The organism is Arthrobacter sp. 05T423 (genome assembly GCF_056396245.1).
On the sequence record NZ_JBFTLC010000005.1, the window covers coordinates 113335 to 226865 of the forward strand.

Sequence of the window (113531 nt, forward strand, 5' to 3'; positions counted from 1 at the left end):
TCCGCTTCTCAATGCGCTTCTCGGACTCGGGCACCACCACCACGCGCTGGACGAAGATGCCCGGCAGGTGGACATGCTCGGGATCCAGCTCGCCCGGCTCCACGAGTTCTTCCACCTCCGCGATGGTGATGCGTCCGGCCATGGCGCAGAGCGGGTTGAAGTTCATGGCCGTGGCATGGAAGACGAGGTTCCCGTGGCGGTCGCCCTTCCAGGCGTGGACCAGGCCGTAGTCGGGGGTCAGGGATTCCTCCAGGACGTAGTCGACGCCGTCGAAGCTCCGTACTTCCTTGGCCGGGGACGCGATGGCGATACCGCCGTCGGCGTCGTATTTCTGCGGCAGGCCGCCCTCGGACACCTGTGTCCCCACGCCCGCCTTTGTGTAAAAGGCGGGGATGCCGGCGCCGCCGGCGCGCAGCTTCTCGGCCAGGGTCCCCTGCGGGGTCAGCACCACCTCCAGTTCCCCGGCGAGGTACTGCCGGGCGAACTCCTTGTTCTCCCCCACGTACGAGCTGACCGTCCGCCGGATCCGGCCGTCCCTGAGGAGGATCCCGAGGCCCCAGTCGTCCACGCCGCAGTTGTTGCTGACAGTCTCCAGGTCCGTGGCGCCGCGGCGGTGAAGGGCGTCTATCAGCGCCACCGGGATCCCGCACAGGCCAAACCCGCCGACAGCGAGCGACGCGCCGTCGGCTATGTCGGCGACCGCTTCGTCAGCGCTGGCAACAACCTTGTCAATCATCGTTGATCCTTTCGGCGTCTCCACAGACTTTCGACAGACACGGCCACCGGGCCTGTTACAGCCCCAGTTCCCGGGCGATAAGCATCAGCTGAACCTCCGTGGTGCCCTCCCCGACCTCCAGGATCTTGGAGTCCCGGTAGTGGCGCGCCACGGTGAACTCGTTGATGAAGCCATAGCCGCCGAATACCTGGGTGGCATCCCGCGCATTGTCCATGGCCGCCTCGCCTGCGACCATCTTAGCTATGGCCGCCTGGGTCTTGAACGGCTTGCCGGCGAGCATCCGGGCGGCCGCATCGTAGTAGGCAAGGCGGGCGGTATGGGCGCGTGCCTGCATGCGGGCGATCTTGAAGGAGATGCCCTGGTACTTGCCGATATTGGCCCCGAAGGCACTGCGGTCCTTGGCGTAGCGCACTGAGAGGTCAACGCAGCCCTGGGCCGCTCCGGTGGCCAGGGCCGCGATGGCGATCCTGCCCTCATCCAGAATCGACAGGAAGTTGGCGTAGCCCCGGCCCCGCTCCCCCAGCAGGTTCGCCTCGGGAACGGTGACGTCCCGCAGCGTCAGGGGGTGCGTGTCCGAAGCATTCCAGCCCACCTTGTTGTACGCCTTTTCCGCCTTGAAGCCGGGCGTGTCGGTGGGCACCAGGATGCTGGAGATCTCCTTCTTGATGCTGCCGTCCTTGCGCTCCTGCTGGCCCGTGACCGCGGTGACGGTCACCAGCTTGCTGATGTCCGTTCCCGAGTTGGTGATGAATTCCTTATTGCCGTTGATGACCCAGTTTTTTGCCTCTCCACCGTCCTCCAGCCGTGCCGTGGTCTTCGTGCCGCCGGCATCGGAGCCGGCCTCCGGCTCGGTCAGGCCGAAGCCGGCGAGCGCCTTTCCGGATGCGAGCAGCGGCAGCCATTCCTGCTTCTGGGCCTCGGTGCCGAAGCGGTATACAGGCATGGCACCGAGCGAAACGCCTGCCTCGAGCGTGATGGCGACGGACTGGTCCACCCGCCCCAGCTGTTCCAGTGCGAGGGCCAGCGCGAAGTAGTCCCCGCCCATGCCGCCGTACTCCTCCGGGAAGGGCAGGCCGAACAGGCCCATGTCCGCCATCTGCGACACCACCTCGTACGGGAAGCTGTGTTCCTCGTCGTGCTTGGCGGAGACGGGAGCCACCACCTCGTCGGCGAACTCGCGGACGGTCTTGCTGAGGTCCTGGTACTCCTCGCTAAGTTCAAAATCGGCCATCGCTAGGCCTCCTTACGTTCATCTGTTGCATCTTGGGGTTCGGCACCGGCCGCGTGGATTGTGGCAACGACCTCGTCGGCCTTGACGAGATCACCTGTGGTGACGCTGACATGGACGGTTCCGGCGACTTCGGCCACGAGCTGGTGCTCCATCTTCATGGCCTCCACCGAGAGCAGCACCTGGCCGGCCTCCACGGTGTCGCCGTTACTGACCGAGACCGACACCACGGTGCCGGGCATCGGCGAGCGCACCGCCGGGTCGGCGGCGCCCTCTTCGCGTTCGACGGCGGCCAGCACCCGCTGCAGGCGGGCCTCCCGGCCCAGCACCTCGAGGCGGCAGGACCAGCCCCCGCTACCGAGGAAGACGCCGGTGGGCGCACCGGGCACGGCCCCCCGGCCCGGCGCAACGGGGCCGCCGCGGACCGGCGCCAGCGCGTACTCGTGGGCTTCGCCGTCGAGGGTCAGCCCTGCGTGGTCGCGCCCGGTGAAGCGCAGGGACGCGGTGCGCTGCGGACCGCCGTCGACGCTCACCGCCACCGGGCCGGGCACCACGGGACCTGACACCTCGACTGTGGCAACTCCGCCATCCGGCGTCCCAAAGCTGATCCGCCGCGGGGCGCGGCCACCCAGCCGCCAACCGTCGCGGCGGTGCCACGGACCTGCCCCGGGTGCCTGCGGGCCAGGGTCTTCCATCGCCACTGCGTACAAAGCCGCGACCACAAATTCAGGGTCGCCCGGGCGGCGGAATTCGAACTCCGGCATCTTGCGCTCGATCAGGCCGGTATCGAGGCGGCCGGCGCCGACGTCGTCGTCGTTGATCAGGAGCCGCAGGTACTCCACATTGGTGTCGATGCCAAGGACGGTGTACCGCTCCAGCGCCGCGTCCAGCTTGTCCAGGGCGGCTTTTCGATCCGTTCCCCAGGCGATGACCTTGGAGAGCATGGGGTCGTAGTTGGAGGAGATCTCCAGTCCCTCCAGCAATGACGAGTCCACCCGGACCTTGCCACCTGCGTCACCGGGGTCTTCTGCGTCACCGGGCCCTTCGTCCAGCAGCAACACTCTTCCCGACGACGGGAGGAAATTCTTCTCCGGGGACTCGGCATAAACGCGCGCCTCCGCTGCGTGGCCATTGAGTACGACGTCGTACTGCCCTACGGTGAGCACCTCACCGGCGGCGATGCGCACCTGCCACTCAACGAGGTCGATGCCGGTGACCATTTCCGTCACGGGATGCTCCACCTGGAGGCGGGTGTTCATTTCCATGAAGAAGAACTCGTCCGGGGAGTCGTCTGACACGAGGAACTCCACGGTGCCGGCGCCGGTGTAATGGACGCTGCGGGCGGCCTGGCATGCAGCCTCGCCGATCTTGGCACGGACGGCCCCGCCGTCGGGCAGTGATTCCAGCAGTGGCGACGGCGCTTCCTCGATGACCTTCTGGTGGCGGCGCTGGAGCGAGCACTCGCGCTCGCCCAGGTGGATGACGTTTCCGTGTGTGTCGGCCAGGACCTGAATCTCGATGTGCCGCGGGGAGGTCACCAGGCGTTCGAGGAACAGGGTGTCGTCCCCGAACGCACTGGCTGCCACGCGCCGTGCGGTTGCCAGTGCGGACGGCAGTTCCTCGGGACGGTGCACGGCATGCATTCCCTTGCCGCCGCCGCCCGCCGAGGGCTTGATCAGCAGGGGGAACCCCACAGCGGGGGCGGCGGCGATCAGGTCCTCATCCGTCATGCCGGCTTCGGCGATGCCGGGGACCACCGGAACGCCATACCCGGCCACGTGGTTCTTCGAGCGGATCTTGTCCCCCATGACCTCCAACGCCTCCACCCCGGGGCCGATGAAGGCGATGCCGGCCTTTTCGAGGGCGCCGGCGAAGTCGGCGTTCTCGCTCAGGAAGCCGTAGCCGGGATGTACGGCCTCGGCGCCGGTGTCGCGGCAGGCCTGGATGATCGCGTCGATGCTGAGGTAGCTCTCGGACGCGGCGGCCGGACCTATCCGCACGGCGGCGTCGGCCTCGCGCACGTGGCGGGCGTCGGCGTCGGCGTCGGAGTAAACCGCCACCGAACGGATTCCCAGGCCGCGCAAAGTACGGATCACGCGGCAGGCAATCTCGCCGCGGTTGGCCACCAGGACGGTGCGGAACATGGTTTCAGTAGTCATTACTGGCTCACATCCGGAAGAGGCCGAAGGAGGACTCGGGCAGCGGGACGCGGGACACGACGTCGAGGGCGAGGCCCAGCACGGTGCGGGTGTCCGCGGGGTCGATCACGCCGTCGTCCCACAGGCGCGCCGTGGAATAGTAGGGGCTGCCTTGGTCCTCGTACTGCTCCCTGATAGGGGCCTTGAACGCCTCTTCCTCCTCCGCGGACCACTCCTGGCCGGCTGCCTCGTACTGGTCGCGCTTGACCGTGGCCAGGACGCTGGAGGCCTGGTTGCCGCCCATGACGGAAATCCGGCTGGCCGGCCACATCCACAGGAAGCGCGGTGAATAGGCCCGGCCGCACATCGAGTAGTTGCCGGCGCCGAAGGACCCGCCGATCACCACGGTCAGCTTGGGCACCCTGGCGGTGGCAACGGCGGTGACCATCTTGGCGCCGTTCTTGGCAATGCCGCCCTGCTCGTAGTCCTTGCCCACCATGAAACCGGAGATGTTCTGCAGGAAGAGCAGCGGAATGCCGCGCTGGTCGCACAGTTCAATGAAGTGGGCGCCCTTGAGTGCGGACTCACTAAACAGCACCCCGTTGTTGGCCACAATGCCGACGGGGTGGCCGTGAATCCTGGCGAATCCCGTGACCAGCGTGGCGCCGTAGTTCTTCTTGAATTCATGGAAGCGGCTGCCGTCCACCAGCCGGGCGATGACTTCGCGGACGTCGTACTGCGCGTTGACGTCCGTGGGGACGGCCCCGTAGAGCTCGCCGGGCTCGGCAGCCGGTTCGACCGCGGTGTCCACGTCCCAGGCCGGCGTGGCGGGCCCGGGCAGCGTGGAGACGATGTTGCGGACGATCTGCAGGGCGTGCTCGTCGTTCTCGGCAAGGTGGTCCGTGACGCCGGAGATCCGGGAGTGCACCTCGCCTCCCCCGAGCTCTTCCGCGCTGACGATCTCTCCGATGGCCGCCTTCACCAGGGGCGGGCCGCCGAGGAAGATGGTGCCCTGGTTCCGGACAATCACCGTTTCGTCGCTCATCGCGGGAACATAGGCGCCGCCGGCGGTGCAGGAGCCCATGACGGCGGCGATCTGGGGAATCCCGGCAGCCGACATTCTGGCCTGGTTGTAGAAGATCCGGCCGAAGTGGTCGCGGTCCGGGAAGACCTCGTCCTGCTTGGGGAGGAAAGCTCCGCCCGAATCCACGAGGTAGATGCACGGGAGCCGGTTTTCGAACGCGATCTCCTGGGCCCTGAGGTGCTTCTTCACCGTCATCGGATAGTAGGTGCCGCCCTTGACGGTGGCATCGTTGGAAATCACCAGCACGTGGCGGCCATGCACCAGTCCGATGCCCGCGATGACGCCGGCGCCGGGCGAATCGTCGTTGTACATGCCGTTCGCCGCCAGCGGTGCGATCTCGAGGAAGGGGCTGCCGTCGTCGAGAAGCCGGTCGATCCGCTCCCGGGGAAGCAGCTTGCCGCGGGCCATGTGGCGCTCGCGGGACTTTTCCGGTCCGCCCAGTGCCGCCGTCGCAAGACGTTTCCGCAGCTCATCGGCGAGTGCGCGCTGCGCAAGGCTGTTGGCCGCGAATGCGCTGCCGGCGGTATCCAGCCGGCTGGCGAGTGTCTCCATTGACCGATTCCATTCCCGGGCACCTCGGGCGGGCAGTCCCGCCGAATTTCGGTTAGTGCCTCGTAACTGAGTTTAGGTTAGTCTCTAGTAACTGTGATGTCCAACACAGGATGTTGGTAGAGTTCTTTGGGTTCCGAGGAGGAAAAGTGCCCACCACAGATCACGGAGAGCTGACTGCTCCCGGCCAGGCCGCAGCCGGCCATGAGACGTCCGGCCCAACGCAGCGCAGCCGGGCCAAAGAATCCCGCCGGCAGGCGCTCCTGTCCGCTGCGGCCACGCTCTTCGCCGTTAACGGGTTCAACCGGGTCTCCCTTGAGGACCTTGGCGCGGCCGCAGGCGTCAGCGGGCCCGCCGTATACCGCCACTTCCCCGGGAAGCAGGCCGTGCTGGGCGCGCTGCTGCTGACTGTCAGCCAGGACCTGCTCGACGGCGGCCGCCAGGTGGTGGCCGACGCCGCCGATCCCTCCGCAGCCTTGGCCCGGCTGGTGCAGTTCCATGTCGATTTCGCCCTCAGCAACCCCGACGTGATCCGCGTGCAGGACCGGGATTTCAGCAACCTGGCCAGCGAGGACCAGGCGCAGGTGCGCGCCCTGCAGCGCAGCTACGTGGAAGTGTGGGTGGACGTGCTCGCCGGCATCCACGGCACGACGGACACCTCCGACCTGCGCATGCGGGCCCACGCGACGTTCGGCCTGATCAACTCCACGCCGCACTCTGTCCGCAGCCACGGCCGGCGCATGGCCATCAAGTCGGCGCGGCCACTCCTGGAGAACATGGCGCTGGCCGCCCTGCTGGTGACAGCCAGCCCGCTGGCCGACTAACCCATCTCACCCTGCCCTCAGCGGGACTGACACCGCGCCAGGTCCGCAGCCAAAACGGGGCACTTTGACACGGACACGCCGGGTTTTGGCGATAATAGCCCTATTGCGGCTTCAAAGTGCCCCGTCTTGGTTCCTGGAAAATCCCGGGGCTAGGCCATCGCGAAGGCCATGCCAGGGTCGGCGAGAAGCGCGCCTACGTCCGCCAGGAACCTGGATCCCTGCTCGCCGTCAACCAGCCGGTGGTCGAAGGCGAGGCTCAGTGTCATGACCTGCCGCAGGGCGACCTGGTCCTGGTACTCCCACGGGGTTTTGCGCACGGCGCCCACGGCGAGGATCGCGGCCTCCCCGGGGTTGAGGATGGGCGTGCCGGCGTCGATCCCGAAGACGCCGATGTTGGTGATGGAGATGGTGCCGCCGGAGAGGTCCGCCGGACTGGTCTTGCCGGCCCTGGCGGTGTCCGTCAGCTCGGCGAGCGCCGTGGAGAGGTCGGCGAGCGCCAGTCGGTCGGCGTCCTTGATGTTGGGAACCGTGAGGCCGCGTGGGGTTGCGGCCGCGATGCCGAGGTTCACGTAGTTGAACTGCACGATCTCCTGATTGGCTTCATCCCACTTGGCGTTGACGCCCGGATTGCGCCGCAGGGCGATGAGGACAGCCTTGGCCACAAGGGTCAGCGGCGTGAGCTTGTGGCCGGCAAAGGCCTTGCTTTCCTTCAGTCTGGCCAGCAGTTCCATGGCCGGTGTGACGTCGACGGTGAGGAATTCCGTCACGTGCGGAGCTGTAAAGGCGCTGCTGACCATGGCGGCGGCGGTGTATTTGCGGACACCCTTGATCGGCGTGCGCACCTCGCGTTCACCCGGGACCGGCACGGGTTGGAACGCCTCTTCGTGTGGCGCCGTTTCCTGCTGCGCCGCCGCGGGATGGTCCCCGCCCCCGACGAAATTATGGAGGTCGTCACGGGTAATTAAGCCGCCGGGGCCGGTCCCCGCCACCTGCTCCAGATCCACGCCGAGGTCCTTGGCAAGCTTCCGGACCGGCGGTGTGGAACGCGGGCGCTCGGTGGGGTTGGTCTCCGCAGGTTTGGTTTCGACAGGTTCAACCAAGGGGGCGGGCTTAACCGGGGGGTTCTTGGTTTCGGCGGGCTCGACCAGCGTGCGCTGCCGGCGGACGGGACGGCCGGTGCTTTCGACGACGGCGCCGTACCCGACGAGGTTGGGTTCCCTCTTGGGGAGCGGCGCCTCGGCCGGAGCGGCAGCGCGAGGCTGATTGTCGGCGTCGTCCTTTACCTCGAACGAGACGATCGGCTTGCCCACCTCGACAACGGTCCCCGGCTGCTCATGCAGGGCAGTGATCACGCCAGCGAACGGTGAGGGCAGCTCCACCACGGCTTTGGCGGTCTCCACCTCTGCGATGATCTGGTTCAGGCTGACGGTGTCCCCGACCCCCACCTTCCAGCTGACGATTTCGGATTCGGTCAGCCCCTCGCCGAGGTCGGGCAGCCGGAATTCCTTGATCATTGTGGCGGTCATCCTTCCAGCCCGCTCAGCGAATTCGGCCGGCCCAGCGCGCGGTCCACGCCGTCGAGGATCCGGTCCAGGTTCGGAAGGTGGTGCATTTCCACCTTCGAGTAGGGGTACGGCACGTCAAAGCCGGTGATTCGGACCGGTGCCGCCTCCAGATGGTAGAAGCAGCGCTCTGTGATGCTGGCCGCAACCTCGGCGCCGAGGCCGCCGGACTGCCCGGCCTCGTGGGTGATCACCAGCCGGCCGGTCTTGCGGACCGAGGCCTCCACGGTGGCGAAATCCACCGGAGCCAGCGACCGCAGGTCAATGACCTCGACGGAGACGCCTTCGTCAGCGGCCGCAGTGGCTGCATCGCGGGCCGTCTTCACCAGCGGCCCGTAGGCGACGAGCGTGACGTCGCTGCCGTCCGTGACCACGCGGGCCTGGCCCATCGGCGTCGCTGAAGCGGGATCGAGCAGCTCGTCGACTTCGCCTTTGTCGTGGTAGCGGCGCTTGGGCTCGAAGAACACCACGGGGTCGTCGCAGGAAATGGCCTGCTGGATCATGGTGTGGGCATCCTGCGGGCTGGCCGGGGTGACCACCCGCAGGCCTGCCGTGTGGGCGAAGTAGGCCTCCGGCGACTCGGAGTGGTGCTCGGGCGACCCAATGCCTCCGCCGAACGGGATGCGGATGGTGATGGGCATCTTCACGGTGCCGCGGGTGCGGTAGTGGAGTTTCGCCACCTGAGACACGATCTGGTCGAAGGCGGGGTAGACGAAACCGTCGAACTGGATTTCCACGACCGGCCGGTACCCGCGGTAGGCCAGGCCAACAGCGGTGCCCACGATGCCGGATTCGGCCAGGGGCGTGTCCACGACGCGGTGCTGGCCGAAGTCCTTTTGCAGCCCATCCGTCACACGGAAGACGCCGCCCAGGGTGCCAATGTCCTCGCCCATGAGGACCACCTTGCGATCGTTGTCGAGGGATCTGCGAAGGCCCGAATTTATTGCCCGCGCAAAGGTCATCTGCGTCATCAGCGTGCACCTTCTTCATGTGTAGCCCCTGCGGGATCGCCGAAGGAGGCAAGGTAACGGGAGTAGTGGTCCTGCTGGCGGTCCAGCCAGGAGTTAGGGGTGCTGTACACGTGCTTGAAGACGTCCAGGGGTTCGGGATCCGGCATGCCGATGCAGCCGGCGCGCAGCTCACGGGCGACTGCGTCCGCCTTGGTCCGCACGGCGGCTTCGAACTCCTCGGTGAACAGACCCTTCCGGTCAAGCAGTGCGTGGACCCGGCCGATCGGATCCTTGGCCGCCCAATCCTCGAGTTCGTTGGGATCGCGGTACCGGGTGGGATCATCCGCGGTCGTATGCGGGCCCATCCTGTAGGTGACGGCCTCGATGAAGGTGGGGCCGCCGCCCCGGCGGGCGCGGTCGAGGGCGACCCGCGTGGCAGCCATGACGGCCAGCACGTCGTTGCCGTCCACCCGCATGCTGGGAATTCCGAATCCGGTCCCGCGTTCCACCAGCTGCGTGTGGGACTGGAGGCGCACCGGCTCGGAAATGGCCCACTGGTTGTTTTGGCAGAAGAACACGAGGGGCACCTGGAAGCTCGCAGCGAAGACCATGGCCTCGTTGACATCGCCCTCGCTGGTGGCGCCGTCGCCGAAGTACACGATGGCCGCGGAGTCGGCACCGTCGTTCTGGATTCCCATGGCGTAGCCGGTGGCGTGCAGCGTCTGCGCGCCGATGACTATCTGCGGGATGGCCATGTTGACCGTGTACGGGTCCCAGCCGCCGGAAGCAGCGCCGCGCCAGACCCGCAGGATGTCCTTCAGGTCCACCCCGCGGCAGTAGGCCACACCGTTCTCGCGATAGCTGGGAAAAATAAAGTCGTCATCCCGCAGCGAACGCACGGATCCCACCTGCGAGGCCTCCTGGCCCAGCAGCGGAGGCCAAAGGCCCAGTTCGCCCTGGCGCTGCAGTGCAGTTGCCTCTTTGTCGATCCGGCGGATCACCACCAGGTCCTCATAGAGCGAGCACAGCTGCTCGTCCGACACCTCCCTGACCCAGGGATCGTACTCTGGATGGCTAACGCGCTCCCCCGCAGGGGTAATCAGCTGAACCATGTCGTGGCCAGCGCCACCCTGGTGCCCTGCCTTGTTGTCCCGGCCGGCGGCTGTTCCGCCCTGGCCCGCATCGTCTGTCACCACTGTTGCCGCAACCTTCTGACGTCGTGTAACCATCCCGCGGCAGGACTCGTGATACCGCCGCATTCCGGCCTCCCGGGCGCCTTTGCCCCGGTTAATTGTGACCCTACTCACAATGCTCAGGAGGTACAACCACCAGGCTTGAAACTGAGCACAATGCACTGTTTGGCGGCCACAGACCGTGCTAGCCTTGCGCATTATGCAAGCTTTGGATGGCACGGACACCCGGCTTCTGACTGCCCTGGCACAGGACCCGCGCCGCACAGTGGTGGCGCTGGCCGAGAAGCTCGGACTCTCCCGCAATACAGTCCAGGCGCGCATGGCCCAGCTCGAGAAGAAGCACGTCTTCCTCTCGTTCGAGCGGCGCATCAATCCGGCGTCCCTGGGCTATCCGCTGATGGCTTTCATCTCGGTACATGTCCAGCAGCAAAAGCTTGGCTCCCTCGCCGATGAGCTGGCGGCCGTGCCGGAGATCCTCGAGGGCTACGGCCTGACGGGCTCGGCCGACCTGCTGTTGCGTGTGGTGGCACTGGATGCGGAAGACCTCTTCCGGATCAACGGGAAGATCCTGGCCTGCGACGGCGTCGAGCGGACGGATACGGCACTGGCCATGGGTGACCTGATACCTTTCCGGATCCAGCCGCTGCTTGACCGCAGGTCCGCGGGAGACTGACCGCTGGACCGACGACCGTAACCACGGGAAAATATCAGTGTTCCGGGGTGTGGACGCTATAGGCTATTCCTCAAACGTTGACCGGGCGCCGGCTGTGCCCCGTTAGTCGGAGCACCGCTGGTGCGGTGCCGGAAAGGCCCCACCTTTGAGCACCCCTCCGCTCCCCCCACAGCAGCCCGGCGCGCAACAGCCCGGTCCTCAGCAGCCGGGCGCTTACGGTCCTGGCCCCCAGCAGGGCAGCCCCCAGCAGCCCGGCCCCCACCAACCGGGTCCCCGGCAGCCCCCTGGCCGGCGGGCGCTTCCGTCTTCTCCGTTCGGTTTGCCGGGCCTGCCGCCGCCCCGGAGCCGCAAGGGTCTTTGGATCGTCCTGGGCATTGTGGCAGGCGTGCTGTTGCTGGTGACGGTGGGAGTGCTGCTTCTGGTGAACCTCGTGGGCGGGTCCACCCGGCATGCCGGGGACCTCGCGGACAGCTTCACCAAGCTGGTCATCGCCGGTGACACGGACAAGGCATACAACGACTACATGGACCCCAGCCTCAAGGAGCAGCTGAGTCGGGAGAAATTCGCTTCCGGCATCAAGAGCCTCCAGCTGGACCCGTCCTGTACCACGGCCTACGACGACCTCAAAGTCAGCACCGAGAACGGCAACAACATCGCGGACGTGGCAGGACTCATCAAGTGCGACGGGAAGGACATTGAACTGGTGTACCGTTTCGCCGGCAAGGACGACCTGAAGCTGGTCACCATCAAGCTCAGGCCAAAGGCCTGACCCCTCATCTGACCGCCCACCCATCCAAGCGCCAACCGGACCCGAATTGCTTCCGGGAGTCCCAGCCGGGGCCCCGCAAATCTGGCCAGGGCGCCTGCCCGGCCGGCAACCGGAAGGAATTTGGGCCATGCGCAACTCACCGAACCGTCTTATCGCCACGGTCTTCGGAGCCGTCTACCTGCTGGTGGGGCTCGTCGGCTTCGCCGTGACCTCGGGTGTCGGGTTCTTCTCCACCGAAGGCTCCAACCTGATCATCTTCGAGGTCAATCCGCTGCACAATGTGATCCACCTGGCCATCGGCGCCGCCCTGCTCTACGCGGGTGTCAAGGACTTGCAGCTGGCACGCACCGTCAATACTGCGGTGGGCGCGGTGTACCTGCTGGTGGGCATTCTCGGCCTGTTCCTGCTCACCTCGCCGCTCAACATCATTGCCCTCAACGGCGCGGACAACGTTCTGCACCTGGCGAGCGCCGTCCTGCTGCTGGGCGTCGGCCTGTCCCTGGACAAGGTCCCCGCCACGGCCCGCGCCTAGCAGACGATGACCAGCCAGGCCACCGCGGCTGTTCCGGCAGCGCAGGAAACGTTCCGTTCCGATGCCGTGCGGCTCGTCGCCGGTTTTGCCGGGCTCGGCGCGTCCGCGGTCAATCTGGCCGTATCCTCCAGCCTGTTTGCGGCTGCCGGCCCCGCCTTTCCCGGGCGGTCGGCCGGCGCCGCGGCCAGCCTGATCTGGGGAGTGGCCCTGCTGGTGTGGACAGTGACAGGGCTGAGCAGGAACCGTTACCCGGCGGCCCGGACCACTTCTGTCCTGCTGCCTGCCGCTGCCGCCGTGCACGTGGCGGCCATCGTGCTGGCCGCAGGCACCGGCATGGCTGGCCTGGGCATAAGCCACCTCGCAGCCCTGCTGCTCACCCTCATGATTCTCGCGGCCACATCATGGCTCGGCCGCTGGTCCCCGAATCTTCACGGCGGTTCGGGCCGCGGCACATCGCCCCGTCTGGGTGCTGGGCGGCTGCTCGCCGTTGCCTTCGCCGGGGCGCTGCTGGTTGCCGCCATCACGACGCCGGGACTCGCCGCTTCGACGGCAGGACAGTTCGCGGTGCCGCACGGTGAACACACCCGAGGCCACCACGCACCCTGAGGCGATGACCCACCCCCGACGGCGGCTGACACGTGAGGAGCCCCTGCGCCGTGCGCGGGGGCTCCTGCTTTGAGTGACCGGCTTTCAGCGACCCTAAAGGGCCAGTGCTCGACGGATTTCTCCGCGCCGACGCCGGTCAGCGACCGGACCTCCATCTCGTCCTGCTGCTGGGTATCTGGTGGCGGGGCCTGACCGACACCGGGGCGATTGCGGGGATGGTGACCGGCGGCCTGCTGTGCGGCGGCGCCATGGTGGCGGGAACAATTCTCGGCATGGCGGGGACGCCGCCGTGGCTGGCGCAGCCCGCCGCGTGGACCGGCAGCCTTTGCTGTGATGGTCCTGACGTCGCGTGCCACCAGTTCCCGGGTGCCGGGGACCGTCACCAGGGTGATGACCAGGCTGCACACGCCCGAGCGGCCGCTGGTGACGGAGCGCAAAGCGGGCTGGCCACGGAGCGCTGAGCGGGCTGGCCGTCAGTCGATGGCGGCCATCAGCTCGACCACCCGGTCGAGGAATGCGTCCACCTGGGTCTCCTCGTAGCCATCCTCGCCGGCCGCGGGACGGAAGACCGCGCGGCGCACGTTGTCAACGCTGAGGGGTTTGTCCTGTTCCAGGTAGCCGATCAGGTCCCGGCACAGGTTGTCCACGTCCCTGGTGTTGTAGCTGCGCGCCTTTTTCTTGGCCGGGCGGCGGAACCTCTCGCCGTCGGGCCGGTGAAGGCGGCCGCGCAGTGTCCCGGAAAGCTGCCCGATCTGACGGAGCCAGACGTCCTCGCCACGTTCTGCGATGAGGTCGTCCCGCTCCCGGCGGGCGAAGGCGTCCTCAAGCCGGTCAAGTGCGGCGTCCACGGCGACGGCCGAGTACCCGCCCTTGACGGGGTCGAAGGAGACGGACCGGACATCAGCGCTTTTGATGGGGTGGGCGGCGGCCTCGGGCGTCTCCAGTGATACGCGGGCCTGCTGCAGGAACTGGTCCACCTGCTTGGCGTTGTAGCCGTAGTCCGTCCGCGCCACGCGTTCAAACGACGCGGGAATCTGCCGCTTGCTGTCCACTCTCACCATGTTTCCTTCGATACTTCTTCGGCGGATCGTAACCGCATTATTCTAGGGTGTTGCGGAGGGCCGGGCGCCCGAGGCGCCCGCCGGGACAACCCGGCCCGGGAAACCCCAAGCCGGGCAAAACTTAGGCCCCGGAAAACAGGACGAACAGCATGAAGGCCACCGGCGAGGCGAACACGATCGAGTCCAGCCGGTCCATCACCCCGCCGTGTCCGGGCAGGATGCTGCTCATGTCTTTGACACCGAGTTCGCGTTTGACCATCGATTCGGCGAGGTCGCCGGCGGTGGCGGCCGCCACCATGCCGATCGCCAGCACAACGCCCACCCACCAGGGCTTGTTCAGCAGGAAGATGCTGGCCAGGATGCCAACGAGCATGGCGCCCGCGATAGATCCGGCGAAACCCTCCCAGGATTTCTTAGGGCTGATCTTTGGCGCCATGGGGTGCTTGCCCAGCCGGGCGCCCACGAGATAACCGAAGGTGTCGTTGGAAACCACCAGGAGCAGCAGGATCACAATCTGCCAGGCGCCCTCCGGCACAGTTCCGCCGGGCCACGGGCCCACCGGGGAAGCGCCGCCCTCCACATGGAGCGGCAGGGCGGCAAAACTGATTAGGAACGGTACCCAGGCGAGGGTGAACACCCCGGCGAAAATGCTGCGGGCCGAACCCGTTGCACTCTCCACGGACCGCCAGAGAAGCACCGCCACACTGCTGGCCAGCATCGCGAACAGCAGGCTCTCCAAGCCGCCGAAGTAGGCCGAGAACGGCATGGCCGCCGTTCCCACCATGACCGGCACGATGGGCAGCCGTGTGCCGTTCGCTTCGAGCGCGCGGAAGACCTCCCACACGCCGAAGACCGCGAAAGTGGTGACGACGGCAACAAAGCCGAGCGGCAGGAAGAGCAGCCCGCCGAGCACCGCAAGGAGCATAGCCAGGCCCACGATGATTGCTGCCGGCAGGTTGCGCCCGGCTCCAGGCGTGGGGTTGGGCCGTGGCTGGCGGGTCCGGGTTCGGGCCCGCGCGCCGGGGGCCTGCTGTGCCTGGCCCATCAGACCTCGAGCAGCTCAGCTTCCTTGCGCTTGAGGAGCTCGTCGATTCCGTCGACGTGCTGCTTGGTGATCACGTCGAGTTCCTTTTCGCCGCGGGTGCCCTCGTCCTCGCCGGCTTCTCCGTCCTTGACGAGCCGGTCCAGGGTTTCCTTGGCCTTGCGGCGGATGTTGCGGATGGACACCTTGGCGTCCTCACCCTTGGACTTGACGATCTTGACGTATTCCTTGCGGCGTTCCTTCGTCAGCTCAGGGATCGTGATGCGGATGACGTTGCCGTCGTTGGACGGATTGGCGCCGACCTCGGAGTCACTGAGTGCCCGTTCGATGTCCCGCAGGGCGGTCTTGTCGTAGGGGGTGATGAGGATGGTGCGGGCGTCGGGAACAGCGAAGGATGCCAACTGCTGCAGCGGGGTGGGGGTTCCGTAATACTCCACCATGACCTTGTTGTACAGGCCGGGCGTGGCACGGCCGGTGCGGATCGAGGCGAAGTCTTCCTTGGCTACCTCAACAGCCTTGTCCATCTTGTCCCCGGCTTCGAGCAAGGTTTCTTCGATCACGATCTCTCCTCAGAAATTGGTTCCCGGCCAACCGGGCATTTCACAATCCTGGTCCCGCCCAATGGGCGGAACCGTCCTAGAAATATCCTAGCTGTAACTAGGGTGTGACCAGCGTTCCGAGCTTTTCGCCGCGGATAGCGCGCGTGACGTTGCCTTCGCCTTCCATGCCGAACACCACCATGGAGAGCTTGTTGTCCTTGCACATGGTCATTGCGGTCTGGTCCATGACCCGGATGTCGCGGCGGAGCGCGTCGTCGTAGCTGAGCTTTTCCAGCTTCTCCGCCGTCGGGTCCTTCTTCGGGTCGGCGGTGTACACGCCGTCCACGCCACTCTTGGCCATGAGCACCACGTCCGCGTGGACCTCGAGTGCACGCTGGGCGGCCACGGTGTCCGTGGAGAAGTACGGCAGGCCCGCGCCCGCACCGAAGATGACCACACGGTTCTTCTCCATGTGGCGGATGGCACGGCGCGGAATGTAGGCCTCGGCCACCTGTCCCATGGTGATGGCGCTCTGGACCCGGGTCTCGACGCCGGCCTGCTCCAGGAAGTCCTGCAGGGCGAGGCAGTTCATGACGGTTCCCAGCATGCCCATGTAGTCGGCACGCGAACGGTCCATGCCGCTCTGGGACAGTTCGGCACCCCGGAAGAAGTTACCGCCGCCCACCACGATGGCCACCTCGACGTCGGGAACGGCGGCTGCGATCTGCTTGGCTACTGCGCGGACGGTGTCCGGGTCGACGCCCAGCTTGCCGCCGCCGAAGACTTCACCGGACAGCTTCAGGAGAACCCGGCGCCTGCTCTTCTCTGACTGGACGGGAGTGTTGACGGCTTCCATGGTGCCTTCCGGTTGTTGAACTCTGAGCTAGGTTATCGCGCATCCGGCCAGCGCTCACATTCTTATGTGGCCGGTGCATGCAAAAGGGGCGGCCACCGAAGTGGCCACCCCCTTGCGTGTCAGACTAGGAGCCGACGCGGAAACGCGTGAAGGCAGTTCCCTTGACGCCGGCCTCTTCGAGGACCTGCGCCACAGACTTCTTGGCGTCCTTGGCGAATGCCTGGTCAACCAGGACCTCACCCTTGTAGAAGCCGGTAACGCGGCCTTCGACGATCTTGGTCATCGCAGCTTCGGGCTTGCCCTCGGCCTTTGCGGTTTCCTCGGCAATGCGGCGCTCGGATTCGACGAGCTCGGCCGGAACGTCCTCACGGGAGAGGTAGTTCGGAGCCATGGCGGCGACGTGAACGGCAACATCGTGCGCGGCGGTGGCAGCTGCTTCGCCTTCACCGTCAACCGCGAACAGGACGCCGACCTGGGCCGGGAGGTCCTTGGACGTCTTGTGCAGGTAGGCATCAACCGTGGCACCCTCGATGCGGGAAATGCGGCGGACAACAACCTTCTCGCCGAGGATAGCGCCCTCTTCGACGACTACCTCGGACAGCGGCTTGCCGTCTACATCGGTGGCGAGCAGGGTCTCGAGGTCGGCAGCGCCGGACTCGACGGCGATGGCCAGGACCTTGTCAGCCAGCTGGATGAACTTGTCGGCCTTGGCGACGAAGTCGGTCTCGCAGTTGACCTCGATCATTACGCCAACGCCACCCTCGACCTTGGCAGCAACCAGGCCTTCAGCGGTGGAGCGGCCTTCGCGCTTGGTGGCGCCCTTCAGACCCTTGATGCGGATGATCTCGATCGCCTTCTCGGCGTCGCCGTTGGCTTCGTCAAGAGCCTTCTTGACATCCATCATGCCGGCGCCGGTGCGCTCGCGCAGAGCCTTGATATCAGCGGCAGTGTAGTTCGCCATGTGAACCCCTCTGTCTAGAAAATTTTTTGTGTGTACGGACCGACAGGACGGCAGCTCACCAGGTGAGCGGCCATCCTGTCAGTTGCCCGGACGCTGCGGACAGCGCCCGGAAATCCCGATGAAGTTGTTACTTCGCGGAGTCGGTGCCCTCGGCAGCAGCCGGGGCTTCCTCGGCGGCGGGAGCAGCCTCGGCAGCCGGAGCTTCCTCGGCGGCGGGAGCAGCCTCCGCAGCCGGAGCTTCCTCAGCCTTGCTGCCTTCGAGGAGCTCGCGCTCCCACTCAGCCAGCGGCTCTTCCGGGGTTTCGGTGGTGCCGGTTGCGCGCTGGTTGCGGGCGATGAGGCCCTCAGCGACGGCGTCAGCAACAACGCGGGTCAGGAGGTTCACGGAGCGGATGGCGTCGTCGTTGCCCGGGATCGGGAAGTCGACTTCGTCCGGATCGCAGTTGGTGTCCAGGATGGCCACCACAGGGATATTGAGCTTCTTGGCCTCGTCAACAGCCAGGTGCTCCTTCTTGGTGTCAACAACCCACAGCACGGACGGTGCCTTGGTCAGGTTGCGGATACCGCCGAGGTTGGACTCGAGCTTGGTGAGCTCACGGCGCAGGAGCAGCAGTTCCTTCTTGGTGTAAGCGGAGCCTGCGACGTCGTCGAAGTCGATCTCTTCGAGTTCCTTCATGCGCTGGATTCGCTTGGCAACAGTCTGGAAGTTGGTGAGCATACCGCCGAGCCAACGCTGGTTGACGTACGGCTGGCCAACGCGGGTGGCCTGCTCAGCGATGGCTTCCTGAGCCTGCTTCTTGGTGCCGACGAACAGCACGGTGCCGCCGTGGGCGACGGTGGCCTTGACGAACTCGTAGGCGCGGTCGATGTAGGACAGCGACTGCTGGAGGTCAATGATGTAGATGCCGTTGCGCTCGGTGAAGATGAACCGCTTCATCTTCGGGTTCCAACGGCGGGTCTGGTGTCCAAAGTGGACGCCGCTGTCAAGCAGCTGGCGCATAGTTACGACGGGCATGCCGACGCTCCTTCCGGCAGGTCATTCATGAGAGCGGCCGCGGCCGTTCTTACCCTGCCAATAGTTGACGGTTATTTAGCCTGGCCCCGGACGGGCACAAGCTCCTGGCATCCATTGCACATCTCATCAGGACCGTTGCCGGACCTGACCGCAAGAGGCACAATCCTCCGCAGCAGCAAGCAACTGCTTGCCGGAAGTGGAGGGCTGGATACGCGTAGTCAGCTGCTGCTCCCCCGCACTCCTGAATGGGGCGTGCTGACGCTACCCACGAAAATGGAATGCGTTGAGGGCACAGCAAACTGCTCCACCAAGTGTACTACAGCAGCCCGTGGCAAAAGCACCGGTTCCGCCGCACGGGGCAGGGTTTTCCACATACGCCACAGGCCCCGTTCCGGCAGGCGAATCCGGCGTCCATGCTGGGGACATGAAAGCCTACGCAATGGCGGCGCTGCTCCTGCTTACGACGGCGGCCGCCGCACCCTCCGCCGCACCCTCACCACTGAGCGTTCCGGCAGTTTCCGGCGTTCCGGCAGTTTCCGGTGTTCTGGCAGTTTCCGGTTCCACACCGCTGGCGGCGAGTAGTCCGGCGCCGGCGGGGTGGAGCTGGCCGCTTGCCCCGCGGCCGGTGGTCTTGCGTCCGTTCGATCCGCCGGACAAGCCGTGGCTGAGCGGTCACCGGGGCGTTGATCTTGCAGCGGTGTCCGACGGCGGCTCGGTCACCGCGCCGGAGTCCGGCACCGTCAGCTTTGTGGGCGTCGTGGTGGACCGGCCTGTCATCACCATCGACCACGGCAACGGCCTCCGCAGCAGCTTCGAACCGGTGCGGAGCACGCTCAAGTGGGGCGCCTCCGTGGCCAAGGGTGCCGTGGTGGGCGTCCTGCTGTCCGGCCACTGCGGCCCGTCCCCGTGTGTGCACTGGGGCGTCCGCCGAGGCGAGGAATACCTCAATCCCCTGTCCTTCATCCTGGACCTGAGGCCCTCAGTGCTGCTGCCGCTGATGGGCAGCGGGCCCCGGGCGGCTAGTCGGGGCAACCGTGCGGCTGGACGGGGCGCTGACTACACGATGGCGGAGATGCCGGTGATAGCCCGGCCGGCCACCAGGGTGTTCACTTCGTGGGTGCCCTCGTAGGAATAGATCGCCTCGGCGTCGGCAAAGATCTTGGCCATTTCAAAGTCCGTCACGATGCCGTTTCCGCCGAGGAGGCTGCGGCCGATGGCAACGCTCTCCCGCATCCGTGCGGTGGTGAAGGCCTTGGCGAGGGCGGACTGCTCATCCCTGGCCTCGCCTGCATCCTCGAGCTGGGAGAGCCGGACCATCATGCCCATGGAGCTGACCGCGTTCCCCAGGATCTGGACCAGCTGGCTCTGCACGAGCTGGAACGAGGCCAGCGGGCGCCCGAACTGACGCCGCTCCACGGCGTAGCGCCGGGCCACATCGAAGGCTGCGAGCTGCTGGCCCACCGCCTGCCAGGCCACGGCGAGACGGGTGACCTTCAGGACCTTGTTGGTGTCGCGGAAGCTGTTGGCGTTGGCCAGCTTGAAGAAGTCCGGCACCGCCACATTCTCGAGGGTGATGTCGGCGTTCTGCACGGTCCGCAGCGAGATCTTGTTTTCGATCTTCGTGGCGCTATACCCGGGCAGCCCGGTGTCCACAAGGAATGCCTTGACCTGGTTGTCAGCCACATCCCGTGCGTACACCATCACCCAGTCGGAGAAAGTTGCGTTGCCGATCCAGCGTTTGGCCCCGTTTAGGATCCAGCGGTCACCGTCCCGCCGGGCCGTGGTGCGTGTGCCGCCGGCGACGTCGGATCCGCCCAGCGGCTCCGTCAGCCCAAAGGCCCCGATCTTGCGCAGCGAATAGATGTCCGGCAGCCAGGCATCCTGCTGCTCCCGGGACGCCAGGGCTTCGATGGACCCGGTGAAGAGGCCGTCGTGGACACCCATGAAGGTGGCGATGGACGTGTCCGCGCGGGTGACCTCCGCATGAACAATCCCGGCGAAAAGGTTGGAATGGCCCTGGCGCCGCACCGGGCTGACGAGGTCGAGCTCGGCCAGCTTGGGAATCAGGTCCAAGGGGAATTCGCCGCGATTCCAGCAGTCCACAGCTATCGGTTTCACTTCCCTGGCCAGGAAGGAACGCACCTCGGCCAGCCGGTCACGCTCCTTGGAACTGAGCAACTGCTCGAAGGAGTAGAAGTCGCCGTCAGCGTAGGGCAGGCTGTTGACGTCAGTTTCAGCGGCGGACATGGCGCTCCTTCGCGGTGTCCGGCGGCCGCGAGAGAACAAAGGCACGGCGCCGGCAGGATAGTTACTGCTCAGTAACATATCCCAACGGTGCGGAAAATGGGAAAGAGCCCTGATCCGCGGGACGCAGATCAGGGCTCTGAGGTAGGGCTACTCGGACTTGAACCGAGGACCTTAGGATTATGAGTCCCGCGCTCTAACCAGCTGAGCTATAGCCCCATGCACCAGTCCCGTTTACCGGGACGCCCGGCCGGCGCCGGCCCGTGAGGGGCCCATCGTCGGCAGGGACGATTCACTCTAGCAAACCGGTGACGGGCTTCAGACCACTTCAGACGACGCGGAGCACAAACGGCCCTGGCCGCCGACGACAGCGACCCCGGACGGCACTGGCCCCGGACGGCCTTGGCCTCAAACGACCTTGTCCTCGTAGTTCGCCCCGTAATAGAGGTCCTCAAACGTCTGCAGGGTCCCCTGGAGGCTGTGCGGTTCCACCATGCACCGGCTGGCGTCGCCCATGGCTTTCCGTTCTTCGGCCGGCAGCCGGAAAATCCGGGTGATCTTCGCCGCCAGGTCCGCGCTGTCATTGGGCGTAAACAGGTAGCCGTTTTCGCCGTCGCGCACCAAGTGCGGGAGCGCCATGGCGTCTGCCAGCAGGACGGGCGTGGATGCGGACATCGCCTCCAGCGTGACCAGCGACTGCAGTTCCGCGGTACCGGGCATGCAGAACAGGTCGGCCCGGATGTAGGCCTCACGGAGTTCGTCGTCGCTGGCCAGGCCCAGGAACTTCACCCGGCCCTGCATCCCAAGCCGGTCCACCAGGGCCTCGAGCGACGGACGCACCTCCCCGCCGCCGACGATTTCAAGATGGACGTTCAGGTCGGCCGGGGTGGCAGCAACTGCCTTGATCAGCACGTCCACGTGCTTCTCTTCGGCCAGGCGCCCGGCGAACAGCACGGTGGGGTGTTCGTGAGGCTCAATGACCTCGTCCGGCTTGGGCTCATAGGCTCCGGAGTCGATGCCGTTGGACAGGGGCAGCACCTTGCGCAGGAAGGCATGCTGGTGCATCGCCTTGGCGGCCAGCGGCGTGGGCGTGGTGACGACGTCCGCCTGGCCCATGACCTTCCCCATGTCCTTCCAGGAGATCTTCCCGATGATGTCCTTGAACCACTGCGGGAACGGCAGGAACGGGTTGAGGTTCTCCGGCATGAAGTGGTTGGTGGCTACGACCCTCACGCCGCGTTTCACGGCCTCATACAGGACGTGCTCGCCGATCATGTAGTGGCTTTGGATGTGCACCACGTCCGGCTGGACCTTGTCGAAAAGCAGGCTGATTTCCTTCTTGATCTCCCACGGGAAACAGACCCTGAAATATTCGTGCGTGAACACGCTGTGGGAGCGGAGGCGGTGGACTGTGGCTTCGGCGCGGAATTCCGTGAAGCTCTTGCCTTTGTCCTGCCGGCAGGCCAGCACGTGGACGTCGTGTCCCCGCGCCGTCATGCCCTTGGCCAGCCGGTAGCCGAACTGGGCGGCTCCGTTGACGTGGGGCGGGTAGGTGTCCGCCGCGATGAGGATGGTCAGTGGACGCTGGGCGTCAGGCATGGTCACGTAGAAAGCTCCTGGTGGTCATGGTGGTCGGCTGCGGCTGACCACACCGGCTGCTGCCGGCACGTGATGCCCTGGCACATTCTTGCCTGGTCCGCAGTGAAAATCGGTTAGTGGGACGCCCTGCCCGTGGCCTTCCGAACGTCCTTCTTCCGTTTGGTGACCTCGGGATGGTGTCTCGAGAGGGTGATTACCCCCACGATAGCAAGGGTTGCCGCGGTACCCATGGCAATCGCCAAGACGGCGTGGACGTCGGGGCGCAGTTCGCCGAGGATGGTGATGCCGATCGCGATGCCCACGATGGGGTCCACCACGGTGAGGCCTGCGATCACCAGGTCCGGCGGACCGGTGGAGTACGCGCTCTGGACGAACCAGGATCCCAGTCCCCCGGCCGCTGCGATGGCCACCACCGAGTACCACGGTACGTTCAGCAGGAACTGGCCGTTCGGATCCAGCAGGTGCCTGCCGATAATCCGGGTCAGCACGGCCACGAAACCAAACAGGATGCCTGCGCCGAGGATGTAAATGAACGCGCTCAAGCGGTGCTTGAACATGGCAGCGAGGCTTCCGAAGATGCCCACCGCGAGTGAAAGCAGCAGCACAATGGTGAGTTCGTCTTCAGGCGTGACATGGTGGCTTTCCTGCGTGACATTCACGGCAAGCAGGACGAACAGCGCCGATCCCGTGACGCACGCGGTGATCGCCACCACCGTGGCCCGGTTTATGCTCAGCCCCTGGTCCTTGGTGTTGACCACCGTGGTGATCACCAGCGCGATGGCGCCAATGGGCTGCACCACGGTAAGCGGTGCCGTGACCAGTGCTACGGAGTTCAAGGCCATGCCGAGGCAGAGCAGGAGGAGGCCAAAGACCCACCGGGGGTTCCGCAGCAGGCGCAGGAACCCATTGGAGCTCAGCGCAAGGCCTCCGGTGTCCCCCTTGACAGCGCTGCCCTGACGTTGGGCACCAAAGGCGAGGCAAAAAGCGCCCATGACCGCGAGCAAAACCGCAAGCCCGACCATCAGCCGTTCCCGCCGTCGTCCGCCGCCAGGGTCTTGCCCTTTCGCCGGATCGCCCAGAAATAGTTGTAGGCGGCAACCCAATGGCCGATGAGCCCCAGCCCGAGTACCACCCAGGCCGCGACGAAGCAGGCTTCGGCAAACGGGACCGACAGCTTGGACAGCACCAAAAGCGGAGTTCCCAGCAACAGCAGCCCCGTACGGGCCTTGCCCACGAGGCTGACGGGAAGGTCCGGGTGGCCCCGGAAGTAGAAGAGCGACATGGTCAGCAGGACGGCGTCGGGAACCACCAGCGCCGCCAGGTACCACCACTGCACGACGCCGGCGATCACCAGGGTGATCGCCACCGCTATCAGGGCCAACCGGTCGGCGATGGGGTCCATGACGCGCCCCAGCCTGGAGGCCTGGTTGAACCGCCTGGCGACATATCCGTCCACCCAGTCGGTGCTGCCCATGATGGCCAGCACCAGAACCGCAAATCCGTATTCCCTCTGGGCCAGCACAAGCCAGATGAAGATCGGCACGCCCATGAAGCGCAGTACGGTGAGGAGATTGGGAACGGTGTAGACCAGATCGCGATCGACATGCGGATGGCCGGGGCGGGAACCAGCGCCGATGAATCTCATCTGGCCTCCCTCGTCACGGCCGGCGGCGTCTTACAGTCTGCGTTCAGGGCAAGGCTCAGCTCTTGAAGAGTTTCCGGAGCAGAGTGAGCAGGACCGCGCTTGAGGCAGCGAGGACAAGGAGCGGCTTCCAGCGCGCCTCGAACTTGCCGGGCAGCGAGGCTGTCTGGGCACCGGAACGGGCCGACGCCGACATCGCAGCGAAGCGTTCGGCCGCACGTTCCCGGACTTCCTGGAACTTCTCGTTGCCTTCGGCGGCGCGATGCCTGGCAACGCCCAGCAGGGCCTGGGCCTGGGTCTTGACGTCCAGTTCCTCGCCCAACTCGTCCCGCACGCCGGTCAGGTGTTCACGGCGCTGCTTCAGGCGGCGCCGGAGTTCAGGCTCGGTGGCCACAGGCACGTCAACTGCTTCGGCAGCCTTCTTGGCTTCCTTGTCGGCCTTGGCCTTCGCCTTCTCGGCAGCCTTGGCTTCCGCCGCGGCCTTGGCCTGGGGCGAGTTGGGATCGAGGACGGCGGCGTCGAAGCCGGAGCCCTCCTTGGCGATGCCCAGGTCGTGCTTGAGGCCGCGGAAGGTGTCCTCCGGGACCAGCGGCATGGCCTGCTTGAACTTCCGGAGTCCGATGAGGCCGCCAATGAGTGCAATGAGCAGGAAGACAGCACTGACCAGCAGGGCCGCCAGCCAGGCCGGCATGATCGTGGCCAGGCCCATAATGGCGGCGACGATCAGCCCGGTGACCAGCAGGGCGAGGAAAACGGCGGCCACGCCGAAGAACGCACCGGCGACGCCGAGCTGCTTGCCTTTGCGCTTCGCTTCGATCTTGGCCAGGGCGATCTCGTCATTGAGCTGGCGCGGCGCAAGTTTGAGCGCGAGTTTCACCGTCTTTGGCAGCGCAGTGATACGCAGTCCTTGGTTGGTCCGCCCGCTATGACGCCCGCTCATAGGTTCCGCCTTACTGGTTCCGTCGTCGATTTTTCTTCGCTGCTCTGAGGGTTTCCGGTGAGTCCGCGCGCCCCCGCTGACAAAACTATCATTCAGGGTCAGCCGGAACTTCTGGAAATAGCCCCGGCGAGCCTTCCAACGCTGTAAAAGTCTGATCTGTCAGCCCTAGGATGGTTCTCTGTGACCACCACCAACCCGGGCGATGCGCTCAGCCGCCGGCAGAAATTCCTGTACATCCTTCTACTCGGCGCCCTCACCGCCCTCGGGCCGTTCACGGTGGACCTCTACCTGCCCGCCTTTCCGGCCCTAGAGTCGAGCCTCAACGTCTCGGAGGCCGCCATCCAGCTGACGCTGACCGGCACCACCGTCGGCTTTGCGCTGGGGCAGCTGGTGGTGGGACCTTTCAGCGACAAGTTCGGGCGCCGACTCCCGCTCATCCTGGCAACGGCCCTGCACATCGCCGCATCTTTCGGCGCCGCGCTCTCCACCGACATCGTCACCCTGGGAGTGTTCCGCGTCCTCATGGGCATAGGAGCAGCGGGCGGTGGCGTGGTGGCGATGGCCATGGTCCGCGATCTGTTCAGCGGGTACGCCATGGTCCGGATGTTTTCCCGGATGGCACTGGTCAACGGGCTCGCGCCCATTCTGGCGCCGGTCATTGGTTCACAGCTTCTCCTCGTCATGCCGTGGCCGGGCATCTTCGTTTTCCTGGCCTGCTACGGCACCGCGGTGATCCTCGCCGCCGTCGTGCTGGTCCGCGAGACACTGCCGCGGGAGAAACGGGGCCAGTCCGGCCTGACGGCCCGGCAGCGGTACGGCGTCCTTTTCTCCGACCGGATCTTCGTGGGGCTGCTGATGCTGGGCGGCATGAACTTCGGCGGCCTGTTTACCTACCTCTCGGCGTCCCCTTTCCTGTTCCAGGACGTCTTCGGCTTCTCTCCCCAGCAGTACGGCCTCCTGTTCGGCATCAACTCGCTGGGAATCGTCGCGGGGGTGCAGACCAGCTCCCGGCTGATAAAGCGCGTGCCGCCGCAGTGGATCCTGGCCTGCTCCACCGCCTGGATGTTCCTGATGGCCGTGCTGATCGTCGTGTTCGACCAGCTGGGGTTCGGGCTTTGGGGCGTCATGGTTCCGCTGTGGTTCTACATCCTTGGCACCGGCTTCACCTTCCCCTGCGTGCAGGTCCTGGCGCTGGCCAGCCACGGAGCGCAGGCCGGCACGGCCGCATCACTGCTCGGAGCGTCCACGTTCCTGATGGCAGGGATCATCTCCCCGGTCGTGGGGTGGCTGGGAGGAAATTCCGCCACGCCAATGGGCGCCGTCCAGGCCTGCTGCATTTTCCTGGCAGCCACCGCACTCTGGCTGGTGGTCCGGCCCCGGACCGTGCCCCCCATCCACTGAGTTTCCCAGCCAGCCAGCTAGGCTTGCAGCATGACGCGCAAACCACACCGCAACGGCCGCGGCCTTTTCCTCGGAGCCATCCTTGGCGCCGTGGCGGGCTTCTTCGCCGGCAGGATGATGGGCAACCTGGCGCTGGGCATCCTGGTGGGCGCCGTCGTCGGTTCTGCGCTGCTGTACCGCGTCAATCCGGGGCCGTGGAACAGGCCCTGACCCGCCGCATTCCTGAGCCACCCCGCGCCTCTGGCGGGAGGCGATGGCCTGGCGGCCATCTGTTCGCTTGCGTACCTGCGCGATAAAGTTGTTACGTGCCCCACTGGCAGGATCATCCTCCACTTCCGGCCACGTGGCAGCGGTGCGACTCCGGCATTCTGCCGTTGTGGTGGGACCGGCTGTGCACCCAGACCAGTGCACAGTCGGCAGCGCTCTATGCGGCGGGACTTTTCACTGAGGACCGGCGCCGGCCCATAGCCCAGTGGTTCAACCCCGCCTTCAACGCCGCGCTTCTTGTGGCCCCCGAGACCTCCCCCGAATGGCCCGTCCAGCGGTTCGGCATCTTCTATGCCCCGCCGGACGGCGGATTCACCCGTGTGCATTCCTCGCCCCACGAATGGCATCCCCGCGAACCGCGGAAATCCCCCACGGAGCGGGAAGCGTTTGAGGCCGCCATAGCCGAGGCCGAGCGGTTCCTGCAGGTGGAGATGGATTTCGTCTGACGCCACCGCGCCAGACGCCCCGGGTCACAGGGTCCCAGGGTCAGACCCACAAAAAAGTCCCGCGGCCGGCTCTTTGGAGCCGACCGCGGGACTGTGCGCTCCTCCTGCTGGACTTGAACCAGCAACCCTTCGATTAACAGTCGAATGCTCTGCCAATTGAGCTAAGGAGGAATGAAGCAGGTATGACATTAGCAAACGTTCTGCCGCATGGGAAATCGGCGCGAACACTGGGGACAAATACCCCTCCCGGGTATAAAAAAGTCCCCGTTCCGAACCCGGAACGGGGACTGTGCGCTCCTCCTGCTGGACTTGAACCAGCAACCCTTCGATTAACAGTCGAATGCTCTGCCAATTGAGCTAAGGAGGAATGAAGCGGGTACTAGCCTAGCAAATACCCCGCCCGGAAACGAAATCGGCGCTATCCAGTGCCGGAGACCGGACCGCCAAGATACCGGGCGGCACTGCACTAGGCATCGGAGCGGAGCGCGCGGCGCTCCATTTCGAGCATCATCAGTTCCCGGTTCAGCCGCTGGAACTCCTCGGGATGGGCGGCGGCATCGAGCCGCTGAAGCTGCCCCAGCTTGTCCGCCTTCACGCGGGTGATCTGCAGCTCGAACAGCCTGGCGAGGATGTCCCGGCAGTACTTCTGCACCGCTTCGGCGGTGTTCGCCGGCAGGGGAACCACGGCGAGCTCCGAAACCAGCGGCTGCAGCGGCTCGGGAACCTCCTGGCGCAACGCTTCCACCCACTGCACAGCATCACCGGAGAATCCGGGAGCCGTGGCGCGGATCGCGGCGTGGACGGCCTGGTAGGCGGGCGTGGCGAACTGCACATCCACGAACCGTCCCCAGGCGTCGCCGCCCAGCATCGCCGGCTCCTGCAGCACCACCTCGAGGGCCTGCCGCTCCATGGACGCCACAGGGTCCCTGGGATCTGGCCGGTGAAAGGACGGCAGAACGCCCGACGGCGGGAGCGCGGCTACACCGGGCACGTTCTGGCCGTTCCCCCGGGCTGAGTGGGACCCGGGACTGTTGGGTTGCGCACCCGAAGCCTGCGCCCCGGAACCCTGCGCCCCTTGAGCCCCGCGCTTGACGGCGACCGTCACAGCCCGCGTGACGTCCTCAATGGGCATGCCCAGCCATCCTGCCAGTTCCCTTGCGTAGCCAGGCCGGAGCCCGGCGTCGCGGATCTGGGCGACCACAGGAGCGGACTCCCGCAGCGCGGCGACCCGTCCCTCCACGGTGTCCAGGTTGTGCCGCCGGAGGGTTGCACGGATGGCGAATTCGAAGAGCGGCCGCCGTGAACTGATCAGGTCGCGGACTGCCGCGTCACCCCTCGTCTGGCGCAGGTCGCAGGGGTCGGCCCCGGTGGGTTCGACGGCCACGTACGTCTGGGCCACGAAGCGCTGGTCCTCCTCAAAGGCCCGCAGGGCCGCCTTCTGGCCTGCCGCGTCGCCGTCGAAGGTGAAGATGACCTCTCCCCCGGTGCCGTCGTCGGACAGCAGCCGGCGGGCGATCTTGATGTGGTCGGCGGCAAACGCTGTACCGCAGGTGGCCACCGCCGTCGGAATTCCCGCGAGGTGGCAGGCCATGACGTCCGTGTAGCCCTCCACAACCACCAGCTGCCGGTCCTTGGCGATGTTCCGCTTGGCAAGGTCGATCCCGTACAGCACCTGGGACTTCTTGTAGAGGGTGGTTTCCGGGGTGTTGAGGTACTTGGGGCCCTGGTCGTCCTCGTAGAGCTTGCGGGCGCCAAAGCCGATGGTGTCGCCGGCGATGTCCCGGATGGGCCAAATCAGGCGTCCCCGGAAGCGGTCGTAGATGCCCCGGTTACCCTCCGAGAACATCCCGGTGAGCTTCAGTTCGGGATCGGTAAAGCCCCTGCCGCGCAGGTGCTTCAGCAGCGCGTCCCAGCCCTGGGGTGCGTAGCCGACGCCGAATTGGTCGGCGGCTGCCCGGTCGAAGCCGCGCTGCTGGAGGAATTTCCGGCCCTCGGCGGCGCCGGCTGTGAGGAGCTGGGCACGGAAGAACTCGTCGGCGATCTTGTGGGCGTCCAGGAGCCGCTGGCGCTTGCCGACTTCCTCGCGGCTGGGGCCGGTGCCGCCGTCCTCGTACCGGAGCTCGTACCCGATCCGGGCGGCCAGCTTCTCCACGGCCTCGTGGAAGGACGTGTGGTCCAGCTTCTGCACGAAGGAGATGACGTCGCCGTCCTCGCCGCAGCCGAAGCAATGGTAGCGGCCCACCTGCGGGCGGACGGTGAACGACGGCGAGCGCTCGTCGTGGAACGGGCACAGGCCCTTGTAGGAGCCGAGGCCGGCGCCCTTGAGCGTGACGTAGCCGTCGATGACTTCCTTGATGTCCGTGCGCTGGCGGACTTCATCAATATCTTCGCGTTTAATCAGGCCAGCCACGAAGCAATCCTAGTCTTCTGTAGACCAGCCGGAGCCCCGGTTCCAGCCGTATGTGAACTGGTGCGTCCAATCTCACCACAGGGACGGGAGGCTGCCCACGAGCCGTTCGTACATGGCCAGCGCCGAGCCGTCCGTGAGTGACGCCACCTGGTCGATGACCACCCGGAGCCGGGCGGCGTCGTCGGCGGCTTCGAGCCAGTCGGCAGCGAACATCGGCTCGAGGTGGCGGTCACCGGAGGCATTCAGCGCCGTCACCAGGGCGTGGAGCACCTCGCGCTGGCGCTCGTAGATGGGCTGCCGGTGATCCGTGGTCATCACGAAGGTGGTGGCCAGGCCCTTCATCACCGCGATCTCCATGACGGTCTCGTCCGGGACCATGAGTTCGGCGTTGTAGCGGGTCAGGTTCGCCGGGCCGTAGACGCCGCGGGTGGTTTCCAGCGCACTCTGGCAGAACCGGCCGATGAGCTGGCTGGTCATGTCCTTCAGCGCCGCCATGGACTTGCGGCTGCCGTCCGCCTCGCGCACCCAGACATCGGTGGCTTCCAGCCGGGCCAGGGCGGCGTCGATGGCGGCTGGATCGTTATGCGGCAGGTACCACTGCTTGGCGTAGCCCACCACGCGCGCCCGGTGGTCCGGGTTGTCCATCCAGCGCAGCTGGAAGTGGCCGGCCACGATCGCGTCCTCAACGTCGTGCACCGAATAGGAGATGTCGTCGGCGAGGTCCATGACCTGCGCCTCGAGGCAGGACCGCCGTTCGGGGGCGCCTTTCCGGATCCAGTTGAAGATGGGAAGGTCGTCCTCGTAGGCGCCGAATTTACTGGTCCGCTGGCCGTGGATCACCGGGGCGTCCAGGGCGGACCACGGATACTTCGCGGCCGCGTCGAGGCTCGCCCGGGTCAGGTTCAGGCCAGCCGGCCGGCCCTCCGGGTCGAGGACCTTTGGCTCCAGCCGGGTGAGCAGCCGCAGGGTCTGGGCGTTGCCTTCGAACCCGCCGATCGCGTGGGCCATCTCGTTGAGCGCTGATTCCCCGTTGTGTCCGAACGGCGGGTGGCCGAGGTCGTGGCTGAGGCAGGCGGTGTCCACCACGTCGGGGTCGCAGCCGAGGGCGCGTCCCAGTTCCCTGCCCACCTGTGCCACTTCGAGGCTGTGCGTCAGCCGGGTGCGGACAAAGTCGTCGGTGTCCGGGGCCACCACCTGCGTCTTGGCGCCGAGCCTGCGCAGGGCCGAGGAGTGCAGCACGCGCGCGCGGTCGCGCTCGAAGTCGGAGCGGTACGTGCTCTTGGGCGGCTCCTCCACCCAGCGGGCGGTGTCATGGGCTTCATAGCCCGGCAGTGCCTGCGGGGTGGTGCGGGCTTCCGCCAGCCGGCTTTCAGCCACCGGACACATCCAGTTCCGCCGCGGAAATGTCGCGCGACTGGTCCTCGTTCAGCTGCCGGCTCAGCAACCAGTCCTTGGGCAGGGCCGGTTTCTTGGGCGAACCGGCGCGCCCGCGCGGCCCTTCGGAATCAACGCCGGGATAGGGCAGTTCCATGTCCAGCTGGTCCAGCAGTTCGCGGAGCACTTCGAGCGTGGGCACGGTGGCCAGTTTCGTCCTCAGGTCGCTGCCCACCACGTAGCCTTTGAAGTACCAGGCCATGTGCTTGCGGATCTCCCGCAGCGCCTTGTATTCGTCGTTGCCGAAGGTTTCGACCATGAGCTCGGCGTGCCGGTAGACGCCCTCGGCCACCTCGCGCAGCCCGGGCCGGTGCCGCTGGTCGCTGCCTTCGAACGCTGCCTGCAGGTCGCCGAACAGCCAGGGCCGGCCCTGGCAGCCGCGGCCGATGACGACGCCGTCGATACCGGTTTCGCGGACCATGCGGACGGCGTCCTCGGCGGACCAGATATCGCCGTTGCCCAGCACCGGGATGTCCGGCAGCGCCTCGCGCAGGCGGGCGATGGCGGACCAGTCCGCCTGCCCGGAGTAGAACTGCGCCGCGGTGCGGCCGTGAAGGGCGACGGCGGCAACACCGGAATCGCGGGCGATCCGGCCGGCGTCGAGGTAGGTCAGGTGGTCATCGTCGATGCCTTTGCGCATCTTGATGGTCAGCGGGATGCCGCCCTTGGAGGCCTCGCGCACGGCGGTCTGGACGATGGCGGTGAAGAGGTCGATCTTCCAGGGCAGGGCCGAACCGCCGCCGCGGCGGGTGACCTTGGGGACGGGGCAGCCGAAGTTGAGGTCGATGTGGTCCGCGCGGTCCTCGTCCACCAGCATGCGCACTGCAGCACCAACGGTCACGGGGTCCACGCCGTAGAGCTGGACGGAACGGACTTTCTCGTCGTCGTCGTGGGAGATGATGCGCAGTGATTCCGGAGTGCGCTCCACGAGCGCACGGGAGGTGACCATCTCCGCCACGTACAGACCGCCGCCGTATTCACGGCAGAGCCTGCGGAAGGCGGTGTTGGTGATTCCGGCCATGGGGGCGAGCACCACCGGGGTGTCCACGGTGATGGGGCCGAGTTTCAGCGGCGGAAGTTCCAGCCGGGGGGCGGGAGGCGTTGCTACAACAGTCACCCGTCCATTGTCTCAAAGTCGGGCAAATCGGGCAGAATGCCGGTCAGGATGCCGACGGCGGCACCCAGTCCCGCTGCGCTGCACGCCTTCCCCGGCGGGCCGCCAGCGGCGCGCCGGCGTCGGCCCACTCCCGGCCCGCCACCGCCGCGGCGGCCGCGAGCGCGCCGGTGTCGTCGGCCGTTACGGTGGCCGGCGCCAGCTGCTGGTGAGCAGCATCCGAGGGGCGGGGCGGTTCAGCCGACCGGACTCCGGTGGCCTTGACCACCAGCACGCCGATCAGCGTGGTGACCGGAATCGCCAGAACCAGCCCGATCGAGCCGACCAGCGTGCGGATTACTTCCTCCGACAGTTCGGCGCTGGTCAGCGCCTCGCCCAGCGGACGGTTGTAGAGCATCACGATGATGAGGATGGGCAGGGCCGCGCCGGCATAGGCGAAGGCAATGGTGTACACGGTGGAGGCGATGTGGTCCCGGCCGATCCGCATGGCCGAGGAGAACAGCTTGCGGGCGCTCGTATTGGGCGCGAGTTCGTACAGCTCCCACACCGCGGAGGACTGCGTGATGGTGACGTCGTTCAGCACGCCGAGCCCGGAGATGATGAGGCCGCACAGGATGATGCCGGAGATGGAGACATTGGGCGAGGTGTTCACCAGGGTGGCGGCGTCGTGGCTTCCCACCCCTGCGAGGTTCGCCGCGTCGGTGGCCCAGGCAGCCAGCAGGGCGGTGATGCCGAGGCCGAAGATGGTTCCCAGCAGCGCCGTCGAGGTCCGGGCGGAGAAACCGTGCGCAAAGTACAGCACCCCGATCATGATCACCGTCGAGCCGACGAGCGCCAGCAGGAGCGGCGGCTTGCCCTCCACGAGTCCCGGGAGAATGAAGCTGACCAGTATGAAGTAGGCGCCCACGAGGCCGATCAGGGCGCGCAGTCCGCGCCAGCGGGCCACGGCCACCACCACCGCGGCGTACAGGATGGCCAGCAGGATGATCGGCATGGTGCGGACAAAGTCCACGAAGATGTACGACGGCGAGCTCTGGGCCGCGGGGGCGTCGGCGCCGGTGGCCGCCGCCTGGGCGTGGGACAGGTTCAGGTAGCGGATGTTGTCGCCCACCTTCACGCCATGCGACTTGGCGATGTCCGGGTTGATCACCACCTTGACCGGATTGCCGCCCTTGTCCGGCTCGGTGAACGCGAAGGTGCACTGCGAACCGCCCGTGTTTCCCTGGGCCGTGCCGTTTTGGGCTGTGCTATCTCCGGCTGTACTCGCTCCGGCTGCCGCCGGGGTGCAGCTCTCGGTGACCACGCGCTGGATCCGCCCGGTATCGAACGTGACGCCCGGAGCGGCGGTGTACGGGTTGGCCAGGGTCAGTCCTTCCCTGTTGCCGGAGGGCCAGAGCGCCGCCATGGCCGCGAGGGTCAGAAGGGTAAGCGGGACCAGCACGGCAGCCAAAATCCTGTTTGCCTTCCTGCGGGCGGCCATCGCTTCCGCCGTTGGCTCCGAATGCCCTGTATGTCCGTGGGAGTGACCTGCACCCATCAGCAGCTAAACCTCATGCTTGAACTCTACGGCGACCGCCATAGGGTTGATGAATGAACGACGGAGTGCCGGAGGATGCAGCAGTGAGCCCACGCCGAACTGACCACGAAGCGGTACTGACCGTTCTGGCTCCATCAGGTCCCACCCTGGGCGTGGCCCTGGTGCTGCACGGCGGCAAGTCGCGCAGCTTCGAGCCCGTCCAGGCCACGCACCTGAGCCCGGCGCGGATGGTGCCGTTCGCCCGCCACCTGCACGCTGCCGGCAGGAAACAAGGCCTGGCGGTATGGATCCTGCGGAACAGCGTCCGCGGCTGGAACGGCGAGGACATGACCCCGCTGAAGGATGCGCGCTGGGCGCTGGCCAGGATCCGTGCTGAGCACCCCGGCGTGCCCATCTATCTGCTGGGGCATTCCATGGGCGGCCTCACCGCCATCTGCGCGGCGGACGAACCGGGCGTGGACGCCGTAGTGGCGCTGGCCCCCTGGCTCGACGACGCCACACCCGCGGCCCCCGTGGCCGGACGCAAGGTCCTCATCGTGCACGGGAACAAGGACCGGTGGACGAGTCCGTCGGCGTCGCTGCGGTTCGCGCGGCGCGCGGAGGCGGAAGCGGCGGAGTTGCGGTACGTCTCCCTCCGCGGGGTGGGTCACTTCATGCTGCGGCGGGTCCGGCTATGGCACAGGCTGGCCACCGGGTTCCTGATGAAGGCCTTCATGGAAAAGACCGGGACTGCCATGTCAGGGTCCTCCGCATCCGCTGCGGCCCTGGACAGGGTGCTGCCGCCGTCCGCCGAGTCGCTGCCCCTAGTGCTGTGAGAGATGCGTGCTGTGAGAGTTTGCGGCCAGTGTGAGAGTCGTGGGGCGGCAGTTTTCGTGAGGAAACATCTTTCATGAGCCCGTTTCCGCTGGAGGCGTTCCTGGCCAGCCTGCCGTGGGCGGCCCTGGGCGTGGTGCTGGTGCTCGCCGTTACCTATGCCGTGGCCGTCAGTGCACAGGCCGTCAGTGCAGTGGCCGTCGGCCAAGCCCGGCATTCGGTGATGGACGTGGCTTGGGGGCCGGGCTTCGTGGTCATTGCGGTGATCGCCTTTGTCCTCTCCGCAGGGGAAGGCGACGGCGGCAGGCGTGTGCTGATGTTGGTCCTGACGGGCCTCTGGGGAATCCGCCTTGGCACGCACGTCGGCCGCCGGGCCCGCGGCGGCCATGAGGACCCCCGCTACGTGGCGCTGCTGAAGGAGGCCCGCGGGTCCCGGAACGCCTACGCCATCCGGCGCGTCTACCTGCCGCAGGGCGTGGTGATGTTCTTCGTGTCGCTGACCATCCAGGTGGGCATGTTCGCCACCGGTCCGCTGGGGTGGCTCGCGGTCGCGGGTTCGGCAGTATGGCTGACCGGATTCATCTTCGAATCGGTGGGCGACCGGCAGCTGGAGCAGTTCAAAAACGATCCCGCACGGCGGGGCACGGTCCTGAACACCGGGCTGTGGCGCTACACGCGCCACCCCAACTACTTTGGCGACGCCGCCGTCTGGGCCGGGCTGTTCCTCGTCGCGGCAGAGTCCTGGCCAGGCGTGCTGACCGTCCTCTCCCCGGCACTGATGATCTGGACGCTGGCCGGCAAGACCGGGAAGCCGCTCACCGAGAAAGCCATGTCAGGCCGCCCCGGCTACCGTGAATACGTGCAGTCCACCAGCGGCTTCATCCCCTGGCCGCCGCGGCGCCACTGACAGCCTGGAGGACCGCATGCACTGGACCCCGGCCGCCAGCGACCGCTTCTACCGCCTCCTCGTACAGACGGGGCTGTTCCTGCGCTGGCTGTTCCGGATCCGCCTGATGGTGACCGGCCAGGAAAACCTGCCGGACGGGAAAGACGGCGCCGTCGTCGCCATCACCCACTTCGGCTATCTGGACTTCGCCGCCGCCGAGCTGGTGCTCTGGGCGCACAACCGCGGGCGGCTGCGGTTCCTGATCCATCAGGGAGCCGCAGACCACTGGCTCGCGGGTCCTTTCATCAGTGCGTCGGGCCAGGTGGTGGTGCGCCATGGATCAGGCACGGCCGCCTATGACGACGCCGTGGCCAGACTCCGCGCCGGCGAATACCTGGCCGTCATGCCCGAGGCTGGCGTCAGCCGCAGCTTCAAGGTCCGCGAATGCAAGACGGGGGCGGTGAGGATGGCGGCCGAAGCGGGCGTGCCTCTCATACCGGTCTCCGTCTGGGGCGCCCACCGGATCCTGACCCGCGGAAACGGCCTTCCGCTGTACCGTGTCCGGCGCGCGCCCGTCCGCGTGCACATCGGCGAGCCTGTACATCTTTCCGCGGATCTGGACCCTGAGCAGGAATCTGCGCGGCTCCGCAGGACGCTCCAGGCTGGAATCGACGCCGCCATCGCCAGCTTCCCCGTGGCAGCGCAGCCGGGCGACTGGTGGATGCCGGCCGACCTGGGCGGCGGTGCCATCTCCGAGGCCGAACGCCAAAGGCTCGATGCCGACGATCTGGCGACGGGCCGCCGTCGTACTTCCCGAACACCAACGGGCCCGGAGCCAGATCCCCCAAGTCAGTAGCAGATCAGGGCGTTCCCAAGGCTGAGAACGCCCCGACCTGCCACCTGGTTGGGTCAGTCGGAGACGACGAACGTCTCGGAGCCCTGGCGGCGGGCCTTGCCCGCTTCCATCAGGGGCCCGACGACGGCGCGCAGCGCTGTCATTGAATCGTCCACTTCCATGAGCACCGGGTATTGGTACGCGATGAGTGCCAGCAGGTCACGGACCGCGGCCTCCGCCTCGTCGGCATCCAGCTCCGGCTCATGGCCGAGGAACACATCGGAGGGGTGATCGGAGTTCCCCTGCGCATAGCTGACCGCGAAGGCCTGGATTTTGCCCTTGCGGCTTGCCGGCACGCCGGACCCGAATGCACTCGCCTTCGGGGCGCGCAGCACGATCGCGCCGTGCGCACCGCTGAGCTCGTCCAGGAACAGCCGCTGCACCGTGCCGATGCCCAGTTCGCCCGGGCTGTCCCAGCCGTGGACGGACGAGTAGTACCTGCCCACGACGTCGGAAAGTTCCACCGAGCCGGTAGCCAGGTCCTCGATCCGCTCCGACGCCGCTTCCTCGGAACCGTCGCCGAAGACCGGCAGCTTCAGGGCCGCCGGCTCCACCACGACCAGCCTGGTGTGCTGGATCGGGGTGAGGCCCGCCGCCTCCGCGAAGGCGGCGCCGGAGGTGCCCGGCTCCACCTTGCAGCGCAGCCGGGTCACGCCCGACGGCGATCCCTCCGCCTCGCGGCGCAGCATCATGAGCAGCGTGGAGCCGACGCCGGTGCGGCGGTGGTCCCGGGCCACTTCGACGTACGCCCACAGCCGCTCCGGGTGCAGGCTGGCCTCGTGGACCACGCCGGCGGCAACCGGGATGGCCCCGCCGTCGACGACGTCCTCGGCCACGATGCAGCGCCGCCACGGCGCGTTGCCCGAGGGCGCGAGAGTGCCGCGGAACTGTCCCGCCTGGTCGGTTTCCGGGTCGCCCCAGACCTCCAGCAGTAAGAGGTCGTCGCCTTCGCGCCATTCGCGGTATTGGATCGCCACGGCTAGGCGCCGATCAGCCGTGCGGCCAGGTAGCCCTCTACCTTGTCCAGGGACACGCGTTCCTGGCTCATGGTGTCGCGTTCACGGATGGTGACCGCCTGGTCCTCGAGCGTGTCGAAGTCCACGGTGATGCAGAACGGAGTGCCGATCTCATCCTGGCGGCGGTAACGGCGACCGATGGCGCCGGCGTCGTCGAAGTCGATGTTCCAGTTCTTGCGCAACTGGGTACCCAGGTCCTTGGCCTTCGGGGAAAGATCCTCGTTGCGGCTGAGCGGGAGCACCGCGGCCTTGACCGGGGCGAGCCGCGGGTCGAGCTTGAGCACGGTACGGACGTCCACGCCCCCCTTGGCGTTCGGGGCCTCATCCTCGGTGTAGGCGTCGATGAGGAACGCCATGAAGGAACGGGTCAGGCCGGCGGCCGGCTCGATCACGTACGGCGTGAAGCGCTCGTTGGTGGCCTGGTTGAAGTAGCTGAGGTCCGTTCCGGAGGCCTTGGCGTGCGTGGAGAGGTCGAAGTCCGTGCGGTTGGCGATGCCTTCGAGCTCGCCCCACTCGGAGCCCTGGAAGCCGAAGCGGTACTCGATGTCAGTGGTGCCCTTGGAATAGTGGCTGAGCTTTTCCAGCGGGTGCTCGAAGAAGCGCAGGTTGTCCTCGCGGATGCCCAGGCCGGTGTACCAGGACATGCGCTCCTTCATCCAGTACTGGTGCCATTCTTCGTCCGTGCCCGGCTCCACGAAGAATTCCATTTCCATCTGCTCGAACTCACGGGTGCGGAAGATGAAGTTTCCGGGCGTGATCTCGTTGCGGAAGGACTTGCCGATCTGGCCGATGCCGAACGGCGGCTTCTTCCGGGAGGTGGTGAGCACGTTGTTGAAGTTCACAAAGATGCCCTGGGCGGTTTCGGGGCGCAGGTAGTGCAGGCCTTCCTCGCTGGCCACCGGGCCCAGGAAGGTCTTCAGGAGGCCGGAGAACTCCTGCGGCTCGGTCCATTCGCCGCGGGTTCCGCAGTTGGCGCAGGCGATGTCCTTGAGGCCGTTCTCGGCCGGGCGGCCCTTCTTCTCCTCGTATTCCTCTTCGAGGTGGTCGGCGCGGTACCGCTTGTGGCAGGAGAGGCACTCGACGAGGGGGTCGGAGAAGACCTCCACGTGGCCGGAGGCTTCCCATACCTGGCGGGGCAGGATGACGGAGGAGTCCAGGCCCACCACGTCCTCGCGGCCGCGCACCACGGACTGCCACCACTGGCGCTTGATGTTTTCCTTCAGCTCGGCACCGAGGGGTCCGTAGTCCCAAGCCGAACGCGAGCCTCCGTAGATCTCGCCGGCCTGGAAAACGAAACCTCTCCGCTTGGAAAGGGAAATGACCTGGTCGAGGACGGATTTTGCTGCCATGGGAACTCCAATTTCTACAGGGCCGCTGGGTGCGGTCCGCGGTGTCTCTGGCCCTGGACCGCGGCTGGATGCCGGGCGGGCGCGTGGGAAAGGGAAACAGTGCAGGAAGCTGCGAGTCCTAGCCTACCGGGAGCTACCTCCGGAAGGCGCCCTCATCCGGAAGGCGCCCTCATCTCCGGAAGGCGCCGCGCGGCCAGGGCAGGGTGGCCACCACGATGGAGGCGAGGGTCAGCATGGTCCCCAGAACCGTGGCCGCCTCCACCACGGTGCCCGGTGTCGGAACCAGCACGTCCAGGCCCAGCGATCCCAGGAGCTGCCCGGCGATCATTCCGAGTCCCGTCACCAGCACCCCGAGGCTGCGCACCAGCAGCGCGCCGAGGCCGATGAAGACGCAGCCCATGGGCCCGCCAAGGTAGTACCACCACTCTCCCGGCAGCGGATTGGCCGGCCCGGCCACGGCCACCTTGATGGACCAGGCAACCCACAGCACACAGGTCCCGGCGATGAAGTTCACCAGCGTGGCCGCGATCGGGGTGCCGTAGTGCACGGTGGCGGTGCCGTTCATGGCCTGCTGGAAGCTCATGAGGAAGCCGGCCAGAACGGGAAGGATGATCGGCAGCAGAAGTGCTGACGGATCGGCCGCCCCGCTTCCGGAGGCGCCGCCCACGCTTCCGGAGGTGCCAGCAGCGCCCGCCGCGGCACCGGCGAAGCGGGGCGAAACCGCCCAGGAGACGGCGGCGATGGTGAGGATGCAGCCGATGACGCGGATACCGGTCACGGACTTCTTGCCGGCCGGACCGATGCCCAGCCGGTCAACGAGCAGGCCACTGAGCGTCTGGCCGGTGACCGTGGCCACGGTGAAGAGGGCGATGCCCAGCAGCCCCACGGTGAAGGACTGCGCGAACACGAAGAAGGCGCCGATGCCGCCGGCGAGCACGTAGTACGGCGGGAAGCGGCGTTCATGCAGCGCCGGCAGGATCTGCGCGAGGCCAGCCCGCCCGCGCGGAGCCAGCAGGGACACGATGACCATGACGATCAGCCCGGTGCTGAAACTCACGACGGCAGCGGCGATGCCGTCACCGAGGCGGGCTCCGAGGGCCCCGTTGATGCGCCCCTGGACGGGAATGGCAAGGCCGGAGGCCACGGCCATCGGAAGGCCCACGGCAAGGGGCAGCCGGGGTGCATGGGTCATTGGTTTCACCTTACGTCAGGCATCATTACTGGTATGAGCAACCCGGAAATCGAAGAGATCCCCATCCGCGACACCATGATCCGCCTGGGCCAGCTCCTGAAGCTCGCCAACCTCGTGGAGGACGGCGTGGAGGCAACGGAGCTGATCAAGAACGGCCTGGTCAAGGTCAACGGTGAGATCGACGACCGGCGCGGCCGGCAGCTTCACAACGGGGACACCGTCACAGTGAACGGCCGGACCATCCGGGTCAGCGCTCCCCAGGCGTAAAAGCTTCGTTTGCGGGGAGAGCCTCTACTTCTTCAGCACCTCGTGGGTGAGGAACTCGGACACGTGCCCGACTTCCTGGGCATTGATGCCGTGCCACATGCCGGTGTAAAGCACCTTGGTCAGCTTCACATGCTTGCGGACCCAGCCCATGGTGTATTCGATCTTGTCCGGCGTGATGACCGGATCCTGCTGGTCCCGGCCCCAGAACAGCGGCACCGTTCCGTCCAGCTCGGCGTCGCGGAACTCGCCGTCGGACTCCGCGTTAACCACAAAACCTGAAAGGCCGACGACGGCGGCAAAGTCAGCGGGCCGCTGACGGAGGAGCGTGGTGGCCATGGCCATCCCCATCGAAAACCCGAGCAGCGTGACAGACGGGTGGTTGGCCTTGACCGTGTCCAGCCAGTCGAGCACAAACGCGGATGCGGCCTTGACGGCGTCGACTGAGTATTCGATCGAGCCGGTCAGCGGGAACCAGGAAAATCCCGGTCCCATGGCGATGGGCGCGCGGACCGACGCCACCGCGAAGTCGTCCGGGAGCATGTCAGCCAGGCTGAGGAGGTCCTGCTCGTTGGCGCCGTAGCCGTGCAGCAGGACGAGCAGTGGCTTGCCGGCCCTTGCTTCCTCAGGCTCGGACCACAGAACAACGGGGGCAGGAAACGCGTCGGCTAAAGTCATGCCTCCATTCTTACAGTTACCCACTGGTAACAACCTACGGTGGCGTAGCCAACCGGTGACGGCACAGGATGAAAGGGTGCGCCGAACCGAACCCGCGCAGCAAGCCCCCGAGCCCAGAGAAGAGGCCCGTGAGCGCCTTGGACACCACCCCTGGAGCCGGTACGTGGCCATGGGTGACTCCTTCACCGAAGGCATCGGCGATCCTGAGCCCAGCAGCCCGGGCGGCTACCGGGGCTGGGCCGACCGGGTTGCGGAGGAGCTCGGGCGGAACCAGGAGGACTTGGCCTACGCCAACCTTGCAGTGCGGGGGCCGCTGCTGCAGCAGATCATCGACCAGCAACTGGCGCCCTGCGTGGCGCTCAAGCCCGACCTGGTGACGCTGTCCGCCGGAGGCAACGACCTGATCCGCCGCGGCGGGGACCCGGACGCCCTGGCAGAACGGCTGGACCCGGTGGTTCAGATCCTGGCGGTGAGCGGCGCCACCGTGGTGCTGTTCAACGGCCCTGAGACAGGCTCGTCGGTGCTCGGCCGCAGCATCCGCAGCAAGGTGGCCATTTACAACGAGAACCTGCGCACCATCGCCGCCCGGCACGACGCGATCATCGCCGACATGTGGTCGCTCCGGCTGCTGTTGGACCCGCAGGTGTGGAACGAGGACCGGCTGCACTTCTCGCCGCTGGGACACCTCACCATCGCCGCAATGGTGCTCGAGGCCCTGAACGTCCAGCACAGCCTCGAGCCGCCTGCGCCGAAACCCCTTCCTCCGCGCAGCTGACGCGGGGCCCGGAGCGAAGACCCGGCCTGGGCGCGGGAGTACTTTGTGCCGTGGGTGCTCCGGCGCCTGCGTCACGGTCCTCCGGCGACGCAGGCGCCCAAACGGCCGACGCCGGGACCCCTGTTTGGTCCGGGGGTTCCGTTGGGTTCGGGCGAAGGCCCCCCGGGCCTGGGTGATCCCGTCCGGCAATAGCCGGCTGCGGGTGCGCCAGCCAGCTATGCCCGGCTGAGCGGCCGGGGAGGGAGGGCGACTGAACCGCTAAAGGTGAGGAGCGACGTCGGGCATGGAACCCCATGAGGTGCTGCGCACCCGGCTGGCCGGCCAGCAGCTGAGGGAGCCGCGGGCGGCTGCGGCGGAGGAAGCCCTGAAGAACCTGCTGGCCGTCCAGTCGCAGGAGCTTCCCTGCGCCGTTCGCCTGGTGCAGCCGGGTGCGGACAGTGCGCGCAACCGGCTTCGCCGCCAGGGACTTGCCCCGCGTACCTGATCATGCATGCCGAGATCAGCGGCGTGCTGGCGAGCGGCGTCCCGGTGCGCAGCGAAGGCGGCGCGCTGTGGCAAACGTAGGCGGCGTTCGGTGGACTTCCTCGGTATGCCAGCGGTCCGGATTCCGGCGGGTTCCTGACGTCCGGTGCAGTCTTCCAGCTGCCGTGCGCTCAGGGCATAAGTATCCTGGGCGCGTTGTCTTACAGGACTAAGCTTGAATGGACACTCACCGGGAGGCTTCACCGTGTTCGACTTGTTTTTCTGGATCATCATTCTGGCCGTCCTGATTCCCATGGGCAGGCGGATGTACCGGAGGTCAGTTCAACAGCGGAACCAAGGGCCCGGCCTGCCCGGGCAGTACCCGGGACAGTTTCCCGGCGAGGCGCCCGACCAGTTCGGCAACCAGCCGCGCAACCCGTTCGGAGGCCCCTTCCAGGGCCGGCCGGACAACCGGCCGCGGGACGGCTACACGCAGCAGGACTACTTCAGCGGTGGATTTGGGGTTCCCCAGCGCGGCGGCCGGGAAGACCTTCCGCCCCTGAACCAGCCGTACCCGGATCAGCAGTACCCGCCATACCCGAACCAGCCCTATCCGAATCAGCCCTATCCGGGCCAGCCGTACCCGAATCAGCCCGGTCCCGCCGGCACCGGTGCGCCGTCCTGGCAGCAGGGACCGGTCCCCTATGAGGACAGCCCCGAGTACGGGGCCAACCCGCCGCAGCAACAGCAGAACCCTGCCACCACGGGCGGTCAGGCGCCCACGACTCCCCCGCCGCCGTCGGCTCCGCAGGGGTTCCGCGCGCGGAAACTGGCTGAGCTGGACCAGCAGTACAGCGACGGGCAGATCTCCATGGAGGAGTACATGAGCCGGCGCAACGACATCATGAACGGCTAGGCAGCGGGTCCGCGCCGCTAAGCCTCGTGGAGGCTCACCTTGTCGCGCCGGACGAGAGCCGCAAGGGTCTGTGAGGATTGCGGCACCCGGGAAAAGGTACAGCCCGCGGCCCGCTGCTTGTGGCAGCGGGACGCCGGCTGAGGGCACAGGCGGGTCTTGACCGGCCCGGCACCGAGGTTCGGGTTTAATCGATCTGCGGGAAGCCGAGGTCAATGACCGAGGTGGACGGGTCCGGCCAGCGGGTGGTGACTACCTTGCCCCGGGTATAGAACCTGATGCTGTCCGGGCCGTACATGTGGGTGTCCCCGAACAGCGAGTTCTTCCAGCCGCCGAACGAGAAGGTGCCCACGGGAACCGGGATGGGAACGTTGACGCCCACCATGCCGGCCTCGACGTCGAACTCGAACTGCCGTGCTGCCCCGCCGTCCCGGGTGAAGATGGCCGTGCCGTTGCCGAACTCGTTCTCGTTGACCAGCCGGACGGCGTCGCTGTAGGTGTCGGCACGGACCACCGCCAGGACGGGGCCGAAAATCTCGTCGTCGTAGACCTTCATGCCGGGCTTCACGTGGTCCACCAGGCTGACGCCAATAAAGAAGCCGTTCGAATCGAACTGCTGCGAGCGCCCGTCGACGACGACGGTGGCGCCTTCGTTTTCCGCGCCCGCAACGTAGGAAGCCACGCGGTCCCGGTGCTCCGCGGTGATCAGCGGACCCATCTGGGAGGCGGGATCGGTTCCCGGACCAATCGTGAGGCCGGCCATGCGGCTGGAGATCGCCTGCACCAGGTCGTCCGCGATGTTCCCCACCGCCACGAGGACGCTGACGGCCATGCAGCGTTCACCCGCCGAACCGTAGGCCGCGGAAACGGCAGCGTCGGCAGCCATGTCCAGGTCGGCGTCGGGCAGCACCACCATGTGGTTCTTCGCCCCGCCCAGGGCCTGGACGCGCTTGCCGTGGTCGGCTGCCCGTTTGTAGATCGACTGCGCAATGGGCGTGGAGCCGACGAAGCTCACCGCTTTCACGTCGGGGTGTTCAAGGAGGACGTCAACGGCTTCCTTGTCCCCCTGGACCACGTTCAGCACGCCGGCCGGCAGCCCGGCTTCGGCAAAGGCCTCCGCGATGAAGACGGCGGCCGACGGATCCTTCTCGCTGGGCTTCAGCAGCACGGTGTTGCCGCAGGCCAAGGCGCTGCCGATCATCCACAGCGGCACCATGGCCGGGAAGTTGAAGGGGGTTATGCAGGCCACGACGCCCACCGGCTGGCGGACGGAGTGGACGTCGATGCCGTTGGAGACCTGCTCGGAGCGCTCACCCTTGAGCATGTGGGACAGGCCGGTGGCAAACTCAATGTTCTCCAGGCCTCGGGAGATCTCACCCTCAGCGTCGGAGAGGACCTTGCCATGCTCGCTGGTGAGGATCGCGGCGAGTTCAGATTTGCGCTGGGTCAGGATTTCGCGGACCCGGAAGAAGATGTTGGTGCGCCTGGCCAGGCTGGTGGCCCGCCACGCGGGCAGCGCGGCGCGGGCGGCGGCGATTGCTTCTTCTGTGCGCGACGCCGAGGCGAGCGCCACCTGCTTCTCCTGTTCGCCGGTGGCGGGGTTGAAGACGGGGCCGAAGCGTTCAGCGTCATCGACGCGGCTGCCATTGATGAAATGCGGAATTGTTTCCAAGGGAAGTCTCTTTTCGCGTTTAAGAGTCGGGGGAAGATTTGGTGGCGGGGGCTAGTTGGCGGAGCCCAGTGAGCCGTCGGCGAGTTTGATGATCATCGAGCAGTCCTTGTCCGCCTCGCCGGCGTCGATAAGCTGCTGGAACAGCTGCTGGACATGCTTGCCGATCTCCAGCGGAGTGCCGGTGTCTTCGGCGGCGCTGATGGCCAGGCCGATGTCCTTGTTGGCCAGTTCGGTGGTGAAGGTGGGTGCAAAGTCGTTGTTGGAGGCGGCGGTGGAAACCACTCCGGGCACCGGATACCAGGTCCGCAGCGCCCAGGAGTCACCCGAGGACACGGACGCGATGTCCCAGAAGACCTGCTTGTCCAGGCCCAGTCGGTCAGCCAGGACGGCGCCCTCGGCGGTGGAGGCGAGGTTGATGAAGAGCATCAGGTTGTTGCAGATTTTGGCCGCTTGCCCGGTGGTCGCGCCGCCGGTGGGGATGATGTTGGCCGCCATCGGGCCGATGAAGCCGGTGGCGTCTGCGACGGCGCCCTCCTCGCCGCCCACCATGAAGGTCAGCGTCCCGGCCTTTGCCCCGCTCATGCCGCCGGATACCGGGGCGTCCACGAAGCGGAAGCCAGCGGCAGCTGCGGCGTTGTGCAGTTCCTGTGCGGACGCGATGTCAATCGTGGAGGAGTCCACCAGCAGCGTGCGGGTATCGGCATGGGCCAGGACGCCGTCTTTGCCGAGGTAGACAGCGCGGGCGTGCTCACCTCTGGGCAGCATGGTGAACACTACGTCAGCGCCGTCGACGGCCTCGGCAATGCTGCCGACCGGCTTGACGCCGGCTTCCTCGGCGGCGGCGAGCGCGGCGGGATTGAGGTCAAAGCCGCGGACATCGTGCCCGGCCTTCGCCAGGTTCGCGGACATGAAACCGCCCATGTTGCCGAGGCCGATCCAACCGATGACTGCCATTCGTAAGCTCCTTCGCTTCGGATCCGGCCGCTCGGGCCGGAAGGTCTGTGTCCACCATCACACCCTGCTAGAGTGCAATCAAGGGGAAAAATTACAGACGCTATGTGCACTGATGCACATTGAAGAAAGGCTTGCCGTGGACCTGAGGCGGCTCCCGAGCCCTGACGACCTGCTGATCCTGCTGACAGTTGCGCGCCTGGGCAGGTTCAACGCGGTGGCGGAAACGCTGGGCACCACCCACACCACCATCTCCCGCCGGATCCTCGCCCTGGACAAGCAGCTGGGCGGGCGCACCCTGGAACGCAGCCCGCAAGGCTGGGAACTGACCCAGCTCGGTGCCGCCGCCGTGGAGGCGGCGGAAGCCATTGAAAACACCCTTGAATCACTCTCCGGCCTGATCAGCCAGGACCAGAGTGCCCTGTCCGGGCTGGTGCGCGTCGCGACGACGGACGGGGTCGGGGCCGTATTCGTCACGCCTGCGCTGGTCAGGCTGCAGCAGCAGAACCCGCAGCTGAACATCGAGATGCTGAGCGCCACGCGGAAGGTCAGCCAGAACAGGTCCGGCGTGGACCTGGAAATCGTGGTGGGCCGGACCGACGTCAGCAACGCCCAGACCATCTTCCTGAGCAATTACTACCTGCGCCTCTATGCCAGCCCAAGTTACGCCGCTGAGCACGGACTGCCGGAAACGCTCGACGACGTCGGGCAGCACGGCTTTGTGTCTTACGTTGAGTCCGCGCTCCAGGTGGCGGAGCTGGGGCACCGCTGGTCCTCGGAGCTGCCCATGCCCACCTCAAGCTTCCAGGCCACGAGCGTCTTCGCCCAGGTGGAGGCGGTGCGGCAGGGCGCAGGCATCGGGCTGCTGCCGAACTTCATGGTGGCTGGCCAGCCGGACTTCGTTCCCGTCCTCGCCGACGACTTCGAGCGCCAATTGCCCATCTGGGCCGTGGCACGGCCGGAGTCCCTACGCTCGGCCGCGGTGCAGGCCGTCATCGCCTCGCTCAGGGAGGAAGTGAAGGCACGGGCAGGGCTGCTGGCAGGCTGAAGCGGCGGTAGCCGGCAGTTCCTGCCCCCTCACTTGCTGCTGAACCTGCCGTCAGGCCTGGAACAGCCGCCGCACCACCTGCCCGGAGGCCAGCGCATCGAGCCCCTCGTTGATTTCGGTGAGCGGCCTGGTGTCGGTGTGCAGCAGCTCCACGGGCAGCCTGCCCTCCCGCCAGTAGCCGAGGTAAAGCGGGATGTCGCGCCCGGGAACCGCGTCGCCCATATACGAACCGAGCAGGCGCTTGCCGGCTCCGGCGAACTGCAGGGCCGGCACCGTCAGTTCGGATGACGGATGGGGCAGGCCGACCGAAACCACGGCGCCGCCCCGGGTCACGTGCCCGAGGCAGGCGGCGATCACGCCGGCCGAGCCGACAGCCTCGATGGCGACGTCCACGCCGTCGCCCGCCGCCTCCGCGATCAGGCGGGCGGCGTCCCCGGGCGTACCCACAGCGGTGGCGCCGCTGTCGCGGGCGAGCTGGTGCTTGCCCGGATTGGGATCGATGGCGATCACGCTGCCGGCGCCGGCCAGGGACGCGGCCATGACGGCGGAAAGGCCCACCGCCCCGAGCCCGAAGACGGCCACCGATTGCCCGGCCATGACGGCTGCGGTGTTGAGCACCGCTCCCATGCCGGTGAGCACGGCGCAACCGAACATCGCCGCGACAGTGTCCGGGACGTCGTCGTCGATCACCACCACCGACTCCCGGGCCACCACCGCGTATTCGGCAAAAGCCGAGACGCCCAGGTGATGGTTGATCCGCTCCCCCGCCGGCGTCCGCAGCAGCGCCTCGCCGTGCAGCAGATCGCCCGAGCCGTTGACCTCGGCCGCCCGGTGGCACAGAGCAGGACGGCCGGACCGGCAGGCACGGCAGTCCCCGCAGCTGGGCACGAACACCAGCACCACATGCTCGCCTACCGTTACATCGGAGACGCCGGCCCCGACGGACACCACCCGTCCCACCGCCTCGTGGCCCAGCGCCATGGGAAGGGGCCGCACCCGCGAACCGTCCACCACGGAAAGATCCGAATGGCACAGGCTGGAGTAGGTGATGGCAACGCCCAGCTCGCCGGCACGGGGCTCCGGCCGTTCCAGCTCCTGGACCACAAGAGGCCGGGCCTCCTTGTAGCTGGGTTTCCGTGCGGCGGCGCCGGCAGACGTGTCAGCGTTGGGAACGGTGGAGTAGAGGACTGCTGCCTTCATGGGAATCCTGCCTTGGGGTCGGTGAACGGCCGACTGCCCGGCCCCGCTGACGTGGGGGGCCGGGCAGCTTGACTGGTTCGTGGTTGGAGAGCCGGACCTACTTCTTGCCGGCCGCGAGGAGGTCAGCGGTGCCCTGGGCGTCGGCCGCGTCCACGTCGTGGAGCGAAATGCCGCGGGTTTCCTTCAGGAAGAACACCGCGACGGCAGTGATGGCGCAGGCAATGAGCAGGTAGATCGCCACCGGTGTGGAGGACTTGTAGGTGGCCAGGAGCGAGGCGGCGATGATCGGGGCCAGTGAGCCGGCGACGATCGAGGTCACCTGGTAGCCCAGCGAGACACCGGAGTAGCGCATCCGGGTGGGGAACATTTCCGCCATGATCGCCGGCTGGCCGGCATACATGAGCGCGTGGAACAGCAGGCCGATCATGATGGACGCCAGGATGATCACGTCGTTCTTGGTATCCATCATCGGGAAGGCGAAGAAACCCCAGGTGGACCCCAGGATGGCGCCCGCCATGTAGACGGGCTTGCGGCCGAAGCGGTCCGACAGCTTGCCGACCAGCGGAACGGCGACGAAGTGCAGGGCGTGGGCGAACAGCAGGAGCAGCAGGATCCGGGTGGTGTCGGCCTGGACCACCGTCTTCAGGTAGGTGATGGAGAAGGTCACCACGAGGTAGTAGAGGATGTTCTCGGCAAAGCGCAAGCCCATGGCGGTGAAAACGCCACGCGGGTAGCGCCTGAACACCTCCGCAACGCCGTAGCCCTTATGGCCGGCCTCGACCTCTTTGCGGGCTTCCAGGAAGATCGGGGCATCGTTGACCTTGGTGCGGATGTAGTAGCCGATCAGGACGATCACAGCGGAGAGCCAGAACGCCACACGCCAGCCCCAGCCGAGGAAGGCTTCCTGGGTCAGCGTGGAGGACAGGATGAACAGCACGGCCGTGGCGAGCAGGTTGCCCATGGGCACGGCGGACTGCGGCCAGCTGGCCCAGAAGCCGCGGGACTTGCTGGGGCTGTGCTCTGCCACGAGGAGGACTGCCCCGCCCCATTCACCGCCGACGGCGAAGCCCTGGGCGAACCGCAGGAAGACCAGGAGCGCGGGGGCCCAGTAGCCGACCTGCTGGAACGTCGGCAGGCAGCCCATCAGGAAGGTGGAGACACCCACCAGGATGATGCTCAGCTGCAGCAGCTGCTTGCGGCCGAACTTGTCCCCGAAGTGGCCGAAGACGATGCCGCCGATCGGGCGGGCAATGAAGCCGACGGCGTATGTGAGGAAGGCGGCGATGATGCCGTCCAGCTCGCTGCCTGCATTGGGGAAGAAGGCCTTGCCGAAGACCAGGGTGGCGGCCGAGGCGTAGAGGAAAAACTCGTACCACTCCACGACGGTGCCGGCCATGGACGCCGTGACAACCTTTTTGAGGCCTGAGGCCTTGACGTCGGTTTCCTCTGTACGCCTTGCGGCGGAGCTTTCCGTACTCATTGCGAACTCCTTCGGCGTCTTCCTCGACACCACGGGGACCAGTCGATGGCGAACGGATGTGATGCGCACCACGAACGCCGGATTCAACGAGTATGGTCTGCCCAACAGGCAACCTCAACGCCAAATAGTGCAGGGCACATCTGCAGAAATGCACATGCGAGGCGCCGCTGCGGCCGAAGAATTGTCCGGGCGCGCCACGATGCCCCCGGGCATCCGCGCCGGCGGCGGGCCCGCCGGTGCGGCGTCAGTTGAGGAAGTGCGCCCTGAGCTGGGCGTTCAGCTGCCCGATCTCCGTGAGGAAGCCGTCGTGACCGATCGGCGAATCGATCATGTGGACATCCACGTTCCCCGGCAGTGCTTCGGCGAGTTCCACCGACTGGGCGGGAAAGTACAGCCTGTCCGTCTCCACGGCGGCAACGAAGAAGTCGGCGGAGGCGCGGGCCAGGGCTTCCTTAAGCGTCCCCCGGCCGCGGGTGACGTCATGGCTCATGAGTGCTTCCGTCAGGGCGATGTAGCTGTTGGCGTCGAAGCGCCGGACCAGCTTGTTGCCCTGATGGTCGAGGTAGCTCTCCACCTGGTAGCGTCCGCGGCCTGCCAGCACGTCAGCCTGCAGCGGCGCCTCGGCGGGCTGGGCATTCCTGCCGAACCGGAAATCGAGTTCATAGGCGGAACGGTAGGTGATGTGGGCAATCCGGCGTGCGAGCGCCAGGCCCTCCTCGGGTTCCGGGCCGCCGTAGTAGTCGCCGCCGTTGAAGTGGCGGTCCTGCCGGATGGCGAGCGTCTGCGCCTGGGCGAACGCGATCTGTTCGGCGGTGCTCCTGGCCCCGACGGAAATGACACCGCAGCGGCGCACCCGCTCCGGGAAAGTCACTGCCCACTCGAGCGCGCGTGCACCGCCCATGGATCCGCCCACCACTGCATGCCAGCTGCTGATGCCGAGCCGGTCGGCGAGCCTCGCCTCGGCAACGGTGGAGTCCCTGAGCGTCACCAGCGGAAAACGTGAACCCCAGGGCTTGCCGTCCGGCGCAGCCGACGACGGTCCGGTGGACCCGTAACAGCCGCCCAGGATATTGATGGAGATGACAAAGAACCGGTCCGTGTCCGCCGGCGCACCGGGTCCGGCGAGCTGTTCCCACCAGCCTTCCTCGTCCCCGGCTCCCCGGGTCACGTGGGTGCTGCCCGTCAGGGCATGCTGAACGAGGATGGCGTTGGAGCCGTCCTCGTTGAGCATTCCCCAGGATTCGTAGGCCAGGGTCACGTCCGGCAGGAATCCGCCGGCCTCAAGTTCCAGGCTGCCGATGCTGACGTACTGGACAGCGCCATCCTGATTTGTGGCCTCGAAAAGTGTGCCACTGGAAACGGTGCCGTCTGGAACGGTGCCACTTGGACTGGTGCCACTGGGAACCGTGGCACTTGGAACCGTGCCGTTCGGAAACTGGGCAGCGGGTACGTCGGTGCGGCTGACAGAAATAGTCATGGGTTAAACCTCTTCTACGCGCTTGCCCGCCGGCAGCAGTCCGGCAGGCCAGGTCTTCACCCGGGGCACCCCACCGCGGAAGGAGGGTTGCCGGCCAGCAAGCCGGGGCTGTCGCTGGCACTCATGACCTGTTGCCAAGTTTATGAAACAGGCGGACACATGTGCGAAGAATGTGACGGCTGTGTGACTCCCGGCCCGCTCACGGGACGGGAGTCACACCCGTGGCACCTGAAGTCAGACGCCTTTGGCCGCGCGGAATCCGGCGTCGAGGTCGGCAAGGATGTCGTCGATGTGCTCCAGGCCCACGGACAGCCGGACCAGGCCAGGGGCAACACCGGCCACGCTCTGCTGTTCCGGAGTCAGCTGGCTGTGCGTGGTCGACGCCGGGTGGATGACCAGGGAACGGACGTCGCCGATGTTCGCCACGTGGGAATGCAGCTCCAGGGCGTCCACAAAGCGCTTGCCGGCTTCGGCGCCGCCGGCCACCGTAAACGCCACCACCGCGCCGGTGCCCTTGGAGCCATACTTAAGGCCACGCTCGTACCAGGGGCTGGACGGCAGTCCGGCGTAGGCCACGGACTCGACGTCGTCGCGGGCTTCCAGCCAACTGGCCACCGCCTCTGCGTTGGCCACGTGGCGCTCCACCCGCAGGCTCAGTGTCTCCAGGCCCTGGGCGATGAGGAAGGCATTGAACGGGGACACTGCGGAACCCAGGTCGCGCAGCAGCTGGACTCGCGCCTTGAGGATGTAGGAGAGATTGGCCCCCAGGGCTCCGCCCGCGCCGAGGTCCCGGGCGTAGACGAGCCCGTTGTACGTGGGGTCCGGCGTGTTGAAGCCCGGGAAGCGCCCGGGATCCGTGCCGAAGTCGAAGTTTCCTGAATCCACGATGACACCTGCAATGGCGGCTCCGTGCCCGCCCAGGTACTTGGTGGCCGAGTGCACCACGATGTCTGCGCCCCACTCGAACGGCCGGATGAGGTAGGGCGTGGAAAGAGTGTTGTCCACGATCAGCGGCACGCCGGCGTCGTGGGCTGTCCGGGCAACGCCTTCGATGTCCAGGACGTCCTGCCGGGGGTTGGACACTACCTCGGCGAAGAAGAGCTTGGTGTTCGGCTGCACGGCATCGCGCCACTGCTGCAGGTTGTCCGGGTCGGCCACGAAGGTGACGGATACGCCGAACTTCTTCAGCGTGTGTGCCAGCAGGTTGTACGTGCCGCCGTAGAGGCTGGGGCTGGCCACCACATGGTCGCCGGCCTCGGCGATGTTGAGGATGGCGTATGTTTCGGCGGCCTGTCCGGAGCTCAGGAGCAGTGCGGCAAGCCCGCCTTCCAGGCTGGCGATCCGCTGCTCAACGGCGTCCTGGGTGGGGTTGCCGATCCGGGTGTAGATGGGAGCGATCTCGGCGAGCGCGAAGCGGTCCGCTGCGCTTTCTGCGCTGGGGAAGACGAACGACGTCGTCTGGTAGATCGGCAGCGACCGGGCTCCGGTGGCGCTGTCCGGCGTCTGGCCGGCGTGGATCTGACGGGTTTCGAATGACCATGCGTTGGACATGGGGCTCCTCTGCTGAAGGGGCATGTGCTGGTCCCTGCACAGGCCCGCGCTTGCCGCACGGCGGGCGCCGCGCAGCCAGGTCTTCACCCGGGGCACCCCGCCGCGGTGGAGGGTTGCCGGCCAGCGAGCCGGGGCTTCCTTCGCTGGCACTCATGACCTGCGATCAGTGTAGGAATGGCAGTGTTACGCGCACAGCTTTGTGACGAACTTCGTCAAAGTATGGACTTTTCTCAAGGTTAGGCGAGCCTTAGCTGAGAGCCCCGTCACAAAGTGCCAAGATGAGGGCATGCGCATGGATCACGTCTCTTACGCCTGTGAACACGATGGCCTCGCGGCCACCACCGAACGTATCTCCTCCGCCCTCGGCGTCGAAGCCGTTAAGGGCGGGGTGCACCCCCGGTTTGGAACCCGGAACATGATTATTCCGCTGGCCGGCCATAAGTACCTTGAGGTTGTTGAGGTCCTGGACCACCCGGCGTCGGACAAGGCACCGTTCGGCCAGGCCGTCCGGGCCCGGTCCGCGGCGGGCGGCGGCTGGATGGGCTGGTGCGTCGAAGTTGACGACCTCGCCCCCTTCGAGGAACGCCTGGGCCGCTCGGCGGTCAACGGCAACCGCAAGTTCCCGGACGGCCGCGAACTTGTCTGGAAGCAGATCGGCATCCTTGGCCTGATTGCGGACCCGCAGGTTCCTTACATGCTGAAGTGGGAGGGCGATCCGGAACTGCACCCGTCCAATGCCTATGACAGCAATGTGAAGATGTCCAGCCTCACGATCGCGGGCTCTGCCGAGCGCGTGACCGAGTGGCTCGGCGAGCCGGTGGAACGGCCGCTTGAGGACGTCGCCGTGAACTGGGTAGCCCCGCACGGTACACCGGGCATCCTTTCCGTCACGTTCGAAACCACAGCAGGCGCCGTCACCATCTGACGCGTTTACTGCGCCCCACTTCGGCCGCCATCAGCGGGTGCCAACGACGTCACCCGCTGATGGCGGCCGAATCATTTTTAACGGCTGCTCGCTTGCGTAATCCGACTTGCCCACGCAGCCGGACTGGCCCGACGGCCTTACCGGACAGGCTGGTTCCTAGCCCAGCCCGACGGCCTTGCCAAACAGGCTGAACCCGACGAACGCCACGATGTCCAGCAGGGCATGCGCGATGACCAGCGGCATCACGCGGCGGGTCTTGGTGTAGACCCAGGCGAAAACCACGCCCATGATGGCGTTCCCAATGAAGGGTCCGAACCCCTGGTAGAGGTGGTAGCTGCCGCGGAGCATGGAGGAGACAAAGATCGCCAGGGGGGTGGACCAGCCGAACTTGCCGAACCGGTCCAGAAGGTAGCCCACCACAATGGCTTCCTCCACGATCGCGTGGCGCACGGCGGACAGGATCAGCACGGGCACCGTCCACCAGTAAGCGTCCAGGCCGCTGGGGATGATCGCCGTCGTAATGCCGAGGGCACGCCCGGCGGCGTACAGGCCAAGTGACGGGATGCCGATCAGGCCGGCCAGCCCAAGCCCCTGCAGGAGGTCCTTTCCGGGCCGGGCAAAGTTGAATCCCAGCTTCCGAAACGCGGAGCCGGCGTCGTGCCCCGACCCGGGCTTCGCCTGGCGCTGGTCGGTCAGGAAGAAGATCACCAGCAGGACCGGCACGAGGGCAAAGATGATGTCCAGCAGCTGGTAGGTCAGGTCGAAATATTCGCGCGTGCTCTGTGACCTGTTCAGCGTGGACGTGCCCTGCGCCAGCGGCGCCCGGGTCAGTTTGTCGAGCAGCTGCACCACGGAGTAGACGGCCGACTGTCCCAGTGACAGACCGAGGACAATCCAGACTTCGAACCGCAGCCGGCGGCGGGAAGGAACCAACATATTCCTATCTTGCCTGCACCTGCTGGTACTTACCTGTCAGCCGGTCGCTTTCCTGCCAGCACGTCGGTTCCCGTGCCGCGGCGGGCTGACCCTATGCTGGGGAACTATGAGCGCTCCCGGCAAAATCATCATGATCCGGCACGGCCAGTCGGCAGCCAACGCCGACACCTCCATCTACAACAGGGTGCCCGACTACCGGATTCCGCTGACGGAACTTGGCCTGGAGCAGGCCAAGGCCGCCGGGGAGCGCATCCGCCGCGAACTGGACGGCGGCCAGGTGAGCGTCTACGTCTCGCCGTACCTGCGCGCTTACCAGACCCTCGAGGCGCTCAACCTTGGGTCCCTGACGGAACGGGTCATCGAGGAGCCGCGGCTGCGCGAGCAGGACTGGGCCAACTTCCAGATCTCCGGGGACATCGAGGACCAGAAGGAGCTCCGCAACGCGTACGGGCATTTCTTCTACCGCTTCCGGGAAGGCGAGTCCGGCTCCGACGTGTACGACCGGATCTCCTCGTTCATGGAGACCCTGTACCGGCACTGGTCCAAACCCGACTACTCCCCCAACACCCTGCTGGTCACCCACGGGCTCACCATGCGCCTGTTCTGCATGCGCTGGTTCCACTGGTCGGTGGAGTACTTCGAGTCGCTGAACAACCCCGAAAACGCGGAGGTCCGCATGCTGGTGCGCAACAGCCTGGGCAAGTACCGCCTCGACGTCCCCTTCACCCAGTGGGTGGACCGGAGGATGGATGAAACAGTGCTGGACGCCCCGCCGGTCATCTTCTAGGCGCCGCCGGCTTTTCCAGGCGATTCCACAGGCGCCGTGCTTTCTTAGTCCCCCGCCACTATGACTTCGGTGCCGCGGGCTTCGAACGCGGCCTTGTCCGCCGCCGAAATGCCTGAATCGGTGATGAGCCGGGTGAAGTTGTAGCCGTCCATGGTGGCGAACGCCCGGCGGCCCACCTTCGAGGAGTCTGCGATCACGTACGAAACGCTGGCCCGGCTGGCGAGCAGCGCATTGACTGTCGCCTCCGCCTCACCCGTGTTCGTGGGCCCCACCTCGGGATCAACGCCGTTGACTCCGATGAAGGCGATGTCCAGCACCACCTTCTGCATGATGATGTCCGTGTACGGGCCCACAAGTTCATAGGACCGCGTGTTGAGGATGCCGCCGGTCACCATCACCTTGATGTTCGGCCGGACGGCAAGCTGCGAGGCGATGTTAATAGCGTTGGTGACCACCGTGAGGGTGGGCTGGTTCGACGGCGAGTTGAGGTCCTCGCGGGTGGCCAGGATCTGCGCCAACGCGGTGCTCGTGGTCCCGCCGCACAGGCCGATGACCATGCCCGGGGCAATGAGCGCCGAAGCGGCCAAGGCGACCTCCTGCTTGGCCACGGCGTGGTCGTCCCGGTTGTACCTGCCGGGAAGGTCGTAGGCCAGGGCGCCGGTGGTGGCGCCGCCGCGGGTACGCGTCAGCAGCCGGCGCTTCGCCAGGCTGTCCAGGTCCCGCCGCGCGGTTGCCGGTGATACGCCGAGCCGGGTGACGATCTCCTCGACTTCCACCTGGCCGGACTGGGCGAGGAGGTCAAGGATGGCCGTCAGTCGGTCGGTGCGCGTCATTCAGGGCCTTTCAAGATCCAAAACGTCACGAAAAAATGACGTTTTTTGATTGTATCAGACCCCTAACAATCATCTTGCGTCACATGCGACACCTGACGGCACCGCCCGACACTACCGTGCCCGCACCCCTGCACGCCAAACGGCGTGGGTCAGCGGCATGCCCGGCCGGTAAGCCAGGTGGGTGGCGGACGGAGCGTTAAGGACGTGCAAGTCTGCCCGGTGCCCGACGGCGATGGACCCCACCGCGCGTTCGCCGTCGACGTCGTTGCCGGACTCGCGCTGCAACGCGAGGGCACCGCCGTATGTCGCCCCCCGGACGGCCTCATGGACGCTCAGTCCCATCTGGAGGACGGCTGTGGTGACACAGAACGCCATGGAACTCGTGTAGGACGTGCCGGGATTGCAGTTGGACGCGAGCGCCAGGGGCACGCCGGCATCCAGGAGCTGCCGGCCGGGGGCCAGCGGCTGGCGGGTGGACAGATCGCAGGCCGGCAGGCAGGTGGCCACCGTTCCCCGGCTGCCCGTTCCGGCTGCGGCATCCCAGCCGGCCCAGCTGGCAGCGAGATCGGCAATGTCCTGCTCCGAGAGATAGTTGGCGTGGTCCACGCTTGCTGCGCCGAACTCCACCGCGAGGCGGACTCCGGCGCCGTGCCCCAGCTGGTTGCCGTGCACCCGCAGCCCCAGTCCGGCGTCGCGGCAGGCCTGCAACACCGCGCGGGACTGCTCCTCTGTGAAGGCCCCGCGTTCACAGAACACGTCAGCCCAGCTGACATACGGAAGGACCGCATCCAGCATCGGGCCGCAGACGAGCTTGGTGTACTCATCCGCGTCAACCCCGGCCGGCACCAGGTGGGCGCCCAGGTAGGTGACTTCGTCGGCCACGGTCGAGGCGATCCGGGCGCTCCTGGCTTCCTGCTCGACGTCCAGGCCGTAGCCGGTTTTCGTCTCCAGGTACGTCGTGCCCTGCGACACGGCTTCGGCGACGCGCCCGTGGGCCAGCCTCGTGAGGTCGTAGTCGCCGGTGTTGCGGGTGGCTTCGGTGGTGACGGCGATGCCGCCGGCGTTGTACTCCTCCCCCGCCATCCGCGCCTCGAATTCCGCGGTCCGGTCCCCGGCGAAAATGAGGTGCGTGTGGGAGTCCACCCAGCCGGGCAGCAGGGCCCGGCCGCCCGCGTCCACGGCGTCGTCGGCTGCCGGAGCGGAGGATGCCTGGCCGATCCAGGAGATGCGCTCCCCCTCGATCACCACTGCCGCGTCCTTGAGGACGCGGCGCTCCGGGTCCTGGGTCATCAGTTCGGCAATGTTGGTGATCAGGGTGCTCATGGATCCATTCTTCAGCGCCGGATGGACCAGCGCGTCGCAGCCAGCGCATCCGCCGTCCGGGATACCGGACCGTCGCTGGCAGGCTGCCCGGTTCCGGCCTCCTGCCCCGCAAGGATCTGGGCGGCGGCGAGTTCGGCAATGCCGGACGACGTCTGGAACCCGTAGCCGCCCTGGCCTGCGAGCCAGTAGAAGCCGCGGGCCTCGGCGTCGAACCCCACTACCGGGACGCCGTCGGCCGCCTCCGTGCGCAGGCCGGTCCAGGCCGTCCGGACGGCACCGATCCCCAGCGTTGTCAGGGTGTTGAGGCGGGAGATGAGCCGCTCCACGTCCCCGGGACGGGGACGTGCGTCCTCCGCCGGGCTGGCCACGTGTTCCGACGGCGAGATCAGCATGTCGACGCCGTCCCTGCGGAAGTAGAAGGAGTCGTCGGCTGCAGCCACCATGGGGCTGCCGTCCGGCAGCGGATGGTCGACGCCGACAATTGCCGCCGTGCGGCGGTACGGCTGCAGCCCGGTCTTCTCGACGCCGCTGAGCACCGCCAGCTCGTCCGCCCAGGCACCGGCCGCGTTGACCAGCACGCCGGCGGAGAAGCCCTCCTGCCCGGCTCCGATCTCCCAGCCTGCTCCAAGCCGCTGCGCCGAATGGACGCGGGCGCCCGTGATGACGTCCACGCCTGCAGCCTGCGCCCGCGCCCGGTGCCGCTCGAGGAGGACCGGGGCGTCGCAGCCAAAGGACCCGGTGTCCAGGCCGGCGGCGGAGAAGGAGTCCGGCCTCAGGGCCGGGCACAGCCCGAGCGCCTCCCGGTGGCTGATCAGGCGCATCTGGCCGCTGGCCTCGGCCCGCACCGACTCCTCGTCCCCGATCAGCAGAAAGCTGCGCGGGGACAGCACGGGCCGGGGCTGTCCGGCGTCGTCTGCCGCGATCAGTTCGAGGGTGCGGACGGTGAGTTCCTGCACCACCGGCGGACCGTAGCTGGGATTGAGCTGCCGGGCCGAGCGCGAGGACGTGTGGTAGGCGAGCTGCTGCTCCGCCTCCACGAGGGCCACGGTGCAGTTGCCGGCCAGCGCGGAGGCCAGGGACAGCCCGGCAATCCCGCCGCCCACAATGACTACGTCATAAGTTGATGCCATGGCCTCAATCCTTACAGATGGCCCGAACCTACGCAGCCACCGAACCTACGCAGCCACCGCGTCCCGGCTTTTGACGAACGCCTGGACGCAGGTTTCGACGTCGTCGGCACTGTGGGCGGCGGATAGCTGGACGCGGATGCGGGCGGCACCACGCGGCACTACGGGGAAGCTGAAGGCCGTCACGTAGACCCCGTGCTGGAGCATCTGGTCCGCCACCTTCGCGGCCAGCACGGCGTCACCGAACATGACCGGCACAATGGCGTGCTCGCCGTCGAGCAGTTCGAAGCCTTCCTCCGTCATCCGGCGGCGGAACAGCCCAGCGTTGCGGAACAGCGTGCTTCGCAGCTCCCCGGAGGCCTGCACGAGCTCAAGTGCCTTGATGGTGGCCGCCACGATGGCCGGTGCAAGGGAGTTGGAGAAGAGGTAGGGTCGCGCCTTCTGCCGGAGCATGGCCACCACTTCGCCGCGGCCCGACACGTAGCCGCCCGAGGCGCCGCCCAGCGCCTTGCCGAACGTGCCGGTGAAGATGTCCACGCGGTCGGCGACGCCGGCGTGCTCGGGGGTCCCGGCTCCGGTGGATCCCATGAATCCGACGGCGTGGGAGTCGTCCACCATCACCAGGGCGTCGTGCTTCTCGGCGAGGTCACAAATGGCCTCCAGCGGGGCCAGGTAGCCGTCCATGGAGAAGACGCCGTCGGTGACGATGATCTTCCGCCGGGCGTCCTTCGCTTCGACGAGCTTCGCCTCCAGGTCGGCCATGTCCTGGTTGGCGTAGCGGAAACGCTGCGCCTTGCAGAGCCGGATCCCGTCGATGATGGATGCGTGGTTCAGGGCATCGGAGATGATGGCGTCCTCGGGGCCGAAAAGCGACTCGAACACGCCGCCGTTCGCGTCAAAGCAGCTGGAGAACAGGATGGTGTCCTCGGTGCCCAGGAACTTCGAGACCCTGGCTTCGAGTTCGAGGTGGAGGTCCTGGGTGCCGCAGATGAACCTGACGCTGGCCATGCCGAAACCGCGCTCGTCCATGGCGGACTTGGCCGCGGCGATGATGTCGGGGTGGTCGGCCAGGCCCAGGTAGTTGTTGGCGCAGAAGTTCAGGACCGGCGAGCCGGCCTCGCCGATCTGCCCGGCCGTGATGTGGCTGGCCTGAGCGGAGTCGATGTGCCGCTCGGTCTTGTAGAGGCCTGCGGTGCGGATGTCGTCCAGCTCGGCGCGGAGCTGGTTCTTGATGGCTGAGTACATGGCGTGTTCTCCTCGGCTGGGAAACTGTCAGAAACGGCGGATGGGCTGGCGGCCGGATTTTCGGGCCAGATTTCAGGTCAGACTTCCGACCAGTCGAGCACCACCTTGCCGCCGACGCCAGCCTTGGCGATTTCGAAGCCCTTCTCCCATTGCGCGGCCGGCAGCACGTCCGTGACCACCGCGGAGATGCTGGCGTGCACCGCCGGGTTGGAGGACAGCATGGCGCTCATGGCGTACCAGGTCTCGAACATCTCGCGGCCGTAGATGCCCTTCAGTGTCAGCATGTGGGTGACCACCTTGGCCCAGTCGATGTCGATGGACTGGCTGGGAAGACCCAGCATGGCAATGCGTCCGCCGTGGTTCATGTTGTCAATCATCTCCGGCAGCGCCGTGGGATGGCCGGACATTTCCAGGCCGATGTCGAAGCCCTCGCGCATGCCCAGCTCCCGCTGCGCCTCGCGGACCCGCGTCTTGGAGACGTCGATGGCCAGGTCCACGCCGAGCTGCCGGGCAAGCTCCAGCCGCGGGGCCGAAACGTCGGTGATGGCGATCTTACGGGCGCCGGCGTGGCGGGCCACGGCGATGGCCATGAGGCCGATCGGTCCGGCGCCGGTGATCAGGACATCCTCGCCCACCAGCGGGAAACTCAGGGCGGTGTGCACAGCGTTGCCGAAGGGGTCGAAGATGGCGCCAAGCTCGGGCGTGACGGACGGGTCCTGGTGCACCCAGACGTTCGTCTCCGGGATGACCACGTATTCGGCGAACGCCCCGTCCCGCTGCACGCCCACGCTGACCGTATGGATGCACATCTGCCGGCGGCCGGCCCGGCAGTTCCGGCAGATGCCGCAGACGATATGGCCCTCACCGGACACGCGGTCTCCAACTTTGACGTAGCGTACGTCCTCGCCGGTAGCCACCACCTCGCCGTAGAACTCGTGCCCGGCGATCAGCGGGGCCTCGATGATGCCCTGCGCCCAGGCGTCCCAAGACTGGATGTGCAGGTCCGTCCCGCAGATGCCGGTGGTCAACACGCGGATCTTGACCTCGCCGGGGCCGGCGTCCGGTTCGGGGCGGTCGGTCAGTTCAAACCCGGCGTGGGCGCCGGCCTTGTAGAGGGCCTTCATTGGCTTCCTTACGTTCGGCATGCCGTGGCATGCGGGAAAATCTCCCTTCATTAGAGCCACCTTCGACCCATTAGCACAAGGGGAATTTTCTCAATCGACGATTAAGGAAATGCTAAGGAATAGGATGGAGCGCATGGAGATCCACCAGCTCGAAATGCTGCGGGAGCTTGGCGCGCTCGGAAGCGTCAAGGCCGTGGCCGATACCCTGCTCGTCACACCCTCGGCCGTGTCGCAGCAGCTCGCCCAGCTCCAGAAAAGCGTCGAGGTGCCGCTGACACGCAAGGAGGGCAGGAACCTGGTCCTTACGGAGGCCGGCCAGGTGCTCGCAGACGCGGGTGCCGCCGTCGTCAGTGCCATGGCCGACGCCCGGATGGCGATCGGCGCCTACCACAGTTCCACGGTAGCGCCGGTGACCGTGAGCGGTTTCCACAGCGCGGGGCAGGCTCTGTTTGCGCCGCTGGCGCGGCTTCTGGACGGCCCGGACAAGCCGAAGGTGCTGCTGTCCGACGAGGACGTGGCCCAGCAGGATTTTCCCGCGCTGACGGCGCGGTACGACCTTGTCCTGGCGCACCGGATGGACCACAGCCCCAAGTGGCCGGAGGAAAGGGTGGCGGTGATACCACTGGCCCATGAGCCGCTGGACGTTGCGCTGCCGGCCGGCCACCGCCTGGCCGGCCAGGCGGCACTGACGGCGTCCGACGTCGTCGGCGAACCATGGGTGACCAGCCGCGCCGGATACTCCCCCGCGGACGTGCTGTCCGCCGTCGCCGCGGTGTCCAGCCGGGAGCTGAACATCGTGCACCGGATTAATGACTACTCAACAGTGGCGGCGCTGGTGGCGTCGGGAAGCGTGATCGGCCTGCTGCCGCGGCACACGGCGCGCCCGGTGCTGAACCCGGACATTGTGCTGCGGCCGCTGCACGGCATCAGCACGCGGCGCCGGATCGACATCCTGGCGCGCCCGGAAAACCTGAAGCGTGCCTCGGTCCGGGTGGTGTGCGAGGCGCTGCAGGACATCATGGCCCGGCTCAGCCACGGTTAAAAACCAACTGGGTCGCAGCACAGGGCGTTCTGAGCTCTCAGAACCCCCTGTGCTGCGACCCAGTTTGGGTTACAGGCCGCTAAACGGTGACGCCGAGCTTCTCCAGGATCAGCTCGCGCACCCGGGCGGCGTCCGCCTGGCCGCGGGTGGCCTTCATGACAGCGCCGACGATGGCGCCGATGGCCTGTACCTTGCCGCCGCGGATCTTCTCAGCGACGTCGGGCTGCGCGGCCAGGGCTGCATCGATGGCCTCCAAGAGCGGGCCGTCGTCGGACACCACGGCCAGACCGCGCTTCTCGACGACCTCGGCCGGGGTGCCTTCGCCGGCGAGCACGCCGTCCAGCACCGCGGAGGCCATCTTGTTGTTGATCTTGCCCGCCTCCACCATGCGGCTCAGCTCCACGATGGTGGCAGGTGTGACGCCCAGCTGGCCGGGATCGACGTCGGCGTTCTTGGCGCGGCCCACGATCTCGCCCATCCACCACTTGCGGGCAACGGAGGCGGTGGCGCCGGCGGTGATGGTTTCCTCGATCTCGTCCAGCACGCCGGCGTTGACGACGTCCCGGAACTCAAGGTCCGAGTAGCCCCAGTCCTGCTTGAGCCGCTTGCGGCGCTCGGCCGGCGGCTCGGGCAGGGTCGCGCGGATCTCCTCCACCCATTCCCGGGAGGGAACCACGGGAACCAGGTCCGGCTCCGGGAAGTAGCGGTAGTCGTCGGCGTCGGACTTAGCCCGGCCCGACGTCGTCGTGCGCGTGTCCTCGTGCCAGTGGCGGGTTTCCTGGATCACCGGCTCGCCGGAGTCCAGGACGGCGGCGTGGCGCTGGATCTCGTAGCGGACGGCGTGTTCGACGGCGCGCAGCGAGTTCACGTTCTTCGTCTCGGAGCGGATGCCGAAGCGTTCGCGGCCGTGCGGGCGCAGCGAGACGTTGGCGTCGCAGCGGACGTTGCCGCGCTCCATCTTGGCGTCCGAGACGCCGAGGTTCTTGACGATCTCACGCACGGCGGCCACATAGGCCTTGGCGAGTTCGGGGGCGCGGGAACCCGCTCCCTCGATCGGCTTGGTGACGATCTCCACGAGCGGAACGCCAGCGCGGTTGTAGTCCACGAGCGAGTATTCCGCGCCCTGGATGCGTCCGGCCGAGCCGCCCAGGTGGGTCAGCTTGCCGGCGTCCTCCTCCATGTGTGCGCGCTCGATTTCGACACGGAACACGGTGCCGTCCTCGAGTTCGATGTCCAGGTAGCCGTCGTACGCGATGGGCTCGTCGTACTGGGACGTCTGGAAATTCTTGGGGGTGTCCGGGTAGAAGTAGTTCTTCCGGGCGAAGCGGCAGGTTTCGGCGATCTTGCAGTTAAGCGCCAGGCCGATCTTGATGGAGGACTCCACCGCCGTCCTGTTCACCACGGGCAGGACGCCGGGCATGCCCAGGTCCACCTCGTTAACGTTGGTGTTGGGCTCGTCGCCGAATACGTTGGGCGCGGAGGAGAACATCTTGGTCTTGGTGTTGAGCTCAACGTGGACCTCGAACCCCAGGACGGGATCATACTTCTCCATGGCTTCTTCGAAGCTCAGAGTTGCGTCAGACATCAGTGTGAACCTCCGTGGCTCGACGGGGCGTTGGCAAGGGATACAGTTGCCGGCAGTTCGGGGGCCTTGTCCAGCAGCGGCCCGCCCCATTTCGCTTCCAGCAGGGCTTCCAGGACAGCACCCACACGGTAGAGGCGGGCGTCTTCGCGGGCCGGTGCGAGCAGCTGGATGCCCACGGGCAGTCCGTCCTCGTCGGCCAGACCGCCGGGCAGCGACAGCCCCGGGACGCCGGCCATGTTGGCGGGGATGGTGGCGACGTCGTTGAGGTACATGGCCAGGGGGTCATCCAGCTTCTCGCCCAGCTTGAACGCCGTGGTGGGCGCCGTAGGGGAAATCAGGACGTCGGCCTTGGCGAAGGCGGCCTCGAAGTCGCGCTGGATGAGCGTGCGCACCTTCTGGGCTGAGCCGTAGTAGGCGTCGTAGTAGCCGGCGGACAGCGCGTACGTGCCCAGGATGATGCGGCGCTTGACCTCGTCGCCGAACCCGGCGGCGCGGGTGGCGCCCATGACGCGTTCGATGGTCAACGGCGGATCCTCGGGGAGCACGCGCAGGCCGTAGCGGACGCCGTCGAACTTGGCCAGGTTGGAGGAAGCCTCGGACGGCATGATCAGGTAGTAGGCGCCCAGCGCGTACTGGAAGTTGGGGCAGGACACCTCGACGATTTCCGCACCGGCCTCCTTGAGCAACTCCAGCGATTCGTTGAAGCGGTTCTCGACGCCGGCCTGGTAGCCCTCGCCGTGGAGTTCCTTGATGATGCCGATCTTCATGCCGTCCACATTGCCGAGACGTGCGGCGGCCACAAGGTCGCCCAGCGGGTCCGGCAGCGAGGTGGAGTCGTGCGGGTCGTGGCCGCCGATGACCTGCTGCAGCAGCGCCGAGTCCAGAACGGTGCGCGACACCGGGCCGATCTGGTCCAGCGAGGACGCCATGGCGATGGCGCCGTAGCGGGACACGCCGCCGTAGGTGGGCTTAACGCCCACCGTTCCGGTGACGGCACCGGGCTGGCGGATGGATCCACCGGTGTCCGTGCCGAGGGCCAGCGGCGCTTCGAACGCTGCGACGGCGGCAGCCGACCCGCCGCCCGAACCGCCGGGGATGCGGTCCAGGTCCCACGGGTTGCGGGTGGGGCCGAAGGCGGAGTGCTCGGTGGAGGAGCCCATGGCGAACTCGTCCAGGTTGGTCTTGCCCAGGATCGGCATCTTCGCGGCGCGCAGCTTCTTGACGACCGTGGCGTCATACGGGCTGTGCCAGCCTTCAAGGATTTTGGAGCCGGCCGTGGTGGGCTGGCCGATGGTGACGATCAGGTCCTTGACGGCGATCGGAACGCCGGCGAGCTCGTGCAGCTCCTCGGCGGCCTGCCCGCCTGCGGCGCGGATGGCGTCAACTTCGGCGGCGACGGCGAGCGCTTCCTCGGTGTTGACGTGCAGGAACGCGTTGACGCCGCGCTCCCCGCCATCGACGGCGGCGATGCGGTCCAGGTGCGCCTGGGTGACCTCGACGGCGGTGACCTCGCCTGCAGCGAGCTTCGCGGCCAGCTGGGCTGCGGAAAGACGGATGAGTTCCGTGCTGTTGGTTTCAGTCATGTTCTAATCCTCATCCAGGATTGCCGGGACCTTGAAGCGGTCTGCGTCCGAGTCCGGAGCGCCGGAGAGTGCCTGCTCGGCGGTGAACGTGTGGCCCACCTCGTCCTCGCGGAACACGTTGCTCAGCGGAATCGGGTGCGAAGTGGCCGGGACGCCGTCACCGGCGGCCTCACTCACGGATTTCACCGCGTCGACGATGACGGCGAGTTCGCCGGCCATCCTGTCCAGCTCTTCAGCACTCATCTCAATGTGCGCGAGCCGCGCTAGGTGCGCGACGTCGTCACGGTTGATCGCAGCCATGGATCTCCCTGCAAGTTCGGAATGGGTTTCCGGACTAGTCTACTGTCCGGAACCGGTACCCATCCGCACGTGCGCGCAGCCCTTGGCCGCCTCTCGGCGGCGAGCCGGACGATCCTCCGCGTGCTCGCTCGTACACCCCGCCGTCCCCTTCCCTCGCAAGCTCGGGCAGGGAACCCGACGGCGTGGCACTCCCTTAGACGCACGCTTCCGGATATCCGTCCCACCACCGATGTGCCTACGTCGCCCTTTGCTGTTTCAGGCAAACCAAGAAAGCAGAGTGCGGAAATCCGTTCCGCACTCTGCTTTCCTTTTTATTTGTTTGTCCTGGTTGTTCTTGTCCTGCCTAGCCGATGCCGATTGCTCCGGTCACGACTGCTACTGCCAGCATGACGAGGGCTACTACTGCGCTCCTCCAGAGGACCTTCTTGTGGTGGTCGCCCAGGTCTACCTTGGCCAGCGAGACCAGGAGCAGGATAGCGGGAACCAGCGGGCTCTGCATGTGGAACGGCTGGCCGGTGATGGAGGCACGGGCCATCTCGGCGGCGCTGACGCCGTAGTGTGCGGCGGTCTCGCTCAGGACGGGCAGCACGCCGAAGTAGAAGGCGTCGTTGCTCATGAAGAACGTCATGGGAATGCTGAGCACGCCGGTGATGACACCCATGAGCGGACCCATGCTGGAGGGGATGATCTGGACCAGCCACGCGGACATTGCTTCAACCATGCCGGTGCCGGTCAGGACGCCGGTGAGGACTGCGGCTGCCATGACCATGCTGACGACGGCGACGATCGACGGGGCGTGGGCCACGAGCTGCGCGCCCTGGTCCTTGACGTGCGGGAAGTTCACCAGCAGGGCGATGGCGGAGCCCACCATGAAGACGTAAGGCAGGGGCACGAGGTCGGCGATGAGCATGCCCATCACGGCGACGGTCAGGGCCAGGTTGAACCACTGCAGCTTGGGGCGCAGGGTCTTGCGGTTGGGGTCCAGCGCGGTGTCCGCCATGGCGGTGTCGCTGACGTCGACCAGGATTTCAGTGCGTTCCAGGACAGCCACGGACGAACCTTCAGATGAACCGCCGACGGCGGGGCCTCCCGTTGCGGGAACAGGTGCGGTACCGCGGCCCGAACCACCACGGCCGGCGCGGCCGCCGGCGGCAGCTCCGCCGTCGAACTCTGCAGCCGTTCCCGGGACGCCCCAGATCTGCGGCTGTGTGGCGCGGAGGCGGTTGCGTTCCTGCATGCCGAGCACCCAGGCGAAGACGAGGACGACGGCGAGGCCGGCGACCAGCGACGGGATCATGGGAACGAAGACCTCGTTGACGTCGATCTTCAGGGCGCTGGCGGCGCGGGCGGTGGGGCCGCCCCAGGGCACGATGTTCATGGTGCCGTTGGCCAGGCCGGCCACACAGGTGAGGACCACCGGGCTCATCTTCAGGCGGAGGTAGATCGGCAGCATGGCGGCCGTGGTGAGGATGAAGGTGGTGGAGCCGTCGCCGTCCAGGGACACCGCGGCGGCCAGGAGCGCTGTGCCCAGGACCACCTTGGCGGGGTCATTGCCGAGCTTGCGCAGGATGAACCGGACCAGCGGGTCGAACAGCCCGACGTCGATCATCAGGCCGAAGTAGATGATCGCGAACATCAGCAGCGCGGCGGTGGACGTCATGGACTTCATCGAGGTCATGACCATGTCGCCGATGCCGAGGCCGGCGCCTGCGAAAAGACCGAAAATGGTGGGGACGATGATCAGCGCCAGCACTGGCGTCAACTTCTTCGTCATGATCAGCACCATGAAAACCGCGATCATGGCGAATCCAAGTAATACCAGCACAGCCGGCTCCTTTTAGTGAACGGCACCACCCCGGTGTGATGCGCACTACAGACGTTAGAGTGGCCCCCGTCACGGCAGTGCCTTTGGCTCAATTGATTGGCATACTGCTTATTGGGAGCATTTTGCGCATTCTGCTCAAACGGCCCCGCCGCCATCCCAAACCCACAGAGGAATGCCATGATGAGCCCCGCCGGAAGGCTTCCGCTCAGGTTCTCCACCCAGACGCTGCTCCTGCAGCTGGGCGTGGTGCTCCTGGTGGTGCTCCTCAGCGGAGCGGTGCACGCGTGGCTGACGTTTGAGCGGCTGGGCCTCGAGGCGGAAAACCAGGCCCTCACCCTGGCCCGGACTGTGGCCTCGGACCCTTCCGTCCGCGCCGACGTCCAGGCCATCAGCCGGCAGGCCGGCACTCCCCCGCCCGCGGAACTGAAGGCGGGCCCGCTCATGGCAGTGGCCGAGGGCGCCAGGGCGCGCACCGGCGCATTGTTCGTGGTGATCACCGACGAGACGGGGCTGCGGCTGGCACATCCCGACGCCGACCGGCTGGGCGAGCGGGTCAGCACCGACCCGTCCGAGGCACTGGCTGGCCGCGAGGTGACCACCCGCAACACCGGCACGCTGGGCCCGTCGGCCGGGGCGAAGGTCCCCGTGTTCGCGCCGGACACGGGTTCGGGCTCCGGTTCCGGTTCAGTTTCCGGTTCCCGGACCGTCGTCGGGGAGGTGAGCGTCGGTTATTCCACCGAGTCCATCGGGCAGAGCCTCGCCCGGGACATCGTGCCGATCGTGCTGACCGCAGCCGGTTCGCTCGCGGCCGGGGTCCTGGCCTCGTTCCTGCTGCGGCGGCGGCTGCAGCGGCTCACGCTCGGCCTGGAACCGGAGGAAATCGGCGCGCTGGTGCACGACCAGGTGGCGGTCCTGGAAGGCGTGGACGAAGGGGTCGTTGGCATTTCAGCCGACGGCCGGATCAGCGTGTTCAACGCCGGCGCCCAGCGACTCCTCGGCCAGCACGACCTGTCCGGCCAGCTCTGGATGGACGCCCCGGTACCGGCCCGGCTCAAGGCCCTTACTCTGCCTGATGCCCGGGAGGGCGAAGCCGTGGAACTGGTGGCCGGCGAGCAGGTTCTCGTGGCCAGCGCACGGAAGGCGCTGCACCGCCGCGAAGACCTGGGCTGGGTGGTCATGCTCCGTGACCGCACCGAACTGCAGCACCTGACGCGGCAGCTCGACGCCGTCGGGACCATGTCCACCGCGCTGCGGGCGCAGCGGCACGAGTTCGCCAACCAGCTGCACACAATTGCCGGGTTCATGAGCATCGGCCAGCACCAGCAGGCGCGGAACTACCTTGAGCGGATCGCCGCCACGGGCCCGCTGAAGTTCCCCGTGGACCAGGCTGAACTGCTGCAGGACCCGTATCTGCAGGCGTTCATCGGCGCCAAGGGCGTCGAGGCCGACGAGCGGGGAGTATCGTTGCGGATCGGGCCGGAAACCCTGGTGCGCGGCCAGGTGACGGAGCCGCAGGACGTCACCACGGTGCTCGGAAACCTCATCGACAACGCCGTCAACGCGGCGGTCGCCGGCACGGCCGCCGAGCGCTGGGTGGAACTTGAGTTGCTCGACGAGGCGGACGACAGCGGCGGCACCCTTCACGTCGTCGTCGCCGACTCCGGCGACGGACTGCCGGAGGGCGAAAATCCGGAGGCTGTGTTTGCGGAGGGGTTTACGACGGCGGCCGGCCGGGTTCTTCAGGGGCAGGTCCGGGCCGCAGGCGGCCATGGTCTGGGCCTGGCCCTCGCCCGGCAGCTGGCGCGGCGCCGTGGGGGCGACGTCAAGGTGCTGGAGCCAGGAAACGCGGGTGGCCCCGGCGCGGTGTTCATGGCCACGTTGCCGGGCACCACCACCGCGCGCAGAGACTGATTTGATCGCGCTAAGACTGATGGATACCGGACGGAAGGACGAGGATGTCTGAGGATTTCAGGGTGCTGATCGTGGATGACGACTTCCACGTCGCCAAGCTCCACGCCGCCTATGTGGATTCCGTGGCCGGGTTCCTGGCGCTGCCGCCGGCGGGTTCGGCGTCGCTGGCGCTGCAGTCCATCCACAGCCTGCGCCCAGACCTGGTGCTGCTGGACGTGTACCTGCCGGACGCCTCGGGCCTGGACCTCCTGCACCAGCTGGACGTGGACACCATGATCCTGAGTGCGGCGTCAGATGCCGCATCGCTGCGGACTGCGTTCCGGCGTGGCGCCCTCGGGTACCTGCTGAAGCCGTTCACTGCCGAGTCCTTGTCACAGCAACTGCGCTCCTACGCCCGGTACCGGCGGATCCTCGGCCAGCCCGGCTCCTTGGACCAGGACACCGTGGAGCGGGCGAAACGGGCACTCATTCCGGGGGACGTCTCGCTGTCGGCCAAGCCCAGGTCGGCGACGGAGGCGGCGGTGCTGGAGTCGCTGGTTCCGGGCGAGCAGTACTCAGCGGCCGACGTCGCCGGGCGGGTTGGCGTGTCCCGCGCCACCGCCCAGCGGTACCTGTCCTCGCTGGCGGACGACGGCGCCGTCGAAATCCAGCTCCGCTACGGCACCACCGGCCGGCCCGAACACCGCTACGGCCTGCCGGCTTCCTAGGGCGCGAACGTACAGTTGTGGCCCCGGAACCGGCGCGGTCAGGGTCCTCAACTGTTCGTTCGAGCTCTGCTGCTATCGCTGAGCGGGTCCAGCCTCCATCGGCCACGGCTGAGGCGGACAACCGGCGACGCCCAGTTCACCACCAGGGCAGTCGCTAATCGGCGGTGGCTCAACTCTTAGCCCACGTGCTTAGGCTGCTTCATTGCCTGTTTCACACTGTTCGGGCGTGCCGGTGTCAAGGCCATCCGGTTCGGCCGGGTCCTTGAGCATCGCTTGGATTTGTGGTGGCCAGTGGGGTGGTTCCCAGTCGGGTTGCTCGCTGGGATAGCGGCGGCCGGTGGGCGAGGTCCATCCCGGTGGGCTGTTGGCGCTGGCGGCCGTGGGGGTCCAGGCGGAGTTGTGTTTGAGGCGGTGGTGTTTGGGGCATGGTTGGGCCAGGTTGCTGATCCCGGTGGTCCCGCCGCGGGCCCAGGCGAGGAGGTGGTCGGCGTCGTTGTCCAGGGAGTGGCTGTTGCAGGCGGGGAACGTGCATTTCGCGTCCCTGAGCCGCAGCCATTGCCGCGGAGGTTTGGGGATGCGGTAGCTGGTCCGGCCGATTTCCAGGGGTGCGCCGTCGCGGGGGTCGGTGAGCACTCTCCGGAATGACGGGGCGCCGGCGACGAGTGCCCGGGCCATCGACGGCGGGATCGGCCCGTAGCCGTCGAGCATTGCCGGTTCCTCGCTCACGCCAAGCAGCGAAAGCGCCGGAACCGTGACCAGGACCTGGGCCACGGGTGAGGGCCCGCCGCCGGCGCCCTCCGGGCCCTGCGCTACCCCGTCGATACATCCGCCGGTGCGTGCGTCGCTGGCTCCGTTAGAGGTGTCGGCTGGTGTGGTTTCGAGGCCGGCTTTGAGGAGCCAGGTTGAGGCGACGTCGGCGCGGAGCTGGGTGAGGGTCCTGGCCTCGTTGGGTCCCTGCATGGCCCTCGCGGCTGCGGTGGTGCGGTCCCAGATCCCGGCCGCCTGGTCTGCGGGCAGATAGGCTGAGAACCAGGCCATCCCGTCACGGTCTGGGGCGTACTCCACCCGCCGGTCCGCCATACTGCGAGCGTGGCGTTTTTCGATGCTGACCGGGTGGTGCCGCTCCCGCCAGGTACGCACCTTCGCCCGGAACCGGCACGGGACAAGCTCCCCTGCCGGGATGCCGCGGGCCGCCTCCGGCGCGTCCGGGTCCAGGAAGTGCGCCTCCAGCGCTGCTGCCCCGGCAGGGTCGAGGTTCACGGTTTCGTCCACCATGATCCGGGCGTGCTGCCAAGACAGGGCCGCTGCCTGCAGCGCGGACAGCGTCAGCGGCCGGACGGTGGTCAGTTCAAGCGCGTCGACCAGCAGGGCACTGGCGGCGCGTTCACTGATGGTCAGGACACACGCGATCTCCGAGGTCACAGCCATCTCCCTCACGGTGCGGTCCTGCGGGGACTCGGCCGGTGAGGCCATGGCTTTTTCGGCGTTGGCATAGCCGGCGGTCAGCTGGACCTTCAGGGCCGCGAGACGGGCCTCCATCCTGGCCACCTCGGCCAGTCCATCCAAACACGCATCCGCCTGCTCCCGCAAAGGATCAACACCTGCCCCGCCCGGGCGCGCCTCCTGCTGATCCCGAAGCAGATCAGCGCCGGCCGGGGCACTCTGCAAAGGGGCGCTGAGCGTTCCGCGGCGGACAAAATCAGCCAGCACCGAAGTGGAGGCGTCGATGGCCTCCATCGTCTCGACAGCTGCACTGCTTTCCATACCCGAAGCCTTTCACGAGCCACTGACGGTAATGATGGAAGTGGTTATGTTGCGGTGTGACTCTGCCACTGACTGACGCCCGAAGGGTTTGTCTTCCAATTGATTTGTCCGCCGCAACATGACTGCTGTAAACGCGGCGGCCAGATGGACATGACCTCATAGGAGCCTGTTGCATCTGAAAGTCATCGCCGGGATCGACACTCACGCCGATACCCATCACGTCGCCGTTATCACCGAAACCGGCGTCCATGTCGCCGATAAGGAATTCCTGGCCGTCGGGTCCGGTTACCGGAAGATCATTCAGTTCATCGCCGGTTTCGGGCAAATCGTTGGTGTTGGAGTTGAGGGCACCGGCAGCTACGGTGCCGAGCTTTCCCGTGTCTTGGCCAAGGAAGGCATTCAGGTCCTGGAGGTCATGCGCCCGAACCGGCAGGCGCGCCGTCTCAAAGGAAAGTCGGATCCGTTGGATGCCTACCAGGCTGCGGAGTCCGCGCTGGCCGGCCGGGGCACCGCCACGCCCAAAACCCGGGACGGGGCCGTGGAGTCACTGCGCGTCCTGCGCGCCGAGCGGGCCACTGCGATGCGGGCACGGGTCGCGGTCATGAACCAGGTCCAGAGCATCCTTGTCTCCGCCCCTGAGTCTCTCCGCGCCAAATATCGGGGCCTGACCAGCGAAGCCCGGATGGCCGCGCTGGAAAAGACCCGCCCCGCCGGGGACATGTCAGAACCTCTGAACGCCACCGGGACGGCGCTGAAACGTCTCGCCGTGCGGTACCGGGCATTGCATCAGGAACTGGCGCTCATCGATGTCGAACTCGACGCGATCATCACCACCATTGCACCAATGCTCCGCGACCTGCACGGGGTCGGCACCGACGTGGCAAGCCAACTGCTGGTCACCGTGGGCGACAATCCAGAACGGATCGGCACCGAAGCGCAATTCGCCGCCCTTGTCGGAGTCGCACCGGTCCCCGCGTCCTCGGGAAAAACCACGCGCCACCGGCTCAGCCGCGGCGGGGACCGGCAGGCCAACAAAGCCATCCACCACGTCGCGCTCGTGCGGATGATGAGTGACACCCGCACCAAAAACTATGTCGCCAGACGCCGGGCCGAAGGCAAAAACACCAAGGAAATCATGCGCTGCCTCAAACGCTACATTGCCCGGGAAATTTACGACCAGCTCGTCCATCCGCAACCGGCACCGGATGCCGGTGCCCTCCGCATTCTTCGAACGAGGAAAAACATCACCCTTCAGGCCGCAGCGGACAGCCTCCACGTCTGGCCCACGGCGCTGTCCCGGCTCGAACGCGGACTGACCCGTCACGACGACTTCTACCAACGCTACGAAGACTGGCTCAACTCTCAATCCCAGAAACCGCAAAGACTGGCCCTGGGTTTGCCCGGGCTGAGCGGCAGTTTGACCAGCTCGGCGGGACCAACGGCGACAGGAGTCGGCGCGCCGCCGTCCCTGCCATAATGACCGGGCACCAAGGCTCTGGGGTCAAGGGCGGCCGCCAGGCCGTCGCGCAGCGATTGCAGACCCTTGACGCCGGAGCCTTCGACCCGGCCACATGCACGACGCGGGGCGGCCGGACCTCTTTGACATCTATAGGAGCATCAGCGCGGCACTCCTGACGCCCGGCCGGGCCCGGTATGGGGAATGCCGGTCCGGTGTCACGCAGATGGAAGCCGAGTACGGGCCTAAGGGAACTCCCAACGGCACAATCTCGAAGCTTCCCGTCCTGCCCGACGGTGGCAACCTCGAACGGAACGGCCTGCGGTGCTCCGCGTACCGCTCGGGGGTGGCCTGCGGCAACGTCTCCGGCGGCGTCGGTTTCTTCATCAGCCGGGATCATTACGAACTCATCTCGGGCAGCGGCAAAAACGTTCAAACGGCACCAGCCAAGTCCCCAAAAACCCCGTAATCCCGGGGTTTTTCTACGGTCCATAGAATAGTGTCCTTACTCACAGAACAGGTAGTCTGGAACGGGCCGGTCCCTTCAAAGGACTAGAGTTCCCAAAGGAGCATTGCGCCGCGCGGCTCGTTTCCGGACCTGCCGCAGGGCGTCTTAATTCCGCAGCCCGGTCCGCACCTTGGGTGTTGTCCGGCTGTACAGAAACTACTTCGACGTAGAAGGACACTAAACCGTGGACCTGTTTGAATATCAGGCGCGCGATATGTTCGAAGCGCACGGTGTACCCGTGCTCGCCGGCATCGTAGCGCACACCCCTGAAGAAGCAAAGGCAGCTGCCGAGAAGATCGGCGGCGTAACTGTCGTCAAGGCACAGGTTAAGGTCGGTGGCCGCGGCAAGGCCGGCGGCGTCAAGGTTGCCAAGTCCGCCGATGAGGCACTTGAGCACTCCACCAACATCCTGGGCATGGACATCAAGGGCCACACCGTCAACAAGGTGATGATTGCCCAGGGTGCAGACATCGCCGAGGAATACTACTTCTCCGTCCTTCTGGACCGGGCCAACCGCAACTACCTGGCCATGTGCTCGGTTGAAGGCGGCATGGAGATCGAGCAGCTCGCCGTTGAGCGGCCCGAGGCTCTGGCCAAGGTAGCCATCGACCCCGCAGTGGGCATCGACCAGGCCAAGGCTGACGAAATCGTCGCCGCAGCCGGCTTCGCTGAAGAACTGCGCGGCAAAGTCGCCGGCGTCATTCTGAAGCTCTGGGACGTCTTCAAGAAGGAAGACGCCACCCTCGTGGAGGTCAACCCCCTGGTTAAGACCGGCGCGGGCGAGATCGTCGCCCTCGACGGCAAGGTCACGCTCGACGAGAACGCTGAATTCCGCCACCCCAAGCACGCCCAGCTTGAGGACAAGGAATCCGCAGACCCGCTCGAGGCCAAGGCCAAGGCGCAGGACCTGAACTACGTCAAGCTGGACGGCGAAGTCGGCATCATCGGTAACGGTGCAGGCCTCGTCATGTCCACCCTGGACGTCGTCGCCTACGCCGGCGAGAACCACGGCAACGTCAAGCCCGCCAACTTCCTGGACATCGGCGGTGGAGCTTCGGCCGAGGTAATGGCCGCAGGCCTGGACGTCATCCTGGGTGACGAGCAGGTCAAGTCCGTGTTCGTCAACGTCTTCGGCGGCATCACCGCCTGTGACGCTGTCGCCAAGGGCATCGTGGGCGCACTGGCCGAGCTGGGCCAGCACGCGAACAAGCCGCTGGTTGTCCGCCTCGACGGCAACAACGTCGAAGAAGGCCGCCGCATCCTCGCCGAGGCCAACCACCCGCTGGTTACCCTGGCCGCCACCATGGACGAGGGCGCCGACAAGGCCGCCGAGCTCGCCAACGCCCGCTGATCGAGCCTGTCGAGATCTAGGAAAGAAAACATGTCTATTTATCTGAACAAGGACTCCAAGGTCATCGTCCAGGGCATCACGGGCGGCGAGGGCACCAAGCACACCGCCCTCATGCTCAAGGCCGGCACCAACATCGTGGGCGGCGTCAACGCCCGCAAGGCCGGCACCACCGTCCTGCACGGCGAAAACGAGATCACCGTTTTCGGGACCGTCAAGGAAGCCATGGCAGAAACCGGCGCCGACGTCTCCATCGTCTTCGTCCCGCCGGCATTCACCAAGAACGCCGTCGTTGAAGCCATCGAGGCCGGCATCGGCCTGGTCGTTGTCATCACCGAAGGCGTGCCGGTTCAGGACTCCGCCGAGTTCTGGGCGCTGGCACAGTCCAAGGTCGACGCCGACGGCAACCAGGTCACCCGCATCATCGGACCGAACTGCCCCGGCATCATCACCCCGGGCGAGGCCCTCGTGGGCATCACCCCGGCGAACATCACCGGCAAGGGCCCCATCGGCCTGGTCTCCAAGTCCGGCACGCTGACCTACCAGATGATGTACGAACTCCGCGACCTCGGCTTCTCCACCGCCATCGGCATCGGCGGTGACCCTGTCATCGGCACCACCCACATCGACGCCCTGGCTGCGTTCGAGGCTGACCCGGAGACCAAGGCCATCGTGATGATCGGCGAAATCGGCGGCGACGCCGAAGAGCGTGCCGCCGACTTCATCAAGGCCAACGTCACCAAGCCGGTCGTCGGCTACGTGGCAGGCTTCACCGCGCCGGAAGGCAAGACCATGGGCCACGCAGGCGCCATCGTCTCCGGTTCTGCCGGTACCGCCCAGGCCAAGAAGGAAGCCCTCGAGGCTGCGGGCGTGAAGGTCGGCAAGACGCCGTCCGAGACCGCCAAGCTGCTGCGCGAGGTCTTCGCAACGCTCTAAGCCGCGTTTCAGGCAACGCGGGGTCACTCCCAGCCCAATCCACCCCCCGGATTGGGCGCGGAGTGACCCCGCGTTGCTCTGTTTAAGCCTAGGCGGACAGACCCTTGCCACTGCGCGCAGTGAGGTCTATGTTGGCGGTCTCGAAGCACTGCAGCAGTGACAAGGACCCATCATGAGCAATGCACTTAAACTCACCATGCCGGACGGCGTCCCGTTCATTGACTTTGAACGGGAGTTCGATTTCCCGGTCGCGGACGTGTTCCGCGCGCACAAGGAGCCTGAGTTGATCACGCAGTGGCTGGGCCCGCGCGGCACCACCGTCGATATCGACCACTACGATTTCCGTTCCGGAGGCACCTATCTGTACAGCCACACCGGCCCGGACGGGGTGACGTACGCCTTCAGCGGCATCTTCCATACAGTCCGTGAAAACGACTTCGCCATCCAGACCTTCGAGTTCAGCGGCTACCCGGACATCGTCAGCATCGAATTCATGAGCTTCGAGGACCTTGGCGGAGGCAGGTGCCGGCTGCGGGCCCACTCTGTCTATCCCAGCCTGGAAGCCCGCGACGGGATGGCCCAATCAGGCATGGAAAGCGGCGTGTCTGACGGCTACGAGCGGCTCGAGGAACTGCTCGCCAAATAGGGCCCGCAGCACAATTAAATGGTCCGACGGCGGCCGGTGACCTTCCCCTTGAAGGTCACCGGCCGCCGTCGGACGTTTAACGCGAACGTTGCGCCCTCTCACCCTGCTGCTACCTGGTTGGGCTACACCTTGCACTAAGTTCGCGCTTTGATAGTATGTCAGGACAAACTATCAAAGGAAACGATATGCCGCTCGTACGAATCGATGTCCACTCGGGGCGTAACCGGGATGAACTCGATAGCCTCAGCCGGAGCATCCATGACGCCATCCTGGCTGAATATGGCATCCCGGAACGCGACTACTTCCACATCGTCACGGAGCACGCCCCGGGCCAGATCGTGGCGCAGGACGCGGGCCTTGGCTTCAAGCGCACCCGTGATGTCGTTATGATCCAGATATTCACGCAGGGCGGGCGTAGCCAGGAAGCGAAGCAGGGCCTTTTTGCAGCGGTGGCGGAGCGGTTGGCGGGCCTGGGGGTCGCCGGCGAGGACGTCTTCATTGGCTACGTCGAGAACACTGCGGGGGACTGGTCCTTCGGGTTCGGCCGGGCGCAGTATGTCACGGGGGAGCTCGCCGTACCCAAGAAGTAGGGGCCGGAACATTACCCCTGCCGGGGCTCGTTTGCGGCTCCGGAATACCCTTCGTCGGGTGTCATTGTGGTTGTTGTAAGTATGTCAGTACAAACCTTTGACAGGACATAAATTCTAGGGCACAGTAGTTCTTGTGGTCCCGCTCACGGGGCCGCGGAACGCCGGAGTCCTGGCCGTTCGGCTGCTTAGAGGTTGAGATCCAAAAGAAAGGTCCACGATTACCGTGACCCACGAACTGCTCACGATCGGGCGAATCAGTGTTGATATCTACCCGAACGACATCGGGGTAGGGCTGGAGGATGTCGCGTCCTTCGGCAAGTACCTCGGCGGCTCGCCTTCCAATGTTGCTGTCGCCGCTGCCCGCCATGGCCGCCGGACCGGGGTCATCACGCGTACCGGCGATGACCCGTTCGGTACGTACCTGCACCGCGAACTGGAGAAGTTCGGCGTCGATGATTCCTTCGTTTCCCCGGTCCAGGGGCTGCAGACCCCGGCGACGTTCTGCGCGATCCGGCCGCCGCATGATTTCCCGCTGTACTTCTATGGCCGGTTCCCCACGGCGCCGGACCTTCAGATCAAGGCCGACGAGCTCGACGTCAACGCCATCCGCGATGCGCAGATCTTCTGGTCCACGGTGACCGGACTGTGCCAGGAGCCGAGCCGCGGGGCGCACATCAGGGCCCACGAGGCCCGGCCCCGCACCGGCTTGAAGGATGGCCAATTCACCATCCTGGACCTCGACTACCGCCCCATGTTCTGGGCCTCCGAGGAGGAAGCCCGCGAGCAGGTGGCCCGCATCCTGCCCCACGTTACCGTCGCGATCGGCAACGACCAGGAATGCTCCGTGGCCGTAGGCCCGGGCACCCCGGATGAGCAGGCGGACCGCCTGCTGGACGCCGGCGTCGAAATCGCCGTCGTCAAGCTCGGCCCGGAGGGTGTGATGGCCAAGACCCGCACCGAGCGCGTGGTTTCCGCCCCCGTTCCGGTCGAGACCGTCAACGGCCTGGGCGCCGGCGACTCCTTCGGCGGCGCCTTCGTCCACGGACTGCTCTCCGGCTGGCCTCTCGCCCAGATTCTGGACTACGCGAACGCTGCCGGCGCCATTGTTGCCTCCCGGCTGTCCTGCGCGGATGCCATGCCCACCCCGGCCGAGGTTACCTCCCTGCTTGCCGAGCGCGGCCGCCTTGTACCTGGTGCTGTTGTACCCGATGCTGTTGTTCCCGGCGGGGATGGCAGCCAACTTGCCCACGAAGGAGCGGCCCTGTGAGTCTCAACCCCGGCACCGCAACCCTCGCGGTGGATGACAATCCCCGCCGCTATGAGCACCTGAGCACCATCCGCCTCGAAGACCCCGATGCGGTGGCCCGGGCTGCCAAGGCGCGCCGCCGCCACCCCGGACTGAAGTACGGCCGGCAGAACTTCATCGTCGCGGCCGACCACCCGGCCCGCGGCGCCATCTCCGTCGGCAATGATCCGGTGGCCATGGCGGACCGCCGCCAGCTCCTGGACCGGCTGCAGGTTGCACTGGCCAACCCCGCGGTGGACGGCGTTCTGGCTTCTCCGGACATCATGGACGACCTGCTGCTGCTGGGCGCCCTTGATGGCAAGCTCGTGTTCGGTTCGATGAACCGCGGCGGCCTCGCCGGCCTGGTCAACGAATTCGATGACCGCTTCACCGGCCACACCGCCGCGGCGCTGGAGGAACTGGGAGCGGACGGCGGCAAGATGCTGACCCGCATCTGCCTCAGCGACCCGGACACGGTGGCCCTGCTCGAGGCCACGGCTAGGGCGATCGACTCGCTTGCTGCACGCAAGCTCATCGCCATGGTGGAGCCCTTCCTGTCCGTCCGGGAGAATGGCCGGGTCCGCAATGATCTGAGCCCGGATGCCGTGATCAAGTCCATCGCCATCGCCGAGGGCCTCGGCTCCACCAGCGCCTACACGTGGATGAAGCTGCCGGTCGTGGCCGAGATGGAACGCGTCATGGCCGCCACCACCATGCCCACCGTGCTGCTGGGCGGAGACCCGGCAGGTACCCAGGACGAGGTGTTCGCCACCTGGGGAGCCGCCCTTGCCCTCCCCGGCGTGCAGGGACTCACCGTCGGCCGGACCCTGCTCTACCCGGCTGATGGGGATGTTGCCGGGGCTGTCGCCGCGGCCGCATCACTGCTCCACCACACCACAGAAGTATCGGAGTAACCTCCCATGGAGACGAAAACAGCAACCGGAACCCGCCGGATGACCGTGGCCCAGGCCGTGGTCGAATATCTTTCCAAGCAGTACACCGTCGATTCCGTCGGCGGGGTCGATTTCCGTGAACGCCTGATTCAGGGCATGTTCGGCATTTTCGGGCACGGCAACGTGGCCGGTGTGGGCCAGGCCCTGAAGCAGTACCAGCAGCTCGATCCGACGATCATGCCGTACTACCAGGGCCGCAACGAACAGGCCCAGTCCCACCAGGCCGTCGGCTACGCCCGGCACACCCGCCGCCGGCAGACCTTCGCGATCAGCACCTCGATCGGCCCGGGCTCGTCGAACCTGCTCACCGGTGCCGCGCTGGCCACCACCAACCGGCTGCCGGTGCTGCTGCTGCCGTCCGACACGTTCGCCACCCGGGCCGCGGACCCGGTGCTGCAGCAGCTCGAACAGCCCTACGCCTATGACCTCACCGTCAATGACGCGTTCCGGCCGCTGTCGAAGTTCTTTGACCGGGTCACCCGCCCGGAACAGCTGTTCTCCGCGTTCCACCACGGCCTGCGCGTCCTGACCGACCCGGCCGAGACCGGCGCGGTGACCATCTCGCTGCCCCAGGACGTCCAGGCCGAAGCCTTCGACGTACCTGAGGAGTTCCTGGCCGAGCGGGAGTGGCGGATCCGCCGGCCGGAAGCGGACGACGACGACATCCGCCGCGCCGCCGAGGCCATCCGGGTCGCGAAGCGGCCGCTGATCATCGCCGGCGGCGGCGTCCTGTACGCGTACGCCAACGAGGAACTGGCCAGGTTCGCCGAGCTGACCGGCATCCCTGTGGGCAACACGCAGGCCGGCGTCGGCGTCCTGCCCTGGGACCACAAGTACTCCCTCGGCGCGATCGGCTCCACGGGCACGACGGCGGCCAACGCCCTGGCAGCCGAAGCGGACCTGATCATCGGCATCGGCACCCGCTACGAGGACTTCACCACCGCGTCCCGGACCGCGTTCCAGAACCCGGACGTGCGCTTTGTGAACATCAATGTCGCACCGATCGACGCGTACAAGCACGGCACTTCGCTGCCGATCGTCGCCGACGCCCGCAAGGCCCTCGTCAAGCTCAACCAGGCCCTGGGCGGCTACCGCGTGGGCGCCGACCTGGAGCAGCAGATCGCTGCCGAGAAGCAGCGCTGGAACACCACGGTGGATACGGCCTTTGACACCCGGTTCACGCCGTTGCCGGCGCAGAACGAGATCATCGGGGCCACCAACCGGGCCATGGACGCCTCCGACGTGGTGATCTGCGCCGCCGGTTCCCTGCCCGGTGACCTGCACAAGATGTGGCGGGTCCGCGACCCGTTCGGCTACCACGTCGAATACGCCTACTCCTGCATGGGCTACGAAATCCCCGGTGGCCTGGGCGTCAAACGCGCAGCGCTGGCCGAGGCCGCGAACGGCGGCCCCCAGCGCGACGTCGTCGTCATGGTGGGGGACGGCTCCTACCTGATGATGCACACCGAACTGGTCACCGCCGTCGCCGAACGGATCAAGCTGATCGTGGTCCTGATCCAGAACCACGGCTACGCCTCCATCGGCTCGCTCTCCGAGTCCCTCGGCTCGCAGCGCTTCGGCACCCAGTACCGCGTCCTGGACGAGGAACAGCACAGCTTCGACGAGGGCGAGACCCTCCCGGTGGACCTGGCCCTGAACGCCGAATCCCTCGGCGTGAAGGTCATCCGGATCGAACCTGGCGAGAAAGCCATCGCCGAACTCGAACAGGCCATCCGCGACGCCAAGGCCGCCCCGGAACGCGGCGGGCCGATCGTGATCCACGTCGAATCCGACCCGCTGCTGGACGCACCGAGCTCAGAATCCTGGTGGGACGTGCCCGTCTCCGCAGTTTCGGAACTCGACTCCACCAAGCAGGCCTACCGGACCTACACCGACCACAAGAACCGCCAGCGCAAGCTGCTCGGCTAACCTCCCCCACAGACCAAGGAAGTCATCTCTATGTCAACGACGACCGTCACCACCACCATCAACCATTTCATCAACGGTGCCGAGACCGCCGGCGAAGGCGACCGCACCCAGCCCGTCTACAACCCGGCCACCGGCCAGGTCACCGCCGAACTGCGGCTGGCCAACCGGACCGACCTGGACACCACGGTCGCCGCCGCGCGCGCCGCCGCCGACTCCTGGGGCGATATCTCCCTGGCCAAGCGCACCGCGGTGCTGTTCAAGTTCCGCGAACTCGTCGCCGAGCACGTGAACGAACTCGCCGAGCTGATCACCGCCGAGCACGGCAAGGTCATCTCCGACGCCAAGGGCGAGATCGGCCGCGGCCTGGAGGTGATTGAGTTCGCCTGCGGCATCCCGTCGCTGCTCAAGGGTGATTACTCCGACCAGGTCTCTACCGGCATCGACGTCTTCTCCTTCCGCGAGCCGCTCGGCGTCGTCGCCGGCATCACCCCGTTCAACTTCCCGGTCATGGTCCCTTTGTGGATGGCTCCGATGGCGATCGCCGCCGGCAACGCCTTCATCCTCAAACCCTCCGAGCGCGACCCCTCCGCCTCGCTGCTGCTGGCCAAGCTCTGGAAGGACGCCGGGCTGCCCGACGGCGTGTTCCAGGTCCTGCACGGCGACAAGGAAACCGTTGACGGGCTGCTGACCCACCCGGACGTGGACGGCATCTCCTTCGTCGGATCCACCCCGATCGCCCAGTACGTCCACGAGACCGCCACCGCCCACGGCAAGCGCGTCCAGGCCCTGGGCGGGGCGAAGAACCACGCCATCGTGCTGCCCGACGCCGACCTGGACAACGCCGCCGACCACCTCGCCGCCGCCGCGTTCGGCTCCGCCGGGGAACGCTGCATGGCCATCTCCGTCGCCGTCGCAGTCGGGGACGCCGCGGACCTGCTGGTCAAAAAGGTCGAAGAACGCGCCCTGGCCGTCAAGGTCAACAACGGCACCGTCCCCGGCGCCGAAATGGGCCCGGTCATCACCCCCGCCTCCAAGGAACGCATCGTCAAGATCGTCACCGAAGCCGAAGCCGCCGGCGCTGCGATGGTGGTGGACGGCCGCGACCTCGTCATCCCCGGCCACGAAGAAGGCTTCTGGGTCGGGCCCACCGTCCTGGACCACGTCAAGACCGAAATGACCGCCTACACCGAGGAGATCTTCGGACCCGTCCTCGTCGTCGTCCGCGTTGATACGTTGGAAGACGGCATCAAGCTGATCAACTCCAACCCCTACGGCAACGGCACCGCCATCTTCACCTCCTCCGGCGCCGCAGCCCGCAAGTTCCAGCGCTCCGTCACCGTCGGCATGATCGGCATCAACGTGCCCCTGCCCGTCCCCGTGGCCTACCACTCCTTCGGCGGCTGGAAAGCATCCCTCTTCGGCGACAAGCACATCTACGGCCCAGAAGGCGTCTCCTTCTACACCCGCGGCAAGGTCGTCACCTCCCGCTGGCCCGAACCCACCCACGCCTCCGGCGCCTCCTACAACTTCCCCTCCAACTAATCCCCACGGACACCCGACTGACTGGCATTAGTTGTCGTTTTGAGCCCTCAGAACGACAACAACTGCGAGTCAGTTGGGTTAGCCGCCAAGGAACCCTGGCGGCCTGGGCCTAAAGCCAGCAGCAGACACAAGGATTGAGCAATGACAGAGAACAAGCTGATCATCGGCACCGCGCCCGACTCCTGGGGCGTGTGGTTTGCGGATGACCCCAAGCAGACCCCGTGGGAGCGCTTCCTGGACGAGGTGGCCGAATCCGGCTACAAGTGGATTGAACTGGGCCCCTACGGCTACCTGCCCAACGACCCCACCCGCCTCGCCGAGGAGCTCAAGCAGCGCGACCTGAAGGTCTGCGCCGGCACGGTCTTCACCGCGTTCCACCGCGGCCTGGACCAGTGGGAGCAGGCCTGGGAGCCGGCCCGCAAGGTCGCCGAACTGACAGCAGCCATGGGCGGCGAGCACATCGTGGTCATCCCCGCGATGTGGCGTGACGATGTCACCGGCGAGGCCGTGGAGAGCGGCACGCTCAGCGACAAGGCCTGGAGCGACCTGTTCGCCGGCCACAACCGGCTCGGAAAGACGCTGCTCGAGGACTTCGGCCTCAAGCAGCAGTTCCACTCCCACGCCGACTCGCACGTTGGAGCCCAGGAGGACATCGAAACGCTGCTGCGCGCGACGGACCCGCAGTACCTCAACCTGTGCCTGGACACCGGCCACGCTGAATACTGTGGCGCCTCGAGCCTGGAGCTCATTAAAAACTACCCGGACCGCATCGGCTACCTGCACCTGAAGCAGATCAACCCGGACATCCTCAGACAAGTCAACGAGGAAAACATGACCTGGGCAGCGGCAAACCTGGCCGGAGTCATGACCGAACCGCCCAACGGCCTGCCGGACCTGCGTGCGGTCATCGAGGCCGTCGAGGCCCTGGACCGGCCCATCTTCGGCATCGTGGAACAGGACATGTACCCGGTGGCCTTCGACGTTCCAATGCCCATCGCCAAGCGCACGCGCAACTACCTGCTGTCCTGCGGCTCCCGCACCGCCGTCAACTAGCACCCTAAGGAAGATCCAATGACTGAAACCCTTCGCGTCGCCGTTATCGGCGCCGGCCGCATGGGCGCGGACCACATCCAGCGCCTCAGCAAGCGTATCCACGGCGCTGAAGTTGCCGCCGTCGTCGACGTTGACCTCGCCCGTGCACAGGCCGCCGTCGCGGGCATCCCCGGAGCCGTTGCCTTGGCCGACGCCGAGGAGGCGCTGAACAACGGCGACGTCAATGCCGTCCTCATCGCCACGCCCGGCTTCCTGCACGAGGAGATCCTGCTCAAGGCGATCGCCAAGGACATTCCCATCCTGTGCGAGAAGCCGCTGACGCCGGATGCCGAGTCGTCATGGAAGATCGTCGAGGCCGAGGAGAAGCTGGGCCGCAAGCGGATCCAGGTGGGCTTCATGCGCCGGTTCGACGCCGAATACGCCGCCCTCGGCTCGGTCATCCGGGATGGCGAGCTCGGCGAACTGCTGATGTTGCACCACCAGCACCGCAACCCGAGCACCCCGGCGGGCTTCACCAACGAGATGCTCATCAATGACTCCGTGGTCCACGAGTTCGACGCCATCCGCTTCTTCACCGGCGAAGAGATCACCTCCGTCCAGGTCCGCCTCGGTAAGGCCACCAAGAACGCACCGGCCGGCCAGCACGATCCCCAGCACGTCCTGATCGAAACCGAGTCCGGCGTCCTGGCCGACGTCGAAATCTATGTGAACGCCAAGTTCGGCTACGAAGTGGCCACCCAGGCCTCCTTCGAGGACGGCATTGTGAGCATCGGCGCCGACGGCGGCCCGTACCTCCGCAGCAACGGCCGCTGGGGCGGCAAGATCACGCCCGGCTTCGAGGAGCGCTTCGGCGCCGCGTACGACGTCGAAATCCAGGCCTGGGTCGACGCCGCGCTCCGCGGCGAAATTGGCGGACCCAGCGCCTGGGACGGCTACGCCACGGCCGCCTGCTGCGAGGCCGGCGTGGAAGCCCAGAAGAACGGCGAGAAGGTTGCCGTGAAGCTGAACGCCAAGCCTGCCCTCTACAGCTAGGCCCACACTGCACCTGGAGTTTTTGTCCAGATAATGCGCCTTCGAGGCCCTCAAGGTTGCATTATCTGGACAAAAACTCCGTTCGTTGCCCGACTCTTTCCACAATGGAGTGTTCTTCGTGAAAATCGCCCTCGATCCCACCCCCTTCCACCACAGCCACAGCCTGCTGGAGTTCCCCAAGGTGGTGGCCGACCTCGGCTACAAGTACATGCAGATGACGCCGCACCCGGATTTCATCCCCTTCTACAACCACCCCAAGGCCGACGACGAACTGGTGGGCCAGCTGAAGAAGGCCTGTGCCGACGCCGGGATCGAACTCGCGTCAATCCTGCCTGTGCTGCGCTGGTCCGGTCCGGACGAGGACGCCCGTGAGGCAGCAGTGCGCTACTGGAAGCGCGCCATCCAGATCGCCGTGGACCTGGGCGTGAGCACCATGAACACCGAGTTCAGCGGCCGGCCGGAGCTCGCCGAGGAATCCGAGCGCGCGTTCTACCGGTCCATGGAGGAACTGCTCCCCATCATCGAGCGAGAAGGCATTGACCTGCTCATCGACCCGCACCCGGACGACTTCGTGGAGGAAGGCCTGGCCGCGATCCGCGTCATCCGCGGCCTGAACTCCAAGAACGTCGGAATGGTCTACGTGGCCTCCCACAGCTTCCACATGAAGAATTCGCCGCTGGACATCATGCGCGCGGCGGGGGACAGGCTCCGCCTGGTCCACGTCGCCGACACCATGGACCACCACGCCTCGCACGGACTGCGCTACATCACCAACCCGCCGGGCAACGCCGTCCGGGTGCACCAGCACCTGAAGATCGGCGACGGCGACGTGAACTGGGACGAGTTCTTTGGCGGGCTGAAGGAAATCGGGTTCCTGGACCGAGACGACACCGTGATGGTGTCAAGCGTCTTCGCCGAAGACGACAACGCCGAGGAGGTTTCCCGCTTCCAGCTGGACACCATGAAGCAGTACGTGCAGAAGGTCAGCGTATGACAGCCGCGCCTTCGGGCAAGGCCGACTTAAAGCACCAGCGGGCGCTCCGCACAGTCACCATCATTTCCACGTTCGGTGGCCTGCTCTTTGGCTACGACACCGGCGTCATCAACGGCGCCCTGCCCTACATGCAGGCAGATCTGGGCCTGACCCCGCTGGCGGAAGGCATGGTGACGTCGTCGCTGCTGTTCGGTGCCGCCTTCGGTGCGCTCTTTGGCGGGCGGCTGGCGGACCGGAACGGCCGCCGAAAGATGATCATGGTCCTGGCCGTCGTCTTCCTGATCGGCACGCTCTCCTGCACCCTGGCCCCCAGCACCGAATTCATGGTGGCGGCCCGGTTCATCCTGGGCCTGGCTGTGGGCGGCGCGTCCGTGACGGTGCCGGTGTACCTCGCGGAGGTGTCGCCGTCGGCCCGGCGCGGCCGGATCGTGACGCAGAACGAGCTCATGATCGTCACCGGCCAGTTGCTCGCCTTCATCTTCAATGCCTACCTCGGCAACACCTTTGGCGAGGCCGGGGGCATCTGGCGCTGGATGCTGGTGATTGCCACGCTCCCGGCCATTGCCCTGTGGATCGGCATGAACTTCATGCCCGAAAGCCCGCGATGGCTCGCCTCGATGGGCAGCTTCGGCGAGGCGCTCGGCGTGCTCCAGCGCATCCGGTCCAAGGCCGAGGCGGCGGCGGAGTTCGAGGAAGTCAAGGCCATGGCCGTGGAGGACTACAAGTCCAAAATGGGCTCCTGGAAGGACCTTCAGGTTCCCTGGCTGCGGCGGGTCTTCTTTGTGGGCATCGGCCTTGCCGTGATCCAGCAGATCACCGGCGTGAACTCCATCATGTACTACGGCACGCAGATCCTGGCGGATGCCGGCTTCGGCCGGGAGGCTGCCCTCAGCGCCAACATCGCCAACGGTGTCATCTCTGTGCTGGCCACCTTCGCGGGAATCTGGCTCCTCGGCAAGGTGGGGCGCCGCCGGATGCTCATCACCGGCCAGATCGGAACCACCTCGGCGCTGCTGTTGATCGGCCTGTTCTCGCTGATCCTGCCCGAAGGCACCGGCCGCGGCTACGTGATCCTGGCGCTGACCGTCACCTTCCTCGCCTTCCAGCAGGGAGCCATATCACCGGTCACCTGGCTCATGCTCTCGGAGATCTTCCCGCTGAAGCTGCGCGGCCTGGGCATGGGTGCATCCGCCTTCGTGCTCTGGATCGTCAACTTCCTGATCGGCTTCGGCTTTCCCCAGCTGCTCGCCGCGGTGGGCATCTCGAGCACATTCTTCGTGTTCGCCGTCCTCGGTGTCGGAGCCATCCTTTTCGCTGCGAGGTACATTCCCGAGACCAAGGACAAAAGCCTTGAGGATCTGGAACACTTCTTCAAGCAGCAGGCCGGCGAGCCCGCGGCAGACGAGCCCGCGGCAGACGAGCCTGCCGTCGGAGCAGGCACCCCCGTCGAGGCGGGAACTCGGGTGCACTAAGCCCGTCCCACTCCGGAGTTTTTGTCCAGATAATGCCCTCTCGAAGGCCTCGAGGGGGCATTATCTGGACAAAAACTCCTAATGAAGGGTGGTCGGCAACACCTAAAGAGGCGACGGTCGACGGCGGCCAGCGCGCCGCCGGGGGCAGGTACCCCGCGCGCTAATTCCGACACCCCCCGGCGTTGCCCGTGTCGTTGCGTCTCTATGCGCCCGAGCTACACGCCGGCGTGGAGGCGGGGGAGGGCGTCCACCAGGGGTGCCAGCTCCGGCACCTGCTGCGCTTCGGCGAGGGTCCGCTCCAGCGTGGCGTCATGGACCGGCCGCGCTTCTGCCAGCAGCTTGCTTCCGCTGCCGGTGAGCTCGGTATAGATGCCGCGGCGGTCGTCCGCGCACAGGATGCGGGTCAGCAGGCCGCGGTCCTCCAGTCGGTTCACCAGGCGCGTGGTCGCGCTGGCGCTGAGAGCGGTGGCCCGCGCCAGCTGCTGCATGCGCATGTGCCACCCGTCCTGCCGGCTAAGAGCATCCAGCACGGTGTATTCGACGACGGAAAGCTGCGCCTGCCCCTGGAGCGACCGTTCCAGCTCCGCCTCGATCAGCCCGTGCAGGGCCGCCAAGGTGCGCCACCCCTGCGCACGCACCTCGACGGCGTCGTCCTTGATGCCCATGCTCTCCTCCTTCGGTTCGCCGGCCGTCCCAAACACGGGCGCCGGACAAGATAGTTGCTTGCGCGCTATATTTGCTTATGCAACAATTGCTTACATAGTAATAAATAGCGCGTCTGCAAGTATTACCTTACGCCGCGCTCCCCTTTCAGTACAGTTCCGAAGGAGCACATCCATGCCTGTTGGCCTGATAGCACTAGCCCTCGGCGGGTTCGGCATCGGACTCACCGAATTCGTCATCATGGGGCTGCTCCCCGAAGTGGCCGCGGACTTCCAGGTGAGCGAAGCCTCCGCCGGTTGGTTCATCTCCGGCTATGCCCTTGCCGTCGTGGCGGGGGCGCTGGGACTCACCGCGGCAGTGTCCCGGTTCCCACGCAAGCCCGTGCTGGCCCTGCTGCTGGTGCTTTTCATCGCCGGCAATCTGCTGTCTGCCATCGCCCCCGACTACTGGGCGATGATGGCGGGGCGGGTGGTTGCCGCCCTCGCACACGGGGCTTTCTTCGGCATCGGGGCGGTGGCGGCAGCAGGCATGGTCGCCCCGACCAAGAAGGCCGCCGCCATCGCCATCATGTTCACCGGCCTCACAGCCGCTAACGTCCTGGGGGTTCCGCTCGGCACCCTGCTGGGCCAGGCCGCAGGATGGCGTTCCACCTTCTGGGCCATCACGGGCATCGGCGTGCTGGCGCTGGCCGGCATCCTGGCACTGGTGCCCAAGGCCGGGAGCGGCGAGGCCGTCCCGGGCGGCCTGCGCAGCGAATTGCGCGCCTTCCGCTCCGGCCAGGTGTGGCTCTCCATCCTGGTGACCATCCTCGGCTACGGCGGCATGTTCGGTGCCTTCACCTACATCGCCTTCACTCTGACGGAGGTTTCCGGATTCGCCGCCTCCACCGTGCCATGGCTGCTGATTGTCTTCGGCGTGGGCCTGTTTATCGGCAACACCATTGGCGGCAGGGCGGCCGACCGCGACGTCGACCGCACCCTGCTGTCGGTGCTCTCGGTCCTCGTTGTGGTGCTGGTGGTTTTCGCCCTGAGCGCCGACAACCAGGTGCTCACCATCGCCTCGCTGCTGCTTCTGGGCGGCTTCGGCTTCGCGACGGTCCCCGGCCTGCAGATGCGCGTCATGAAGTACGCGGCGAAGGCGCCCACACTGGCTTCCGGAGCCAATATCGGAGCCTTCAACGTGGGCAACGCGCTCGGCGCCTGGCTCGGTGGTGTGACCATCACTGCCGGCCTGGGCTACACCTCTCCCATCTGGGCGGGGGCCGGGATCACCGTTCTGGGCCTTTTGGTGATGGCCGGCGCTGCCGCCGGGGCAAGGGCAAGCAAACGCCGGGCCATCGCTGCAGAGGCAACTGTCAGGCCCCAAACTGTTGAGTCCCAAACAAGCGGGGAGACGGAGGCGGCCGGTTCAATCCAGGCTGAACCGGCCGGCGTCGGACCCGTTTCCGTCCGTTAGCCCCGCGCCAGCCCGATGGCGTGCGCGTGCAGAACAGGCCGGCAGTGCGCCTGCTACGCCCCGAACGGCAGCCGGGGGTCCAGGTTCTGGCTGTCCCAGGTCTGGCGGACCCAGCCGTGGTGCGGGTCATCGCTGATGAGCCAGTCGCGCACGCGGCCGGGTCCGGCCATGACGTTGAGGTAATACATGTCGTAGCCGGGTGCGGCCATGGCCGGGCCGTGCCAGCCGTAGGGGACCAGCACCACATCGCCGGTGCGGACTTCGGCTGCAACATCGATGGGGCGGTGGTCGGAGGCGTAGACCCGCTGGTAGCCGATGGCGTCAGCATTCTCGCCCGGGCCGGTGGCTCCGGGGATGTCAGCCACCCGCGTCTCGAAATAGTAGATCTCCTCGAGCCGGGTCTCGCCGTCCTTCTCCTCGTCATGCTTGTGGGGAGGGTAGGAGGACCAGTTGCCGGCGGGCGTGAGAACCTCGCACACGATGAAGCGGTCGGCTTCCAGCGCGGCCGGGGTGCCGAAGTTGTGGACCTGGCGCGAGCAGTTCCCGGCTCCGCGCAGCTCCACCGGCGTCTCTGCCGCGGTGATCAGGCGGGTGGGATACTGGACCTTGGCGGGCGCCGTCGCAATGGCAACCCGCCCGCCGTCGGACGACGTGACCGTGACCGCCTTGTCCGTTCCGGAGTACAGCACGTCGGTGGGGCCGCTGAAGACGCTGCGCCGCCCGGCAAGGGGATAGTCCAGCCCGTCAACGGTCGCCGTGAAGGCTCCGCTCAGGGGGATGACGATCCTTTCCTCCTGCGCAGGGGGAAGCTCGACGGCGGCACCCGGGGCCAGCGTGGCCACCTTCAGCCCCGTGTGTTCCCAGCCTTCCACGGCTATTTTCGAGTCGGACGTTCCCAGCGAAACGTCCCAGCAGCCTTCGGCTGCACTGCCCAAGGGGTATACCCAGTCGGCCATAAGTTCGTGTCCCTTTCGATGTACGGTGGTCGGTGCGGCGCAGCCCGGCCCGGCGCAGGGGGAGGCGGACGCCCCTCCTACGCTGGCTCTTACTCCGGAAGCTCTGGCGCTGACCTGCCCTAGCGCTGAACCAGTGTCATTTCGAAGCTGTAGGAGTCTGCGCGGTAGACGTGGTGTCCTGTCTCCACGTTCCGCCCCGTGTCATCGACGGCGGTGCGTTCCATGGTGACCAGCGCGGAACCGGACTCGGTCTCAAGGAGCGGAGCCTGGTAGTCGTTGGCCACCATGGCGCCGATGCGCTGCGTGGCTAGCCGGAAGTTCACGCCACCGCTGCGCAGGATGCTGTAGAGGCCCTGCGTCTTCAGCAGGTCCTCGTCGATGTGCGTGATGTCGTCGCGCACCCAGTTCTCCATCAGGGCCAGCGGCTTGCCGCCCACCTTCCGGAGCCTGGTGAAGTGGTAGACCTTCGCACCGGCAGCGAGGTGCAGTGCTTCCCGGGTGGCGGCGTCGGCCTCGACGTGCGCAAAGGTGAGCACCTCGGTGGTGGGCTTGCTGCCGTTGTTGGTCAGGTCGTCATACAGGCTGGACAGCTCAAGGGGGCGGCGAACCTGGCTCGACACCACCTGTGTGCCGACGCCTCGCTTGCGGACGAGCAGCCCGGAGCGGACCAATTCGTCCATGGCCTTGCGCATGGTGGGGCGCGAGAGGTTCAGCTGGGCGGCGAGGTCAATCTCGTTCTCCAGCCGGCTGCCGGGTTCCAGCAGGCCGGTATGGATGGCAGCTTCAATGCCCTGGACGACCTGGTGGTACAGCGGCACCGGCGACGAGCGGTCGATGCTGAGGTGTAGTCGGTTCGCCATTGAGTGCTCCCTTTGTGCTGCGGGTTCCTGCGTCCAGGAAACCCGTATGTCAGTCCATGTCCGTTTGATAGGACATACTCTGTTTTTTGATCATAGCAGGGAGCCGCGGCCAGTCAAGGAACGCGGCAGCCACGGAATCCGGCCGTCAGGGAGCGCAGGCCGTCAGGGAGCGCAGGCAGTCAGGGAGTGCGGCAAGCCTCCACGAACACCCGGAACGGGGCAAGCCGCTGCTCCTCTGGCAATTCGAGGGCCTCTGGATGCCACTGCACCGACGCGACCCACCGCTCGGGATCCTCCAGCGCCTCTACTGTTCCATCGTCCGCCACTGCGGTCACCAGCAGCCCCGGCGCCACGCGGTCGACGGCCTGATGGTGCCCGGACGCGATCTTAACCTCGACGGCGGCTGTATCACCCGTGGCTGCATCACCCCCGGCTGCAGAACTTGTCCCGCCGCCTTCCGGATTATCGACGCCGGCATACATCTTCGCCACCTTGGATCCCGGGGTGATCGTCACCTCGTGCCAGACCCAGGGCCTGCTGGCCGCTGCCGGGATCTGGCGGTGCGGCACGGTACCCGGCGTCATGTCCTGGACCAGCGTCCCGCCGTACAGCACATTGAGCAGCTGGTGCCCGCGGCAGATTCCCAGCACCGGCGTGCCGGCGTCGAGCGCCCGCCGCGCCACGGCGAAGTCCAGCCGGTCCTGCTCCGTGTTGACGTCGTAGAGGGCCGGCCCCGGCTCCTCGCCGTAGATGTGCGGGTCAACGTCTCCGCCGCCGGGAAGTACGACGCCGTCAAGCGCCTCGGGCGCGTCGGGCGCCTTAACGCCGTCGGGTGCTCCGCCGTCGGGCGTTCCGCTGGTGGGCGCGCCCGGCGCCGCAACGCGGCCGGAAGGCCCGCCATCGGCCGTCAGGCTGTGGGCCGCGCCGCTCCCGGCCACGGCACCCTGGACCGACTCAGGGGTGAGCAGCACCGGCTCCCCGCCGACGTCGCGGATGAGGCTGACGATGCAGCCGAAGAGGGTGTTGGCCTTCGCCACCCGCGGGTCCGGATCTGCCGAGCTGCTCAGCCGAACGGGGATGCCGATCCGCGGCCGGCGCACTTCGCCCGGCGCCGCACTCCGGGCCGCGTCCTGGTTCTGGACTGGTTCTGTGCTCTGCTCTGCGTCTGTGTTCTGCACTGTTCCTGAATTCCGCGTTGAATTCTGCATCCTCAAATTCTGCCCCAAAAGTGAGCGGTTAGGCTGGCGGGATGAAAAACCGCTATCTGGTGTCCCGGGAGCGCTTCGTTGCGGCCCCGCCGGACCGGATCTTCGAAGTCCTGGCCACTCCGGCGCTGCACAGCGTGATCGACGGTTCAGGCACCGTTAAGGGTGCACAGCCGCGCGGCCCGCGGCGGCTCGGTCCGGGCGCCAGGTTCGGCATGGAGATGACCGTCAAGGTCGATTACCGCATCCTCAACACCGTCATCGAGTTCGAGGAGGGCCGCCGGATCGGCTGGCACCACTTCTACGGACATGTGTGGCGTTATCTCCTGGAACCGGCCACGGACAGCAGCGGCGTGACCGGAACACTGGTGACCGAACAGTGGGATGCACGGCAGGTCCGCGGCAAGTTCCTGCTCCGGCTTGCCGGCTATCTGGACCGCCATCCGGCGAATATCGACAGGACGCTCACCCGGCTGGATTCGTACGTTACGGGCGCGCAGGCCGCAGGCTGACGCGCTTTGGGCGCGTTTTACCGGGTCTGCCCCGGTGTGGGTAGTGTTGGGAGCATTAGGCAAGGCGAAAGTAGGGCAGTCGATGGGGCGCAGAACACTTGTTGACGACCTCGTCGACGGTTTGCTGGACGACATACTCGACGGCAGGCTGAAGCCGCACGACGCACTGCCGCCGGAAGCCGACATCGCCAGGGCCCACGACGTCAGCCGGCTGACCGCCCGCGAAGCGCTGAAGGCACTCCGGGCGCAGAACATCCTGTACGTCAAAGCCGGCCGCGGCACGTTTGTGAATCCTGCAGACAACTGGACCGGCCTCGACGCCATCATCAAGGCTGCGTCGCACGGCAACGCGGACGACCAGGTTTCCCGCGGCCTCATCGAGGTTCGGCGCATGGTGGAAACCGGCGCCGCAGCGCTCGCCGCCCGCCGCCACACTCCAGAGCACGCCGAGGAGATGCAGGCCTCTATCGCGGAGATGAAGCGCCATCACCAGGCCGGTGACCTTGACGGGTTCGTGGCGGCGGACATCGCCTTCCACGACACCGTGTTGAAGGCCTCCGGCAACCCGTTTGTCCGTGCCCTGCTGGCCCAGCTGGGCCAGTCCCTCTACCGTGCCCGCCGCGAGACCTCGGCCATCGAGGAGATCCAGCGCCACGCCATCGCCTTCCATCAGCGCGTGCTGGACAGCATCCTCACCGGCGACTCCGAGCTGGCCCGCAAGGCCATGGACGAGCACATGGACCAGACCTTCGAGGACTACGAGCGCTACGTTCACGGCCAGCCCTCCTAGCCTCCCCGGTCTACCACTTCCGCCTTTTGCTGGGCCGGTTTTTGCTGGGGCCACCTATTTCATCTTGACGTAACGCTCGTCACCCTCCTATGCTTTTGGTCATGCTCCTCCGTCAGATGTCTGACATCAGATAAACCAGATATTTGCCCCCAAGCGGACAGAGCCCCACAAAGACAAACTCCGATTCCCGCCCGCGAAGCCGCCGGTCCGGGAACCGACAGACAGAAGGTCGATGATGACTTCATTAACCACAAAGTCCTCCGGACTCGGCGAGCTTGGAGACCGCACGCTCCGCAAAGTCCGCCGCCGCGTCATGCCGCTGATCGTTCTCCTCTACTTCGTCGCGTACCTTGACCGCAACAACGTAGGGTTCGCCAAACTGACCATGAGCGAGGACATCGGCCTGACGGCCGCTGCCTACGGCCTTGGCGCAGGTATCTTCTTCCTGGGTTACGCCCTCCTGGAAGTGCCCAGCAACGCCGGCATGTACAAGTTCGGCGCCCGAAAATGGCTGGCACGCATCCTCATCACCTGGGGCCTCTTCGCCACAGCGATGGCCCTGGTGAACGGCGAAAGCACTTACTTCATCGTCCGGTTCCTGCTCGGAGCCGCCGAAGCCGGATTCTTCCCTGCCATCCTCTTCTACCTGACGCTGTGGTTCCCCGCCGCGCAGCGCGTCACCGTCCTGGGCATCTTCATCCTCGCCCAGCCCGTCTCCAACGCCCTCGGCGCACCCGTCTCGGGCCTCTTGCTCCAGATGGACGGCGTCCTCGGCCTGCAAGGCTGGCAGTGGCTGTACATTGTCGAAGGCATTCCCGCAATCCTGCTCGGCCTGCTGACCCCCATCCTCATGACGGACCGCCCGCGGGATGCAAAGTGGCTCAACGCCGACGAACGCGAATGGCTGGCCACCACCATGGACGCCGAACTCGCAGCCAAGTCCAAGGGCGGCAATCACAACTTCCTGGCCGGCCTCAAGGACAAGCGCACCCTCGTCTACTCGTCGTTGTATTTTGGCCTCGTCTGCGGCATCTATGGCCTGGGCCTGTGGCTCCCCACCATCGTCGCCGCCCTGGGCAAGTTCTCCACCGCCGAGGTCGGATTCATTGTCCTGGTTCCCTACGCCATCGCCGCGGTCTTCGTCTACTTCTGGAGCAGGCGCGCCGACAGGACCGGAAAGCGCGCCTGGCACACGGCCGTCAGCATGGTCCTGGCCGGCGTGGGGCTCCTGGCCGCCGGCTACCTCCTCCCGGTCAACCCTGTCCTGGCGCTCACCGCCCTGACCGTCTCGGCCATGGGCATCTACGGAGCCATTGCCCCGTTCCTGTCCATGCCGTCCGCCGCCCTTACCGGCGCAGCAGCGGCGTCCGGCCTTGCGATGGTCAACTCGCTGGGCAACCTCGGCGGCTTCGTGGCCCCGTACGCCGTCGGCCTGCTGAAGGACGCCACCGGCAACAACCAGAGCGGCCTGCTGTTCCTCTCCTTCTGCCTGTGCGTCACTGCTGTGGCCACCTACCTCTATGCCCGCAGGCGCCCCGAAGGCGATGCGGCGCTGGAACCAGCAGTCAAGGCCAGCCCAGACGTTCCGAACCGCTAAAGACCCGTCCGAGAACCACACGAAGGAATACCAGCAATGAGCTCAACCACCCCCTTCCCCGCAGAACGCACCGTTGTACTGACCGGCGCGGCGTCCGCCCGCGGCATCGGCCGCGCAGCGGCTGACCGCATGGCCGGCGAAGGCTGGTCCATCGCGATCCTGGACATCAACGCCGAGGACGCGAAGGCCGCCGCAGCGGAGATCGGAGCCAACCGTGCCGTGAAGGCGATCGGCGTTGGCGCCGACGTCTCCGACCAAGCATCCGTGGACCGGGCGATCACCGAAGTCGAGGGATCGTTGCCGCCGATCGTGGCGCTCGCCAACCTGGCCGGCATCAGCTCCCCGACCCCCTTCATGGAAACCACCGTTGCCGAGTGGGACAAGGTCTTCGCCATCAACATGCGCGGCACGTTCGTTGTGTCCCAGCGGGTGCTCAAGGGCATGATCGAGCGCAAGGTGGGCCGCATCGTGAGCATCTCCTCCATCTCCGCCCAGCGCGGCGGCGGCACCTACTCCAAGGTGGCCTACAGCGCCTCCAAGGCCGGCATCATCGGCTTCACCCGGGCCCTGGCCCGCGAGGTGGGAGAGTTCGGTGTGACCGTAAACGCGATTGCCCCGGGCCCGATCGACACCGACATCATGGGTGGCACGCTGACCGAGGAGCGCAAGGCCCAGATGTCCGAGGGCATCATGATGGGCCGCGTGGGCACCCGCGAGGAAGTGGCTGCGCTGATCTCCTTCCTGCTCGGTGCTGACTCGGGCTACATCACCGCCGCCACCTACGACATCAACGGCGGCCTCCAGGTCTCCTGAGCCCGGTTGTTGCCACGTTCCTTTCAACCGGGTAGCAGTTGTGGGCCTTCCCATCGCTGGCAACGCACAGCTGCTACCCGGGTGGCTCCGTTCGCTCCGGCTGCGTGGCAGGACACCGCACTAGGCTGGGCATCATGAACCCCTCCGGCAGCCTGAACCCCAGCCCGCGGACCCTTGAAGTGGACAGCGTCGCCAGGTTCGACCGGCTGGTGGGCGCCGGGGCCAGGGCGATGCACGGCTGGCACGCGCAGTCCCTTGACCTCCGGGGACGGGGCACTGCCCTGGCTGCCCTGGACGCGGAGGGTGCGATTTTCCTGGGCTGCACGTTCGACCCGGGCGTGGAGGCTTTACTCCGCAGCCGGGGCGCCCTGATCTTTCCGCGGCTCACCGGCGTTCCATTTAACCCGTACAGGGCCGGGCTCTACACCCCGCAAGAGCTGTACTCGGGCATCGTCGATGAGCCGTATGAGAAAACCCCCGACGCCCTGGTCTACCAATGGAGCATCCGCCCCGGCCAGCGCAACCGCCTCGATTCCACCCTCGCCGCATCCCTGCACGACCACGCCGTCGGTGATGCCCTGGAGGAATTCGTCCGCAGCCTCAACAGCGGGGGCCGTTCCATTGTCGGCGTCATGGGAGGCCATGCCCTGCAGCGGGGGACCGGCGGCTTCGCCGCCGCTGCCGCTCTGGGCCGGCTCCTGGCCCGCAAGGGTCACCTGGTGGCTACCGGCGGCGGACCCGGGGCGATGGAGGCCGCCAACCTGGGTGCCTACCTCAGCACGGCCAGCGACGATGATTTCCAGGACGTGCTCCGTGAACTGGCGGCCGTCCCTGGCTTCCGCCCCTCGGTGTCTGCCTGGGCACGCGCTGCGGCAGCCGCCGTCGGACGCTTTCCGGGCGGGACCCCATCCCTGGGCATTCCCACCTGGTTCTACGGCCACGAACCGCCCAACTATTTCGCCACCCACATCGCCAAGTACTTTGCCAACGCCGTCCGCGAGGCCATTCTGCTTGAGGTCTGCAACGGGGGGATCGTGTTCCTGCCCGGTGCAGCGGGTACCGTGCAGGAGATCTTCCAGGACGCCTGCGAGAACTACTACGGCGCACCGGAAACCATGACGCCTATGGTGCTGGTGGGCCGCGAACACTGGGAGCGGCGGTTTCCGGCCTGGCCCATGCTGCAAAGCCTCGCTGCCGGCCGGGCGATGGAGCAGCGGATCTTCCTGGTGGACACGGTGGACGAGGCGCTCGCCGTCCTCAGCGGATGAACCCCCGGGCGGCAATCCTGCCTACAGGTCCTTGCGGCAGGGGGCCTTGCCCAGCTGATACAGGCCGTTCAGGTCGCCGGCGGCCAGGCCGTCGGGGGCACCGATCTCCGGGTACATGAGCTGCACGGGGTCGTTTACGTGCTCCAAACCCATCACGTGGCCCAGTTCATGCAGGATGACGGCGGTGGCGTAGGCGGTGCCGTCCGGGCGTTCCAGTTCCGCGGCCATCTGCGGCGCATCCAGCTCCAGGCTCCCCGTGACAAAACTCTTGGGCCCGTTCCCGTAGCTGTAGTGCGTGCTGCCGCCGGTCCCGATGACCTTGCCGCTGAGCTTGGGCACCGCGTCCGGCGTGGTCCAGCTGATGAGGAGCGGCGCCCATCGCTCGCCGTAGGTGCCGGGCTGGTAGGGGGCGCGCTGGTCCGAGGGCTGCTCATCGGTGGCGCCGTCGTTGACAAACTGGATGCCGGTGGCTTTGGAGATGGCCCGGATTGCCAGCGGAACCACGCCCGCAGCCCCCTCCGGCGCCAGACCGGCATTCACCACATAATGCAGCGGACGGCACGGCGAGTAGCCCACGGGGGAGCCGTCGCTGTTCACGGCCAGGAACCTGTACGAGTCGCTGGGCTCCGGAGGCGGCTGCGGCGAGCCCAGGGGAGTGGCCGCTTCCTCGAAGCCCGGCGGAGGTGCGCCGACGGCGCGGCCTGAGTCCGCGGACGTGCCGGCCCCACCGTCCGGCGCGCTCTGATTTTGCCCGGCAGGGTCCTGCCCGCTCTGATCTTGCCCGGCAGGGTCCTGCCCGGACTCATCCGGCCGGGCCTCATCCTGCCGCGACTCGGCCTGCTCCCCGGAACCAAGGCGGAAGTTCAGCACACCCGCGAAACGGGGGTCCCCGTACGCCATGGCCGCCGCGAGGAACGCCGCACAACCGAGGGCGGCGAGCACAATGAGGCGGCGGATAAACCTGGCCGCTGCGGTGGCCGGACCCGAGTGGCGCGGCTGGTGCCGGTGCCGGGGTTGACTGGACCCGGGGTCTTGACCCTCCACTGCGCCCCTTTCACGGCATTCCCCTGCCGCGTCGCCTCCATCAGGGGATCAGGCGCCGGCAAACAATCACAAAGCAAAAGAAGCGCCAGGAAAACTAGGCACGCATCAAACAAGCAACAGGCAAAACAAAGCACTCATCAAGCAAGCACTAGGCAAACAGGCTCACTGTACAGCTCCGCCCGCCCCGCCATGAAACCTGCCGGGGAGTCAGGCAACCACGGCACCGGCAGCCACGGCCCCAGCAGCCACAGCGCCGGACGCCAAACCCATCAGGCGATCACAGCTCAGGCGATGACCGCGCCGAACGCCATGCCCAGGAGGTAGGTGACACCGGCCGCCCCCAGCCCGATGGCGAGCTGCCGAAGGCCCCGGGTCAGCGGCGAGGTGCCGGACAGCAGGCCAACGGTGCCGCCGGTGGCCAGCAGGGCGATACCCACCAGGACCGCCGCCGCGATGAGGGCGCCCATTCCGGTCATGCCGAAAAGGAAAGGAATGACGGGCACGATTGCGCCAGAGGCAAAGAAACAGAAACTCGAGAGCGCGGCGCCCCAGGCCGTGCCCACAGCTTCGTGCTCGTCCTCGGTCTCGGGCAGCTCGGGATGGAGCGAGAGGCTTGGATCGCAGTCGCACGTGAAGAGGCCCATGCGCTCGGCCACGCGGTGTTCTGCTGCCTCCCGGGACATGCCGCGGGCCAGGTAGACCAGCAGGAGTTCGTTGTGTTCGATGTCCAGTTGGGGTGCCGCCACGAGTGTCACCTGGGTGGGGCGGGTCGCAGCCAGCAGCTCACGCTGGGAACGGACGGACACGAATTCGCCGGCGCCCATGGAGAACGCGCCGGCCAGGAGCCCGGAGATGCCGCTGAGCAGGACCACGCCGGTGCCAACGCCCGTGGCGGCCATGCCCATGACCAGTGAGAGGTTGCTGACCAGGCCGTCGTTGGCTCCGAAGACGGCGGCGCGGAACGTGCCGGCCAACCGGTTGCGGCCGCGCGTTGCCAGGCCGCGGACCACTTCCTCGTGGATCTGTTCGTCGGCCGCCATTGCGGGAGTGGCCGACGGTTCCTTGGTGTACGGGGAGCGGCCCTCGGCCCGCTGCGCCAAGGCGAGCACAAATACGGACCCAAAGTGCCGGGCGAGAAAGCCCAGGAGGCGGCTGCGGAAGGAGGCGTGCCGCGGTTTGCCCGCGTGCTCGCCCAGCAGCTTCAGCCAGTGCGCCTCGTGGCGGCCTTCGGCTTCGGCGAGGGCCAGGAGGATGGCGCGTTCTTCGCCGGTTCGGTTCTGGGCGAGGTCACGGTAGACGGCAGCCTCGGCCCGTTCGTCGGCGAGATACTGGCGCCAGCGCTTGATGTCCGCGCCGGTGGGCTCCGGAAGGGATGTGGGCTCCGGACGGTGTGCAGCACCGTTGCCTGAGGCGGGCGACGCGGGATGCGGTTTGCCGGTGGCATGCGGGTCAGATTTTGCGTGCTGAGACACGGGAACTCCTGGGCTCGATGGGACATGGTGCGGCCCCATTGCACCGCCCAGCTTACCCCGCAATTCCGCGGATTTTCGGCCGGTAAACCTCAGCCGGAAGTTTAGGGAGACCTCAATAACTGCGCCCGCGGAGGGACCGCGGCCGGCCTGCGAGCCCGCCCTTGACCGCCTGCACCGGCGGTGATCTGATGAAAATGTGCCCCGCCGACGGCGGGTACGGAAGTCCAACCACACGGAGGTCTGCCTGATGAACACCAACGGATCGCACCCCGAGCCGGACACCCGCAACACCATCGAGTCTGATCCCGCCTACGACTTCGCCGAGGACGCGACGGTGGACGAGGACTGGGACGCGGAAGACGAATTCCTCGATTCCGAGGAGAGGGTTGTTCCCGCCAACTCCGAGGCAGTGGACGACGATGAACGGGTTGTTCCGCTGGACGCGGACGACGAGTTCCGCGAAGGGGAAGGCTACGAAGCCTAAACGTCCGTTTCATCCCTGAACCTTTCCCTCCTGCTTCGGCCCAACTCCTTAAACCACGACGGCGGTGCCTCCTCGTGCTGGAAGGCACCGCCGTCGTCGTGCGTTGTTGCTAAAGCTGCCGGCAGCAGCTCACAGGGAAGCTCACCGGGCAGCCGCCGAAACCGGCACTTCCTCGGTTTCCCTGCCGGCCACCCGGCGGTACCAGCGATCCATGACCGCGGGGTCCGTGGGCCTGGTCAGCAGCGACACAGCGACGTAGACCACGGCAGAGGAAAGCAGGCCGTAATAGATCGGCTCGTTGGCAAAGACGCCGTCCAGCGGTGCCTTGGCATTGATCTCCAGGACGATCATGGTCCCGAGCGTTACCACGGAGCCGACCCCCATGGACGCCGCGGCAGCGATGCCTGTGCCGCGCTTCCAGACGAGTCCGCCAAGAATGGCCACGAGGAGGCCGCCCACCAGGATGTCGTAGGCGATGGTGAGGGCCGCGACGACGTCCTTGGTGATGATGGCGATCAGGATGGCCACGATACCCAGCCCGAGGACCCACATGCGGTTGGCCTTGACGTCGTGCTCGGGGTTGTCGGAGTCGTCCGTGTTGACGGTCTTGCCGAACCAGCCGGCGACGAACGGCAGCACGTCCGCACGCGCCACGGTGGCGGCAGCGATCAGCGCGCCCGAAGCGGTGGACATCATGGCGGCGACGGCGGCGGCGAGGACCAGGCCGCCGATGCCGACGGGCAGCAGGTTCTGGGCCACCTCGGCGTAGACCACGTCCTTGCCTGCAGTGGCGACGTCGATGGCCGGCAGCGCCACGCGTGCGGCGAGGCCGATCATGGCTCCTGCTGCGCCATACATAATGCAATAGACGCCGGCAGTGGCGCCTCCCCACCGCGCAACCGTGGGCGTCTTGGCGGTGAACACACGCTGCCAGATGTCCTGGCCGATCAGCAGGCCCAGGGTGTAGACGACGAAGTAGGTGATGATCGTCTGCACGCCGATGCCGTCGATCTGGAAGAAGCTGGCGTCCACCCGGCTGCGGATGCCGTCCATGCCCCCGGCTGCGTTGAGCGTGAAGGGCAGCATAAGGACGAAGATGCCCACGGTCTTGATGACGAACTGGACCTGGTCGGCGAGGGTGATTGACCACATGCCGCCGATGGTCGAGTACACCAGCACGATGGCGCCGCCGATCGCGATGGCCAGCGCACGGTCCCAGCCGAACAGGACCACAAAGATGGTGGCGTACGCGCTCGTGGAGGTGGCGCACAGCATCAGGGTGTACGCGAGCATGATGATGCCGGATGTCCGGGTGGCCTGGCTGCCGTAGCGCAGCGATAGCATCTGGGACACGGTGTAGATCTTCAGCTTCTGGATGGTTCCGGCGAAAAGCAGGCTCAGCAGCAGGACGCCGGCTCCAATGGCCACCACGAGCCACATGCCCGAGATGCCGAACTTGTAGCCCAGGCCGACGCCGCCGACGGTGGAAGCGCCGCCGAGAACCACGGCTGCCATGGTTCCGGTGTAGAGGAACGGCCCCAGGCGACGGCCGGCCACTAGGAAGTCGCTGTTGTTCTTGGTGCGGGACTTGCCCCACCAGCCGAAGGCCAGCATGGCGGCCAGGTAGACCACCACGATTGCGATATTAACGAAACTTGCGTCCATGACTTGGGGATCCTTGGAGCTTTGGCAGCTTGCGGGCCGCCCCGAGGAACGGGCTGACCGGATGGCGCTGCACTGAACGGAAATCGGGGGAACGCGGGGTTCCTTGCTGGACGTCTCCTCGTGGGAGTTGTGCTACAAGCAACACTTGTTGCATGAAAGCGTAGGCTGTGATTCGAGTAACAGTCAAGACGCAAAGGTCTGTGACGCGGTTCGTCCCGCGTCACAGAAGGGGCGGCCCGATAATATGACTCAAATGATGGGGCCGGGCGGCCGGCCGTGAAAGGTTCGTAGATGAAGGCACTACCAGTTGAGCCGAGCAATGTTCCGGTTGCCATCGGTTCAAGAATCCGTGCCGCGCGCCAGTCCCAGCGGCTCACCATCGAGCAGGTGGCCGACGCGACCGGGTTGACCAAAGGCTTCCTCAGCCGCGTGGAGCGGGATCTGACCTCCCCGTCCGTGGCCTCGCTTGTGACGCTGTGCCAGGTTCTGTCGATCTCCATTGGCGACCTCTTTGCCGCCCCGGAAACCCACCTGACCAAGCGGGACTCCGGTCCCCGCATATCCCTCGGCGGGGAGGGGATCGTCGAGCGGCTGCTGACCGCCCGGTCCGAACGGCGCGTGCAGATCATCCAGGCCGTCATCGATCCGCGGGGCCGCGGCGAATCGGAACTTTACGCCGTCGACTGCGACGTCGATGTCCTCCACGTGATTAAGGGGACCATCAAGCTCATCCTCACTAACGAGGAGTATGAGCTGACCACCGGCGATACCGTCACCTTCCCCGGACGGGAACCGCACACCTGGGTCAATCCGACCGATGAGCCTGTCGAGGTTCTCTGGGTACTGGTGCCAGCCGCCAGCCGGTAGCACTCCTCTTGGTGAATGCCCGGGGCCGCCACTTCCGGCGGCCGGGCTTTCTGTGCCCACCTCTGCTTTTTGTAAACAACCGGTGCACACGGGACAACTTCGAGTGTATGATGACTGTCACAACCCACGCCCGGACAATCCATCCTCGAAGGAGAGGCGTTCCTTTGGAAGAGCTGCGCATCGAAGCCAATGGCAACCTTGGCCCCATCGATTCATCCCGTATTCCCCGCTACGCCGGGGCGGCAACTTATGCCCGCCTGCCGCGCCTGGACCAGGTGGCCAAGTCGGACGTCACCGTGGTGGGCGTGCCCTTTGACTCCGGCGTTTCATATCGTCCGGGTGCCCGCTTCGGGGCAAACCACGTCCGCGAGGCCAGCCGGCTGCTCCGTCCCTACAACCCGGCCTGGGACGTCAGCCCGTTCGAGAATTGCCAGGTGGCCGACGCCGGCGACATGGCGGTAAACCCGTTCAACATCAACGAGGCCATCGAGACCATCCAGCAGAACGCCCTTGACCTGACTGCTGCCGGGAGCAAGCTGCTCACTCTGGGCGGTGACCACACCATCGCGCTGCCGCTCCTGCGCGCCGCCGCTGAGCGCGCCGGCGGCCCCATCGCCATGCTGCACTTCGATGCCCACCTGGACACCTGGGACACCTACTTCGGCGCGGAGTACACTCACGGCACGCCGTTCCGCCGGGCCGTGGAGGAAGGCATCCTGGACACGGAGGCCATCAGCCACATCGGCACCCGCGGCCCGTTGTATGGCAAGAAGGATCTCGACGACGACCACCGCTTCGGGTTCGGCATCGTCACCTCCGCTGACGTTTACTACCAGGGCGTCCTCGAGACAGTGGCCAAGGTCCGCGACCGGATCGGAAACCGTCCCCTGTACATCTCCGTGGACATCGACGTTTTGGATCCCGCCCACGCGCCCGGAACCGGCACGCCGGAAGCCGGCGGCATCACCAGCCGCGAACTGCTGGAGATCATCCGCGGCTTCCGCGGTATGAACCTCGTCGGCGCCGACGTCGTTGAAGTGGCCCCGGCCTACGACCACGCCGAGATCACCGGCGTGGCCGCCAGCCACGTGGCCTACGAGCTCGTCACCCTCATGGCGGACAACACCGTCGCCGGGGACCGCTTCGGCGCCGAGAACGGCTACGCCGCCCAGTCGCTGGGCCGGGAAGCCCGCCGTCCGGCAGGGTTCGCGGCAGCCTTGCCCGCGCCCGAATCGGCTGACAATGGCGCTGTCCGTGCCGTCGTGGGGGAGTACTCCAAGTGACCGGCATCGACTCCGGCGCGGCGTCTGCTCCCGCAGGGGCAGGCGCCGGGCCCGGTGTCCGCAACGGCGGGGACCTCGTCGTCGAGACCCTGGAGGCGCTGGGCGCAAAGACGGTATTCGGCATTCCCGGCCAGCACGCACTGGGTCTCTTTGACGCGATGGGCCGGGGCAACCTGAAATTCGTATCCTCCCGTGTGGAGAACAACAGCGCCTTCGCTGCCGACGGCTACTCGCGGGCCACGGGAGAGGTGGGCGTGCTGTTCCTGTCCACCGGGCCGGGTGCGCTGACATCGCTCGCCGGGCTGCAGGAAGCCTACGCCACGGGTGTGCCCATGGTGGTTGTGGCCAGCCAAATCCCGCTCGAGGGCCTGGGCGCACGCCGGAAAGGCATGCTGCACCAGCTGGATGACCAGAAGGCGTCGGCCGCCAACGTCACCAAGAGCCAGCGCCTGATCCAGCACGCCTCAGGCATCCCGTCCGCCATCCAGGACGCCTGGACGGAGGCGATCTCCTCGCCGCAGGGCCCGGTATGGCTGGAAGTCCCGCAGAATGTGCTGCTGGACCCCATCCTGGTCCCGCCCGTTGAGGATGCGCTGGCAGAAGCAGCGGACAACCCGCCGCGCGTCGAGCTTGTCCGGGAAGCCGTGAAATGGCTGTCGACGGCGGAGCGTCCCGCCATCATCGCCGGCGGCGGAGCCCGCCGCGGCCGGGCGGAAAAATCGCTGCTGTCGATTGCGGAAAAACTCCGGGCACCCGTCATCTGCACGCCCGGCGGCAACGGGGCTTTCCCGTGGAACCATGAACTGTCGCTGCAGTCCTGGATCGAGGACCGCCACATGACGGACCTCCTGGAGGACGCCGACGTCCTGGTGGTCATCGGCTCCTCGCTGGGCGAGGTGACGTCCAACTACTTCACCTTCGAACCGCGCGGCAGGATCATCCAGATCGACGCCGAACCCCGCGTGCTGGAATCCAACCGGCCTGGCCTCGGGATACGCGCCGACGCCGGGCAGGCGCTCGCGGCACTCGACGCTTCACTGGTGGTGCCCTCCGACGCCCGGGCCGACTGGCACGGAACATCGCCGGAGGACCTCGTCCGGGAGTCGCTGGGCAAGGTCAAGGAACGGCTGGAATCGCAGGACCTGGCCAAGGAACTGAAGTTCATGGCCGACATCCGTGATGCTGTTCCGGCGGACATGCAGACGTTCTGGGACATGACCATCTCGGCGTACTGGGGCTGGAGCTGCTGGGACGCCCGCGAGGGCCAGTTCCACTCAGCCCAGGGTGCCGGTGGCCTGGGCTACGGGTTCCCGGCGGCGATCGGCGGTGCCGTGGGTCTGGAAACCGTGGGCAAGTCTGCGGCTTCGGCCCGCGTGCTCGCCGTCTCCGGCGACGGCTCAGCCATGTACTCCATCGCCGAACTCGCCACGGCCAAGCAGCACAACGTTCCGGTCACCTGGCTCATCGTGGACGACGGCGGCTACGGCATCCTGCGCGAATACATGGTGGGTGCCTTCGGCAAGGCCACGGCCACCGAACTCGCCCGGCCGGACTTCGTGAGGCTGGCCGAATCCTTCGGGGTTCCAGCCACCCGGGTCGCACCGGAAAACGTGGGGGACGCGCTCAAGGCGGGCTTCGCCGCGGACGGCCCAAACGTCGTCGTCGTCGAAACCCTGCTCAAGATGTTCGCCCCCACCCACCTGGACGCCTAAACCCCGCGCCCTTCCACGGACGCTCTTCCAGCGCGAACGGACCGTTGAGGCCCCATTTCCACAGGGATTTGGGGCCTCAACTGTCCGTTCGCGCTGCTGCGTTTAACGGGCCGGCTGCGCAGGTCCCCATATGCTTAGTTTCCAAAAGCAACCATTTACTGCTATAGTTGCCTAAGGCAAGCAGTAAGGGGCAATCATCATGGCAGTTGAGCCAAACACCGCGGCCGAACTCGTGCGCCAGATCTTCGATCTCCAGCGCGCGGTCCGGTGCGTGGCACTCTCCAACTCGCGCGGGCTGGAAGCAGGAATCGCGCTGCAGGGCGTTCTCCGGTTCGTGGGGGAGAAGGAATCCCGTGCCACGCACCTGGCCGCACGGCTGGGCGTGAGCGCTCCCGTCCTGAGCCGGCACATCGCAGAACTTGAGGAACACGGGCTGGTGCACCGCCGGCCGGACCCCGACGACGGCCGCGCCCAGCTGGTGGCCCTCACCGACACCGGCCGCGCCAAACTCGTCGAGATCGAGGAGCACCGCGTGGCCACGCTGCAGGAATTCCTGCAGGACTGGAGCCAGCAGGACGCGGAGGAGACGGCGAAAATACTGTGCAAACTCTCGGAATCCCTCCGGGAATCCGCCCGGGCAACGACGGCCGGCCCCATCGCAACCACTACCAAACGCAAGGAGCAGTTCATTGGCTAGCCACGCTGCCGTCTCCGGGACGGCCACGTCACGCCCCTCGGCCCACCCGCCGCAAGGTCCCATGTCGCACCGGCAGATCATGGAGGCCCTGACCGGGCTCCTGGCTGCCTTCTTCACCGCGATCCTCAGCAGCACCATTGTGGCCAACGCGCTGCCCACCATCATGTCCGAGCTCAAGGGCACGCAGACGGACTTCGCGTGGGTCATCACCGCAGCACTCCTGGCCAACGCGGCCACCACCCCGATCTGGGGCAAGCTCGCTGACCTGTTCGACAAGAAGGTCCTCGTCCAGCTCAGCATCGTGATCTTCGTTGCGGGGTCGGTGATGGCCGGCCTTTCCCAGACCATTCCCCTGCTGCTGACAGCCCGCGTTGTCCAGGGCATCGCCATGGGCGGCCTGACCGCGCTGGCCCAGGCGATCATCGGCTCCATGATCCCGCCCCGCGACCGCGGAAAGTATTCCGGCTACATGGGTGCAGTCATGGCCGTCGGCACGGCCGGCGGACCGCTGCTTGGCGGTTTCATCGTTGACAGCCCTCTTGGCTGGCGCTGGACGTTCTTCGTCTGCGTGCCGCTCGCCGTCGTCGCCCTGATCCTGCTCCAGATCACCCTCAAAATCCAGCACGTCAAGCGGTCTGCGAAGATCGACTGGCTCGGCTCCATCCTTCTGACCACCGGCGTCAGTCTCCTCCTCATCTGGGTGTCGTTCGCCGGCAACCCCGACTACTATGACTGGTGGTCGTGGCAGTCGGCACTGATGGTGGGTGGCGGCGTCGTGCTGCTGGCACTGCTCGTGGTGGTTGAATCCAAGGTTGAGCAGCCCATCATTCCGCTGAAGATCATCTCCGAGCGCACCACCGCCCTGGCCATCTGGGCTTCTGTGGCAGTGGGCGTGGCGATGTTTGGCTCCTCCACCTTCCTGGGCCAGTACTTCCAGGTGGCACGTGGTGCAACACCTACCGAGGCCGGACTCCTGACCCTGCCCATGATCGCCGGCAACCTGATCGGCTCCGTGGCTTCCGGGCAGCTGATCAGCCGGACCGGCAAATGGAAGCGTTACCTGGTCGCCGGCTCCGTGCTGCTGATCGGCGGTCTGGGCCTCGCCGGCACCATGGACCACACCACCGAACTGTGGCAGTCCGGAATCTTCACGGCAATCCTGGGCCTCGGGCTCGGCATGCTCATGCAGAACCTCGTCCTCGCCGTGCAGAACACCGTCAGCGCCAGCGACATCGGCACCGCCAGTGCTTCCGTGGCCTTCTTCCGCTCCGTGGGCGGCGCGATCGGCGTGTCCGTGCTGGGCGCGATCATGAGCAACCGGGTCAAGGAACTGGCGACCCAGGGCCTTGCCGACGCCGGCATCAAGGCAGGCTCCGGCTCGTCCGGTGCCAGCCTCGACCTGGCCGACATGCCCGCCCCGATCCGGGACATCATGCGGGCGGCCTACGGCGATGCTACGGCCGAGATCTTCCTGATTGCCGGCGTCATTGCGGTGGTTGCCCTCATCGCCGTGCTCCTGATCAAGGAACAGCCGCTGCGACGGACCGTTGACATCCGTCCGGAGGCTGCTGCCGACTCCACGCCAGCGGCCGCTGAGTATGCCGACGACGACCTCGAGCGTGAGTTCGCCGAGGTCCTGACCCGCCAGCTGGCCGACGACGCCAAGGCGCCCTCCTACCTGGCGGGCCGGCAGCAGACCCCAGAGCCCGTACTGCCGATGAACGAACCGCCGGCACGCGCACGCACCCTGCTGGCTGAGCTGCACAACAAGCCTTCGGACCTGGTGCCGCTCATCCAGGAAACGCAGGGGCTTCTCGCGGAGCAGCAGCTCCAGCTGACCAGTGCCCTGAATGCCGTGGCCCGGCAGGCCGAGCAGCTTCGGATCATCGCGCAGGAGCAGGCCCGGGTCAGCGACGAACTGAAGGCGCTAAGCCGCCGGCTCGCCAAGGAACGCAAGCTCCAGAGCGCCGCCGCGCACTACATCGCCTCGCACGGCAAGCACCGCGGCGAGTAGCTGACGTACGACTGGAGTTTTTGTCCAGATAATGGCCGCTAAGCCCCCATTTGGGGCCGATATCTGGACAAAAACTCCGGTCAGGCGGGCAGGGAGTACGACGGCGGGACCTCCTTGGGTGCCCAGTGTCCGTCCGGGCTTCCGGTAGGCACGTGTGAGCCGGCATCGTCCCTTGGGATGATCTTCGCCGGCGACGTTCCACAGGGGCAACAGATTTCGTAGAGTTGGAAGGCTTGGGCTGTCAGTCCTGTCTGTTATTACTTCTCTTAACTAATTCGCGCTCTCCCGAAGGATCCGTGAGCATGCTCGTCACCCTCATACGGCGTTACTCCAAACCGTATTTGCCGTACATCCTAGCTGTCATCGCCTTCCAGTTGGCGTCCACCATTGCGGCCCTCTACCTGCCCAGCCTCAACGCCCAGATCATTGACGAAGGCGTTTCCCGGGGCGACACCGATTTCATCTGGCGTACCGGGGCGGTCATGCTCCTTGTGGCACTTGTCCAGGTGGGCGCCGCCATTGCCGGCGTGTACTTCGGCTCGAGGACAGCCATGGCGGTGGGCCGCGACCTCCGTCGCGGCGTTTTCCGCAAGGTAACCAGCTTCTCGGCCAAGGACGTCAACGCGTTTGGCGCACCTACCCTGATCACCCGCGGCACGAACGACGTCCAGCAGGTCCAGATGCTGGTGCTGATGGGCCTGAACTTTATGGTGTCCACGCCGATCATGTGCATCGGCGGCATCATCATGGCCCTGCGCGAGGACATCAACCTCTCCTGGCTGGTCTGGGTCTCTGTCCCCATCCTGGTCGTGGTGGTTGGCTACATCGTGGTGCGCCTGATGCCGCTGTTCCGCTCCATGCAGAAGAAGATCGACCGCATCAATGAGGTCCTGCGCGAGCAGATCATCGGCATCCGGGTGGTCCGGGCTTTCGTCAGGGAACCCTATGAGACGGAGCGCTTCGGCCAGGCCAACAAGGAACTGACTGATGTGTCGCTCAAGATCGGCGCGCTGTTCGTCCTGATGTTCCCTGCCATTGGCATGATCCTGCACCTGTCCACCGCGGCCGTGCTCTGGTTCGGCGGGCAGCGGGTGGACTCGGGCGACATGCAGGTCGGCTCACTCACCGCATTCCTGCAGTACCTGCTCCAGATCCTCATGGCAGTGATGATGGGCACCTTCATGGCCATGATGATTCCGCGCGCGTCCGTCTGCGCAGACCGCATCGGCGAGGTGCTCGACGTCGAACCGTCAATCCACGACCCCCAGCACCCGGTCATGCCGCGACAGCTGGAGGGCGTGGTGGAGTACCGAAACGTCACGTTCGCCTACCCTGGCGCCGAGGCCCCGGTCCTGAGCAACATCAGCTTTACGGCCCGGCCCGGGGAGACTGTGGCGATCATCGGCTCCACCGGCGCCGGGAAGACGTCCCTGCTGTCTTTGCTGCCGCGCCTCTACGACGTGGCCGACGGCGAAGTCCTCCTCGACGGGGTTCCCGTCAGCGAGCTGGACCGTGCGGAGATCACCAAGCGCGTTGCCCTCGTTCCGCAGCGGCCCTACCTGTTCTCCGGCACCATCGAGCACAACCTTCGCTTCGGAAAGCCGGAAGCCACCGACGACGAACTCTGGGACGCCCTGCATGTGGCCCAGGGTGACAATTTCGTAAAGGAGAAGAAAGCCGGTCTCGAATCCCGGATCGCCCAGGGCGGCACCAACGTGTCCGGCGGCCAGCGCCAGCGCCTGTGCATCGCGCGTGCCCTGGTCACCAGGCCCAAGGTCTACCTGTTCGACGATTCGTTCTCCGCGCTGGACGTCGCCACCGACGCCCGGCTGCGTGCAGCTCTCAAGCGCAACACCGCCGACGCCACAGTCATCATCGTTGCCCAGCGCATCTCCACCATCACGGAAGCGGACCAGATCCTGGTGCTGGACAACGGCAGGATCGTGGACCGCGGCACGCACGAGGAACTCCTCGAAACGTCGCCCACCTACCAGGAAATCGTTGAGTCCCAGCTGAGCGTGGAGGAAGTGGCATGAGCGCCGACAAGAAGGGCAGCAGCCGGAATCCCGCCGGGAGCTCCACGAAGGCTCAAGCAGCAGACGAGGCCGCTGTCCTGGCGGACGACGAGTTCGTCGAGGAGGAGTTCAAGCCGGGCGAGGCCGACGGCGGCATGTTCGGTGCGATGCCCGCCAAGAAGGCGCAGCATTTCCTGCCTTCCGCCAAGCGGCTCATGGGCCTGCTGAAACCGGAAGCCGCCGGCATCTACGTCGTGGTGGGCATGGTGATCATCTCGGTGATCCTCAACGTCATTGCCCCGAAGGTGCTGGGCCAGGCCATGGACGTCATCTTCGGCGGCGTGGTGGGCAAGCAGCTGCCGGCCGGCGTCAGCAAGGACCAGTTCGTGGAGGGGCTGCGGGCGCAGGGCCAGAACAACTTCGCGGACATGATTTCGCGGATGCAGCTCGTGCCCGGAACCGGCATCGACTTCCAGAAGCTGACCGTCCTGATTTCAGCCGTGCTGCTGATGTACTTCGTGGCCAACATCTTCCTCTGGCTCCAGGGCTACGTCCTCAACAGGATCGTCATGAAGGTCATCCGGCAGCTCCGCGACGACACGGAAAAGAAGCTCAACCGGCTGCCGCTGAACTACTTCGACACCCGCCAGCGCGGTGACGTGTTGTCCCGGGTGACCAATGACGTCGACAACGTCCAGCAGGCGCTGCAGCAGGCGTTCGCGCAGCTCATCAGCTCGCTGCTGACCGTGCTCGGCATCGTCATCATGATGTTCATCGTCTCCTGGCAGTTGGCCCTGATCGCCCTCATCGCGCTGCCGCTGTCAGGTGCCGCCGCCGGCGTGATCGGCGCGCGCAGCCAGAAGCTGTTCGCAGCGCAGTGGAAGAACACCGGTGAGCTGAACGGCCAGATCGAGGAATCCTTCTCCGGTCATGACCTGGTGCGGGTCTTCGGCCGCGATGCCGACATGCTGGAGCGCTTCGAGGAGCGCAACGAGGCCCTGTACAAGGCCAGCTTCGGCGCGCAGTTCGTGTCCGGCATCATCTTCCCCGCGATGCAGTTCGTGTCCTACCTCAGCTACGTCGGCATTGCGGTCGTGGGCGGCCTGAGGGTCGCGTCGGGCAGCATGAGCCTGGGCGACGCCACGGCCTTCATCCAGTACTCGCGCGAGTTCACCCAGCCGCTGGGGCAGATGGCGGGCATGGCCAACATGCTGCAGTCCGGTGTGGCCTCAGCCGAGCGCGTGTTCGAGTTCCTGGACGCCGACGAACAGGACGCCGAGACCGCCACGCAGCACCTGCCGGCCAAGACCGACGGCCACGTGGAGTTCCGCGACGTCACGTTCAGCTACACCCCTGACAAGCCGCTGATCGAAAACCTGTCCTTCACCGCGGAGCCGGGGCACACTGTGGCCATCGTTGGACCCACCGGCGCGGGCAAGACCACGCTGGTGAACCTGGTCATGCGCTTCTATGAGCTCAACTCCGGCGCCATCACGCTCGACGGCGTGGACGTCACCCAGCTGAGCCGGGCCGAGCTGCGCTCCAAGGTTGGCATGGTGCTGCAGGATGCCTGGCTGTTCGGCGGCTCCATCTACGACAACATACGGTACGGCAAGCTGGACGCCACCGAGGACCAGGTCATGGCGGCGGCCAAGGCCACGTTCGTTGACCGGTTCGTCCGGGCGCTGCCCGACGGCTATGACACCGTCATCGACGAGGAGGGCAACAACGTCAGCGCCGGTGAAAAGCAGCTCATCACCATCGCCCGTGCCTTCGTAGCCAACCCGTCGCTGCTCATCCTCGACGAGGCAACCAGTTCGGTGGACACCCGTACGGAACTGCTGGTGCAGAAGGCCATGGCCGCACTGCGCACGGACCGGACCAGCTTCGTCATCGCGCACCGCCTGTCGACGATCCGGGACGCCGACACCATCCTGGTCATGGAGAACGGCAAGATCGTGGAACAGGGCAACCACCAGACCCTCCTCGCCGCCGAAGGCGCCTACTACCGGCTGTACATGTCGCAGTTCGCCGGCGCGGATGCGGAGGAGACGCCCGTGGACGATTCGACGGCGGTGCACAGCTGACCGGCACCCACCCCGGAGGCGGCCACCCGGACCCCCGGCGCATTGAGGTTCTCGTGCCCATGCGCTGGGGGGATATGGACGCCTATGGGCATATCAACAACGTGGAGATCGTCCGCATGCTGGAGGAGGCGCGCATCGCCGCGTTCGGTCCGCCCGCCGGTGCCGGGCTGCCCGGGATCGATCCCCACGTCTCGTTGTTCAACGACGTTCCCAAAGGCACCATGGCGCTGGTGGTGGACCACCGGATCCGGTACGTGAAGACCCTCGAGTACCGCAACGTTCCGGCGGCGGTCAAGGTATGGGTCGGCGCCGTCAAGGGCGCGAGCTTCGACATTCACTACCTTGTGCAGGATCCGGTAACTGGCGACGATTGTGTGAAGGCCTCAAGCCATCTGGCCTTCGTCGACGAGGCTACCGGACGGGTATTGCGGCTGACCCCGAAGCAGAAGCAGCTGCTGGAGCCCTTCATCGAGCGCAAGGAGCATTGACCGTGGGAACGAAGCACATGGGAACGTGGAACCCGGGAACGAAAAAAGCAGGATGGAAGAAGAACAGGTCCTGGAAGGAACTTCCGCCTGCTGCCCGCATCGGCACCATTGCGATTGGAGCCGCGCAGTTGGCCTTCCTCGCCGCGGCCCAGCGCGACCTTTCGCGCCGGCCCGACGAGCAAATCCGCGGCCCCAAGATGTTCTGGCGGCTGGCCACCCTGGTCAACTTCATCGGCCCGGGCTGCTATTTCGCCTTCGGCCGGAAGCGGTTGCCCGCTGTTACCCGGAAGTAGCTTTGCCTGCGGCCATGGTGCTTGCGTTCAGGTTAACCCTGTAAATTTGAACGCATGACCCCCGCCCCAAAGCCTGCCATGCACCGCGCCCTCGGAATCTCCAAAGAGATCGAAGACGCCGCGTGGTTCGTGCTCGGTGCCGGGCTGCAGGGCAGGCCGTCGGCGCTGGACGGCCGCACCCAGACGTGGACGGCGGAGGCCGCGGCGGAACTGCTGGAACGGCTTGAACGGGGAGTCGCGGACGCCAAGGCGCCCATGATGACCAACCTGCGGCACAACCTGGCGGACGCGTCCCCCTCGGCGAAGCAGCTGGCCGTGGAGCTCCTCTTCCTGCAGTCGCTCCCGCTCGCGCACGAGGTCAAGTCGCTCAAGGTCAAGCGCGCCCGGGTGGCCGAAGCGGCGTCCTGGCTGGAGCCGCCGCTCGAGCTGCCGGACGAGCTGTACCAGGGCATGACCGACCACGGGGTCATCCGCGACCGAACTGCCGAGTTTAACTGGACCATCTGGGACCACCTGAAGTGGCTGTGCCGGTTCGTGCATTACATCGACCGGCAGT

At 66.5% G+C, this 113531-nt stretch carries 100 protein-coding genes, 3 tRNA genes, 4 pseudogenes and 2 riboswitches (2 of these 109 only partly in view); of the genes and pseudogenes, 54 read left to right on the top strand and 53 right to left on the bottom strand.

The features are described 5' to 3' along the window. The 4 genes in view from AC1DFE_RS06215 to AC1DFE_RS06230 are tightly spaced (at most 55 nt apart) and all read right to left on the bottom strand, a layout consistent with a single transcriptional unit that may run on beyond the window. Positions 1-736: the 5' portion of a CoA transferase subunit A gene (locus AC1DFE_RS06215; RefSeq protein WP_476905034.1), read on the bottom strand. Its footprint begins 95 nt before the window's first position; only the first 736 of its 831 coding nucleotides appear in the window; the start codon lies at positions 734-736; its stop codon lies beyond the left edge, outside the window. 55 nt (positions 737-791) lie between these two features. Continuing rightward, positions 792-1967: an acyl-CoA dehydrogenase family protein gene (locus tag AC1DFE_RS06220; protein ID WP_476905035.1), complete on the bottom strand. Its 1176-nt coding sequence runs from the start codon at positions 1965-1967 to the stop codon at positions 792-794. Positions 1968-1969: 2 nt separating this feature from the next. Further along, positions 1970-4123 (bottom strand): acetyl/propionyl/methylcrotonyl-CoA carboxylase subunit alpha, encoded by a 2154-nt coding sequence (locus AC1DFE_RS06225; protein ID WP_476905036.1) that lies wholly within the window; start codon positions 4121-4123, stop codon positions 1970-1972. A gap of 7 nt (positions 4124-4130) precedes the next feature. Continuing rightward, complete coding sequence (locus tag AC1DFE_RS06230; protein ID WP_476905037.1) at positions 4131-5738, bottom strand: carboxyl transferase domain-containing protein; 1608 nt, start codon at positions 5736-5738, stop codon at positions 4131-4133. A 146-nt stretch (positions 5739-5884) separates the two neighbouring features. Here AC1DFE_RS06230 and AC1DFE_RS06235 point away from each other — a divergent pair, with 146 nt between their 5' ends. Continuing rightward, a complete protein-coding gene (locus tag AC1DFE_RS06235) occupies positions 5885-6559 on the top strand; it encodes an SACE_7040 family transcriptional regulator (RefSeq protein WP_476905038.1) in 675 nt (224 codons plus the stop codon). 149 nt (positions 6560-6708) lie between these two features. On the opposite strand, the gene AC1DFE_RS06240 is transcribed toward AC1DFE_RS06235, so the two are convergent. The 3 genes from AC1DFE_RS06240 to pdhA are packed head-to-tail and all read right to left on the bottom strand — an operon-like array spanning position 6709 to position 10267. Further along, positions 6709-8073 (bottom strand): dihydrolipoamide acetyltransferase family protein, encoded by a 1365-nt coding sequence (locus AC1DFE_RS06240; RefSeq protein WP_476905039.1) that lies wholly within the window; start codon positions 8071-8073, stop codon positions 6709-6711. An 8-nt stretch (positions 8074-8081) separates the two neighbouring features. After that, positions 8082-9092, bottom strand: a complete 1011-nt coding sequence (locus AC1DFE_RS06245) for an alpha-ketoacid dehydrogenase subunit beta (protein ID WP_476905040.1) — start codon at positions 9090-9092, stop codon at positions 8082-8084. Further along, on the bottom strand, positions 9092-10267 hold the full coding sequence (gene pdhA / locus AC1DFE_RS06250; protein WP_476905041.1) for a pyruvate dehydrogenase (acetyl-transferring) E1 component subunit alpha: 1176 nt from the start codon (positions 10265-10267) through the stop codon (positions 9092-9094). Before pdhA ends, AC1DFE_RS06245 begins: the two co-directional genes overlap by 1 nt. Positions 10268-10463: 196 nt before the next feature. Here pdhA and AC1DFE_RS06255 point away from each other — a divergent pair, with 196 nt between their 5' ends. The 5 genes and pseudogenes from AC1DFE_RS06255 to AC1DFE_RS06275 form a co-directional block, all read left to right on the top strand. Further along, complete coding sequence (locus AC1DFE_RS06255) at positions 10464-10937, top strand: Lrp/AsnC family transcriptional regulator (protein ID WP_476905042.1); 474 nt, start codon at positions 10464-10466, stop codon at positions 10935-10937. A gap of 385 nt (positions 10938-11322) precedes the next feature. Continuing rightward, positions 11323-11706, top strand: coding sequence for a hypothetical protein (locus tag AC1DFE_RS06260; RefSeq protein WP_476905043.1), 384 nt, complete (start codon positions 11323-11325; stop codon positions 11704-11706). Positions 11707-11833: 127 nt separating this feature from the next. Beyond that, positions 11834-12238 carry a DUF4383 domain-containing protein gene (locus AC1DFE_RS06265; protein WP_476905044.1) on the top strand — a complete coding sequence of 135 codons (405 nt, stop codon included), beginning with the start codon at positions 11834-11836 and terminating at the stop codon, positions 12236-12238. Positions 12239-12244: 6 nt separating this feature from the next. Then, positions 12245-12844: a hypothetical protein gene (locus AC1DFE_RS06270; protein WP_476905045.1), complete on the top strand. Its 600-nt coding sequence runs from the start codon at positions 12245-12247 to the stop codon at positions 12842-12844. A 158-nt stretch (positions 12845-13002) separates the two neighbouring features. Continuing rightward, a pseudogene (locus tag AC1DFE_RS06275) lies at positions 13003-13279 on the top strand (cation acetate symporter); the annotation flags it as partial. Between the two features lie 38 nt (positions 13280-13317). Here AC1DFE_RS06275 and AC1DFE_RS06280 read toward each other — a convergent pair. The 6 genes from AC1DFE_RS06280 to rpsB all read right to left on the bottom strand — a co-directional run bounded on the left by AC1DFE_RS06280 (position 13318) and on the right by rpsB (position 18318). Next, positions 13318-13905, bottom strand: coding sequence for a DivIVA domain-containing protein (locus AC1DFE_RS06280; RefSeq protein WP_476905046.1), 588 nt, complete (start codon positions 13903-13905; stop codon positions 13318-13320). Positions 13906-14026: 121 nt separating this feature from the next. Beyond that, positions 14027-14950 carry a phosphatidate cytidylyltransferase gene (locus tag AC1DFE_RS06285; RefSeq protein WP_476905047.1) on the bottom strand — a complete coding sequence of 308 codons (924 nt, stop codon included), beginning with the start codon at positions 14948-14950 and terminating at the stop codon, positions 14027-14029. Then, positions 14950-15507 (bottom strand): ribosome recycling factor, encoded by a 558-nt coding sequence (gene frr, locus AC1DFE_RS06290; RefSeq protein WP_476905048.1) that lies wholly within the window; start codon positions 15505-15507, stop codon positions 14950-14952. Before frr ends, AC1DFE_RS06285 begins: the two co-directional genes overlap by 1 nt. Positions 15508-15604: 97 nt before the next feature. After that, positions 15605-16342: a UMP kinase gene (gene pyrH, locus AC1DFE_RS06295; RefSeq protein ID WP_476905049.1), complete on the bottom strand. Its 738-nt coding sequence runs from the start codon at positions 16340-16342 to the stop codon at positions 15605-15607. A gap of 124 nt (positions 16343-16466) precedes the next feature. Continuing rightward, a complete protein-coding gene (tsf, locus tag AC1DFE_RS06300; RefSeq protein WP_190606903.1) occupies positions 16467-17303 on the bottom strand; it encodes a translation elongation factor Ts in 837 nt (278 codons plus the stop codon). 127 nt (positions 17304-17430) lie between these two features. Further along, on the bottom strand, positions 17431-18318 hold the full coding sequence (gene rpsB / locus AC1DFE_RS06305) for a 30S ribosomal protein S2 (RefSeq protein ID WP_476905050.1): 888 nt from the start codon (positions 18316-18318) through the stop codon (positions 17431-17433). Positions 18319-18742: 424 nt separating this feature from the next. Here rpsB and AC1DFE_RS06310 point away from each other — a divergent pair. Continuing rightward, positions 18743-19315, top strand: a pseudogene (locus tag AC1DFE_RS06310) (M23 family metallopeptidase); the annotation flags it as partial. Between the two features lie 59 nt (positions 19316-19374). Here the strand turns inward: AC1DFE_RS06310 and AC1DFE_RS06315 are convergent. The 6 genes from AC1DFE_RS06315 to AC1DFE_RS06340 form a co-directional block, all read right to left on the bottom strand. Beyond that, a complete protein-coding gene (locus AC1DFE_RS06315; RefSeq protein WP_476905051.1) occupies positions 19375-20565 on the bottom strand; it encodes an acyl-CoA dehydrogenase family protein in 1191 nt (396 codons plus the stop codon). Positions 20566-20707: 142 nt separating this feature from the next. Then, positions 20708-20781 (bottom strand) — tRNA-Ile (locus AC1DFE_RS06320). Positions 20782-20970: 189 nt separating this feature from the next. Continuing rightward, positions 20971-22167: a glycosyltransferase gene (locus tag AC1DFE_RS06325; protein WP_476905052.1), complete on the bottom strand. Its 1197-nt coding sequence runs from the start codon at positions 22165-22167 to the stop codon at positions 20971-20973. A gap of 107 nt (positions 22168-22274) precedes the next feature. After that, positions 22275-23183 (bottom strand): DMT family transporter, encoded by a 909-nt coding sequence (locus AC1DFE_RS06330; RefSeq protein ID WP_476905053.1) that lies wholly within the window; start codon positions 23181-23183, stop codon positions 22275-22277. After that, entirely contained in the window at positions 23183-23806 is a 624-nt protein-coding gene (locus AC1DFE_RS06335; RefSeq protein ID WP_476905054.1) for a CDP-alcohol phosphatidyltransferase family protein, read from the bottom strand. The genes AC1DFE_RS06330 and AC1DFE_RS06335 overlap by 1 nt, the downstream gene beginning before the upstream one ends. Positions 23807-23861: 55 nt before the next feature. Beyond that, positions 23862-24743: a phage holin family protein gene (locus AC1DFE_RS06340; protein WP_476905055.1), complete on the bottom strand. Its 882-nt coding sequence runs from the start codon at positions 24741-24743 to the stop codon at positions 23862-23864. A 180-nt stretch (positions 24744-24923) separates the two neighbouring features. Between AC1DFE_RS06340 and AC1DFE_RS06345 the strand changes: the two genes are divergently transcribed. The 3 genes from AC1DFE_RS06345 (at position 24924) to AC1DFE_RS06355 (ending at position 26857) form a co-directional block, all read left to right on the top strand. After that, positions 24924-26144, top strand: a complete 1221-nt coding sequence (locus AC1DFE_RS06345) for a multidrug effflux MFS transporter (protein WP_476905056.1) — start codon at positions 24924-24926, stop codon at positions 26142-26144. Between the two features lie 30 nt (positions 26145-26174). Further along, positions 26175-26354 carry a hypothetical protein gene (locus tag AC1DFE_RS06350; RefSeq protein WP_476905057.1) on the top strand — a complete coding sequence of 60 codons (180 nt, stop codon included), beginning with the start codon at positions 26175-26177 and terminating at the stop codon, positions 26352-26354. 95 nt (positions 26355-26449) lie between these two features. After that, positions 26450-26857 carry a hypothetical protein gene (locus AC1DFE_RS06355; protein WP_076798221.1) on the top strand — a complete coding sequence of 136 codons (408 nt, stop codon included), beginning with the start codon at positions 26450-26452 and terminating at the stop codon, positions 26855-26857. Between the two features lie 98 nt (positions 26858-26955). Here the strand turns inward: AC1DFE_RS06355 and AC1DFE_RS06360 are convergent. The 6 genes from AC1DFE_RS06360 to AC1DFE_RS06385 all read right to left on the bottom strand — a co-directional run bounded on the left by AC1DFE_RS06360 (position 26956) and on the right by AC1DFE_RS06385 (position 33352). Further along, positions 26956-27028 (bottom strand) — tRNA-Asn (locus tag AC1DFE_RS06360). Between the two features lie 123 nt (positions 27029-27151). Further along, a tRNA-Asn gene (locus AC1DFE_RS06365) sits at positions 27152-27224 on the bottom strand. Positions 27225-27323: 99 nt separating this feature from the next. Further along, a complete protein-coding gene (dnaG, locus tag AC1DFE_RS06370; protein WP_476905058.1) occupies positions 27324-29267 on the bottom strand; it encodes a DNA primase in 1944 nt (647 codons plus the stop codon). A gap of 72 nt (positions 29268-29339) precedes the next feature. Further along, positions 29340-30653, bottom strand: a complete 1314-nt coding sequence (locus tag AC1DFE_RS06375) for a deoxyguanosinetriphosphate triphosphohydrolase (protein ID WP_476905059.1) — start codon at positions 30651-30653, stop codon at positions 29340-29342. Beyond that, complete coding sequence (gene dusB / locus AC1DFE_RS06380) at positions 30637-31818, bottom strand: tRNA dihydrouridine synthase DusB (RefSeq protein WP_476905060.1); 1182 nt, start codon at positions 31816-31818, stop codon at positions 30637-30639. The genes AC1DFE_RS06375 and dusB overlap by 17 nt, the downstream gene beginning before the upstream one ends. A 43-nt stretch (positions 31819-31861) precedes the next feature. Beyond that, positions 31862-33352 carry a YibE/F family protein gene (locus AC1DFE_RS06385; RefSeq protein WP_476905061.1) on the bottom strand — a complete coding sequence of 497 codons (1491 nt, stop codon included), beginning with the start codon at positions 33350-33352 and terminating at the stop codon, positions 31862-31864. A 53-nt stretch (positions 33353-33405) separates the two neighbouring features. Here AC1DFE_RS06385 and AC1DFE_RS06390 point away from each other — a divergent pair, with 53 nt between their 5' ends. The 3 genes from AC1DFE_RS06390 to AC1DFE_RS06400 all read left to right on the top strand — a co-directional run bounded on the left by AC1DFE_RS06390 (position 33406) and on the right by AC1DFE_RS06400 (position 35907). After that, positions 33406-34167 carry an alpha/beta hydrolase gene (locus AC1DFE_RS06390; RefSeq protein ID WP_476905062.1) on the top strand — a complete coding sequence of 254 codons (762 nt, stop codon included), beginning with the start codon at positions 33406-33408 and terminating at the stop codon, positions 34165-34167. A gap of 74 nt (positions 34168-34241) precedes the next feature. Further along, positions 34242-35072: a DUF1295 domain-containing protein gene (locus AC1DFE_RS06395; protein WP_476905063.1), complete on the top strand. Its 831-nt coding sequence runs from the start codon at positions 34242-34244 to the stop codon at positions 35070-35072. 16 nt (positions 35073-35088) lie between these two features. Further along, positions 35089-35907 carry a lysophospholipid acyltransferase family protein gene (locus tag AC1DFE_RS06400; protein ID WP_476905064.1) on the top strand — a complete coding sequence of 273 codons (819 nt, stop codon included), beginning with the start codon at positions 35089-35091 and terminating at the stop codon, positions 35905-35907. A gap of 53 nt (positions 35908-35960) precedes the next feature. Here AC1DFE_RS06400 and AC1DFE_RS06405 read toward each other — a convergent pair whose 3' ends face one another. The 3 genes from AC1DFE_RS06405 to AC1DFE_RS06415 all read right to left on the bottom strand — a co-directional run bounded on the left by AC1DFE_RS06405 (position 35961) and on the right by AC1DFE_RS06415 (position 39503). Next, positions 35961-36923 carry a GNAT family N-acetyltransferase gene (locus AC1DFE_RS06405; RefSeq protein WP_476905065.1) on the bottom strand — a complete coding sequence of 321 codons (963 nt, stop codon included), beginning with the start codon at positions 36921-36923 and terminating at the stop codon, positions 35961-35963. Positions 36924-36925: 2 nt separating this feature from the next. Further along, the gene (locus AC1DFE_RS06410; RefSeq protein WP_476905066.1) at positions 36926-38311 is read right to left on the bottom strand and encodes a glycine--tRNA ligase; all 1386 of its coding nucleotides are present in this window, start codon (positions 38309-38311) and stop codon (positions 36926-36928) included. Positions 38312-38480: 169 nt separating this feature from the next. Further along, positions 38481-39503, bottom strand: coding sequence for a DMT family transporter (locus AC1DFE_RS06415; RefSeq protein WP_476905067.1), 1023 nt, complete (start codon positions 39501-39503; stop codon positions 38481-38483). A 33-nt stretch (positions 39504-39536) separates the two neighbouring features. Here AC1DFE_RS06415 and AC1DFE_RS06420 point away from each other — a divergent pair, with 33 nt between their 5' ends. Then, entirely contained in the window at positions 39537-39770 is a 234-nt protein-coding gene (locus tag AC1DFE_RS06420; protein ID WP_476905068.1) for an RNA-binding S4 domain-containing protein, read from the top strand. Between the two features lie 24 nt (positions 39771-39794). On the opposite strand, the gene AC1DFE_RS06425 is transcribed toward AC1DFE_RS06420, so the two are convergent. Then, positions 39795-40445, bottom strand: a complete 651-nt coding sequence (locus AC1DFE_RS06425) for an alpha/beta hydrolase (RefSeq protein ID WP_476905069.1) — start codon at positions 40443-40445, stop codon at positions 39795-39797. 169 nt (positions 40446-40614) lie between these two features. Here AC1DFE_RS06425 and AC1DFE_RS06430 point away from each other — a divergent pair. The 3 genes and pseudogenes from AC1DFE_RS06430 (at position 40615) to AC1DFE_RS06440 (ending at position 42598) form a co-directional block, all read left to right on the top strand. Then, positions 40615-41412, top strand: a pseudogene (locus AC1DFE_RS06430) (SGNH/GDSL hydrolase family protein). A gap of 91 nt (positions 41413-41503) precedes the next feature. Further along, entirely contained in the window at positions 41504-41704 is a 201-nt protein-coding gene (locus AC1DFE_RS06435; RefSeq protein WP_476905070.1) for a hypothetical protein, read from the top strand. Between the two features lie 243 nt (positions 41705-41947). Next, on the top strand, positions 41948-42598 hold the full coding sequence (locus AC1DFE_RS06440) for a hypothetical protein (RefSeq protein WP_476905071.1): 651 nt from the start codon (positions 41948-41950) through the stop codon (positions 42596-42598). 184 nt (positions 42599-42782) lie between these two features. Here AC1DFE_RS06440 and AC1DFE_RS06445 read toward each other — a convergent pair whose 3' ends face one another. Further along, positions 42783-44267, bottom strand: a complete 1485-nt coding sequence (locus tag AC1DFE_RS06445) for a CoA-acylating methylmalonate-semialdehyde dehydrogenase (protein ID WP_476905072.1) — start codon at positions 44265-44267, stop codon at positions 42783-42785. Between the two features lie 51 nt (positions 44268-44318). Beyond that, positions 44319-45221 carry a 3-hydroxyisobutyrate dehydrogenase gene (mmsB, locus tag AC1DFE_RS06450; RefSeq protein ID WP_476905073.1) on the bottom strand — a complete coding sequence of 301 codons (903 nt, stop codon included), beginning with the start codon at positions 45219-45221 and terminating at the stop codon, positions 44319-44321. A 112-nt stretch (positions 45222-45333) separates the two neighbouring features. Between mmsB and AC1DFE_RS06455 the strand changes: the two genes are divergently transcribed. Further along, positions 45334-46266: a LysR family transcriptional regulator gene (locus AC1DFE_RS06455; RefSeq protein WP_476905074.1), complete on the top strand. Its 933-nt coding sequence runs from the start codon at positions 45334-45336 to the stop codon at positions 46264-46266. A gap of 51 nt (positions 46267-46317) precedes the next feature. Here AC1DFE_RS06455 and AC1DFE_RS06460 read toward each other — a convergent pair whose 3' ends face one another. From AC1DFE_RS06460 to AC1DFE_RS06475, 4 genes are all read right to left on the bottom strand, one after another. Next, on the bottom strand, positions 46318-47466 hold the full coding sequence (locus AC1DFE_RS06460; RefSeq protein ID WP_476905075.1) for an alcohol dehydrogenase catalytic domain-containing protein: 1149 nt from the start codon (positions 47464-47466) through the stop codon (positions 46318-46320). Between the two features lie 97 nt (positions 47467-47563). Next, entirely contained in the window at positions 47564-48946 is a 1383-nt protein-coding gene (locus AC1DFE_RS06465) for an MFS transporter (protein WP_476905076.1), read from the bottom strand. Positions 48947-49190: 244 nt separating this feature from the next. Continuing rightward, positions 49191-50423, bottom strand: coding sequence for a homoserine O-acetyltransferase MetX (gene metX / locus AC1DFE_RS06470; RefSeq protein WP_476905077.1), 1233 nt, complete (start codon positions 50421-50423; stop codon positions 49191-49193). 13 nt (positions 50424-50436) lie between these two features. Further along, a riboswitch (SAM riboswitch) is annotated at positions 50437-50552 on the bottom strand. Between the two features lie 105 nt (positions 50553-50657). Beyond that, positions 50658-51974, bottom strand: a complete 1317-nt coding sequence (locus AC1DFE_RS06475) for a bifunctional o-acetylhomoserine/o-acetylserine sulfhydrylase (protein WP_476905078.1) — start codon at positions 51972-51974, stop codon at positions 50658-50660. A 41-nt stretch (positions 51975-52015) separates the two neighbouring features. Beyond that, a riboswitch (SAM riboswitch) is annotated at positions 52016-52132 on the bottom strand. Positions 52133-52260: 128 nt separating this feature from the next. Between AC1DFE_RS06475 and AC1DFE_RS06480 the strand changes: the two genes are divergently transcribed. Continuing rightward, positions 52261-52899: a VOC family protein gene (locus AC1DFE_RS06480; RefSeq protein ID WP_476905079.1), complete on the top strand. Its 639-nt coding sequence runs from the start codon at positions 52261-52263 to the stop codon at positions 52897-52899. 156 nt (positions 52900-53055) lie between these two features. Here AC1DFE_RS06480 and AC1DFE_RS06485 read toward each other — a convergent pair whose 3' ends face one another. Continuing rightward, positions 53056-53835, bottom strand: a complete 780-nt coding sequence (locus AC1DFE_RS06485; protein ID WP_476905080.1) for a CPBP family intramembrane glutamic endopeptidase — start codon at positions 53833-53835, stop codon at positions 53056-53058. A gap of 106 nt (positions 53836-53941) precedes the next feature. Between AC1DFE_RS06485 and AC1DFE_RS06490 the strand changes: the two genes are divergently transcribed. Then, complete coding sequence (locus tag AC1DFE_RS06490; RefSeq protein WP_476905081.1) at positions 53942-54622, top strand: histidine phosphatase family protein; 681 nt, start codon at positions 53942-53944, stop codon at positions 54620-54622. 44 nt (positions 54623-54666) lie between these two features. On the opposite strand, the gene AC1DFE_RS06495 is transcribed toward AC1DFE_RS06490, so the two are convergent. The 5 genes from AC1DFE_RS06495 to tdh all read right to left on the bottom strand — a co-directional run bounded on the left by AC1DFE_RS06495 (position 54667) and on the right by tdh (position 60274). Next, positions 54667-55455, bottom strand: coding sequence for a DeoR/GlpR family DNA-binding transcription regulator (locus AC1DFE_RS06495; RefSeq protein ID WP_476905082.1), 789 nt, complete (start codon positions 55453-55455; stop codon positions 54667-54669). A gap of 111 nt (positions 55456-55566) precedes the next feature. Then, positions 55567-56778, bottom strand: a complete 1212-nt coding sequence (locus tag AC1DFE_RS06500) for an amidohydrolase family protein (protein ID WP_476905083.1) — start codon at positions 56776-56778, stop codon at positions 55567-55569. An 11-nt stretch (positions 56779-56789) separates the two neighbouring features. Beyond that, positions 56790-57908: an NAD(P)/FAD-dependent oxidoreductase gene (locus AC1DFE_RS06505; protein ID WP_476905084.1), complete on the bottom strand. Its 1119-nt coding sequence runs from the start codon at positions 57906-57908 to the stop codon at positions 56790-56792. 45 nt (positions 57909-57953) lie between these two features. Continuing rightward, entirely contained in the window at positions 57954-59150 is a 1197-nt protein-coding gene (locus AC1DFE_RS06510) for a glycine C-acetyltransferase (RefSeq protein ID WP_476905085.1), read from the bottom strand. Positions 59151-59227: 77 nt separating this feature from the next. Next, the gene (gene tdh, locus AC1DFE_RS06515; RefSeq protein ID WP_476905086.1) at positions 59228-60274 is read right to left on the bottom strand and encodes an L-threonine 3-dehydrogenase; all 1047 of its coding nucleotides are present in this window, start codon (positions 60272-60274) and stop codon (positions 59228-59230) included. 133 nt (positions 60275-60407) lie between these two features. On the opposite strand from tdh, the gene AC1DFE_RS06520 reads away from it, so the two are divergent. Beyond that, a complete protein-coding gene (locus AC1DFE_RS06520) occupies positions 60408-61316 on the top strand; it encodes a LysR family transcriptional regulator (protein WP_354263396.1) in 909 nt (302 codons plus the stop codon). A gap of 79 nt (positions 61317-61395) precedes the next feature. Here the strand turns inward: AC1DFE_RS06520 and gatB are convergent, their stop codons facing one another. The 4 genes from gatB to AC1DFE_RS06540 all read right to left on the bottom strand — a co-directional run bounded on the left by gatB (position 61396) and on the right by AC1DFE_RS06540 (position 66609). Beyond that, positions 61396-62901 (bottom strand): Asp-tRNA(Asn)/Glu-tRNA(Gln) amidotransferase subunit GatB, encoded by a 1506-nt coding sequence (gatB, locus tag AC1DFE_RS06525; RefSeq protein WP_476905087.1) that lies wholly within the window; start codon positions 62899-62901, stop codon positions 61396-61398. After that, a complete protein-coding gene (gatA, locus tag AC1DFE_RS06530; protein ID WP_476905088.1) occupies positions 62901-64484 on the bottom strand; it encodes an Asp-tRNA(Asn)/Glu-tRNA(Gln) amidotransferase subunit GatA in 1584 nt (527 codons plus the stop codon). Before gatA ends, gatB begins: the two co-directional genes overlap by 1 nt. Before the next feature lie 3 nt (positions 64485-64487). Beyond that, entirely contained in the window at positions 64488-64784 is a 297-nt protein-coding gene (gene gatC, locus AC1DFE_RS06535) for an Asp-tRNA(Asn)/Glu-tRNA(Gln) amidotransferase subunit GatC (protein ID WP_003802035.1), read from the bottom strand. Between the two features lie 343 nt (positions 64785-65127). Beyond that, complete coding sequence (locus tag AC1DFE_RS06540; protein ID WP_476905089.1) at positions 65128-66609, bottom strand: CitMHS family transporter; 1482 nt, start codon at positions 66607-66609, stop codon at positions 65128-65130. A 177-nt stretch (positions 66610-66786) separates the two neighbouring features. Here AC1DFE_RS06540 and AC1DFE_RS06545 point away from each other — a divergent pair, with 177 nt between their 5' ends. Together AC1DFE_RS06545 and AC1DFE_RS06550 are read left to right on the top strand one after the other, a co-directional pair. Then, positions 66787-68520, top strand: a complete 1734-nt coding sequence (locus AC1DFE_RS06545; protein WP_476905090.1) for a sensor histidine kinase — start codon at positions 66787-66789, stop codon at positions 68518-68520. A 44-nt stretch (positions 68521-68564) separates the two neighbouring features. Next, a complete protein-coding gene (locus AC1DFE_RS06550) occupies positions 68565-69227 on the top strand; it encodes a response regulator (protein ID WP_476905091.1) in 663 nt (220 codons plus the stop codon). A 189-nt stretch (positions 69228-69416) separates the two neighbouring features. On the opposite strand, the gene AC1DFE_RS06555 is transcribed toward AC1DFE_RS06550, so the two are convergent. Then, positions 69417-70991, bottom strand: a complete 1575-nt coding sequence (locus AC1DFE_RS06555; protein WP_476905092.1) for an HNH endonuclease signature motif containing protein — start codon at positions 70989-70991, stop codon at positions 69417-69419. Positions 70992-71160: 169 nt separating this feature from the next. Here AC1DFE_RS06555 and AC1DFE_RS06560 point away from each other — a divergent pair, with 169 nt between their 5' ends. From AC1DFE_RS06560 to AC1DFE_RS06625, 14 genes and pseudogenes are all read left to right on the top strand, one after another. Then, positions 71161-72468, top strand: a complete 1308-nt coding sequence (locus tag AC1DFE_RS06560) for an IS110 family RNA-guided transposase (protein WP_476905093.1) — start codon at positions 71161-71163, stop codon at positions 72466-72468. Between the two features lie 148 nt (positions 72469-72616). After that, positions 72617-72916 (top strand): annotated as a pseudogene (locus tag AC1DFE_RS06565) (hypothetical protein); the annotation flags it as partial. Between the two features lie 223 nt (positions 72917-73139). Next, positions 73140-74306 (top strand): ADP-forming succinate--CoA ligase subunit beta, encoded by a 1167-nt coding sequence (gene sucC / locus AC1DFE_RS06570; protein WP_476905094.1) that lies wholly within the window; start codon positions 73140-73142, stop codon positions 74304-74306. 30 nt (positions 74307-74336) lie between these two features. Further along, positions 74337-75239, top strand: coding sequence for a succinate--CoA ligase subunit alpha (gene sucD / locus AC1DFE_RS06575; protein ID WP_476905095.1), 903 nt, complete (start codon positions 74337-74339; stop codon positions 75237-75239). Between the two features lie 172 nt (positions 75240-75411). Beyond that, positions 75412-75885, top strand: coding sequence for an SRPBCC family protein (locus AC1DFE_RS06580; protein ID WP_476905096.1), 474 nt, complete (start codon positions 75412-75414; stop codon positions 75883-75885). 185 nt (positions 75886-76070) lie between these two features. Further along, on the top strand, positions 76071-76475 hold the full coding sequence (locus tag AC1DFE_RS06585) for a tautomerase family protein (RefSeq protein WP_476905097.1): 405 nt from the start codon (positions 76071-76073) through the stop codon (positions 76473-76475). A 223-nt stretch (positions 76476-76698) separates the two neighbouring features. Continuing rightward, positions 76699-77742 (top strand): 5-dehydro-2-deoxygluconokinase, encoded by a 1044-nt coding sequence (gene iolC / locus AC1DFE_RS06590; RefSeq protein WP_476905098.1) that lies wholly within the window; start codon positions 76699-76701, stop codon positions 77740-77742. Continuing rightward, positions 77739-78674 (top strand): Cgl0159 family (beta/alpha)8-fold protein, encoded by a 936-nt coding sequence (locus tag AC1DFE_RS06595; protein ID WP_476905099.1) that lies wholly within the window; start codon positions 77739-77741, stop codon positions 78672-78674. The genes iolC and AC1DFE_RS06595 overlap by 4 nt, the downstream gene beginning before the upstream one ends. Before the next feature lie 39 nt (positions 78675-78713). After that, positions 78714-80642 (top strand): 3D-(3,5/4)-trihydroxycyclohexane-1,2-dione acylhydrolase (decyclizing), encoded by a 1929-nt coding sequence (iolD, locus tag AC1DFE_RS06600; RefSeq protein ID WP_476905157.1) that lies wholly within the window; start codon positions 78714-78716, stop codon positions 80640-80642. Positions 80643-80672: 30 nt separating this feature from the next. Beyond that, positions 80673-82184 (top strand): CoA-acylating methylmalonate-semialdehyde dehydrogenase, encoded by a 1512-nt coding sequence (locus tag AC1DFE_RS06605; RefSeq protein ID WP_476905100.1) that lies wholly within the window; start codon positions 80673-80675, stop codon positions 82182-82184. Between the two features lie 141 nt (positions 82185-82325). Further along, positions 82326-83237 carry a sugar phosphate isomerase/epimerase family protein gene (locus AC1DFE_RS06610; RefSeq protein WP_476905101.1) on the top strand — a complete coding sequence of 304 codons (912 nt, stop codon included), beginning with the start codon at positions 82326-82328 and terminating at the stop codon, positions 83235-83237. 18 nt (positions 83238-83255) lie between these two features. Next, the gene (locus AC1DFE_RS06615; RefSeq protein WP_476905102.1) at positions 83256-84269 is read left to right on the top strand and encodes a Gfo/Idh/MocA family protein; all 1014 of its coding nucleotides are present in this window, start codon (positions 83256-83258) and stop codon (positions 84267-84269) included. Positions 84270-84387: 118 nt separating this feature from the next. Then, the gene (locus tag AC1DFE_RS06620; RefSeq protein ID WP_476905103.1) at positions 84388-85263 is read left to right on the top strand and encodes a sugar phosphate isomerase/epimerase family protein; all 876 of its coding nucleotides are present in this window, start codon (positions 84388-84390) and stop codon (positions 85261-85263) included. Further along, the gene (locus AC1DFE_RS06625) at positions 85260-86735 is read left to right on the top strand and encodes a sugar porter family MFS transporter (protein ID WP_476905104.1); all 1476 of its coding nucleotides are present in this window, start codon (positions 85260-85262) and stop codon (positions 86733-86735) included. The genes AC1DFE_RS06620 and AC1DFE_RS06625 overlap by 4 nt, the downstream gene beginning before the upstream one ends. Positions 86736-86950: 215 nt before the next feature. Here AC1DFE_RS06625 and AC1DFE_RS06630 read toward each other — a convergent pair whose 3' ends face one another. Continuing rightward, entirely contained in the window at positions 86951-87400 is a 450-nt protein-coding gene (locus tag AC1DFE_RS06630; protein WP_476905105.1) for a MarR family winged helix-turn-helix transcriptional regulator, read from the bottom strand. Between the two features lie 172 nt (positions 87401-87572). On the opposite strand from AC1DFE_RS06630, the gene AC1DFE_RS06635 reads away from it, so the two are divergent. Beyond that, a complete protein-coding gene (locus AC1DFE_RS06635) occupies positions 87573-88853 on the top strand; it encodes an MFS transporter (protein WP_476905106.1) in 1281 nt (426 codons plus the stop codon). Between the two features lie 53 nt (positions 88854-88906). Here the strand turns inward: AC1DFE_RS06635 and iolB are convergent, their stop codons facing one another. The 3 genes from iolB to AC1DFE_RS06650 form a co-directional block, all read right to left on the bottom strand. Then, on the bottom strand, positions 88907-89809 hold the full coding sequence (gene iolB, locus AC1DFE_RS06640; RefSeq protein WP_476905107.1) for a 5-deoxy-glucuronate isomerase: 903 nt from the start codon (positions 89807-89809) through the stop codon (positions 88907-88909). Between the two features lie 119 nt (positions 89810-89928). Continuing rightward, positions 89929-90669, bottom strand: coding sequence for a GntR family transcriptional regulator (locus tag AC1DFE_RS06645; protein WP_476905108.1), 741 nt, complete (start codon positions 90667-90669; stop codon positions 89929-89931). A gap of 179 nt (positions 90670-90848) precedes the next feature. Then, positions 90849-91877 (bottom strand): gamma-glutamyl-gamma-aminobutyrate hydrolase family protein, encoded by a 1029-nt coding sequence (locus AC1DFE_RS06650; RefSeq protein WP_476905109.1) that lies wholly within the window; start codon positions 91875-91877, stop codon positions 90849-90851. A gap of 41 nt (positions 91878-91918) precedes the next feature. On the opposite strand from AC1DFE_RS06650, the gene AC1DFE_RS06655 reads away from it, so the two are divergent. From AC1DFE_RS06655 to AC1DFE_RS06675, 5 genes are all read left to right on the top strand, one after another. Further along, entirely contained in the window at positions 91919-92386 is a 468-nt protein-coding gene (locus AC1DFE_RS06655) for an SRPBCC family protein (protein WP_476905110.1), read from the top strand. Positions 92387-92468: 82 nt separating this feature from the next. Continuing rightward, complete coding sequence (locus AC1DFE_RS06660; RefSeq protein ID WP_476905111.1) at positions 92469-93176, top strand: FadR/GntR family transcriptional regulator; 708 nt, start codon at positions 92469-92471, stop codon at positions 93174-93176. A gap of 232 nt (positions 93177-93408) precedes the next feature. Then, positions 93409-94773, top strand: a complete 1365-nt coding sequence (locus AC1DFE_RS06665) for an MFS transporter (protein ID WP_476905112.1) — start codon at positions 93409-93411, stop codon at positions 94771-94773. A gap of 36 nt (positions 94774-94809) precedes the next feature. Then, the gene (locus AC1DFE_RS06670) at positions 94810-95586 is read left to right on the top strand and encodes an SDR family NAD(P)-dependent oxidoreductase (protein ID WP_476905113.1); all 777 of its coding nucleotides are present in this window, start codon (positions 94810-94812) and stop codon (positions 95584-95586) included. A gap of 134 nt (positions 95587-95720) precedes the next feature. Beyond that, on the top strand, positions 95721-96854 hold the full coding sequence (locus AC1DFE_RS06675; RefSeq protein WP_476905114.1) for an LOG family protein: 1134 nt from the start codon (positions 95721-95723) through the stop codon (positions 96852-96854). A 21-nt stretch (positions 96855-96875) separates the two neighbouring features. Here the strand turns inward: AC1DFE_RS06675 and AC1DFE_RS06680 are convergent, their stop codons facing one another. Beyond that, entirely contained in the window at positions 96876-97898 is a 1023-nt protein-coding gene (locus AC1DFE_RS06680; RefSeq protein ID WP_476905115.1) for a matrixin family metalloprotease, read from the bottom strand. A 284-nt stretch (positions 97899-98182) separates the two neighbouring features. Next, on the bottom strand, positions 98183-99370 hold the full coding sequence (locus tag AC1DFE_RS06685; RefSeq protein WP_476905116.1) for a VIT1/CCC1 transporter family protein: 1188 nt from the start codon (positions 99368-99370) through the stop codon (positions 98183-98185). Between the two features lie 247 nt (positions 99371-99617). Here AC1DFE_RS06685 and AC1DFE_RS06690 point away from each other — a divergent pair, with 247 nt between their 5' ends. After that, positions 99618-99854: a hypothetical protein gene (locus AC1DFE_RS06690; protein ID WP_476905117.1), complete on the top strand. Its 237-nt coding sequence runs from the start codon at positions 99618-99620 to the stop codon at positions 99852-99854. Positions 99855-99995: 141 nt separating this feature from the next. On the opposite strand, the gene AC1DFE_RS06695 is transcribed toward AC1DFE_RS06690, so the two are convergent. Next, entirely contained in the window at positions 99996-101519 is a 1524-nt protein-coding gene (locus AC1DFE_RS06695) for a sodium:solute symporter family protein (RefSeq protein ID WP_476905118.1), read from the bottom strand. Positions 101520-101810: 291 nt separating this feature from the next. Between AC1DFE_RS06695 and AC1DFE_RS06700 the strand changes: the two genes are divergently transcribed. The 10 genes from AC1DFE_RS06700 to AC1DFE_RS06745 form a co-directional block, all read left to right on the top strand. Next, entirely contained in the window at positions 101811-102386 is a 576-nt protein-coding gene (locus tag AC1DFE_RS06700) for a helix-turn-helix domain-containing protein (RefSeq protein WP_331569138.1), read from the top strand. A gap of 164 nt (positions 102387-102550) precedes the next feature. Then, positions 102551-103669, top strand: coding sequence for an agmatinase (speB, locus tag AC1DFE_RS06705; protein ID WP_476905119.1), 1119 nt, complete (start codon positions 102551-102553; stop codon positions 103667-103669). Positions 103670-103674: 5 nt separating this feature from the next. Then, positions 103675-105381, top strand: a complete 1707-nt coding sequence (locus AC1DFE_RS06710; RefSeq protein ID WP_476905158.1) for a thiamine pyrophosphate-binding protein — start codon at positions 103675-103677, stop codon at positions 105379-105381. Between the two features lie 199 nt (positions 105382-105580). Beyond that, positions 105581-106078, top strand: coding sequence for a MarR family winged helix-turn-helix transcriptional regulator (locus AC1DFE_RS06715; RefSeq protein WP_476905120.1), 498 nt, complete (start codon positions 105581-105583; stop codon positions 106076-106078). Positions 106079-106139: 61 nt separating this feature from the next. Continuing rightward, positions 106140-108092, top strand: a complete 1953-nt coding sequence (locus AC1DFE_RS06720; RefSeq protein WP_476905159.1) for an MDR family MFS transporter — start codon at positions 106140-106142, stop codon at positions 108090-108092. Between the two features lie 302 nt (positions 108093-108394). Continuing rightward, entirely contained in the window at positions 108395-110128 is a 1734-nt protein-coding gene (locus tag AC1DFE_RS06725) for an ABC transporter ATP-binding protein (RefSeq protein ID WP_476905121.1), read from the top strand. After that, positions 110125-112194 (top strand): ABC transporter ATP-binding protein, encoded by a 2070-nt coding sequence (locus AC1DFE_RS06730; RefSeq protein WP_476905122.1) that lies wholly within the window; start codon positions 110125-110127, stop codon positions 112192-112194. The genes AC1DFE_RS06725 and AC1DFE_RS06730 overlap by 4 nt, the downstream gene beginning before the upstream one ends. Positions 112195-112253: 59 nt before the next feature. Continuing rightward, a complete protein-coding gene (locus AC1DFE_RS06735) occupies positions 112254-112682 on the top strand; it encodes an acyl-CoA thioesterase (RefSeq protein ID WP_476905123.1) in 429 nt (142 codons plus the stop codon). Positions 112683-112684: 2 nt separating this feature from the next. Continuing rightward, positions 112685-112975, top strand: coding sequence for a hypothetical protein (locus AC1DFE_RS06740; protein ID WP_476905124.1), 291 nt, complete (start codon positions 112685-112687; stop codon positions 112973-112975). Positions 112976-113029: 54 nt separating this feature from the next. Beyond that, positions 113030-113531, top strand: the 5' portion of a protein-coding gene (locus AC1DFE_RS06745) for an McrB family protein (RefSeq protein WP_476905125.1). The gene runs 1730 nt beyond the window's last position; the window shows 502 of its 2232 coding nt (coding positions 1-502); the start codon lies at positions 113030-113032; the stop codon falls past the right edge of the window.

What these genes read in the sequence shown, in the direction of transcription:
- AC1DFE_RS06220 (WP_476905035.1), bottom strand. Translation starts at nt 1,967, where the DNA reads ATGGCCGATTTTGAACTTAGCGAGGAGTACCAGGACCTCAGCAAGACC.
- AC1DFE_RS06225 (WP_476905036.1), bottom strand. Translation starts at nt 4,123, where the DNA reads ATGACTACTGAAACCATGTTCCGCACCGTCCTGGTGGCCAACCGCGGC.
- AC1DFE_RS06230 (WP_476905037.1), bottom strand. Translation starts at nt 5,738, where the DNA reads ATGGAGACACTCGCCAGCCGGCTGGATACCGCCGGCAGCGCATTCGCG.
- AC1DFE_RS06240 (WP_476905039.1), bottom strand. Translation starts at nt 8,073, where the DNA reads ATGATCAAGGAATTCCGGCTGCCCGACCTCGGCGAGGGGCTGACCGAA.
- AC1DFE_RS06245 (WP_476905040.1), bottom strand. Translation starts at nt 9,092, where the DNA reads ATGACGCAGATGACCTTTGCGCGGGCAATAAATTCGGGCCTTCGCAGA.
- AC1DFE_RS06255 (WP_476905042.1), top strand. Translation starts at nt 10,464, where the DNA reads ATGCAAGCTTTGGATGGCACGGACACCCGGCTTCTGACTGCCCTGGCA.
- AC1DFE_RS06265 (WP_476905044.1), top strand. Translation starts at nt 11,834, where the DNA reads ATGCGCAACTCACCGAACCGTCTTATCGCCACGGTCTTCGGAGCCGTC.
- AC1DFE_RS06270 (WP_476905045.1), top strand. Translation starts at nt 12,245, where the DNA reads ATGACCAGCCAGGCCACCGCGGCTGTTCCGGCAGCGCAGGAAACGTTC.
- AC1DFE_RS06280 (WP_476905046.1), bottom strand. Translation starts at nt 13,905, where the DNA reads ATGGTGAGAGTGGACAGCAAGCGGCAGATTCCCGCGTCGTTTGAACGC.
- AC1DFE_RS06285 (WP_476905047.1), bottom strand. Translation starts at nt 14,950, where the DNA reads ATGGGCCAGGCACAGCAGGCCCCCGGCGCGCGGGCCCGAACCCGGACC.
- pyrH (WP_476905049.1), bottom strand. Translation starts at nt 16,342, where the DNA reads ATGGAAGCCGTCAACACTCCCGTCCAGTCAGAGAAGAGCAGGCGCCGG.
- tsf (WP_190606903.1), bottom strand. Translation starts at nt 17,303, where the DNA reads ATGGCGAACTACACTGCCGCTGATATCAAGGCTCTGCGCGAGCGCACC.
- rpsB (WP_476905050.1), bottom strand. Translation starts at nt 18,318, where the DNA reads ATGCCCGTCGTAACTATGCGCCAGCTGCTTGACAGCGGCGTCCACTTT.
- AC1DFE_RS06315 (WP_476905051.1), bottom strand. Translation starts at nt 20,565, where the DNA reads ATGTCCGCCGCTGAAACTGACGTCAACAGCCTGCCCTACGCTGACGGC.
- AC1DFE_RS06330 (WP_476905053.1), bottom strand. Translation starts at nt 23,183, where the DNA reads ATGGTCGGGCTTGCGGTTTTGCTCGCGGTCATGGGCGCTTTTTGCCTC.
- AC1DFE_RS06335 (WP_476905054.1), bottom strand. Translation starts at nt 23,806, where the DNA reads ATGAGATTCATCGGCGCTGGTTCCCGCCCCGGCCATCCGCATGTCGAT.
- AC1DFE_RS06340 (WP_476905055.1), bottom strand. Translation starts at nt 24,743, where the DNA reads ATGAGCGGGCGTCATAGCGGGCGGACCAACCAAGGACTGCGTATCACT.
- AC1DFE_RS06350 (WP_476905057.1), top strand. Translation starts at nt 26,175, where the DNA reads ATGACGCGCAAACCACACCGCAACGGCCGCGGCCTTTTCCTCGGAGCC.
- AC1DFE_RS06375 (WP_476905059.1), bottom strand. Translation starts at nt 30,653, where the DNA reads ATGTGTCCGGTGGCTGAAAGCCGGCTGGCGGAAGCCCGCACCACCCCG.
- AC1DFE_RS06385 (WP_476905061.1), bottom strand. Translation starts at nt 33,352, where the DNA reads ATGGGTGCAGGTCACTCCCACGGACATACAGGGCATTCGGAGCCAACG.
- AC1DFE_RS06390 (WP_476905062.1), top strand. Translation starts at nt 33,406, where the DNA reads ATGAACGACGGAGTGCCGGAGGATGCAGCAGTGAGCCCACGCCGAACT.
- AC1DFE_RS06395 (WP_476905063.1), top strand. Translation starts at nt 34,242, where the DNA reads ATGAGCCCGTTTCCGCTGGAGGCGTTCCTGGCCAGCCTGCCGTGGGCG.
- AC1DFE_RS06400 (WP_476905064.1), top strand. Translation starts at nt 35,089, where the DNA reads ATGCACTGGACCCCGGCCGCCAGCGACCGCTTCTACCGCCTCCTCGTA.
- AC1DFE_RS06410 (WP_476905066.1), bottom strand. Translation starts at nt 38,311, where the DNA reads ATGGCAGCAAAATCCGTCCTCGACCAGGTCATTTCCCTTTCCAAGCGG.
- AC1DFE_RS06415 (WP_476905067.1), bottom strand. Translation starts at nt 39,503, where the DNA reads ATGACCCATGCACCCCGGCTGCCCCTTGCCGTGGGCCTTCCGATGGCC.
- AC1DFE_RS06420 (WP_476905068.1), top strand. Translation starts at nt 39,537, where the DNA reads ATGAGCAACCCGGAAATCGAAGAGATCCCCATCCGCGACACCATGATC.
- AC1DFE_RS06425 (WP_476905069.1), bottom strand. Translation starts at nt 40,445, where the DNA reads ATGACTTTAGCCGACGCGTTTCCTGCCCCCGTTGTTCTGTGGTCCGAG.
- AC1DFE_RS06435 (WP_476905070.1), top strand. Translation starts at nt 41,504, where the DNA reads ATGGAACCCCATGAGGTGCTGCGCACCCGGCTGGCCGGCCAGCAGCTG.
- mmsB (WP_476905073.1), bottom strand. Translation starts at nt 45,221, where the DNA reads ATGGCAGTCATCGGTTGGATCGGCCTCGGCAACATGGGCGGTTTCATG.
- AC1DFE_RS06455 (WP_476905074.1), top strand. Translation starts at nt 45,334, where the DNA reads ATGCACATTGAAGAAAGGCTTGCCGTGGACCTGAGGCGGCTCCCGAGC.
- AC1DFE_RS06460 (WP_476905075.1), bottom strand. Translation starts at nt 47,466, where the DNA reads ATGAAGGCAGCAGTCCTCTACTCCACCGTTCCCAACGCTGACACGTCT.
- AC1DFE_RS06465 (WP_476905076.1), bottom strand. Translation starts at nt 48,946, where the DNA reads ATGAGTACGGAAAGCTCCGCCGCAAGGCGTACAGAGGAAACCGACGTC.
- metX (WP_476905077.1), bottom strand. Translation starts at nt 50,423, where the DNA reads ATGACTATTTCTGTCAGCCGCACCGACGTACCCGCTGCCCAGTTTCCG.
- AC1DFE_RS06475 (WP_476905078.1), bottom strand. Translation starts at nt 51,974, where the DNA reads ATGTCCAACGCATGGTCATTCGAAACCCGTCAGATCCACGCCGGCCAG.
- AC1DFE_RS06480 (WP_476905079.1), top strand. Translation starts at nt 52,261, where the DNA reads ATGCGCATGGATCACGTCTCTTACGCCTGTGAACACGATGGCCTCGCG.
- AC1DFE_RS06485 (WP_476905080.1), bottom strand. Translation starts at nt 53,835, where the DNA reads ATGTTGGTTCCTTCCCGCCGCCGGCTGCGGTTCGAAGTCTGGATTGTC.
- AC1DFE_RS06490 (WP_476905081.1), top strand. Translation starts at nt 53,942, where the DNA reads ATGAGCGCTCCCGGCAAAATCATCATGATCCGGCACGGCCAGTCGGCA.
- AC1DFE_RS06495 (WP_476905082.1), bottom strand. Translation starts at nt 55,455, where the DNA reads ATGACGCGCACCGACCGACTGACGGCCATCCTTGACCTCCTCGCCCAG.
- AC1DFE_RS06500 (WP_476905083.1), bottom strand. Translation starts at nt 56,778, where the DNA reads ATGAGCACCCTGATCACCAACATTGCCGAACTGATGACCCAGGACCCG.
- AC1DFE_RS06505 (WP_476905084.1), bottom strand. Translation starts at nt 57,908, where the DNA reads ATGGCATCAACTTATGACGTAGTCATTGTGGGCGGCGGGATTGCCGGG.
- AC1DFE_RS06510 (WP_476905085.1), bottom strand. Translation starts at nt 59,150, where the DNA reads ATGTACTCAGCCATCAAGAACCAGCTCCGCGCCGAGCTGGACGACATC.
- tdh (WP_476905086.1), bottom strand. Translation starts at nt 60,274, where the DNA reads ATGAAGGCCCTCTACAAGGCCGGCGCCCACGCCGGGTTTGAACTGACC.
- AC1DFE_RS06520 (WP_354263396.1), top strand. Translation starts at nt 60,408, where the DNA reads ATGGAGATCCACCAGCTCGAAATGCTGCGGGAGCTTGGCGCGCTCGGA.
- gatB (WP_476905087.1), bottom strand. Translation starts at nt 62,901, where the DNA reads ATGTCTGACGCAACTCTGAGCTTCGAAGAAGCCATGGAGAAGTATGAT.
- gatA (WP_476905088.1), bottom strand. Translation starts at nt 64,484, where the DNA reads ATGACTGAAACCAACAGCACGGAACTCATCCGTCTTTCCGCAGCCCAG.
- gatC (WP_003802035.1), bottom strand. Translation starts at nt 64,784, where the DNA reads ATGGCTGCGATCAACCGTGACGACGTCGCGCACCTAGCGCGGCTCGCG.
- AC1DFE_RS06545 (WP_476905090.1), top strand. Translation starts at nt 66,787, where the DNA reads ATGATGAGCCCCGCCGGAAGGCTTCCGCTCAGGTTCTCCACCCAGACG.
- AC1DFE_RS06550 (WP_476905091.1), top strand. Translation starts at nt 68,565, where the DNA reads ATGTCTGAGGATTTCAGGGTGCTGATCGTGGATGACGACTTCCACGTC.
- AC1DFE_RS06555 (WP_476905092.1), bottom strand. Translation starts at nt 70,991, where the DNA reads ATGGAAAGCAGTGCAGCTGTCGAGACGATGGAGGCCATCGACGCCTCC.
- sucD (WP_476905095.1), top strand. Translation starts at nt 74,337, where the DNA reads ATGTCTATTTATCTGAACAAGGACTCCAAGGTCATCGTCCAGGGCATC.
- AC1DFE_RS06580 (WP_476905096.1), top strand. Translation starts at nt 75,412, where the DNA reads ATGAGCAATGCACTTAAACTCACCATGCCGGACGGCGTCCCGTTCATT.
- AC1DFE_RS06585 (WP_476905097.1), top strand. Translation starts at nt 76,071, where the DNA reads ATGCCGCTCGTACGAATCGATGTCCACTCGGGGCGTAACCGGGATGAA.
- iolD (WP_476905157.1), top strand. Translation starts at nt 78,714, where the DNA reads ATGACCGTGGCCCAGGCCGTGGTCGAATATCTTTCCAAGCAGTACACC.
- AC1DFE_RS06605 (WP_476905100.1), top strand. Translation starts at nt 80,673, where the DNA reads ATGTCAACGACGACCGTCACCACCACCATCAACCATTTCATCAACGGT.
- AC1DFE_RS06610 (WP_476905101.1), top strand. Translation starts at nt 82,326, where the DNA reads ATGACAGAGAACAAGCTGATCATCGGCACCGCGCCCGACTCCTGGGGC.
- AC1DFE_RS06615 (WP_476905102.1), top strand. Translation starts at nt 83,256, where the DNA reads ATGACTGAAACCCTTCGCGTCGCCGTTATCGGCGCCGGCCGCATGGGC.
- AC1DFE_RS06625 (WP_476905104.1), top strand. Translation starts at nt 85,260, where the DNA reads ATGACAGCCGCGCCTTCGGGCAAGGCCGACTTAAAGCACCAGCGGGCG.
- AC1DFE_RS06630 (WP_476905105.1), bottom strand. Translation starts at nt 87,400, where the DNA reads ATGGGCATCAAGGACGACGCCGTCGAGGTGCGTGCGCAGGGGTGGCGC.
- AC1DFE_RS06635 (WP_476905106.1), top strand. Translation starts at nt 87,573, where the DNA reads ATGCCTGTTGGCCTGATAGCACTAGCCCTCGGCGGGTTCGGCATCGGA.
- iolB (WP_476905107.1), bottom strand. Translation starts at nt 89,809, where the DNA reads ATGGCCGACTGGGTATACCCCTTGGGCAGTGCAGCCGAAGGCTGCTGG.
- AC1DFE_RS06645 (WP_476905108.1), bottom strand. Translation starts at nt 90,669, where the DNA reads ATGGCGAACCGACTACACCTCAGCATCGACCGCTCGTCGCCGGTGCCG.
- AC1DFE_RS06650 (WP_476905109.1), bottom strand. Translation starts at nt 91,877, where the DNA reads ATGCAGAATTCAACGCGGAATTCAGGAACAGTGCAGAACACAGACGCA.
- AC1DFE_RS06655 (WP_476905110.1), top strand. Translation starts at nt 91,919, where the DNA reads ATGAAAAACCGCTATCTGGTGTCCCGGGAGCGCTTCGTTGCGGCCCCG.
- AC1DFE_RS06660 (WP_476905111.1), top strand. Translation starts at nt 92,469, where the DNA reads ATGGGGCGCAGAACACTTGTTGACGACCTCGTCGACGGTTTGCTGGAC.
- AC1DFE_RS06665 (WP_476905112.1), top strand. Translation starts at nt 93,409, where the DNA reads ATGATGACTTCATTAACCACAAAGTCCTCCGGACTCGGCGAGCTTGGA.
- AC1DFE_RS06670 (WP_476905113.1), top strand. Translation starts at nt 94,810, where the DNA reads ATGAGCTCAACCACCCCCTTCCCCGCAGAACGCACCGTTGTACTGACC.
- AC1DFE_RS06675 (WP_476905114.1), top strand. Translation starts at nt 95,721, where the DNA reads ATGAACCCCTCCGGCAGCCTGAACCCCAGCCCGCGGACCCTTGAAGTG.
- AC1DFE_RS06690 (WP_476905117.1), top strand. Translation starts at nt 99,618, where the DNA reads ATGAACACCAACGGATCGCACCCCGAGCCGGACACCCGCAACACCATC.
- AC1DFE_RS06695 (WP_476905118.1), bottom strand. Translation starts at nt 101,519, where the DNA reads ATGGACGCAAGTTTCGTTAATATCGCAATCGTGGTGGTCTACCTGGCC.
- AC1DFE_RS06700 (WP_331569138.1), top strand. Translation starts at nt 101,811, where the DNA reads ATGAAGGCACTACCAGTTGAGCCGAGCAATGTTCCGGTTGCCATCGGT.
- AC1DFE_RS06715 (WP_476905120.1), top strand. Translation starts at nt 105,581, where the DNA reads ATGGCAGTTGAGCCAAACACCGCGGCCGAACTCGTGCGCCAGATCTTC.
- AC1DFE_RS06720 (WP_476905159.1), top strand. Translation starts at nt 106,140, where the DNA reads ATGTCGCACCGGCAGATCATGGAGGCCCTGACCGGGCTCCTGGCTGCC.
- AC1DFE_RS06725 (WP_476905121.1), top strand. Translation starts at nt 108,395, where the DNA reads ATGCTCGTCACCCTCATACGGCGTTACTCCAAACCGTATTTGCCGTAC.
- AC1DFE_RS06730 (WP_476905122.1), top strand. Translation starts at nt 110,125, where the DNA reads ATGAGCGCCGACAAGAAGGGCAGCAGCCGGAATCCCGCCGGGAGCTCC.
- AC1DFE_RS06735 (WP_476905123.1), top strand. Translation starts at nt 112,254, where the DNA reads ATGCGCTGGGGGGATATGGACGCCTATGGGCATATCAACAACGTGGAG.